The organism is Adlercreutzia caecimuris B7, from assembly GCF_000403355.2.
GTDB lineage: Bacteria > Actinomycetota > Coriobacteriia > Coriobacteriales > Eggerthellaceae > Adlercreutzia > Adlercreutzia caecimuris.
Genome location: NZ_KE159646.1, coordinates 2,547,302 through 2,662,644 on the forward strand (window position 1 = coordinate 2,547,302; position 115,343 = coordinate 2,662,644).

Sequence of the window (115,343 nt, forward strand, 5' to 3'; positions counted from 1 at the left end):
CCCTGGAAGATTCCACCGAGCGTATCTCCCTGGCTCGGGAGCTCGACCAGGTCCAGCGTTACTTCAATTTCGAGCTGGCCCGCTTCGGCGAGGCGCGCCTGGCCCTGGAGGTCCGGGCGAGCCCGGCACTCCAGTCCATGATGGTGCCCCCTTTCCTTGTGCAGCCGCTGGTGGAGAATGCCATCAAGCACGCCATGCCCTCCGAGGGGCGGCTCACCATCAGCATCCAGGCCGAGGCCGACGGCGATGACGTGGTCATCGTGGTGGGAGACGACGGCGTGGGCATGAGTGAGGAGACCTGTGCCAACATCACCCAGGTGGAATCATCCACGGGTCTGGGCATCGCCGTGAAGAACGTCCACGACCGCATGGTGGGCTTCTTCGGGCCCGATGCCCAGATGGTGTACACGAGCGAATTAGGGGCCGGCACTCAGGTGACCCTGCGTTGCCCGGGGTGCGCCAAGGCACCCGCCGCCGCTGTGGCGGCCCTCGGCGAGACGGCGGCCCGCGAGGCCGATGAGGCGGCGCCCGAGGCGGCCCAGGAGGCGGCCCGCAACGAGGCTACCGTAGCCGAGCTGGCCGAGCTCGTGGCCCAGGTGTCCGAGGGGTAATTCCAGGGTCTCCCAGGGGTGCAATGGTCCTCAAATTGGCTAGTGCAGATGCACAAAAACCAAGGTTGACCAGCTATTTTCCTCAGACGGGAAAAAAGTTGGAGAATTGGTGTTGACGTTTCGGTGCCAAGTCCGTATGATGGCAGCAACAGCTAGATTTCCCTCGAACCGAGCGTGGGGAAAGGGAAGTCTCAAAATATGCAGAGCGTCCTCGGACGTCGCATCATAAGGTTATGAGAAGCAGAGTATTTGAGCGAAAGCCGGATGCTCTGCTTTTTTGTTGCCTTAAGGAGGTGAGACGAGGATGGATGTCAACTTGTATGCGCTTCTCACGTATGCGCTGACGGCGGCGATCTCCCTTTTGGTCATCGCAGTCATCGTGGTCATCAACAAGCTGATGAACCGCAGCAAATCCAAAGATTCCGAGTAAACCGAGTATCTGATTTGCCCCTGGGCGCTCTTGCGCCCGCTCCTCTGATCTCCGAAAGGAAAACGAACTAAGATGGATGTTTTAGCTCAGATTTTCCCCGGCATCGCCACCCTGTTCATGACCGATCCCGTTTTGGGCGCCGTGCGCGTGGGGCTGACGATCCTGGGCTTCGTTTTGGCCTACTTCGGCTTCAAGGGCAAGCTTGAGCCGCTGATCATGGTTCCCATGGGCCTTGGCATGATCGCCGTGAACTGCGGCGTGCTGTTCTTGGACGGCGGTACCACGGGCACCCTGATCATCGACCCGCTCGTCAGCGAGACCGATGATCTCATGACGGCCATCCAGGTGAACTTCCTGCAGCCGATCTACAACTTCATGTTCTCCAACAACCTCATCGCGTGCTTGGTGTTCATGGGCATCGGCGCTCGCAGCGAGATCAGCTTCCTGCTGGCCCGCCCCTGGACCTGCATCATCATCGCCATCTTCGCCGAGCTGGGCACCTTTGTCACTCTGGCCCTCGGCGTCGACTTCTTCGGCCTCGATCCGGCCAGCGCCGCCTCGGTGGCCATCATCGGCGGCGCCGACGGTCCCATGGTGCTGTTCGGCACCCTCATGATGAAGCCGGAGCTGTTCGTGTCCGTCTCCATCATCGCCTACCTGTACCTGTCCCTCACCTACGCGGGTTATCCCTACATCATCAAGGCCATGGTGCCCAAGAAGTACCGCGGCATCGACATCGAGTTCGATATGCCCCAGGTGTCCCAGAAGGCGAAGTTTGTCTTCATCGTGGTGGTCTGCCTGCTGCTGTGCCTGCTGCTGCCCGTGGCCGCACCGCTCATGCTGTCCTTCTTCCTCGGCATGGCCGTGAAGGAAGCGAAGATCATGCCTTACCAGGAGCTGCTCGAGGGCGGTATCACGAGCTTCTCTTCCCTGTTCTTGGGTCTGGTGCTCGGCTGCCTCTGCGAGGCGAGCACTATCCTGAATCCCACCGTGGGCATCATCCTCGTCCTCGGCATCCTGGCCCTGGCCATTTCGGCCGTGGGCGGCATCGCCGGCGGCTGGGTCATGTACTTCGTGGGCAAGAAGACCGGCAAGTCCTTCAACCCTGCCGTCGGCATCGCCGGCATCTCCTGCATGCCCACGACGACCAAGCTCGCCCAGCATGCAGTGGAAGAGGAGAACCCCTTCGCCATCGTCATCCCCATTGCCATGGGCTGCAACATCTCCGGCGTTATCGTGTCGGCCATCGCCGCCGGCGTCTTCGTCGCCACCATCGGACTGGTCCTCTAGTCCAGCGTTTCAATCGCGAACCATTCGATGAGCGGGCCGCCTCTCACCGAGGCGGCCCCCGAGAGGGCGGTGGGATCTCATGGATGCTATCGACTACGAACGGCTTCAAATCAAGGGTATCGGCCCCCAGGGCCTGGGGCGCCGGGCGCTCCAGCTGTCCATGACCGAGACCAAGTCCGAGGAGGACGCCCTCAAGCGGCAGTTCCTTCGCGAGGGCATTGTGGCTGTGGCCACCGAGGTGGGCGGCACGAGCGATACCGACTTCCAGACCAAGGCCGCCCGCGCTGTCATCGGGGCGGCGCTCAACTCCGGTCTGGTGGAGAAGGAGGGTCGCTCCATCCACGCCCTCATGCATGCGACCGAGGAGGCCAAGCGCGGCGTTCTCGTGAACACGGCGTCGTCGGCGAGCCTCGCCATGAAGATCGCCATCGTGCGCAATAAGGGATGGGTGGCCGTGGCCTTCTACGGCGAATCGTCCCTCCATGTGTTCTCGTGCCACGAACGGGTGGGCCTGGGCGTCATGCACCTGCCCGATCTGGACCGCATTGAAAAGTAAGGCAAGCAGGTATCAGGAAAGGAAAGGAGAAGGAATGACGACGGAACCGAAGATCTGGAACACGCTCCAGCGGGACTACCGTGAGCGCATCGAGGCCGCCCGTCCCTATGTGATGGACGGGAAGGTGGTCGAGGCGGGAGATGCGGTGAAGCTGCTCGAGGCCGTGATCCGCCCCGGCGACAAGGTTAACATCGAGGGCGACAACCAGAAGCAGGCCGACTTCTTGGCCCAGTGCCTCTGCGAGGTGGACACCGAGAAGGTGCACGATCTGCACATGGTGCAGTCGGTGCTCTCCATCCCGGCCCATCTGGACGTCTTCGATAAGGGCATCGCCAAGAAGGTGGACTTCTCGTTCTCGGGGCCCCAGGCGGGCCGCTTGGCCGAGTACGTGCGCGACGGCAAGATCGAACTGGGAGCCATCCACACCTATCTGGAGCTCTACGGCCGCTACTTCGTGGACCTCACGCCGCGCGTGGCGCTGTGCGTGGGCGTGTCCGCCGACAAGGACGGCAACATCTACACCGGCTTCAACACCGAGGACACCGCGGTCATCGCCGAGGCGGTGAAGTTCCACCAGGGCATCGTCATCGTGCAGGTGAACGAGCTGGTGGACGAGGTGCCCCGCGTGGACATTCCCGGCGACTGGGTGGACTTCGTCATCCAGGCGCCGCGCCCCTTCTACATCGAGCCCCTGTTCACCCGTGACCCGGCCCTCATCACCGACTCGCAGATCCTGCGCGCCATGATGGTCATCAAGGGCATCTACGGCGAGTACGGCATCCAGCGCTTGAACCACGGCATCGGCTTCGATACCGCCGCCATCGAGCTTCTGCTGCCCACCTATGGCGAGGAGCTGGGGCTCAAGGGCAAGATCTGCTCCTACTTCGTGACCAATCCCCATCCCACCCTCATCCCGGCCATCGAGTCCGGTTGGGTGAAGACCATGTACTGCTTCGGCGGCGAGGCGGGCATGGCCGACTACGTCCAGGCGCGCCCCGACGTGTTCTTCATCGGCCCCGACGGCACCATGCGCTCGAACCGCGACTACGCCCAGACCGCGGGCCACTACGCCCTGGACATGTTCATCGGCGGCACGCTGCAGATCGACAAGTGCGGTAATTCCTCCACGGCCACGGCCAGTCGCATCGCCGGTTTCGGCGGCGCTCCCAACATGGGCTGCGACGCCAAGGGCCGACGCCACTCCACGCCGGGCTGGATGAAGTGCGGCGAGGAGTACGGCATGCACGACGAGCTGGTTGGCGACCTTCCCCGCGGCAAGCGGCTCGTCGTGCAACTCCAGGAGACCTTCCGGGAGAAGATGGCCCCGGGCTTCGTGGACAAGCTGGACGCCGTGGCCCTGGCCGAGAACGCCGGGCTCGATCTGCCCCCGGTCATGATCTACTCCGACGATCTCACCCACATCGTCACTGAGGAGGGCATCGCCTACCTGCACAAGTGCACCTCCATGGCCGACCGCATGGCCGCCATCCGCGCCGTGGCCGGCTTCACCGAGGTGGGCATGGCCGAGGATCCGGACGAGACCGCGGCCCTCAAGGAGCGCGGCATCTTCAAGACCCCAGCCGATCTGGGCATCGACGTGCGCCGCGCCAACCGAGACCTTTTGGCCGCTAAGTCCGTGAAGGACTTGGTGAACTGGTCCGGCGGCCTGTACAACCCGCCCGCGAAGTTCCGCAACTGGTAGTTCGACCCAATCGGTCCGAAGAGAAAGCAAGGAGGTTACCCGATGGCATTGAGGGAGCTCAATTTCACGTTCACTCCCGAAGACCCGCGTCCGTTCCCGGTGGGCTGGTCCCACCGAGGCGTCGTCGGCTCCGGCGATATGGAGGTCATGTTCGAGCAGCGCGATCTGGGCGGCGACGTGCAGATCAAGGTGTGCACCCCGGTGGTCGGCTTCGACGAGGTGTGGGAGCGCGTGCTCGACCGCTTCGTGCGCGAGAGCCAGGTCAGTGACGCCGTTATCGAGATCAACGACAACAACGCAACCCCGGTCGTGGTGTCCATGCGCATGCGCCAGGCCATTGAAGAGGCAAGGAAGGAGGCAGAGTAAATGATCGACTGGAAGGAACTGGAAGCCAAGAGCTTCTACGGCGCCTCGGCTCGCGAGCGCGCCCGCGGCATCGTCGACGAGGGCACGTTCACCGAGCTTGCCGGACCTGCCGACCGTATGAGCAGCCCGCATCTGCCCGTGCTCGGCGAAGCCGTGGAATGGGACGACGGCTGCGTGACCGGCGTCGGCCTCATCGGCAAGCACCCGGTGTTCGTCATCTCCCAGGAGGGCCGCTTCATCGGCGGCGCGGTGGGCGAGGTCCACGGGGCCAAGATGGTGGGCACCTTCGTGCTGGCCCGTCAGATGTACGAGCGCATCAAGGAGGAGTATCCCGACGAGCTGGCCGAGCGCCTGCCCGCCGTGGTCATCTCCTTCGAGACCGGCGGCGTGCGCCTGCACGAGGCCAATGCCGGCCTTCTGGCCCATGCCGAGGTCATGGACCAGATTCAGGAGACCAAGGGCAAGTTCCCCGTCATCTCGCTCATCGGCTCGAAGGTGGGCTGCTTCGGCGGCATGGGCTTCGTGGCCGCCGCCACCGATGTCATCGTCATGAGCGATCTGGGCCGCTTGGGCCTGACGGGCCCCGAGGTCATCGAGCAGGAGATGGGCAAGGACGAGTTCGACTCCGCCGATCGCTCCCTTGTGTACCGTACCACCGGCGGCAAGCACAAGTACATCATGCGCGACGCGAACTACCTGGTGGAGGACACCCTGGGTGACTTCCACGATCAGCTGGCCGCCATCATGGAAGCTCCCTACGACGAGATCGTGAAGTGCCGCCGCATCGGCAGCGAGGAGCTCGTGGACGAGCAGCTCGCCTTGGCGGAGCTGTCCGTTGAGATGGCGCCGAAGGACGCGCGCGACGTGTGGGCCTACTTCGGCAACGAGGACGTCGAGCAGATTCCCGAGATGACCACGGCGGAGTTCCTCGCTGTGGCCCAGCGTCGATAAGGAGGCAGATCAATGACTGTTGAGGTAATGATCGGACGGGGCCGCGATGCCATTGACATGGTGGTGGACCCCGGCAGCTTCCACGAGAATTCGGTGGGAGACGTCGCCTTCCCCGAGGATCTCGGCCCGGGGGCCGTGGTGGGCGAGGCGGCCATCGATGGCCGCGACGTGGTGGTCATCGCCAACGACGCCCAGGCGTTCAATGACAAGTTCCCCGTGGTGTATTTCGGCGTCATCGGCCTGGAAGAGGCCTACAAGATGGCGAAGGTGGTCTACACCACCATCAAGCAGGACGCCGACAAGCCCGTGGGCGAGAAGCGCCCGCTCGTGCTCATCGTGGACACCCCCGGCAACGGCCCCGGCAAGATCGAGGAGATCTTCGGCATGAACAAGGCCACCGGCTCCTATCAGCTGGCCTTGGCCGAGGCGCGCAAGAGCGGGCATCCCGTGATCGCGCTCGTCATCGGCCGCGCCATCTCCGGTGCCTTCCTCTGCCACGGTCTGCAGGCCGACCATATTCTGTCCCTGTCCCCTGAGTTCGGCACCATGATCCACGTCATGCCCATCACCTCCATCTCCCGCATCACGAAGATGGATATCGAGCGGTTGGAGGAGCTGTCCAAGGAGAACCCGGTCTTCGCGGCCGGCCCCCAGTTCTTCTACCACCTGGGCGGCGTGGACGAGCTGGTGGAGAACGTCGAGGACATGCGCCCGGCGGTGGCCCGCCACATCGCTGAGGTGGAGGCCGCGAAGCTGGCCGGCGATGGCGACGCTACCGGTCCTATGGGCCACGGCACCCTCGGCGAGGAGCGCGGCGGCCGCATGATGCGCCGCAGGGTCATCGACCGCATGGAGGAAGAGTTTGCCTCCGTGGCCGGCCAGTACCTCTAGGCACTCCCATGGACGTAGCACAGCAGGCTGTCGACGAGCTGGCGTACCTGGCCGAGGAGTTTTCCACAGCCCCCGCGTTGGACGAGATGGAGCGGCGCACCTTGGCCGACAAGGCCACGGCCGGCCCGACGAGCGCTCATGTGATCGAGGAGGTGCACACGCCCCTGAACTTCGCCTATACGACGTTCACCACGGGCAGCACCGCCTTCCAGAACATCGTGGGTGTGACCTGGTCCGAGCTGCCCGAGCGCGAAAGATCTGGGGCGCGGGCCCTCAGCCGGGCCGGGGCGCGGCCCGATGACACGGTGCTGCTGTGCTACGCGCCGCTGGGCAACGTGTTTTCTCGCGGGGCCTTCGAGCGGGCGCAGGTCAGGCCGGTGTTCCTCAGCCGGTCCTCGCGCGACGCGTTCCTCGTGGCCCTGTGCCGCGAGCGGCCCCGGGTGGTCGTGGGGGAGTCCAGCTTTCTGCGCGCCTCGCTGGAAGATGCCAAGAAGCTGGGCGTGTGGGATGCGGTTCCAGAGGGGGTGCACCTGCTGTGCGCGGGCACGCCGCTCGATCTGGAGCTCTTGCCCATCGCCGAGGAGAAGGGCGCGGTCGTGCACGACCTGTACGGCTGCCAGGAGTTCGGCTGGCTCGTGATGGATGGAGCGCCTCTGCGCGACGACCTCACCCTGGTGGCCGACCCCCAGCGGGAAGGCTGGGCCATGTTGGTAGCGGGAGGGCTGCCGACCGGCGACAGCTTTCCCGTGGGCGGAACCGGGCACGTGCTGAACCCCGCCGGCATCATCCACACCTATTCCCGTAAGCGCACGACGCCGGAGCTGGAGGTGGTGGTGCAGGCTTGCACCGCGCAATCGGCTCTGACCCTCGAGCGGGCATGCCGATCCATCCTGCGGATCAAGGGCCGCATCGTGCGCATGGCGCCCGACGTGGTTGTCGGCGCTCCGGCCAACGAGCTCGCCCTCATGAGCGCGTGGCCCGAGAACCGCATGGTGGCCGTCATCGACGACCCGGAGAAGACGGTGCTGTTCGCGCGCCTTCTGGAAGCGCAGGAGCGCTACCAGGCCACGTCGAAGAGCGATCCGCTCTGGACGAAGGGGCGCTGAGCGGTGCGCGGGCGCTTTCGCCGCCACGACCTGGTGACCATCGTGCCGGCGGCTCGCCGGTCGCTGGCGGTGGAAGTGCTCGGCGACCCGTCGTGGTGGCCCGCCGACGAGGTGGAACAGCTGCGATGCGGGGTGGTGGACGGGGTGCCGCTGCCGGGAATCGTCTCCCGGCAGGAGGACGGTCGCCCCGGCTTGGCGGTGGGGTTCGCAACGCCCTTCCGCCAGGAGGGAAACCGGTTGCGCGGGCGCGCCGTCGTGCCGCCCGCGGCCGTCTCCCTCATTCGCGATCCCTACCAGGTGATCGCGCACAAGCGCTGCACGGTCGTTCCCGATCTGCCGGTTTTCGGCGTTCTGGACGAGGCGTGGGCGCTGGCCGCCGCGGCCGGGCTGCCCTGCGGGGTCTTCGGATCCGTCGCGCTGCAGCTGGCAAGCGGCCTGCCCTTCTGCCACGAGGAGTCGGATCTGGACCTCGTGGTGAAGATGGGGGCGCTCGACGGCGTCGAGCGCTTCTACGGCGCGGTGGTCGACCTCGCGCAGAAAAGCGGCGTTGCCATCGATGTGGAGCTGGAGCTTCCCGATGGTGCGGGCATCAAGCTCGCCGAGCTTTTCGACGGGGGAGCCACCGTGCTCGCCAAGGGATTCACTGGCGTGCGCCTTATGGACAAAGACGAGGTGCGCGCCATGGATCATAGATATTCGCTCTGCTAAGAGAAGGAGAAAGAAATGGATGTCAAGTCTCGTGTGCCCGGCAAGATGGTCGAGGTGAAGGTTGCCGTGGGCGACACCGTGGCGACCAAGGACGTGCTCGGCGTCATGGAGGCGATGAAGATGAACCAGAACATCGCCTGCCCCTGCGACGGCGTGGTGAAGGAGATCAACTTCGCCGCCGGCGATCGCGTCGACGCCGGTGCTGTGATGTTCGTCATCGAGTAACTGAGAAACCGCGGGGGGCGCTCTCGCAGGGGTAACGCGGGGCGCCCCTCACCGAAACGTAAGGGGCAATTCATGGTTATTTACGGATTAGCCTTGCTTTCGGGATGCTTCTTCGGCGGCATGCTGCTCGGAGACATCCTGGGCATGATCACCGGCGTTGGATCCAACGTCGGCGGCGTGGGTTTCGCCATGTTGGCATTGATCCTCGTCTCGAGCAAGCTCTTGAAGGAGAACAAGCTGTCCAGCAAGGCCCAGGACGGCATTATGTTCTGGAGCGCGATGTACATCCCCATCGTGGTGGCAATGACGGCCTGCCAGGACGTCGCTGCGGCCATCATGGGCGGCGGCGTGCTCACCATCATGTGCGGCATCGTGTGCACCATCGTGCCGCTGCTGCTCATTCCGGTTATCTCGAAGTTGGGCGCGCCTTCCGAGCCGCTGCCCCCGCTGAGCAAGGAATAAGGGGGTCGTCATGGAACTGATCGAAATGATCACCAACATCATGACCAAAAACGGCCTGGTCATGTCGTTTCTCGTCGTGGGCGCCGTCATGGCCGTCGCGAATCTGCTCGGCAAGGCCACCCGGGGCCGTATCGCCGGCTCGGCCATCGCCATCGTCTTCGGCCTGATCCTCGCCCTCATCGGCGGTCTGGCCACCGGCGGCGAGAAGGGCCTGTCGGACGTGGCCATGTTCAGCGGCCTGGCGGTGATGGGCGGCGGCATGCTGCGCGACTTCTCCATTGTGTCCACGGCCTTCGGCGCCAGCCTCGATGAGATCAAGAAGGCCGGCCTGCCCGGCATTCTCGCCCTGTTCATCGGCGTCATCCTGGCGTTTATCATCGGCGCTATCTTCGCCTTCGCCTTCGGCTACACCAGCGCGGCCGACATGGCCACCATCGGCGCCGGCGCCGTGACCTTCATCGTGGGCCCGGTCACCGGTGCTGCGGTGGGCGCCTCCTCCGAGGTCGTGGCCATCTCCATCGCCATCGGCGTGCTGAAGTCCATCGTGGTCATGATTGCCACGCCCATGCTGGCCAAGCCGCTCGGCCTGAACAACCCGAAGTCCGCCATGATCTTCGGCGGCCTCATGGGCACCACCTCCGGCGTGGCCGCCGGCCTGGCTGCCACCGACGAGCGCCTGGTTCCCTACGGCGCCATGACCGCCACGTTCTACACCGGCACGGGCTGCCTGCTGTGCCCGTCGGTGCTGTATCTGGCGCTCACGATGTTCTTCTAGCGGCGCTGGTCGCGCTGCGGGGCCCCGGACGGGGCGCGGGCGCGGTGTGGTGGCGCCTCAGGCCGCCAAGGCCCTCTGGCAGGGGCCGACGGGGCGGTTGGGGGCGACGGGCCGGTTCTCTGGCAGGAACCGCGCAACGGACGCCCAAGAAAGTAACGGCATAGGATTATGCGCGGGGGAGAAGGAATTGAACGACGTGCGCTGGGCTTTGGCTGAGCCGGTGGTAAACGGTCTGTTGCTCGAAGTGGCAACGGCAGGCAAACCGGGACTGGTTTGCCCTGGCAGTACCGGAAGCCACGACGATATGAGCATCCTCACGTTCATGTGCGGGTCGGCGTCCCTTCTCCCTTACTTTCTGGAGTTTATCGAACGGGGGCTCTCTTTTGAAGGAGAGCCCGCCGAGTTGTTCCACCAGGCGCGGTTTCGGGGCATCTCGGCCGAGCGCCGCCTTCTGGAGGCAACCGGGGGCGTGAATACGCAAAGGGGGGCGCTGTTCGCCCTTGGTATGCTGGCGGCCTTCGCCGGCCAGGTGCATCGCCTTCACGGAGAAGTGCGGTGCCCGTCCCTCTTTGCCTATGCGCGCGCGGCCACCGCCGGCCTCGTGGAGCGGGAGCTGGCGGGGACGGCTGAGCCGGTCACGGCCGGAGAGAAGCTGTATAAGCGCTACGGGGCCACGGGCATCCGCGGCGAGGTGGAGGCTGGCTTCCCCTCGGTGGCCGAGGCGGGCTTGCCGGCCCTGCGCGAGGCCTTTGGGCGCGGGAGCACCCTCTCGGAGGCCCTGACCCACAGCCTGGTGGCCCTCATGGCCGTAGTGGACGACACCACGGTGCTCTGGCGCGGCGACGATCGGCTCTTGGTCGAGGTGCAGAACCGTGCCGCCGCCGTGCTGGAAGCAGGCTCGGTGTTCACCGAGGCGGGGCGGGCGGCCTACGGGCGCCTGGGTGCTTTCTGCGCCGCCTATCGTTTGAGCCCTGGGGGCAGCGCCGACCTGCTGTCGGCCACCATCGCCTGCTACCTGTGGGAAGAGGGGGCCTTCCCCGCCGATATTAGCCGTCGCTAGGGCGGTGGAAGGGAGCTTGCCGTGATATCCTGCCAGGCCATTGCTGCCGAGCTGCGCCTCGGTCACCCCTGGACCATTCGCAGCTTCGATGAAGTGGGCTCCACTATGACTGAGATTAGTCGGGCCGCCGAGGAAGGTGCGCCCCCCTTCACGGTGGCCGTGGCCGAGAGCCAGACCGCGGGCACCGGCCGCCACGACCGCCCCTGGGCATCGGCGGCGGGGGACGGCCTGTGGATGACGGCCCTGCTGCGACCCTCCCTTCCTGCGGATCGGGCACCCTGGTTCACCCTGGGCGCTGCGGTGGCCGTGGCCGACGGCCTGCTCTCCCTCGGGTTCCCCGTGGGCATCAAATGGCCCAACGACGTGCTCGTGGCCGACGGCCCCCTCTTTCGACGCAAGCTGTGCGGCATTCGGGCCGAGATGGCCGTGGCCGAAGACGGGAGCCTGGCTTGGGTGAGCATCGGTATCGGTCTCAACGTGCACCAGGCCGCCTTCGAGGGGGAGCTGGCTTCGGTGGCTGCCAGCCTGCGCATGGTGGCGGCCGCGGGGGGCGTGGAGGGGGCTGGCGATTGCGCGGCCTCGGGCGAGCATTCGGGCGCGGCTTTCGGCAACGTGGCGACGGCTGGCAGGTGTGGCGCCGCGGGAGCAGGCGGGGCGGCGGGAGAGCCCTCGCGGGCCCAGTGCGCCGGAGCCATTTTGAACCGTTTGGAACGGGTGAACCGCTCTTTTGCCGAAGAGGGCTTCGGCCCGGTGCGGAGCCGCTGGCTTGATCTGGCCCTCGGCCTGAACCGAGAGGCCACGGTGCGTGACATCGAGGGCGAGCAGACCGGTATCGTGCGCGGCATGGACGAGGAAGGGCACCTGCTGCTGGAGCGGCCCGGCGACGACGCCCCTTTCCCCATTGTGGCGGGAGATCTCGTATTCGCCGTGTAGGGCGGCGGTTTGGCGGCCCGATCCCGCGCAGGGGCGCGGCGGCTCCCTTTCCTTGGTGCGGAATGGTGCCGTCGGGGTAGTGCGGTCAGAGGTTCGCGAGGGCTGGGAATGCAGCTGACGCGCCCCGGCCTTGTTGACGCTCGTTCGGGCTTTTCGATCTTTCACCCTTTTGGCCGATGGGCTGTGCGTTTTTGTATCGACATTCGTTCCCGCGTCGTTTATCATCCAAATAGCTGATGATATGCCCGCTGCGGGAGGGGTTGTTCCTGTGTTTGAATTCTTGTCTTCGCCATTCGGTTTGGTAGCCGTGGGCCTCGGTGTCCTGGCGGTGGCCGTCTTGGCCCTGTGCCTGTGGATCACCACCCTCGACCGCCGTATGCGCGGCATGGCCGATGGTCTGGAGGCGGAGCGACGCAAGGTGGCCGAAATGCAGATGGTCATCGGCCGCCGCAATAACGCGGCCCGCAGCTATGGGCGCGGCGGCCGCCCTGCCCCGGCGGCTGCTCCGGCCCCGACGGCCGCCTCGGTGCCCAACGGCGCCCCTGCGGCCATGGCCCAGGCCGCTCCGGTTCCGAGCGGTGCCGCCGCAACGGCGCCCGGTGCCTCCGTGCCCGGCCGCCCGGCTCCCGCACCCCGCGGTGCGGCCGGCCATCCGTCCCAGCCGACCCCCAATCCGCAGCAGACGCCGCAGGGCTGCGGCCCGCAGGCCGCGCCGGCTCGCGGTGGTCGTCCCGCCCGGGGCCAGGGCAGCCGGCATCCGCAGATCCCCCGCGGCGCTCAGGCTGCCCCGGCTCCCACGCCCCAGCCGGCCGCTGCCGGGTGGACCCCCACGAGCATTCCCCTGCCCACGGGCCAGGAGGTGGATTCCTGGGTGCAGGGCGGTCCGGCCGATCAGGCCATCGTCATGCCCGGGAAGAAGATGAGCCGCAAGGCCCGCCGCGAGGCCGAGCGCGCCTTCGCCGCTCGGGCCGCTGCCGAGCTGGAGGCCCGTCAGGCCCGCCGCGCCCAGGAGGTTTCGGTGCCTCGGGGCGCCCAGCGCACGGGCAATCCCCGGGCTGTGGCTGCCCGCGGCGTCGAGGCCCGCGGGGCCGTGCGTCCCTACGGCGGGCCGGCCGCTCCGGTGCCGTCGGCTGTGGCCCAAGCCCAGGTCCAGGCCCGCGGCCGCCACGCCCGCTAAGGCCCTCGCCCACCGCAAGGCCCTCCGCCCACCGCAAGGCCCCCGTTCGCCACGGCGAACGGGGGCCTTGCGGTTGCTGCCTACTTGCCCGTATAGGCCGCTCGGAATCGGGCCACGTCGTGCTCGTAGATGACGAGCGTGCTGTCGGGCTCTTCCAGGTAGAAGGGCACCCCGGCCAGCTTCGGATGGTTCACGAGGGCTGCCAGGGCCTCAAAGCCGATCGCACCCTCGCCGATGCGGGCGTGGCGATCCACATGGCTGCCGCGCTCGTGGATGGCATCGTTGAGGTGCACGGCCTTCAGCTTGTCCAGACCGACGGTGCGATCGAACTGCCCGAGCACGCCGTCCAGGTCGCCCGCGATGTCGTAGCCCTCGGCCCACACGCCGGCGCAATCGAGGCACACACCCACGTGATCGGCCAGCTTCACCTGGTCGATGATGGCTGCCAGCTGCTCGAAGGAGGTGCCCACTTGGCTGCCTTCCCCGGCCATGGTGTCCAGCAGCACCAGGGTGGTCTGGCTGGGGGTGATCACCTTGTTCAGGGCATCGGCCACATCGGCCAGCCCCTCTTCCACGGAAATGCCCATGCGGCTGCCCGGGCGCACCAGGTACAGCGGCACTTGCAACTCGGCCAGCTGGGCCAGATCCTCGGCGTAGGTCATGAGGGCGAAATCGCGCTCGCTCATCTGGGCCGCGGCCGGGTCGGTGTCGTAGGGGGCGTAGGCCAGCACGTCGCGCATGCCGTGATCGGCTGCGAAAGCGAGGTATTCCCGCACGTCCTTGGTATCCAGCTCCGCCTGTCGGCTGCCCCGCGGGCTGCGGGTGAAGTACTGGAAGGTGTTCGCGTTGATGGATGCGGCCTCTTTCGCCATTTCCAGATAGCCGCGCCGCTTCGACAAGTGGCAACCGATAGTCAGCATGGGGGTCCTTTCGCGAGTAGATTCTATTTTTTGTGGCCAAAAAGCCGCCGAGTGAGCTCGAGATGATGGGAAGATCATAGTTCAGGGGTTGTCGAGGGGCCGAGAGTGGGGAAATTCGTTCAATAATCCGTTGCTTTGTACCCATGGGGGACTCTTGTATGCGGTCCGGCGCGCTCCCAGAGCTCACTCGGCGGCTTTTTGGCCACAAAACGGCGGAGTGCTCCCATTCCTGTGCCCCCCCACACTCTCCACACCCCCGCACCCCACGTACCCCACACACCCACATTCCCGCCCCTGCACGCCCCCGCACCCCGCACCCTCGCACCCGGCGCACCCAGCTCCCGCACACCGTGCTTCGCCCCTCTCACGTTGGCGCAGCACCGTTTGGCCCGTGGAAGCCGCCGATCAACGGTCGCCGCGGCGTTGCCCGGGTGGTAGAATGGCCCTACCTCAAGAACATGCAGCCCAAACGAAGACAGAAGAGGTTCTCGCCCCATGGCACGATCTCAGCTCATCCTCAATCGCTATCGCGTTATCGACCAGGCTGGTGCCGGCGGCTACGGTACCGTCGTGCACGCCTTCGACACCCATCTCAAACGCGATGTGGCCATCAAGTGCATCGAGCTCTCGGAAGACGAGGTGGCCCGGGCGCGCCTCGTGGCCCTAGAGGCCCGCATGGCCGCCGATCTGGAGGACGGGGAGCCCTCCGCGGGCGCTGTAGCCGCTGGCGTTACGGCTCCTGCGGGTGCCGCGCCTTCCGGCGCCTCCGCCCCGGCCTCCGGTGCCGCCGATTTCCCCGCCGACCCCGCCTTCCTCCGGGGTGTCGACGAACGTCGCAGCGGTCGTCACTCGGCTGCGACTGTGCGCAGCGCCGAGGAGGTGCCCCCCTGGGAGGACATGGCCTTTGCCGAGGAAGAGGACGACTCCCTTGCTCCCTGGAACGCCGCTACCGGCGGTTTCGCCGGCCGTTCGCGGCCGAGCTTGGACGGCCGGGTGGGGCCCCGCAAGACGCGCCATGCCCCCGAGGCCCCCTACGTACCGCCGGTGGAGGTGCAGGATGCCGCCCCCATGAGCGACTACTTCGACGAGAGTGCCGTGGATGTGCGCCATCTGCGGGGCATCCGGGCATCCCGCACCATCGACGGGGCCGCCGAGAAGCGCCGCCGCCGCGGGGGCCGTGCCGCGGCCGCCTCCGTCGCCGTGTCGAGCGTATCGGCCGCAGTGGGCGGGGCCGGCGCCTCCGTGCCCCCGGCTTCCACCGACTTCGACGAGACCGACGATGCCGATCTCTTCGAGCACATTCCCGGCTTGGAGGAGGCCCGATCGGTGGCGAAGCTCTCGGACGCCAACATCGTCACCGTGTACGATTGCGCCGTGGAAGACTCCTGCGCCTACGTCATCATGGAGTACATCGAGGGCAAGACCTTGGCGCAGATCATCGACGAGATCGACGACAGCATCACCTTGGATGTGGTGGCCGCCGTCTTCTCGGCCGTGGCCCATGCCCTCGAGGTGGCCCACGGCGCGAACACGCTGCACCTGGACATCAAGCCCGAGAACGTCATCGTGAACTCCAAGGGCGTGGCGAAGGTGACCGACTTCGGCCTGGCCGCCCTCATGGACGCTACGGGATCGGGCACCACCGGCGGCGGCACTATCGGCTATATGCCGTTAGAGCAGATGCGCCAGGAGCCTTTGGACGTGCGCACCGACGAGTGGGCCCTGGCGAGCCTCACCTACGAGATGCTCTCTGGCGAGAACCCCTTCTTCGCCAACGATCTGCCCGAGGCCGAGGAGGCCATCGAGGAGGCGGAGCTGGTGCTGCCCTCTCTGTGCTGGGACGAGTTGCCCGCCGAGGCCGACGACATCATGTTCGCCGCCCTCGACCCCGACCGCGACGAGCGCTTCGATACCGTAGCCGACTTCTCCGAGGCCCTCATGCCCCTGCTCGGCAATGTGAAGAAGGGCAAGAAGGTGCTCGCCGACATCGTGAAGGGCAAGGAGGACGCCGTGGCGCCCCCCGAGCCCGCCGCGCCGGCCGAGCCCCTGCCGCCGCTAGTGGACCGCCTCGGCCTGCGCGGCCTGACCGTGCTCGGCCATGCCGTTGCCGCGGTGGCCGTGGGGCTTATGGCGGCAGTGGCCTGCGCGAACATCCACCTGACGGGCGGGTCGGCCCTGGGGCTGCTCACCGACTCGCCGGTGGTGTTCTGGGTTGTGGTGGCTGTGGCTGCGGGTGTGGCCGCCATCCGCCCCTCCATCGGCGCGCTTCTCGGCTACGGCGCGCTCGTGGTGGCCCTCGGCGCCCATGGCGACTGGGTGCTCGCCCTGTTCACGGCTGCGGCCACGGGTGGCTGGTGGTATCTCATCGGGCGGCGGGGCACCACCCAGGCGGTCTCGGCGCTCGTGCAGCCGCTGCTTGGCGCCTTCGGCTTCGCCGGCGTCTCCCCGGTGCTCTCCGGTGTGCTCCTGCCGGTGCTGCAAGCGGCCATTTCGGCGGCCTTCGCCTTCCTCATGGCCCTCGTGATGGGCAGCTTCGGCTCGCTCGATCTGCTCAACTGGGATGCGGTGCTCCATATGGAGCTGTCCGGCAACCCGCAGGCGGCCTGCATGGCCATGCTCTCCCAGAGCGGCACCTGGGTTATCGGCATCAGCTGGGTGGTGGGCGCGGTTGTCTACAGCCTGTTCTGCGTGCGCGGCACCAAGGCCTTCGACGTGGCCGGCTCAATCGCCTGCGCGGTGGTGCTCATGCTGGGGGTGTGCGCGGCGAGCCACTTGTCGGCTTTCGGCGGCTCGTGGCTGCCCACGCCGGCCGCGCTTTTGGGGGCGCTCGTGCCCGGGGTGCTCGGTATCGTCGCGGCCGTTATGAACGCGCCGGATCGTGCGCGCTGGGCCGAGGAGGAGTGGTACCTCGACGAGGAAGAGGTGCTCGGGGACTAGCGTCAGCCGGCTTTCCGCAGGTGGTTCCGCCCGCGTGCCGGCTTTCTACAGGTGGTTCCGCCCGCGTGCCGGCTTGCCGCGCATGGTTCTACGGGCGTGCCGGTTTACCGCGGCCTCACCCGCCGCGGGTCGCTTGCCCTGTTCCCGACGTTCAAAATAACTGGGCGCTGCGCTCTGTGAGGCGGCGCCCTTTTGCTAAGATGAATCCATGTTGAAAAAGCCGTTCGCCGGTTCAAAGCGACCGCTCGCTGTCACTGCGTCAACAAGCGATCGGCCGTCCGGCACGACGGCACCGCTTTGCCGCGCGGCCCGCGTGCGCCGTGCGATCAGGGAATGCTCGCGCAAGGGGCGCGAGCGCCCTCGACAAGGAAGGCAGGTGGTCGCTCATGGCAGCTCCGGCTCCCGAACACGTCAGAAACATCGTCCTTGTGGGACAGGATGGCGCCGGCAAGACCTCGCTGGCCGAGGCCATGCTCTTCGTTTCCGGCAAGACCCCGCGCATGGGCACCACCCATGACGGCAAGTCGTATCTCGATTACGACCCCGAGGAGATCAAGCGCAAGTTCACCATCTCCACCTCCATTGCGCCCATCCCTTACAAGGACTACAAGATCAACGTGCTGGACACCTCCGGCCACCCCGATTTCATCGGCGACACCCTGGCCACCATGCAGGCCGCCGAAATGGCCCTGTTCGTGGTGGACGCCGCCGACGGCCCGGGCGTTATGACTACGAAGCTGTGGCGCGAGGCCGAGGACATGCGCCTGTCCCGCGCCGTATACATCAACCACATCGACCGCGAGGGGGCCGACTTCGATACCGCCATGGCCCTGCTGCACGCGCGCTTCGGCGGACGTTTGGGCGCCGTGACCATTCCCATCGGCCAGGGCCCCGATTTTGCGGGCGTCATCGACATCATCCGCATGAAGGCCCGCTACTTCGAGCCGGGCGGCACCGCCGAGCGCGTGGAAGACGTGGACAGCCTGCCGGCGAAGTACCAAGAAGAGGCCCGCATCGCCCGCGATAAGCTGTGCGATCTGGTGGCCGAGGCCGACGACGAGCTCATGATGAAGTACCTCGATGGCACCGAGCAGCTCACCCAAGAGGAGCTGGAGAGCCTGCTCGACAAAGCCATCGCCCAGGAGCTTGTCATTCCCGTGTTCGTGGGAAGCACCATCATCATGCAGGGTGTGCAGGGGCTCATGGAGGACATCTGCACCTACTTCCCGCATCCGCGCAGCCACGGCCGCTTCCAGATGGCCGACGACGTCACCGTGCGCATCGACGAGACGAAGCCTCCCTGCGCCTTCGCCTTCAAGACCGTCTCCGACCCGTTCGTGGGGCGCCTTACCTTCCTGAAAGTCATCTCCGGCTATCTGGAGCCCGGTCTGGAGCTCGTGTGCGGGCGCACGGGCAAGAAGGAGCGCCTGGGCAAGATCCAAGTGATGATGGGCAAAGAGGCCATGGACGTGAAGAGCGCGAAGGCCGGCGACATCGTGGTGGTGCCGAAGCTGAATGACGTGCGCGCCGGCGACACCCTGTCCTGCGAGGGCACCATCGCCATCGAGCCGCTGCCCCTGCCCGAGCCGCTGTACCCGGTGGCCATCGAGGCGGTGTCGAAGAAGGAGGAGGACAAGCTCGGCACCTTCCTCGCCCGTGCCGCCGAGGCCGATCCCACCATCCGCATCACCCGCGACGAGGACACGCACCAGACCATCATTCACGCCATGGGCGAGGCCCAGGTGGACATGCTGCTTGCCCGCCTGCGCGATCAGTCCGGGGTTGAGGCGCGTCTCGTGCCCGTGCGCATTCCCTATCGCGAGACCATCACGAAGACCGCCGAGGCTCAGGGCCGCCACAAGAAGCAGACCGGCGGCGCCGGCCAGTTCGGCGACTGCTGGCTGCGCCTGGCTCCCATTCCCGGCGAGGGCTACGAGTTCGTGGACGAGATCAAGGGCGGCGCCATCCCGAACGGCCTCATCCCGGCCGTGGACAAGGGCGTGCGCGAGGCCATGGAGGAGGGCTTCCTCGCGGGATACCCCATGGTGGATATTAAGTGCACGGTGTTCGACGGGTCGTACCATTCCGTGGACTCCAACGAGATGGCCTTCAAGACCGCCGCGCGCATCGGCTTCCGCGCCTGCTGCGAGCAGGCCGGCCCCATCATCCTGGAGCCCTGGGCCACCATGGAAGTGACCGTGGGGGAGGAGTACGCCGGCACCATCATGGGCGACATCTCCACCCGTCGCGGCCGCATCGTCGGCACCGACGCCGGCTTCGCGGCCGGCGAGACCATCATTAAGATGCGCGCTCCCTACGCCGAGGTGATCAACTACACCAAGGACCTGCGGTCCATGACCCGCGGGTCCGGCTCCTACAGCCTGGCGCTGGAAGGCTACGAGGCCGCACCAGCCGACGTGACCCGGAAGCTCGTCGCCGAATACGAAGCGGCACGGGCCGCGGGGAACTAACTTGTTCGCAACAGGGGTCGGGTGCCTTGTCGCGCTCCGACCCCTGCTCTGAAACACGTCTCCTACATTCTTTTGTGACGGACTTCTTTCAGAATTCCCTTTTTGAACATCGACCAACTCCCGAAGAATTTTTCGTCAGTGGGCGTCGCTTCATTGACAGCGTATTTGAGCGCGGTAAATTCTATGGTACAGATATAGTCAGCCACTTGAGCAAGGCGATAATCGGTCGGGTTTGTGGACTTATAAGCGATGGCGTTCTTTGACAAGGCGTAGTCAATGGCCTTATGGAGCGCGTCGGCGATGGATCGCTGCCCGTTGTCGTAGTAAATCTTGATAGTGTCGAACTGCTGAAAGTACGCGAGGTTGTCAAACAGCAGGTCAATGAGTGCGCGGCGCATGGCGCGTTCGATGTCTTCAGGCGATCGGTGCTCCCGGGTTTTTACCGAAAATACCCAGTATTTGATTGGTAGATGCCTGAAAAACACACGAAACGAGGACAGCATCTTCTTGCGGGTTTCCGGTGTGAGACTCTTGTACTCGTCTTTGCCGTAGAGGAGCGGCGAGGCGTGAAACGCAAGATCGGGAAGACCTTTGTCGACCAGAGCGCGCTCATAGCGGGTGATGGAATTCACGATCGAATCGCTTTGATCGTGAATGACGAGTGTCAGCAAGTAGTAGCGGCTGTCCAGTGCGTCGCTGCCCGATTCGTCGCAGAAAAGGCTGAGTTCGAGGGGCATGGGGCCTCCTTGAGATAGCAAAAAGCCGGGGAAAACGTCCCCGGCACTTGGTAGCCCTCTTTGCGAAAGCCAGTTACTTTATAGCATCTGATCGGCGTGCTGGCAAGCCTTCTGCTGCTATTGAGCTAGAGCGGTGACCGCGTAGTCAAACTTAGGCGATGTCATGGGCGTGGTGGTGTTTCGCGGCGATGAGCTTGCGGGAAGAAGCATGCTGCCGCGGTCGCCCTGCATGGAGCAGCTAGCTGCCCACCGCTCTACATGGTCTCCACTGCATTCCAAGGTCGGGGAGAACACCCTTCCCGGCCTTCTATGTCAGTAAGAGCAGCTGAAAATGGCGCAAAATTTCGTTTTTGGTGCATGCGGGCGCCTTCGAAGGGTGTGATCTTCCCATTTTTGCCCTCCGGAATGCCCCAGTTGGCCTTTTATGGCGTCGTTTTGGGTGTATGGCACCGCGAAGATGGGTGCGGTTGCACCAAAAACGGAATTTTGCGCCACATTTGCTTGCGTAAGCCTGCGTCTAAGAGATTCGGCAGGCTCGGGCGATTCGGTCTATCATAGAAGTAACGCTGCCCGCTGCTTTCCAATCCATAGAACCCCTGCTCTGGGGCTATTTTCCAGAAAATTTCCATGGCTGCTAAAAATTTTTCTTGACTCGGCCTTCGCGTAGTAGTAGTTTAGCGGATTGCAACTTTTTGCAGATTTGCGATGGACGTGAAGGAGGAACAGCCTCGTGGCTCAAGGAAAAAAATCCGCTCCCACCAGCCTTTACAGGGATCGCCGAAGCTTTGCGAAGATTCCGGACGTGATGGACGTCCCGAACCTGATCGCTATTCAGACGGAAAGCTTCGATTGGTTCAAGAACGAAGGTTTGTCTCAGGCCTTCGCCGACGTGTGCCCCATTGAGAACAATACGGGCGACATGTGTGTCGAGTTCGGCAAGCATGAGTTCGGCGAGCCCAAATACACGGTGGATGAATGCAAGGAGAAGGACGTCACCTATCAGGCGCCGCTCTTCGTCGAGATCCGCTTCATCAACCGTGAGACCGGCGAGATTAAGGAGCAGGAGGTGTTCATGGGCGACTTCCCGCTCATGACCCCTCGCGGCACCTTCATTATTAATGGTACCGAGCGCGTCGTGGTGTCCCAGCTCGTCCGTAGCCCGGGCGTGTACTTCGCCGCCGAGCGCGACAAGACCTCCGACAAGACCATCTACAACGCGAAGGTGATCCCCTCCCGCGGCGCCTGGCTCGAGTTCGAGACCGACAAGCGCGACCTGCTGAGTGTGCGCATCGACCGCAAGCGCAAGCAGCCGGCCACGCTGCTCGTGCGCGCGCTTGGCCTCGCCGAGACCCGCGAGGAGATCATCGAGCTGCTCGGTTCCTCCGAGATGGTGCTGCGCACCCTCGACCGCGACCCGGCCACCACGAAGGAAGAGTCGCTCATCGAGCTGTACAAGCGCTTCCGTCCCGGCGAGCCGCCGACCATCGACAGCGCCCGCACGCTGCTCGACGGCCTGTTCTTCAATCCGCAGCGCTATGACCTGGCCAAGGTCGGCCGCTACAAGATGGATAAGAAGCTCGGCTTCGCCCCCGAGGAGAACGACTCCTCCACGCTGACCAATGAGGACATCATCCGCACGATGCGCTACATCATCGGTCTGCACAACGGTGACGAGGGTTTTGCCACCGACGACATCGACCACTTCGGCAACCGCCGCATCCGCTCGGTGGGTGAGCTGATCCAGAACCAGTTCCGCATCGGATTGTCCCGTATGGAGCGCGTGGTACGCGAGCGCATGTCTATGCAGGAGCCCGACGAGATCACGCCGCAGTCGCTCGTGAACATCCGCCCCATCGTGGCGGCCATCAAGGAGTTCTTCGGAAGCTCCCAGCTCTCGCAGTTCATGGACCAGTCGAACCCGGCTGCGGGCATCACCCACAAGCGTCGTCTGTCGGCTCTGGGCCCGGGCGGTCTGTCCCGCGAGCGCGCCGGCTTCGAGGTGCGCGACGTGCACACCTCCCACTACGGCCGCATGTGCCCCATCGAGACCCCTGAAGGTCCGAACATCGGCCTCATCGGCTCGCTGGCTGCCTACGGCCGCATCAACCCTTACGGCTTCATCGAGACGCCCTACCGTCGCGTGATCGACGGCAAGGTGACCGACGAGATCGACTACCTGACCGCCGATGAGGAAGAGAACTTCACCATCGCCCAGGCCAACGACCTCTTCGACCTTGAGACCCGCGAGTTCGGCTACACCGACGAGGACGGCGTGTTCCACAAGTCCACCCGCGTGCTCGCCCGTACCACCGACACTAACGGCGTGTTCGGCGAGGCCATGGACGTGCCGCCTGAGCAGGTGAACTACATGGACGTCTCTCCGCGTCAGATGACCTCCGTGGCTACCTCGCTCATTCCCTTCCTCGAGCACGACGACGCTAACCGCGCCCTCATGGGCTCGAACATGCAGCGCCAGGCTGTGCCGCTGCTGCGCCCCACGGCCCCGCTCGTGGGTACCGGCATCGAGCACCGCATCGCCGTGGACTCCGGTGAGATCCTCGTGGCCCAGCGCCCCGGCGTGGTGGACTACGTGGACGGCCAGACCATCATCATCCTGAATGACGAGGGCGAGTACGACGAGTACCTCATCCCCAAGTTCCAGCGCTCCAACCAGTCCGGCTGCATCAACCACCGCCCCATCGTCCGCAAGGGCGATGAGGTCCAGGCTGGCGACGTACTGGCCGATGGCCCCTCCTGCGACGGCGGCGAGCTGGCGCTTGGCCAGAACCTCATGATCGCCTACATGCCCTGGGAAGGCTACAACTACGAGGACGCCATCATCGTGTCCGAGCGCGTGGTGTCCGAGGACCTGCTGACCTCCATCCACATCTCCGAGTACGAGATCGACGCGCGCGACACGAAGCTCGGCCCCGAGGAGATCACCCGCGAGATTCCGAACATCTCTGAGGACATGATCTCCGACCTGGACGCCGACGGCATCATCCGCGTGGGCGCCGAGGTGTTCCCGGGCGATGTGCTCGTGGGCAAGGTCACCCCGAAGGGCGAGACCGAGCTCACCGCCGAGGAGCGCCTGCTGCGCGCCATCTTCGGCGAGAAGGCCCGCGAGGTGCGCGACACCTCGCTGAAGGTGCCCCACGGCTCCGGCGGCCGCGTCATCGGCATCTACCGCACGTCCCGCGAGGCCGGCGACGACTTGGCCCCCGGCGTGAACGAGCTCGTGCGCATCTACGTGGCCCAGAAGCGCAAGGTGCAGCAGGGCGACAAGCTGTCGGGCCGTCACGGCAACAAGGGCGTCATCTCCCGCGTGCTGCCCGTGGAGGACATGCCCTACCTCGCCGACGGCACCCCCATCGACGTCATCCTGAACCCGCTCGGCGTTCCCTCCCGTATGAACGTGGGCCAGCTTTTGGAGAACCACCTCGGCTGGGCCGCCAAGTGGGGCTGGTCCGACGCCGACGAGACCGACGAGGTCGTCGAGGGCCCCATCCACGTGGCCACGCCGGTGTTCGACGGCGCCACCGAGGAGGAGATCTCGGATGCCATCGAGAAGGCGAACCGCAACCTCATCAACATGAACCACGCCAAGTACGGCGACATGGCCCGCGACGAGCTGGTGCCCCAGCTGTCCCGCACCGGCAAGACCTGGCTCTACGACGGCCGCACCGGCGAGAAGTTCCGCGAGCCCATCACCGTCGGCCAGACCTACATCCTGAAGCTCGGCCACATGGTAGACGACAAGATCCACGCCCGCTCCACCGGCCCCTACAGCCTCATCACCCAGCAGCCCCTGGGCGGCAAGGCGCAGTTCGGCGGCCAGCGCTTCGGCGAGATGGAGGTGTGGGCCCTGTACGCCTACGGTGCTTCCAACGTGCTGCAGGAGATCCTGACCGTGAAGTCCGACGACACGTCGGGCCGCGTGAAGAGCTACGAGGCCATCGTGAAGGGCGAGAACATCCCGGCACCCGAGGTGCCCGAGTCCTTCAAGGTGCTCGTGAAGGAAATGAAGTCCCTGTGCCTGAACATCGAGCTGGAGGGCCACGACATGCAGCCCATCAGCGAGGACGAGATCGACGGGGCCGATGAGGATTCGGCTCTGTACGCCGCCATTGCGGCCGACGCCAAGAAGACCGAAGACGAAGAGGCCAACGCCATCGATACCCTGGCCGCCGAGCTGGGCGACTTGATGAGCGGTCTTGAGTCCGACCTGAGCACCGATCTCATCGGTGGCGGAGAGGAGGCCTAAATAATGACCGAGTTCGACGTCAACAATTTCGACGCCCTGCGCATCTCGCTCGCTTCCGCTGAGGATGTGCGCAGCTGGTCTCGCGGCGAGGTGAAGAAGCCCGAGACTATCAACTACCGTACTCTGAAGCCTGAGAAGGACGGCCTGTACTGCGAGAAGATTTTCGGTCCCACCAAGGACTGGGAGTGCGCCTGCGGCAAGTACAAGCGCGTGCGCTTCAAGGGCATCGTCTGCGAGCGCTGCGGCGTTGAGGTGACCCGCTCCAAGGTGCGCCGCGAGCGCATGGGCCACATCGAGCTGGCCGCGCCCGTGAGCCACATCTGGTACTTCAAGGGAAGCCCGTCCCGCTTGGGCTACCTCTTGGACATTCCGCCGAAGGAGCTTGAGAAGGTCCTGTACTTCGCCAGCTCCATCATCACCTCGGTGGACAAGGAGGCCCGTGAGGAGGACGTGGACGACCTGCGCGACGAGCTGGCCGCCGACCTGGAGGAGCTGGACGCCGAGCGCGACCGCCTCATCGAGGCCACTCGCAAGCTGTCCACCGACTACGTGCCCGAGGAAGACGACTTCGTCGACGACCTCGATGACGACGAGCGCCTGACCCCCGAAGAGGTGGAAGAGGAGATCGCCGACATCTACGAGGAGTTCAACGAGCGCAAGGCCCTGCGCCAGGACGCCTTCGACGCCTTCCTGAAGATCGAGCCGAAGCAGCTCATCGCCGACGAGGCCCTCTACCGCGAGATGCGCGCCTGCTACCGCGACTACTTCACCGGCGGCATGGGCGCTGAATCGGTGCGCGACCTGCTCGACGCCATGGACCTGGAGGCTACCTCCGAGGAGCTGCGCGAGGTCATCGCCACGGGCAAGGGCCAGAAGCGCGCCAAGGCCGTGAAGCGCCTGAAGGTGGTGGACGCGTTCCTGAAGTCGGACAACAAGCCCTCCGACATGATTCTGGACGTCATCCCGGTCATCCCGCCCGATCTGCGCCCCATGGTGCAGCTGGACGGCGGCCGCTTCGCCACCTCCGACCTGAACGACCTGTACCGCCGCGTTATCAACCGCAACAACCGCCTGAAGCGCCTGCTGGACCTCGGTGCCCCCGAGATCATCATCAACAACGAGAAGCGCATGCTCCAGGAGGCCGTGGACTCGCTGTTCGACAACGGCCGTCGGGGACGCCCCGTCACGGGCCCGGGCAACCGCCCGCTGAAGTCCATCTCCGACATGCTCAAGGGCAAGCAGGGCCGCTTCCGTCAGAACCTGCTCGGCAAGCGCGTGGACTACTCCGGCCGTTCGGTTATCGTCGTGGGCCCCTCGCTCAAGCTGCACCAGTGCGGCCTGCCCCAGCAGATGGCCCTGGAGCTGTTCAAGCCCTTCGTCATGAAGCGCCTCGTGGAGCTGGAGTACGCTGCCAACATCAAGGCCGCCAAGCGCGCCGTGGACCGCGGTGCCAGCTACGTGTGGGATGTGCTGGAAGAGGTCATCGTCGACCATCCGGTGCTTTTGAACCGCGCACCAACCCTGCACCGTCTGGGCATCCAGGCCTTCGAGCCGGTGCTCGTCGAGGGCAAGGCCATCAAGCTGCACCCGCTCGTCTGCACCGCCTTCAACGCCGACTTCGACGGCGACCAGATGGCTGTGCACGTGCCGCTCGGCGCCGAGGCCCAGGCCGAGGCCCGCGTGCTCATGCTGTCCTCTAACAACATCAAGTCCCCGGCCCACGGTCATCCGCTGACCGTGCCGACCCAGGACATGATCATCGGCCTGTACTACCTCACGGCCGTGCGTGACGGTTTCCCGGGCGAGGGCCGCGTGTTCATCGACCTGGATGACGCCCTGAACGCCTACGATGCCCGCGCCGATCTGGACCTTCAGGCCAAGATCTCGGTGCGCCTGCCCTACAACATGAAGGTGGCCACCGCGTTCAACACCTTCGAGGATCACAAGGAAGGCGAGCGCATCGAGACGAGCGTGGGCCGCATCATCTTCAACGACGTGCTGCCGCCGGACTACCCCTTCTTGAACTATGAGATGAACAAGAAGGAGATCAGCCGTCTGGTGGAGGACGTGACCAACACCTACGACCTGTCCGAGGTGCCGCCGATCCTCGACGGCCTGAAGGACGCGGGCTTCCACTATGCCACCCGCGCCGGCGTGACCGTGTCGGTCTACGATGCCACCATCCCGCCCACCAAGCCGGAGATTCTGGCCCAGGCCGATGCCCGTGTGGCCGCCATCGACGAGGACTACGAGATGGGCCTCATGTCGAATGAGGAGCGTCACAAGCAGGTCGTCGACATCTGGAACGATGCCAACGAGGAAGTCGGCGAGGCCATGGCGGAGAACTTCGACAAGTTCAACCCCATCTACATGATGGCCTTCTCCGGCGCCCGCGGTAACATCAAGCAGATCCGCCAGCTGGCCGGCATGCGCGGTCTGATGTCCGACCCGAAGGGCGAGATCATCGACCGCCCCATTAAGGCGAACTTCCGCGAGGGCCTGTCCGTACTGGAGTACTTCATTTCCACCCACGGTGCCCGCAAGGGCCTGGCCGACACCGCCCTGCGTACCGCCGACTCGGGCTACCTGACCCGCCGTCTGGTGGACGTGGCCCAGGACGTCATCATTCGCGAGATCGACTGCGGCACCACCGAGGGCGTGAACTACCCGGTGCGCAACGAGAAGAACGAGGTGGACGAGAACCTCGTGGGCCGCTGCCTCTTGGAGCCGGTGGCAAACCCCGAGACCGGCGAGATCATCGCCGAGGCCGGCAGCTACCTGCATTCCATGGCCCAGCTGCGCGAGATTGACGCGGCGGGTGTGGAAGAGGTGGTCATCCGCACCATCATGACCTGCCATGCCGAGCACGGCGTGTGCCAGAAGTGCTACGGTTGGGATCTGGCCACGGCCCGTCCGGTGAACATCGGCACGGCGGTGGGCATCATCGCCGCCCAGTCCATCGGCGAGCCCGGCACTCAGCTGACCATGCGTACGTTCCACACCGGCGGCGTGGCCGGCGAGGACATCACCCACGGCCTGCCCCGTGTCCAGGAGCTTTTCGAGGCCCGCAAGCCGAAGGGCCAGGCGGTGCTCGCGGAGATCTCCGGCATCATGCAGGTGGCCGGCGACAAGATGTCCAAGACCATCACCATCCACGACCAGGAGGGCAACTACCGCGAGTACGTGGTGAGCGCCCGCGCCCAGCTTTTACCGGGCGTGTTCGACGGGTGCGAGGTCACGGTGGGCCAGCAGCTCACCAAGGGTTCGGTGAACCCGCACGACCTGCTGCGCCTTACCGACCCGAACACCACGCTGCGCTACATCGTGTCCCAGGTCCAGGGCGTGTATGTGTCCCAGGGCGTGGACATCAACGACAAGCACATCGAGGTTATCGCGCGCCAAATGCTGCGCAAGGTGGCCGTGCTCGACGCCGGCGACTCGGACTTCCTGCCCGGTCGTCAGGTCAACCGCTTCGAGTTCGAGAAGGTGGCCAACGAGCTCATCGCCGAGGGCAAGGAGCCCCCGGTGGGCCAGCCGCTGCTGCTCGGCATCACCAAGGCATCGCTCGCTACGGATTCCTGGATGTCGGCCGCATCGTTCCAGGAGACCACCAAGGTGCTCACCGATGCCGCCATCGAGGGCAAGACCGACCACTTGGCCGGCCTGAAGGAGAACGTCATCATCGGCAAGCCGATTCCCGCCGGCACGGGTCTGCGCCGCTACCGTGACGTGCGCCTTACCTACAAGGGCCGCCCGGTGGAGGATGTGTCCGGCGACGCCCTGCCCGACTTTGCTCCCGATGCCCTGCGCGAGATCGAGGATTTGCTGCCCCAGCCCCAGGATTGGTCGCTGGATAACGACGGCTACTTCAACTCCGCGGGCTCCTTCGGCGGCTACTACAGCGCTCTTTCGGGCCACCGCGGCCACAACCTGTCCGACGAGGACGCCCGCCTGTACATCTACGACGATCTGGGCGTGTCCCAGCGTTGGGCGAACAAGTTCTCCGAGGCGGGCATCGAGACCGTGGCCGACCTTCTGGGTCACACCGAGGAGGATCTGCTGCGCATCGAGGGCATCGGCGTGAAGGCCATCGAGGAGCTGAAGGAGGGCCTGGAGGCCCGCGACCTCATGCACGTGATCGAGGACGACCTCGCGGCTTCTTCCGACGACATGAGCCAGCTGCTCGATATGGTGTTCTCGCCTGACGACACCATCCTCATCGGCGGCGACGAGCCCCCGGTGTTCAACACCGATGGTGAGGAGATGCTCGGCGAGGCCCTGCCGCCCCGTTCCTACCAGCGCAACCTGGAGGAGCTGGATGCCCTGCTCGGCTCGGTCGGGGGCCTGGGCTCCTTCGGCTTCGGCCTGACCAGCGCCGAGGAGGAAGCTGCCTCCAACAAGCGCATGGAGGACGGCGAGGAGGACTAGAGCCTTCGCGGCGACGGAATAAAGTTATTCCATTTGGGAGGAGGGGCGAGAAATCGCCCCTCCTTTTCGTTGCGGGGCAAGGCTGCGCCGAAGGAGCGCCTGACGTCGCCGGCTCTGGACGACCTGGAGCTCGAGGAGGCCTGATCGGCCCGACGGCCCGCATTCGCATTGAGTGATTTGGAGAAGGTGGCCCGTGCGGGTCACCTTCTTCTTGTTGTACGGGTATCATAGGCAGGCTGGCAAAGTCCGAACGTGGGCGGCGCTTCGAGAGGAGTGTTGCCTATGGACGGAGTTCATGAAACTCTTAACGTGCTGGCGATGGTTTCGACCGTTGCCTTGTTCATACTTGAAGTATGGCGAACATGGAGGGAGCATAAATGAGAAGACGACGGAAGAGGAAAGAAATAAGGGCCAGCTGCCACTGACCCTTAAATCAACCACTTGCGCCGCCCGACCGCTGTAAGGTCACTCGAGCTTTGCCAGTATCGATAGTATATCACGCTCGACTTTGAAGAGAAAGCGCTGAACTCAATGGTTGATAAGACGTACATCCCTAAAGGCGAGGTTCCCCCGGCCTCGCAGATCGGCGCCACGCTGGAAGCGCTCGGTGCTGCAATTGCCGCGCGGCGCGAGGCTGACGAGACGAGCTACACCCACCGGCTTCTGGCCGGCAACGTGGACGGCGTGCTGAAGAAGGTCATGGAAGAGGCCGGGGAAGTGGCCCTGGCCGCCAAGGACGTGGAGGGCTGGGCCACCTCGTCGCTGGCCGCTGCCGTGGCTTTGCAGGCCGCCGGCGATAAGGCCGCTGACGACCAGAGCGAGACGTTGGGCCAGGGTGGCGCCGCGGCCGAGCTGCAGCCCCTTTCGGTGCAGCTTCCGCCCGAGTACGGCGAGGCGGTGGACCATCTGCGCTACGAGGCGGCCGACGTGGTGTATCATTTGCTGGTAGTGCTCGAGCGCTATGGCATCTCGCTTGACGAGTTCGCCGCCGAATTGAACATGCGCATGACCGACGAGGAACGCCCCGCTGGCGCTGTGCGCCTGCACGGGGAATATGTGAGAAGGGGAAAGTAACATGGCCCGACTGTTTGGAACCGACGGCGTGCGCGGCATCGCCAACGTGGAGCTCACCTGCGAGATGGCCTATCGTCTGGGTCAGGCTGCCGCTATGTACCTGGGAAAGACCATCGTGGTCGGGCGCGATACGCGCTATTCGGGGGACATGCTGGGCGCGGCTCTTTCCGCGGGCATCATGAGCGCCGGGGGCACGGTGCTCGAGGCCGGCATCATCCCTACGCCGGGCGTGGCCCTGCTCGTGCGTGAGATGAGGGCAGCCGGCGGCGCGGTCATCTCCGCGTCCCACAACCCGCCGGAGTACAACGGCATCAAGCTGTTCGATTCGGCGGGCTTCAAGCTGCCCGATGCCGTTGAGGACGAGATCGAGCGCTTTATCACGACTGGCGGCTTGGAAGGCCAGGTGACCCGCATGGAAGAGGCGGCGTGGGGGGCATCCCAAGAGGCGACCGACCTGCTCGCCGCCGATGCTACGAGCTATCTCGCGTCCGAGATCGCCATGCCCTCGGGCGGCTCGCTCGGCGTGACCGTGCCCTTGGAGCAGGCCCGCGAGATCTACATCGATCACGTGGTGCGCTCCATCAGCGAGCAGGGCCTTGATTTCTCCGGCCTGCGCATCGCTTTGGATACGGGTCATGGGGCCGCCGCCTTGACGAGCCCGGAGGCCCTGCGTCGCCTGGGTGCCGAGGTCATCGTCATCAACGACGACTTCAACGGCATGGATATCAACGTGCAGTGCGGCTCCACCCACCTGGAGCCCTTGCGCATGCTCTTGGCCGAGAGCGGGGCCGATGTGGGTATTGCCCATGATGGCGATGCCGATCGCGTGATGATCATGTGCCCCGACGGCACCGTGGTGGACGGCGACATGGTGGAGGCCGTGTGCGCCCTGGACATGCGCGAGCGCGGCGTGCTGGCCGGCAACACGGTCGTGTCCACGGTCATGGCGAACTTCGGGTTCGTCCGTGCCATGCGCGAGGCGGGCATCGAAGTGGTGCAGACGAAGGTGGGCGACCGCTACGTTCTGGAGGCCATGCGCGAGGGCGGCTACGCCATCGGCGGCGAGCAGTCGGGCCACATGATCCTGTTGGACCACAATTCCACGGGCGACGGCCTCATGACGGCCTGCCAGTTCCTGGCGGCGGTCATCCGCTCCGGCAAGCCCGTGGGCGAGGCCGTGGGCGTCATGGAGAAGATGCCCCAGACCCTCATCAACGTGCGGGTGCGCGACAAGCATGCTGTGGACGGCAACGCCGAGGTGGCCGCCGCCGTGGCCGCCGCGGAGGAGGCGCTCGCCGGCGACGGCCGGGTGCTCCTGCGCCCGAGCGGCACCGAGCCGGTGGTGCGCGTGATGGTGGAGGCGGCCGACCCCGCCGAGGCCGAGCGCCATGCCCAGGCCATCGCCGCTGTGGTGGAGGCCTCTGTCTAGCGCGACTCCCGAGCGCTGCGCCACGCCTTCATGCACCGGCGCAGCCAGAGCAGGGCGAGGATGAGCCACGCAACGAGGTTGGCTGCGAGCGCGGGGAGGGGAAGGCCCAGGGCGTCAGGCGTGCCCGTGGTCGCCGCGACGCAGCTGCCGGCGAGAAACCCCACAGGGCTTGCCGCGACGAGCGGCGCCCACTGCGGCCCGAGCGCACCGAACAGCGGCAGCATACCGGCAACGACGAGGGGCCAGGCCCATCCGTTCGTGCGCATCTGGTCGGCAGCGCGCAGGCCGCATCCGCAGAACAGCACGAGAACGGGCAGACTGCCCACGGCCGTCAGCAGCACGGCCGGCCCAAGACAGCCCCGAGGTGCGCCCGCGAGCGCCAGGCACACGGGGACGAGCACCGTGCATCCCACGGCGCCGACGATCACTTTCGCTGCTACGATAGCCTCCAGGCTCGCGCCTCCCCGCACCATGACGTCATAGGTGCCGTGGGCGTCCTCCTCGCTCATGGCGAACAGGGTGACGACTCCGCCCGCCTCCAGGGTGGGCAGGATCGTCGCGAAGGCCATGAGGAAAACGGCGAAGCCGGGTGTTGCGGTCAGCTCGTCGGCCAGCGTTGCGCCGAAGAGCCATGAGAAGGCCGCGGCCACCGCCGCGCACAGAAGCACCGTGGGATTGCGCAGGGCGCAACCCGCATCCCGCGCGACAAGTGCGCCGATGATGCGCGGCGTCGCGCGCTCCTGTTGCTCCATGACCGTCTTTCCTTCCCTTATCTTTCCGCTCGCCATTATAATAAACGGCGCAACCGACTGGGAAGAGAAGCCATGGCCTCAGAGACCTTCGCCACCGAATACCCCTCCATCGAAGCGCTCATCCGCGCGGAGGCGGGGCAGGCGTGCCGCAGCGTGCACGTGGAATGCGCCCGCGAGACGAGCCTGCGCGCCCGCCAGGCCGTCGCCGAGATCCAGGGTGCGCGCCGCGGTGCCTACTTTCTGGAAGACGACGGCGGTTTCGACCGCGATACGACGCGGTCCTACCTGCTCTTTTTCGCCCGGCTCGCTGGACGGGACGGCGCGGCGGTTGGGGACGCCCTGGCCCATTTTGGCCTGGAGGGGTGCGCCCGCTCTCTGGTGGCGAAGCTCGCGCCCGAGCAGCGCGCCCTGCTCGCCTTCGCCCGCATGAGCCTCTTCGAGCCGGAGCTGTGCTTCTGCGAACGGCCCCTGCTGGATTTAAGCGCTTCCTCCCGTGCCCTCGTGCTGGCGTGGATCGCCGAGCGCCATGAGGCCGGCACCGTGTTCGTCACCGTGGGCCAGCCCCTGCGCGAGGCGCTTCTTTTGCCGGGGCGGGCGTTTTGGGAAGAAGAGGGGCGCCTGTTCGCGGCCGATGTGGAGGAGGCGGACGTCGAGGAGGACGATGGCTTTTCCGACGAGGTGCGCGTGTGCAAGATCGCCGCGAAGGCCGGCGACGCCACATTGCTGCTCGACCCTCGCGACATCGACTTCATCGAGAGTGCCAACCGGGTGAACTACGCGAGCGTGCGCGGCGAGCTGTACCCCACGAGCCTCACCATGGACGAGCTGGAGGCCGAGCTTACCCGCTTCGGGTTCTTCCGCTGCCACCGCTCCTATATCGTCAACGTGCAGAAGGTGGCTCGCGTGGAGCGCTACACCCGCAACACCTTCAACCTCGTGCTGTCCGACGCGGCGCATACCTCGCTGCCGCTGTCGAAGGGCCGAGCCGAGGCCATGCGCGATCGTTACGGCTGGAAGTAGAAGCCGCTGCGGAATCTGCGCGCGGGGCCCTCCCGCCGGCCTTGCCCTACTCCTCTCGTGCGCCCGTGGGCTCCTCTCGGGCAGCCGATGCGCGCGTCGTGCAGAAGATATTGCAGGCAGCGGTCGCTTTTCCGATCATGGACCCCGTCAGTTCACCGGCGCTCTCGCGGCGCCCTGAAAGAGAGGATTTCCCATGATCACGACCCACGCCCTCACCATTCTGGTTGGTGCCCTCGCCTTCGCCTTCGTGCTTATCGGCGCGGGGGTGGTGTACCTGCAGCGCCATATCGACGAAGGCCTCGCCAAGGTGAACAAGCGCTTGGACGCCCTAGAGCCCGGCCACTCCGCCTCGGCCGAGACCGGCGACGCCGCCGTGGCCGTCGGCACCTTGAAAGCCGCTCGATGAGCGCGGCCATTCTCTCCATGGAGGCAGTGGGTCTGAGCTTCGGCGACAAGCGCGTGCTCGACAACCTCACCTTCTCGGTGCGTCGCGGCGAGGTATTCGGCTTCCTGGGTCCGTCGGGAGCCGGCAAGACCTCCACCATCAAGCTGCTTACGCGCCAGCTCTCTCGCGACGGGGGTCGCATCAGCCTGCTGGGGCGCCCTCTCGAGCGCGCGACAGAGGCCGACTATGAGCGGGTGGGCATCCTGTCGGACACGAGCGCTCTGTACGACCGCATGTCCATCGCCGACAACGTGGAGCTCTATGCGCGGCTGCGCGGGGTAGGGCGACGTCGGGTGCCCATGCTGCTTCAGCGGCTCGGCCTGGCCGAGGATGCCAAGACGCTCGTCAAGCACTGCTCGAAGGGCATGCGTCAGCGCGCGGCCCTTGCGGCGGCCCTCGTGCACGAGCCGGAGCTGCTGTTCTTAGATGAGCCGACAAGCGGACTCGACCCTGCGGCCCGTGCCGAGGTTCACAAGCTGCTCGCCGACCTGCGCGCCCGGGGCGCGACGGTGTTCCTCACCACCCACGACATGGCCGAGGCGGAGACGGTATGCGACCGCGTGGCCATCCTGGCCGACGGTGCCATTGCCGCCTGCGACGACCCCGACGAGCTGAAGTTGCGCTATGCTCGCAACCGCATCGCGGTGCGCACCCGCACGCGCGGCACGCTGGAGCTCTCCAAAGACCCCGCCGATGTCGCAAAGCTGCCCGAGCTGGCCTGTGCCGGCGAGCTGCTCGCGGTGCATTCCGACGAGCCGAACCTGGAGGAAGTGTTTCTGGAGTTGACGGGAAGGGAGTTCTGATGCAAGCGAATCTGCGCAAGTTGGGCGCCCTTATCGCCAAGGACGCCGCCGATCTCGCCAAGAACCCGACCATGATCCTGTGCGTGCTGATGCCGGTGGGGTTCGCCGTGTTCTATCGGTTCTTCATCGGGGATATGGGCCTGGCCGGTTCGCTGCGCGGCGACGGAGGCCTGGGCGCGAGCTCCCAGGTGACGTCGGTCGTCCAATACATCGTGCTGTCGATGTCGCTGTGCCTATCCATCGGTATGGGCGCCTCTGTGTCGCTCATCTACGGGCTGGCCGAGGAGAAGGAGAAGCACACCCTGCGCACGCTCATGCTGGCGAACGTGAGCGCCGAGCAGCTCATGCTGGCCAAGGGGTTCGTGGCCTTCGTCCTGACCATAGCGACCGAGTTGGTGTGCTTCGCCGTGTCGGGGGCTCCGTGGAGCCTGGCAGGGTGGTATCTGCTCCTCGGTAGCGTGGGGGCGGTGCCCGTCATCCTGGTGTCGCTCGTAGTGGGGCTCGCCTCGCGCGACCAGATGACCGCGGGCCTGTACAGCGTGCCGGTGCTCCTGCTGACCATGGCGCCCATCTTCGGCAGTTTTTCCGAGGGTATCCGCGCGGTCGTGCGCTTCGCACCCACGGGAGGCGCGGACGAGCTGCTGCGCCTTATCGTCAGCGGAAGCCTGACGCCGGCGGCTGCGGTGGCGCCCCTCGCGGTGACGGCCGTGTGGATGGTGGCGGCCGTAGTGGTCTTCAAGCTGCTCTACCGACGCCTCCTCCGCGACAACTAGCGCTCCTGCCGACGAAAAGCCGCGCCCAGACGTTCCATCATTCGCTATAGTGGTGGGCACGGAATTTTCAAGGAGGACGCTGTGGCGAACAGAAGCGACAACATCGTGGCGGAAGAGGCGCGGGCCATCGAGGTCGGCGAGGAGACGGGCGCGACGGGCGGACGGCGGCGTGACACGTGGGCCACCCACACTGGGTTCATCCTGGCCTGCGTGGGCAGTGCGGTGGGCATGGCCAATATCTGGCTGTTCCCGTACCGCGTGGCCCAGCTGGGGGGCGCGGCCTTCCTCATTCCGTACCTCATCTTCGTGGCGCTGCTCGGTTTCACGGGCGTGATCGGGGAAATGTCCTTCGGTCGCGCCATGGGCACGGGCCCCATGGGCGCTTTCGGCAAGGCGATGGAGATGCGCGGCGTGAGGAACGGCGACCGCATCGGCAAGATCATCGGCCTCGTTCCCACGCTGGGGTCGCTGGCCCTGGCCATCGGATATGCGGTGGTGCTCGGCTGGGCGTGCCATTACCTGTTCTCGGCCCTGACCGGCGAGCTCATGGCCCAAACCGATACGGGTGCCTTCTTCGGGGCCATGGCGTCGGACTTCGGCAACGTGACTTTTCACCTGCTGGGCCTGGCCGTCACCTTTGGCATCATGATCCTCGGCGTGTCCCGCGGCATCGAGAAGGCGAACAGAGTGCTCATGCCCACCTTCTTCGTGCTGTTCGTCATCATTGCCATTCGCGTGGCCATGCTGCCGGGGGCGGAAGCGGGCTATATGTATCTGCTCGTGCCTCGCTGGGAGGCGCTGTTGAACCCCACTACCTGGGTATATGCCCTGGGCCAGGCCTTCTTCAGCCTGTCGCTGGCCGGCTGCGGCACACTCGTGTACGGCAGCTACCTCAAGAAGGACGTGGATGTGGTGGATGCGGCGAAGAACGTCGCCATCTTCGACACCATTGCCGGTCTGGTGGCCGCCTGCGTGGTGGTGCCGGCGGTGTTCGCCTTCGGGCTCGATGTATCCTCCGGGCCACCGCTTTTGTTTATCACCCTGGCCCAGGTGTTCCAGGAGATGCCCTTTGGCGGCATCTTCGCCATCATCCTGTTCGTGGCCGTGGTGTTTGCTGCCATTACGAGCCTCATGAACCTGTTCGAGGCGCCCGTGGAGGCGCTCCAGGGGCAGCTGGGGCTGTCGCGAGTGGTATCGGTGGGCATCGTTGCCGTGGCTGCTGTGGCCGTGGGCTTGTTCATCGAGAACGGCAGCGCCGTGAGTGACTGGATGGACGTCATCTCCATCTACGTCATTCCCGTGGGAGCGTTCTTGGCGGCTGTCATGTTCTTCTGGGTGTGCCCGGCGGGCTTCGCGAAGCAGCAGGCGGAGCTCGGGCGCGCGAAGCCCTTGGGGAAGTGGTTCAACTTCATGACCCGCTACGTGTTCGTGGGCATCACCGCCGTGGTCATCGTGCTCGGCATCTTCTACGGCGGCATCGGGTAGGATCCCCGCCGCCCTGCGATTATCGTGCGCTCCCGACGTCCCGTCGCTTTCGCAGCGGCGGGACTTTTTGCGCGATAGGGACGGCGCATGCGGGCGGTTTGTGGGGGCAGGCGCTTCAGATGTGGTTCGGGCGTGGTTCACGGGAGACCCCATTGCGGTTCGGGCTGGTATGGGGCGGGCCTTTTCGGCGGTTCGGCGACGGCTGAAAAGGGGAATGAAATGCGACATTCTCGAGACAAGATCACGGTTTTGAGATTGTAGGCTTGAGGCAGTTTATTCCTCGATCAGCCAAAGGAGCCGCTATGCACCTGAGAAACCTCAAGTTCTCGAATCGTTGGATGTTCAATCGCGTTATGTGCCAGGAGGAGGTGTGCCGCGAGGTGCTGGGGGCCGTGCTCGGCATTCCCATCGGCGAGATCCGCTATCTCAACGCCGAACAGGCCAAAGAACCGGCAGCGGCGAGCCGCGGAATCCGCATGGACGTGTTCGCCCGCGAAGACGGGCGCGTGTACGACGTTGAGATGCAGCTGGCGCACGAGCGCCATATCGGGCGCAGGCTGCGCTACTATCAGGCGGCTATCGATGCCACCGAGCTCGGTGAGGGAGAAGGCTACGAAGAGCTGCCCGAGAGCTTTGTCATCTTCATAGGTGCCGTCGATTTCCTTGGTGCCGGCAAGCCGCTCTATACCATCGAACGCATGTGTCTCGAAGATTCCGCTGTTTCCATTGGCGATGACTCCCACTGGATCGTGCTAAATGCTTCGGCAGCAGAGCTCGTGGCCGACCCGGTGCTACGGGATTTGCTACACTACGTGCGTACGGAACGGGCCGAAGGGCCGTTGTCGCGCCAGATCGACTCGTTCGTCGAGAGGTACAACCAAGACCGAGAGTGGGTGACGAGGGTGCTTACCTATGAGCAGGACACGGAGATGCGCTGCCGTCAAGCAAGAGCGGAGGGCTTGGAAGAGGGCATGGAGAAGGGCATGGAGAAGGGTATGGAGAAGGGCATGGACCAGTTCGGGGGTCTTGTATCCTACCTCATTGACGAAGGGCGACTCGACGACGCGAAGCGGGCAGCCGCGGACGCCTCGTACCGCGATCTGCTGTTGGCGGAGTTCGAAGTCGGCGGCGGTTGTTAGGGGTCGTTCGCGACGATATTGCACATATGGCGGGGCGAGCGCGACAGCCGATCGCCTGCTATTTTGCAGGCTTTCCTCCCGAGCCCGCTTACCTTAAGGCAAGTTATTAACAAATCGCAATGACTTGGCAATATCCCAGCTATGGGATTTGCTGACTGGCGAGCGTAGGATTTCTCTCATATTCGGGGCATTGTTTTCGGAAGGAGAGGAATCATGATAGACGTACGTAGGAAAGTCGGTGCGGCGGTCGCGGTTGTATCGCTGTGCGCCATGGTGGGGGTCGGGGGCCTTATCGGATGCGCTCCCCAGGCTACGCCGGCGCCATCCACGGGCGGCGACGCGCCGGCACCCGCCGCGGCGGAATCGACGGCGGAGGAATCTGCCGGCATTGCCTCGGGCAATCTCGACAAATGGGCCGAGCAGTTCCCGCTTCAGTACAACTCGTATCATCAGAGCCCGGTGAAGGCCGACGGCAAGCATCATGGCCACTACGACCTGAAGGCGAAGCTGTTCGCGCCAGTGGTGCGCGACGGTTCGGCGCTCATCACCACTAACGAAGACGGCACGACCGATACCAACGGCGATGGTATGTACAAGATCAGTGGTTTCCATTACGATGAGGCGAGCCACCAGTGGGTTATCGACGAGGATGAATTGGGTCAGGTGAAAGCCCAGACGTTCAAGATGGGCTGCTATTCCTGCAAATCGGGCACCTTCGACCAGGTGCTGGAGCAGCGAGGTCCCGAGATTTTCACCCAGGAGGTCGACCAGGAGTTCATGGATTCAATGGACGGCCAGATCTGGGCCTGCAACATCTGCCATGGCGATATGCCCGGCACCAAGCCCACCTCCACGTTCACCTATTTCAACACAGTGGGTCGCGACGGTTTGGACGAGTTCTCCGATAACGAGAAGGCCTGCGGCCAGTGCCACAACTCGCTCGACTACCGTCATGCCATCACCGACGACGAGGTGTTCCAGAAGTTCTCCGCCTACAAGTACGGCACCGATGTGGACTCGCTTATCAAGGCCGTGAACGAGGATGACATCACCACGCTGGACGAGGAGATCGGCGTGAAGCTCGTGTGCTTCGACCACGACGAGGTGGAGTTCGCCCACACGAGCCCCATGGCCGAGCTGGGCGTCGACTGCGTGACCTGCCATATGCCGCAGTCCACCGAGGGCGGCACCACCTACACCAACCACCACGCCTCCGGCTCTCCGCTGGAGAACCCGGACTCGCTGGCCAAGTGCTTGGAGTGCCACGAGAGCCAGGGTATCAAGACCGCTGACGAGATGGTGAAGATGGTGCGCGACAAGCAGGCTGACGCCACCGCCACCTACGAGGCCGTGAAGGCCAAGCTCGACCAGGCGTACGACTTGCTGGCCGCCAAGACGGCTGCTGGTACGCCCGACGCCGACCTTGCCGAGGTGCGCACGAAGTACCAGACCGCCGACGGCTACCTGCAGCATATTCGCGGCGGCAACAACGGCATGGGCACCAAGGTGGTGCACAACGTGCCGCAGTTCTACGACCTGGCCGCTAAGGCCGACGTGCTCTGCGACGAGATGATCGCCGCGCTGAGCTAGCAACGACGAGACAGGCAGTGCCCCTCCCGGGGAACGGCGCGCCGCGAGGGGCGCCGTTCCCCTTTCCCGTTGGGATGTGACCATGGACGCAACACGCAAACCCCCGAGCCTGCGGACGCTGTCGCTTCGCGTGGCGGTGGTGATCGCCGTGATCGTCGGCGCGGCCGGCGCAGTCTACCTCGTCTGGTGCGATGGCGCCGAACAGTGCGAGGTGGAGACCAAGGTGCTCGCCGAGGCCTGCACCTTGAACAAGCAGATGACTGCCGCCTGGGACTATATCGACGATGCCCAGACGGCCATCAACACCGACAAGGACGGTAGCTACGACTTCAAGAACGTGTACTGCGCCGTCGCGGGCAAGGGCATCGCGCGTCGGTTCACCCAGACCTCCGATGGCTACGTCATCCGCTACGTGCGCGAGAACCCGCGCACGGGCACCGATGCTCCCGACGGGTTCGAGCAGCGTGCCCTGAACCATTTCACGGTGGGCGGTTCCACGGAGTACTACGAGATGTCTGAGACGAACGGCGCCCCGGTGCTCATGCTCACGGCCAAAGGCGACATCGTCGACAAGAAGATCGGCTTCCACGCGGGTGCCGACGACTACATGGTGAAGCCCTTCAACGACGAGGAGCTGCTGCTGCGCATTGAGGCCCTGCTGCGGCGGCGCGGTCGCGGCGAGAGGGCGACGCCCTCGGCAGTAGGCCAGACGGTGGTCGTGGGCGCCATGACCATCGATCCGCGGCGCTGCGAGGTGGCGGTGGATGGCCGTGTGGTGGCGCTCACGCCGAAGGAGTTCCAGATCGTGGCGACCATGGCCGAAAGCCCCGGGAAGGTGTTCACCCGGGAGGACCTCATCGAACTGGTGTGGGGGCGCGAGTACGACGCGGCCTCGGTGAGCATTCCCGTCTACATCCGCCGCATCCGCGAGAAGGTGGAGGCCGATCCCTCGAACCCCCTCTACGTGCAGACCGTCTGGGGCTTCGGCTACCGCTTGGGCGGAGAGTAGGTTGCCGATGGGGAGGAGCTCGGGGAAGGGGTTGCGATGCCTTAGGGGCCGACCTCTTCCTCGGGCGGCAGATCGACGGCGTCGTAGATGATCCCATCGCGCTCTCTGAGAACGAGCCATTCATTGGGGGAGAGGGCGGGCACCATGGAGCGCTCGAATCCCTTGGCATCGCGCGTGATGAGATAATCGGCGCGGGCTTTCTGCGCGGCGAGGGCGACGAGACAGTCCTCGTAATCGTCCCACTGAAGTCGTGCGGCAGTGGCAAGGTCGTCAGCGGTGAGCGCAACAGGGGTGATAATCTCGTAGGCCTTCAGTAGGGCCTGCTGGATGCGCTGGGAGTCTATATAGCGTTCAAGCACATAGAACGCATCTTTGGGGGATTGCGCCGCCATCCACAGGGTGGCATCGCCGAAAAAACCTGCGGCTACAATACGCTCGGCATTGGCGAAGAACGGTTCCTTTCGGCCGAGGTAGTCGATCAGCACATTGGTGTCAAGCAAGAGATTCATAGTCGGCCAATCGACGATCGCGGATAAGGGCACGATAATCTCCCTCAGGGGCGTCCTCGCCCCAGGGAATAGGCAGCGTGCTCTCTTCAACAAAGCGGGCGAAATCTGCTTGACTTTGCCTGCTGGGTGCTAGTGCGGTGGGTAGCTCGCGATGCGAGAGCACGTAGTCGAAGGCGCAGTTTATGAGATCGGACGTGGTCGCTCCAAGGGACGCTAGCACGCCGACCCCTGCGTCCTTCTTTGCCCGAGGCACCCGGGCGCTGACTAAGGTGTTGTCCATAGCGGTCCTTTCTCTGAGATGTAAAACGTATAACACATGGACAATGCAACTGTCAAGGGGAATATGCGCCACAGTCCTGAGGGGTCAAGCCGCGGCCAAGTCATGAAAGCGCAATAACTGGGCAACATCTCAGCTATGGGAGGGGAGTCTCCCGCCTTCTATCATGGAGGCGAGCAAAGTTTTTGATTGCGCATTCGCAATCGGAATGCAAATTTGCCTCTACGGGGATGGCGGTACCGCAGGCGTATGCTTCTCGTATCGGTTTGGCTGAAGACGAATGTAAGGAGGAGGCAATGGAAAAGAAGAGACTGGGCATGGGCGTGACCGTCGTCGCCCTGTGCGGTGTTCTTGCTGGCGGCATGGCCCTGGCAGGCTGCACCGGCACGGCCCCCGCTGGCGATGCTGGCGAGAAAACCCCCGCAACGGGCGCTGCAACTGAGGCGCCTCAAGTAGATGGTGAGACGGTGGCGCTTACGCCCAAGGAGTTCCAGATCTTGTCACTCATGGCCGACGCCTGCTCGAAGGCGTCGGGTGTGTCGGCGACGTTGCGCGGCGTATCGCTCACGTAGCGCACCGAGTAGTCGGTGTCGCGGGAGAAGAACGCTCCTACCGAGCGCCCGGCGATGGAACATTGCAGGCCCTTGAACTCGAAGTTGCCGGCGCTGTCGTAGTTGATCTTGTCCTGGTTCTTGTTCATGAACTCCCAGACGGCCTCCATGTTGGCCGACAGCGCCCGGGCCTGCTGCACCAGCTCGGCCTCCTCCAGCTCGGCTCTGCGGGACGATTCCCACGCCACGTTCGCCATCAGGAACGCCGCCACGACGCCGAGCACCAGCACGGCGATCTTGGTACGAAGCTTGATGCGCATGGGCGGTTCCTCCCCTCGGTTGTGCCCCGAATAGCGGTACAACCGAGGAGGAAACCATCATGGCGAGAAAAGCCTTTTACTTCGACAGCAGCCGGTGCGTGGCCTGCAAGACCTGCCAGGTAGCCTGCAAGAAGAAGAACGACCTGCCCATCGGCATCAACTACCGGGCGGTGACCAGCTACGAGGTGGGGGAGTTCCCCACGGCGAAGATGTACCACATCTCGCACACCTGCAACCACTGTCTGAATAGATGCGCACTCCGCCAGTCCGAGCAGCGTCTGACGGCCGATTGCCGCTGGGCTGCCCGTCTTGGAGCGGCGATGTGCTATCATAGTCGCAGCTTGAAGTACATAGCCTGCCGCCGGGTAGGCGAGAAGCGCTCACTGAGCGAGCATCGTTAGGCCTTTGAAGATGCTCGCCCCGTGGGCGCTTTTTGTTTGTCGAGGGTTGGCGCGGCCGTTGGGATCGCCCCGGAAGCCGGGCCACCGTTGCGGTCGCCCTGGAAGCCGGGCCGCCGCCCGCCGCCCGGCAGCACGAGGAGAAAGGATCGGAAGCATGAAGCAGTTCGTCACGGAGGAATCGTTTTGGGAGTTGTTCCCCGAGGCCCGTATCGGCATCGTGGTGGCCCACGGCATGAAGCCGACCGACGAGGTGGCTCCCGAGGACGCCGCCGCCATCGCCCGTGCGCTCGCCGAGGCCAACGGGAAGGCCGACCAGCATCTGGAGAGCAACACCATCTCCCAGAACGAGGTGGTGGCCGTGTGGCGCGACGCCTACCAGCAGTTCAAGACGAAGAAGGGCGCCCGCTGCTCCATCGAGAACCTGCTCAAGCGCGTGCTGAAGGGCAATCCCGTGGGCTCTATCACGCCCTCGGTGGATATCTACAACGCCGTGTCGCTCGCCCACGCGCTGCCCGTGGGCGGCGAGGACATCGACGCCATGGTCGGCGATATCCGACTGGGCATCACCGAGGGAGGCGACGCGTTCCGCCCGCTCGGCGAGGACGAGGACGCCCCCACCTTGGAAGGCGAGCTGTGCTACCGCGACGACGCCGGCGCCATCTGCCGCTGCTGGAACTGGCGCGACGGCGAGCGGACGGCGCTGACCGACGAGTCGGGCAAGGCCTTCCTCATCATCGAGTCGGTGGACCCGGCCCGCGCTGACGACCTTGAGGCGGCCGTCGATCAGTTGGCCGACATGGTGCAGCGCTATCTGGGCGCCGACATCTTCGCCAAGCAGATCATCACCCGCGACAACCCCACGATGGTGATCGACGAGTAGATCGACCGGACAAGGAAGCGAGGGCGCGGGCCGGCCGGCTGCCGCGCCCCGCTCCAGCGGGAAAGGAGGAGCCGGTGAACTGGCTCGTGCTCATTGCCTCGGGTGTCATGGAGTCGGTCTGGGCCATCGCCCTGGGGAAGTCGGAGGGGTTTACCCACGCCGGCCCTACCGTGGTGTTCGTCGTGGCGCTCGTGCTCTCCATGCTGGGGCTTTCCTTTGCCGTGAAGACGCTGCCCACGGGTACGGCCTACGCGGTGTGGGTGGGTATCGGCGCGGCGCTCACGGTCATCTACGGCATGGTCACCGGCTCCGAACCCGCCAGCCTCGCCCGCATCTTGCTTATCGTCGGGCTCGTCGGCTGCATCATCGGGCTCAAGCTCGTCAGCGGCGCGGAGGCGTAAGGACCCCGCGGGGCCGGCCTTGTCTTCTCGCGATGTCCTGCGGGGCCGGCCTTGCTTTCTCGCGGTGATCCGTGGGGCTGCCCCTGCCCCTTCGCTATTCCTCGGGTTTTTCCCTGTTGACGCGTAACCAGTGGTAAAATATGAAAATCGCACATTTTTGGTGTGCGGCTTCATTTTTTCGGTTAACGACGGGGAGGCGCAAGCGTATGAACCAGCAGGCATCCAAGGACGCGAACGAGACGACGACCACGTCAAAGCCCCCCTATATGCAGAATCGTGAGCTCTCCTGGCTCGATTTCAACAAGCGCGTACTTGATCAGGGTGCCGACCCTACGGTGCCGCTTTTGGAACGCCTGAACTTCATCTCCATCTTTTGGAGCAACCTCCAGGAATTCTTCATGGTGCGCGTGGGATCGCTCACCGACCTCGCGTTGCTGAAGAAGTCCATTGTCGATCCGAAATCCGGCATGACGCCGGCCGAGCAGCTGGACGCCGTGTACGCGCGCTGCCATGAGCTGTACCCTTACTACGAGGAAACTTTCGAGAACCTGCGCGGCCTGCTGGCTCAGGAAAACATCTGCCAGCTGCGCAAGGACGATCTGACCGATGAGCAGCTCGTGGCCCTGGACGACTACATGGCCGACAACGTGCTGCCGTTCCTCTCGCCGCAGATCGTGAACGCGCGCCACCCCTTCCCGCATCTGGAGAACGGCGGCCTCTATATCGTCGTGCGGCTCGACGAGCAGGCCGCTCCCAAGCAGAAGAAGACCAAGGAGGAGAAGGCTCGCGCCAAGGCCGAGAAAGCCGAGCGCGCCGAGAAGGGCGAGGGGAAGCAGTCGAAGAATCTCGGCGCCGAGGGCGTCACCCTCGGCATTATCCCGCTGCCTCGCCAGACCAACCGCGTCATTCAGCTGCCCGGCGAGGGCTTGTCCTACATGCTCGTCGAGCACGCCATCGAGATGTGGGTGCCCGAAATCTTCTCTATGTACACGGTGAAGCACACCAACATCATCTGCGTCACGCGCAATGCCGACCTGGACGCCACGGAAGGCGCCGAGGAGCAGGGCGAGGACTACCGCGAGCATATGAAGCGCATTCTGAAGAAGCGCAGCCGCCTGGCGCCGGTGCGCCTGGAGAGCGAGCGGCCCCTCTCGCGCACGGTGAAGAAGCTGCTGCTGGACAAGCTGGGCCTGGCCGAGCACCAGATCTTCGTGACCAAGGTGCCGCTGAACATGGGCTACACTTGGGGCCTCGGCGCGCGTCTGACGCCCGAGCGCCGTGCGGCCCTCACCCAGAAGCCCTTCGCTCCCCAGTGGCCGGCATGCCTGGATCGCAACCGCTCTATCATCGAGCAGGTGAGCGAGCGGGAGGTGCTGCTGTCCTACCCCTACCAGTCCATGGACGCTTTCGTGCGCCTGCTGCACGAGGCGGCCAACGACCCGGCCGTCATTTCCATCAAGATCACCCTGTACCGCCTGGCCAGCCAGTCGCATCTCGCCGAGGCCCTTATCGCCGCGGCCGAGAACGGCAAGGAGGTCACGGCCTTGTTCGAGCTGCGGGCCCGCTTCGACGAGTCGAACAACATCGAGTGGTCCCAGCGCTTCGAGCAGGCCGGCTGCCACGTCATCTACGGGTTCCGCAACTTCAAGGTGCATTCCAAGATCTGCACCATCACGCGCCAGACCGAGGATGGGCTCCAGCACATCACCCAGCTGGGCACCGGCAACTACAACGAGAAGACGGCGAAGCTCTACACCGACTTCTCGTTCATCACCACCGATGCGCGCATCGGCGCGGATGCGGCCGACTTCTTCCGCAATATGGCGCTGGAGAACACCTCCGACGACTACAGCATCCTGTGGGTGGCGCCGCTTATGATCAAGCAGAACATCATGCGCAAGATCGACGAGCAGATTGCCCTGGCGAAGGCTGGCAAGCCCTGTGGGCTATTCTTCAAGACGAATTCCATCACCGACAAAGAGGTGATCGATAAGTTGGTGGAAGCCTCCCAGGCTGGGGTGGAGACCCATCTGTTCGTGCGCGGCATCTCGTGCCTTCTGCCCGGGGTTGCCGGCTATACCGATCATGTGCACGAGGTGTCCATCGTGGGCCAGCTTTTGGAGCACAGCCGCATCTACGGCTTCGGTCCGCGCGAGGGGTGCGAGATCTACCTGTCGAGTGCCGATCTTATGACGCGCAACATGGACAAGCGCATCGAGATTGCCTGGCCCATTTTGAATCCGGTGCTGCGCGAGCAGGTGCTGGGGTATCTGGACATCAGCTGGTCGGACACGGCGAAGTTGCGCGAGCTTCTGCCTGACGGCTCTTACACCCCTCTTGGGTTTTTCGCCCAGGCCGATGAGGCGGGAAACGTTGAGCTGTTCGATTCTCAGAAGTACCTCATCGCCGAGGCGCAGCGCATGCGTCTGGCCGCCGCCGAGCTGGCCGCGCGCCACGAGGCCGAGCGCGCCGAGGACCGCCGGGTCGTGTTCCCGCTGGGGCGCGTGGAGACGAGCACGCCCGATATGCCGGAGGTGGTGACCGAGGAGGAGTCGGAATTCGTCGTGCGCGAGGATGCGATACCGGCCGAGGTCCCGGTGGCCGAGCCGGCAGCTGCCTCAATGGCCGATATCGCGGAGGGGCGTGCAACCGATGTGGTCGACGAGGCCCTGGCGGCCCTGCGGGGCGTGGCGGGGACGTCTCGGTCTGAGGGCGATTCGGAGGCGGCGCAGGATCTTGCAGCGGGGAAGTCGGCGCCGGCCTCCAAGACCGAGGATGCGGAGGCGGTGAAGCCTGCTGCTGAGGCGAGGCTCGCGCCCGAGGCTTCGTCCGAGCCTTCGGTTGAGGCGACCCCCGCGCCTGAGGCCCCCGCGTCGGCGGCCGCGGTGATGGCGGTTGCCGCCGGGGCCACGGCCGCCTCGGTGCTGCAATCGGCGGCCGTGCCGGCGGCCTCCCTCTCTGCGCCCGAGGCGAAGCACGCGGTGGCGGCTGCTCCCGCGGCGACCGAGAAAGCGCCCAAGCATGCCGCTCCGGCCCCCTCGTCGGCTCCGACCCCCGCAGCTCCCGCGCTGGCTCCCTCGTCGGCGCCTGCCCCTGCAGCGACGACGCCGGCGGCCCCTGCGCCCTCGGCTCCGGCTCCCGCAGCGACGAAGCCGACGGCCCCTGCGCCCTCGGCTCCGGCTCCCGCGTCGGCGTCGACTCCGGCTGCCCCGGCTACCCCCGCGGCGACCCTGGAGCCCGACCCTTTTGCTCCGGCCGCGGAGATCGTCGATCCGGCGAGCCCCTCCGCGGCGACGGTGCGCGAGACGCTGCCGACCGAGTGCGTGACGACCGAGATCGTGACGGCGCCGAAGAAGCTGGGCTTTTTCGGTCGCCTGCTGAAGCTGCTGTTCGGCTAGAGATCATCGAGGAGGGCGTTCGTTCCATGCTGGAGACCGTTGATTTCAACCAGAAGAAACTTCCCAAGGCCGCCTACAAGCAGGAATGGGACGAGCTCATCGAGAAGCTCGTCGTGCTCCAGCAGCAGGCGCATAACGCCGGGGTGGGGCTCGTGGTGCTGTTCGAAGGATGGAACGGCGCCGGCAAGGGCAGCCGCATTTCCGACCTCATGTACAATCTGGACGCTCGTTCCACCGGCGTCTACGTGGGGCTCGACCTCGATGCCGATAAGGCCCGCGAGTTCGCCGGCCGCGAGTGGGGCGTGACGGGCTACTACCCCATCATGCAGGACTTCTGGAAGGCCCTCGGCGAGCGCAACTCCATCACCTTCTACGATCGCGGTTGGTACTCGGCGGTTATCCAGTCCATGATGTACAGCGCGCCGGCCAAGCTGCTGCTGCCCAAGGAGGAGGAGCGCCACTATCTGGACTCCATTCACGACTTCGAGCGCCAGTTGACCGCCGACGGTTACATTGTGGTGAAGTTCTTCGTGCACATGACCAAGGAGGCGCAGGTGAAGCGCTTGCGCAGCCTGCACGATGATCCAGCGACCCGCTGGCGGGTCACCGATAAGAAGCTGCACAGCCATCACGGCTACGAGGCCGCCTACGAGCTGTATGACCGCCTGCTGGAGCGCAGCGACTACCCCTTCGCCCCGTGGGTGCTGCTGAACGGCGAGGACAAGCGTCGTTCGAACCTGACCATCGCCCGCACGCTTGTGGAGGCGCTGGAGCAGGGCCTGCGCCAGAAGGAGGCCAATGACGCTCTGCGCGGTGCGTTCTCGGCGCACCAGGCCGAGCTGGAAGCCCAGTTCAACTTGGAGGACCTGGAGGGCGTCGGAGACGGTGCCGCTCCGGGACGCGGCATGCTGTCGGGCGCGCGTCTGACGCGGGCGAAGGCCCAGGCCGAGACTGCCCACGATTTGGCGCCTCGCGAGTCGCGCTTCGCCATCGTGGAGGACTACCCGCAGGTCGATTTCATCGATCACAGCCTGGCCGCCGATCCCGAGACCTACAAGCAGACGCTGAGGGCCTTGCAAGCGCGCCTGTTCCGCCTGGAGAACATCATGTTCCAGCGTCGGGTGCCCCTCATCCTTATGTACGAGGGCTGGGATGCCGCGGGCAAGGGCGGCAACATCAAGCGCGTGGCCCAGGCCCTCGACGCCCGCGCTTACAACATCTTCCCGTCGCCGGCCCCCACCAAGCCCGAGCTGGCGCATCCGTTCCTCTGGCGCTACTGGACGCGTCTGCCCAAGGCGGGGCATGTGGGCATGTACGACCGCAGCTGGTACGGCCGCGTGCTCGTGGAGCGCGTGGAGGGCTTTGCTACCCCCGAGGAGTGGAGCCGCGCCTACGACGAGATCAACGAGTTCGAGCATGATCTGGTGGATTGGGGCGCCATCCTGCTGAAGTTCTGGGTGGACGTGAGTCCCGAAGAGCAGCTGCGCCGCTTCCAGGATCGCGAGACGGATCCGACCAAGCAGTGGAAGATCACCGAGGACGACTGGCGCAATCGCGAGAAGTACCCCCAGTACAAGGCCGCCATCGACGACATGTTCCGCCTGACGAGCACCACCTTCGCCCCCTGGATCGTGTTGGAGTCCGACGACAAGAAGTACGCCCGCCTGAAGGCCCTGCGCATCATCGTGGACGCCCTGGAGCAGCGCCTCGGCGTAGAGGGGCTGTAGGAAGGCCGCCTATCTGCCTGGCGAGCGGAAGCCTTACCCGGCGAGATGCTCCGCTTTTCGCCGGGTGCGGTGTCCCATACGAGAAGCGGGCCGTCGCATTCGGCTGGCTTATCCCGCCTACCGCGCTGGCTGTCGGCCGCTTCGGGGTTTTTCTTGCGAAAACGGGCTCTTCACGGTACTATGAACCCAACATCAGCAAGGAGACGGGGCGCGTGGGAGCGCGGGCCCCGTGGCATAGAAGGAGCCCGGTATGTCGTTGTTCGGATTTGAAGTGCCCATGGAGGCTATTTGGGTCGTGGTGGCCATTATCGTGCTGGTCATCGTGGTGTTCATCGCCAAGGGCTTCATGGACGAGATGAAGAAGTAGCATCGCGGAGAGGCCCCTTCGGGGGCCTTTTTTGTTTTGGGCCGGCCGTCCGGTACGCACGCCCCGATAGGGGGCGGTAGCGTTGCGGCAGGCGATGATGGTAGGGTCGATCGCTGGGGAAGGGAGCCGAGGTGGCGACCGAAGAGCAGGACAAGAAGAAGAAAAAGAAGAAGGGCGGCTGCCTGTGGCGCCTGGTGTTCTGGGTGGCGCTGCTTGTGTTCATTGCATCGGTGGGCGTTTTGGGCTACCTGGCGTGGACCTACTGGGCCGGCCAGAACGAGTACGACGAAATCGCCAGCCGCGCCTTCCCGAACGAGGATACGACGACCTTGGCCGACATGGTGGTCGACTGGGATGCGCTGCGCGAGATCAACCCCGATGTCGTGGCCTGGGTGTACGTGCCGGGTACGGTGATCAACTACCCGGTGGCCCACAAGGAGGGCGACTCGGAGTACTACCTGCATCACAACTTCAGCCTGGGCGAGGGCAAGTTCGGCGCCGAGTACGGATCCATTATGCTCTCGGGTGAGAACAAGGGCGACTTCTCGGACGAGGTGAACATCCTCTACGGCCACCATATGCGCAACGGGAGCATGTTCGCCCCCTTCGCGGAATTCCGCGAGAGCGAGGCGTTCAACAAGCACCGTACCATCTACCTGCTCACTCCCGGCGGCAACTACCGCCTGCAGACCTTCGCCGTGGAGCACGTGCCCATGACCCACGCCTCCATTGCCACGCCGAACTATCCGACCGATCAGGAGTTCAACGACTTCAAGCAGTGGCTGCTGGACGAGTCGGTGGTTACGCCCGACCCGGATACGTCCTCTACCGTGGCCGATGCCACGAAGCTCTTCGGCTTCTGCACCTGCGACGGCGCCGACAACACCTGGCGCTACATCACGTTCGCCGACGTGGCCGAGTTCGTGCCGGCCGAGCATGTGGGCGATCCGAACTACAGCGGCAAGAAGGTGAAGGACAGCCAGGTAGACAAGATCGAGGGCGAGGTAAAGGAGCGCACGGAGTAACCGACGGGGCGCCGCCGGCTTCTCTTGCCGGCGCCTCTGCGCGGGACGATGCGCGTGTCGCCTATAATGATGAGCAGCAAGATCGGCTTCGAAAGGAACCCCATGGAAAACCAGAACAGCGTGACCTATGCCCAGGCCGGCGTTGACATCGTGGAGGGCGCCCGCGCGGTGGACGCCATCAAGGACACGGTGCACTCCACCTACCGCCCCGAGGTGGTGGGCGACATCGGCGGCTTCGGGGGGCTGTTCTCCATCGCCGCGGCCAAGGCCATGGACGATCCGCTGCTGGTGTCCGGCACCGACGGCGTGGGCACGAAGCTCAAGGTGGCCCAGCGCTTGGGCGTGCACGACACTGTGGGCATCGATTTGGTGGCCATGTGCGTGAACGACATCCTGGCCACAGGTGCCGAGCCGCTGTTCTTTCTCGATTACGTGGCCGTGGGCAAGCTCGATTCCGAGGCCATGGCCAAGATCGTCGGCGGTATCGGCGAGGGCTGTCGCCAGGCCGGCTGCGCGCTCATCGGCGGCGAGATGGCCGAGCACCCCGGCGTGATGGATCCCGATGACTACGACCTGTCCGGCTTCTGCGTGGGCCTGGTGGATCGCCCGCGCATGCTCGATCCCGAAAGCGTTCGCGAGGGCGACGTGCTCATCGGCCTGGCCTCCTCCGGCCTGCACTCCAACGGCTATTCCCTGGCCCGCAAGGTGTGCGTTGAGGGTCGCAGCGAAGAGGCGCTGCACGAGGCCCGTGAGGACTTGGCCGGCCAGAGCATCCTGGAGGCCCTGCTTACCCCCACGCGCATCTACGTGAAGCCGGTACGCGCCGTGATGGACGCGGTGCCCGGCGGCATCCGCGCGCTCGCCCATATCACCGGCGGCGGCATTACCGAGAACCTGAACCGCGCCCTGCCGGCCGGCGTGAACGCCGAGGTGGACCTGGGCACGTGGCCCCTTCCGCCTGTGGTGCGCTTTGCCTGCGGCGAGGCGAACCTGTCGGAGGCCGAGGCCCTGAAGACTTTCAACATGGGCCTGGGACTCGTGCTCATCGTGGATCCCGAGAAGGCCGAGGCTGTGGAGGCCGCCCTGGCCGAGGCCGGCGAGCAGACCTTCCGCGTCGGCCGTATCGTTGCCGGTTCCGGCGAGGTGCAGTACACGGGCGAAGGCGCCCTGTTCGCGTAGCGTCCGCGCTTTTCCAGTCAAGAGAGGGGAATGGGATGACCGACAAGCTGAAGATCGGCGTGCTGCTTTCTGGCAGCGGTACCAACTTGCAGGCCATTATCGATGCCATCGCGAACGACGGGCTGCCCGTGGAGATCGTGCACGTGCTTTCCTCGCGCCCCGATGCCTACGGCATCGAACGCGCCCGAACCGCGGGCATTCCCGTGACGGTGTTCGACCGCACCGTGTACGAGGACCGCGAGGCCGCCGATGGGCGCATTGCCGCCATCATGGCCGAGGCCGGAGCCGAGTACCTGGTCATGGCCGGCTACATGCGCAAGCTCACGCCGGTGGTGCTCGATGCTTTCCCCGACCATGTGCTGAACCTGCATCCGGCCCTGCTGCCCTCCTTCAAGGGTGCGCACGCCATCCAGGACGCGTGGGATGCTGGCGTGAAGGTGACCGGCGTCACCGTGCATCTGGCCAACGAGGACTACGACAAGGGCCCCATTGTGGCCCAGCGCGCCGTGCCCGTGCTTGAGGGCGACGACATCGACGCGCTTGAGGCGCGCATCCACGAGACCGAGCACGTCATCTACCCCGAGGTGCTGCGCGCCATCGCCGAGGGGCGCATGACCATGGACGAGCGCCGCATCATCCATATTGCCGAGTAGGCAGCTTAAGGGCGGCCCGGGGCCGCCCTTTCTTTATGCGATCTGCTACGAGAATCGAGGAATACCATGAAACGTGAGACCATAGAGGCGATCATCGCCGATGTGCGCGCGGGGCGCGTGCCGGAGTTGTCCGTGGCGGATTTCCCGGCGTTCTCCGAGGAGGCCACGGCGGGCGATCCGCATATCGGCCCTGAGACGCTGGCCGCTATCGGCGCCGCGCTGAGCGAGGCCGACATTCCCACCTTCGAGCGGGCGCTCGCCGCCATGGACGAGGGCGATTTGGCCTGGCTCGGCTTCAAGGTGGTCTACGACGCCGCGGCAGCCCAGGCCAATGTGGACAACGAGGTCACCAAGAAGTACGGCGAGGTGGGCTCGGCCGATGGCGAGCCGCTTGTGTTCTTCTGCAACGACGCTAAGGAGATCGTCGCCTCCCGCGAGCTGTCGCCCCGCGACATCTTCCAGGCCAAAGACGTCACGCGCGGCCCTTCGATGCACAACGACCAGTTCGACGGTCTCACCTGGGCGAGCGAGCCGCTCTTCGGCAAGGTGCGCGTGTGGCTGCTCGGCGCGTCGGATGCGGCGGTGGAAGTGGCGGTGCTCGCCGAGCACGTGGGCTTCCATGTGATCGCCGTCGACTACGATCCGGCCTTCCTCAACGCCGAGCGTTTCCCAGGCGCCGAGCGCATCATGCTGCACGGCGGCAACTTCGACGAGCTGGCGAACATGCCGGCGGCACCTGAGGACTATGTGTGCGTGCTCACCCGCGGGCACATGTTCGATCCCGAGAGCTGCGTTTGGGCGCTCCAGAACGGCGTGCACTACGTGGGCATGATGGGCTGCGCGGGGAAGAACTCCACGGTGCACGACCTTGTGGTGGGCGCCGGCATCTCCGAGGCCGACTGGGATCGCGTGAAGCGGCCCATCGGGCTCAAGTTCGGGGCGAAGACCCCGGCGGAGCTGGCTATCGCCATCGTGGCCGAGCTCGTGGACGTGCGCTATCGCGAGCGCTACAGCGACGAGGCCCGCGCGCGCCATGAGAAGAGCCTGGGGCGGGAGTAGCCGCACAGCTTTCCCTACGGGCTCGCCAGGCGGTTTGCGGGATGCGCTGGTGGGGGGCGGTACGCCCCTTCGCCAGCGAGCCGCATCGCCTCTGGTGGATAGATCTGGAGCCGTTCCTTCGGGGACGGCTCTTTTATGTCATAATACCGCCGTCAATGGCTCATCGGGCCGCGGTATGCGGTGCGGATGCGCGCGGGCGGCACGAGTCGCGCGCGGGTATCTTTGCCTTGGGGAATGCGGGTGCGAATCCCGCGCTATGCCAGTAACCGTAAGGTTCTCGGGCGGAAGGACGGACGGCGAAGCGAGGCTTCGGCTGTCGCGCCCCCTCCGCGCCGGGGCGAAGTCGGAACACCAAGCCGAGAGGCACGAGCCCTGGAAGAGAAAGGTTTGCCTCATGTACCAGAATGTCGAGAAATCCCTGCGCAAGAAGTTTTTCGCGAGCGTCCTCGCCCTCGCCCTCGCGGCAATGCTGGCTCTCGCCGGATGCGCCGGCGAGACCGCTCCGGCCGATACTGCCGCCGATGCGGACAATGCCGCAGCCGAGCAGCCGGCAACCGGCGACGGCGCGGCTGCGGGCGCGGACGCGAAGGCCGGAGACGCAGCTGGCGCCTCCGATGCTGCCGAGGCGAAGGTGACTGTGTCGGTGGCCATGCCCGAGGGCGCGGCGGCTTCCTCCGAGAGCGCCGAGGTGTCCATCCCCGCCGAGGGCACCGTCTACGACGCGCTTGTGGCCACGGGCTGGGACGTGCAGGCCGAGGACGGCGATTACGGGAAGTACGTCACCTCCATCAACGGCATTGCCAACGGCTCGGAGGGTGAGATGAGCGGTTGGGTGTTCACGGTGAACAGCGAGCAGGTCACGGAAGGCTGCGACGCCTGCAAGCTGGCCGACGGCGACACTGTCGAGTGGACGTTCTTCGTCTAGGATTCCCTTTGGCCCGGGCGAAGCGCCGGCAGGGGCCGCTGCCCGAGGCGGCCATCCGTGCAGGAGGGTAGCGTCAGCTGCCTTGGCGCTTTCTCGGGCCGCTTTCTTCTATGGGCCTGTTTGGAGACGACATACTCATGCGGAGCCACCCGGGGCTTGCCCTGGCCTACTTCGCGTGCGTCATCGGCATCACCATGGTGGTCGCAAGCCCGGTGTTCGCCGGCATCTCCCTGGCCGGAGCTGCTTTGGCGGCGCTGGCGGCCCGCGGTCGGGCGGCGCTGCCCGGGCTGGGCGCCTCCGTGGTGCTCGTGGTCTTCGTGACGGCGGTGAACCCCCTGTTCAACACCGCGGGCAGCACCGTGTTGCTGCAGGTGTTCGGCCGCCCTTACACGGCCGAGGCCCTTCTGTTCGGGGCGGTGCTCGCCGCTCAGCTGGCGGCGTCCCTCCTGTGGTTTTCGGCGGCGGGCCGGGCACTGACCCCCGAGAAGGCGACCTACCTCTTCGGTGGGGCGGCACCGGCGCTGTCTGCCGTGCTCACCCTGGTCGTGCGGCTCGTGCCCGCTTACGGGCGCCGGGCGCGCGCCGCGGCCGAGGCGCGGGACGCGATGGGCTGCGGCCCTGCGTCGGCGCACGGCATGGTGGGAAAGGCCCGGGCCGGGGCGACGGTGCTCGCCGCGCTGACGGCATGGTCGTTGGAACAGGGGGTGACTACGGCCGATTCCCTGGCGGCGCGCGGCTTCGGCACGGGGCGGCGCACGGTGTGGGGGCGCTATCGCCTCACGGTACGTGCGGGGCTCGCCATGGCCGCGCTTGTCGCCCTTCTGGCCCTCGTGGGCGTAGGGCTCGCGGCCGGTGCGGGCGGGGCGCAGTTCCTGCCGCAGTTCGCGTTGCCGGCCGCAAGCCCCCTCGTGGCGGCCGCATGGGCGGCTTGGGCCGCGCTCGTCATCGCGCCGACGCTCGTCGGCGCGGGAGAGGAGGCGCTGTGGCGCTGCTCGCTCTCGACCAGGTGACCTTCACCTACTCCGGCGCGGAGGCCCCGGCGATCGACGGGGTGACCCTCGCGTTCCCGCCGGGCAGCTATACGCTTATCGCGGGGCTTTCGGGCTGCGGGAAGACGACGCTTTTGCGCGCGCTCAAGACCCCGCTCGCGCCTGCAGGCCGGTGGGAGGGCGCGGTGCGCTGCGATGGCGTGCCCCTGGCGGAAATTCCCCTGCGCGATCAGGCTCGGCGCATCGGCTTTGTCATGCAGGAGCCCGATGCCCAGATCGTCTGCGACTCAGTGGAGGCCGAGCTGGCCTTCGGATTGGAGAACGTGGGCGCCCCGCGCGAGGTTATCGGGTTGAAGGTGGCGGAGATGGCGAGCTTCTTCGGCATCCAGCCATGGCTGTGCTGCCGAACGGCGTGCTTATCGGGCGGTCAGAAGCAGCTGTTGAACTTGGCGGCCGTTCTGGCGCTCGGGCCGGAGGTGCTCGTGCTGGACGAGCCCACGAGTCAGCTCGACCCCTTGGCAGCCGACGAGTTCCTCGCCGCGGTGCGCCGCGTGAACCGCGAGCTGGGTGTGACGGTGGTCATGGCCGAGCATCGGTTGGAAGGAACCCTCGCTGACGCCGACCAGCTCGCAGTGCTCGAAGACGGACGTGTGGCCGCGGCGGGGGAGCCCCGTGCGGTGGCGGCTCAGCTATGCGCGGCGGATTCGCCGATGGCAGCCGCCCTCCCGGCGGCCCTGCGGGTGTGGGCCGCGGTGGAGGGCACCGGTAACTGTGCACCCGAGGCCGGCTCCCTGCCGCCCCTGACGGTGCGCGAGGGCCGCGCGTGGCTGGGGGCGCGAGAGCGCGGTCACGCTGCGGGCGGCGCTCCCGAAGGCATCCTCTCGTCCCCGGCGGCAGGGTCAGGTTCGATGGGCGCCTCTGACGCAGCATACGCCCCTGCCCCGTGCGGCGGAAGCGGTTCGGGGGCGAGCGGCCCTGCGGCCCTGCGCCTGCGCGACGTGTGGTTCCGCTACGAGCGCGAGGCGCCCGACGTGCTGCGGGGCTTTTCCCTCGACGTGCGGGCGGGCAGCGTGACAGCGCTCATCGGTGCCAACGGGGCCGGGAAGTCCACTGTGCTCAGGGCGGCCTGCGGCTTGGCACGGCCCTACCGTGGCTCGGTGGAAGTGCTCGGGCAGAGGCTGCGCCGCCGCGGTGCAGCGCCCGCTGCCGGCCCGGTGGCACTCCTTCCTCAGGATCCCACGCTGCTCTTTTCCCGCGAGACCGTGCGCGAGGAGCTGGCGGACGGGGGCCCCGATGCCCGCGATGCCGAGGCCCTGTCCCTCCGCACCCGTAGCGTCGAGGCCGCCTCGGCCAGCGCTTCGGCTGTGGCCGAGATCGCGGCGCTCTGCGCCATCGAGCCGCTCATGGACGTCCATCCCCTCGATCTGTCGGGCGGCGAGCGCCAGCGCGTGGCCCTGGCGAAGGTGCTGCTCGCACGTCCGCGCTTGTTGCTGCTCGATGAGCCGGGCAAGGGGGTCGATGCGGCCTTCAAGGCCGAGCTCGGCGCGCTGCTGCGCCAGGTGGCCGCTCAGGGAGCCGCGGTGCTCATCGCCTCCCACGACCTTGACTTCTGCGCCCGATGGGCCGACGAGACGGCGCTCGTCTTCGACGGGGCCGTGGCCGCCGCAGCCCCGCCGCGCGCCCTGTTCGCCCGCGCCGACTTCTACACCACCGCTGCGAGCCGCATGGCCCGGGGCATCATCCCAGATGCGGTGACGGTGGAAGACATCGTGGAAGCCTGCCGCCGAGAAGGGGAGTGATCCCATGTCCAAAAGCGCATACCGCCTCGTGCTCGCCGGGCTGGCCGTCCTCGTGCTTGCGGCCACGGCTGTCATCACGGTGCAGCGCGTCAGCCCCTACGTGGCCGCCGTCCTCATCATCGCTTTGGCCACGGCACCCTTCCTCATCTCCTTCGAGCGAAGCCGGCCCGATGCTCGCGAGGTGGTGCTCATGGCGGTGCTCACGGCCCTGGCCGTGGCCTCCCGGGCCGCCTTCGCCTTCGTGCCGCACTTCAAGCCCATGGCGGGCGTGGTCATGATCGCCGGCATCGCCCTCGGCCCCCGGGCCGGGTTTCTCGTGGGCGTGCTCGCGGCTCTCGCCTCGGGCTTTTTGTTCGGCCAAGGGCCTTGGACGCCGTTTCAGATGCTCGCCTTCGGGGCGGCGGGCGCCGCGGCGGGCCTGCTGGGCGCATGCGGCGCCTTCCCCCGCGCGGGCTTGAGCTTGGGCCAGCGCGTCGGTCTCGCTGCGGGCGGCTTTGTCTTCGTCGTGCTCGTGCTCGGACCGATCCTCGACACGAGCACGCTCTTCCTCATGGCCTCGTCCCTCACGCCGGCCAGCGCTGCCGCGGTGTACCTGGCGGGACTTCCCGTAAACACCGTCCACGGTGCGGCCACGGCCCTCACGCTGCTTTTGGCCGCCAACCCGCTGCTCGGCCAGATCGCCCGGGTGCGACGCAAGTACGGTCTGGAGTAGCCCGTCGCAGCGTCCGCCGGGGCCCTGCTCGCGTGGGCAGCGGCGATGCGCCCAACGCGCCGGCAACGCGGGGTGCCTTTGCGCCCATCCGATGCCCGCAAAGCCTATAATGAACCTGTCATGCCCGAGACGAAGGAGTATCCCCATGGTCATCCTCGACGCCCCCTACGCGTCTGCGCCCCTGCTCGACTATTTAGAGACGTCGGCGCAGCCGGTGCTCGCCAACGATTTCTCTCGCCAGCTCGTGGCGGAAGGCCGCACCTTGCACCTGGCCGACGATGCCGAGGCGGCCCGGCGCCTGGAGGCGGGCGAGCGCGTGTACACCAATTCCGAGAACGCTCTCGCGTGGATTCTCGAGCGCGTTGACAACCCCGTGCTCACTGATGCCATCCGTCTGTTCAAGGACAAGGCGGCCATGCGCGAGAAACTCGCCGCTCTGAACCCGGGGCTGTTCTACGCCACGGTTTCCCGTGAGGAGCTGGATGCCGTGAACGTGGCCGATCTGCCCCTGCCTGTGGTGCTGAAGCCGTCGGTGGGCTTCTGCTCCATGGGCGTCTACGTCATCGGGGAGCCCGACGACTGGGCCGAGGCCACCTCCGACATTGCCCGGCGCGAGGAGGGCTGGCATGCGCGCTATCCCGACAGCGTCGTGGGCGGCGAGACCTACATCATCGAGGGCTTCATCGCCGGCACCGAGTACGCGCTCGATTGCTACTTCGACGAAGAGGGCGCGCCGCACATCCTGAACATCCTGCGCCACGACTTCGCCGACGCGGAGGACACCTCCGACCGCATGTACCTTACCGATGCGGCCATCGTGAGCGCCATGGAGCCGCGCTTTGCCGCGTGGCTCGCCCAGGTGAACGAGGTGGTGGGCGCCCGCAGCATCCCCGTTCACGTGGAGGTGCGGGTGGACGGCGACGCCATCGCCCCCATCGAGTTCAACCCCCTGCGTTTCGCCGGCCTCGGCGGCACCGACGTGGCCTATTTCGGCGTGGGCCTGCGCACCTACGAGGCCTTCCTGGAAAACGAGAAGGTCGATCTCGCGGCGCTCTACGCGGCCCGTCCCGACTCGGTGTATTCCATGTCGCTGCTGAACCCCGCGCCCGAGGCCGATCTGGCCGCCCCCTTTAACAGCGAGGCGCTGCTGGCCCGCTGCTCGCACGTGCTGTCCTATCACGACTTCGATCCCGAGACCGTGGGCTTCTACGGCTTCCTCTTCCTGGAAACAGGGGCCGATGAGGCCGGGGCCGCCGAGCGCGACTGGCTCCTGCGCAGCGATCTTTTGGAGTTCGTCGGCTAGTCCTCGCGCGCCCGGCGGGTTGTTTCCAAGCGGCGGCAACCTGCTTCCAACGGCGGGATGACGGCCCGCGAACAAACCTATCGCGAATCGAACCGCTCAGCTTTTGCCCCTCTATGCTGAAGCTGGCACGGTAACGACGCTTGCCGTGCCTTCTCCGAGTGCAAGGTGGGTGATCGCGATGACGCGAATGAGCGAGTGGAAGAGCGGCCGTCGAGGGGGTCTGCCGGCGGCTTTGGCGTTGGCGGCTCTCTTGGCAGTGGGCTTCGGGCTCGTGGGGGCTCCGTCTGCCGCCGCGGCGGAAGCCGACGCCCTACCGGGTTCCTATCAGTTGCCGCTGCACGCCGCGGCCGCCTCTGCGAAGGGCGGCACGCCGGTCGCAACGGGGGACGGCGCCCCGGCTGCGACGAAGAGCAGCTCCCCGGCTGCGAAGGGGGACGGTGCCCCGGCTGCGACGAAGGACGGCTCCGCATCGGCCACGGCGAAGAGCAGCTCCCCGGCTGCGAAGGGGGACGGTGCCCCGGCTGCGACGAAGGACGGCTCCGCATCGGCGGCGGGGAAGGAGCCGCGAGCCATCAAGCCTGCCCAGCCCGCATCGTTTGCCATTACCGGCATGAAGTATCTGCAAGGGCGCTCTCTTGCGGCTGGCGAGTTCACCTTCCGCTTGGGCGTGGCTGGCGTTGCATCGATTCCGCCTCAGTCCGATTTGCCGAAGAAGCTGCGCCAGGGCAGCTCGCTGAGCGCAGCCGAGAAGTACGAGCTGGTAACTGAGGCCGACCTGACCTACTATCCCTCGGCCACTCAGCCTGCGCCTTCCGATATCACGGTGGAAAACGCCGCCGACGGCACGGTGGCTTTCGAGCCCCTCGTCTTCGACGCGACGTCGGTTGGGGAGACGGCCACCCAGCGCCACCAGGGAGCGATCTTCTGCTACACCATTGCCGAGCTGCCCCCGCGCAACGCCGATGGCACGTTGAAGGACGGCGTGACGCGCGACGCCCTCGGGCGGTACGTCTATCGGGGCGTCACCTACGACAACTCCGTGAAGCGCGTGTACCTCTACGCATACGAGACCGGCGACGATTCCAACAATCCCGAGATTGCCGTCGTGCCGCTGGGCGATGCCGCCTTCGCGGGTGCTCCGCTGAAGAGCGCCGTCGGCTCCGGCATGGGCTTCGTGAACATATTCAACGGCGCTGTGCTCGATTCGTATCGGGGCGCCGTTTCCCTTGATGGCGACGCCATCGCATCCGGCGAGTTCAACTTCGCCGTGCGCGAGGTGGGCGAAGACGGCAAGCTGATCGACGAGCACGAGGTGTCGTGCGAGGCGTCGAAGGGCGGCCATGCGGCACCGATCCAACTTATTGCCGATGCGACGTACGATGAGCCAGGGCGTTTCTTCTATGCGGTGAGCCAGATCGAGTCGGCGCGGTCGGTTGCCTCGAAGGTGAAGCTGGACGAGGCGTCCTATGTCATCACCGTGGAGGTGCGAAAGGGCGACGACGAGCGCCTCGATGCCGCGGTGACCTATGTGCGCAAGAAACCGGCGGACAGCGACCAATGGGTCGATGTGGACCTCGATGCCAAGCCGAGCCCCGTTGTCTGGGAGAACACGCAGAAGGCGGCCGACAATCCGGCTGACGACGGGAGCGAGGGCGGAAGCGGTGCGGGATCGGCGACGAAGCCGGACGATTCCCAGAACGCCGGTGCGGATGCAGGCACCAGCGGCAGCGGCGTCGGCGCCGGAGCAGATGCAGACGCTGGCGGTGGAGCAGATGCCGGTGCGGATGCGGGCACCAGCGGCAGCGGGGCCGATGGCGGCCCGGGGGATGCGACGACCACCGTTCCCGCTGAGGGCGTCGGGCGCCCCGATGCCGCCGGCTCCGGCGACGTCGCGACCGACGCGGCCTCCGAGGCCGATGGGCCCGATGGGACCGGCGATGCCGACGATGCCGCTGGGGTCGATGAGGCCGTCAAGCCGGGCGACCACCAGGGCAACGCTTCTGCGTCTTCCAAGCCGACCGCCAAGGACGATGAGTCCTCCGCGGATGGTGGTGCGGCGAAAACGGACGTTGCCGCGGGCGCAGAGGGCGCCGATGCGTCCAAGGCCCCCGGCGCCTTCGCCCAGACCGGCGACGACCTCGGTTTGCCGATGCTCATCGCATTTCTCGTGGTCATTGCAAGCGGCGTGGTCTTGGCTGTGGTGAGCCGTCGTCGCAACCCGCGAGGCTAGGCCGTGAACAACCAATGATGACAGGGCGCCTCGGCTTTGAGCTAAGGCGCCCCATTGTATAATGAGCAAGTCTGCCGCCTCGGCGGCTTAGATGCCCTGAAACGCACTGCAACCGCACCACCCGAGGAGGTCCGTCCTTGAAGAAAGCCCTGCTGCTCATATTGGGCATCGTGGCCGTCTGCTTCCTCATCGGCAATGCCGATTACCTGGCCAACTTCATCGATACACTGAAGACGGGGGCGCTTGTGCCCCTTGTACTCTCCATTATTCTCATGCTGGGACGCCATTTCGTGCAGGCCGCCTCCTACGACGCCGCCTTCGACGCCGTGGGCCACGCCACGGGCTTCTGGCACAACGTCATCCTTATCTTCTCGCTCGTGTTCATCAACACGTTCTGCCTGTTCTCGGGAGCTACCGGGGTGGCCTTCATCATCGACGACGCCCATCGCGAGGGGTGCGATGCGGGGCAGTCCACGGGAGGTGCCATTCTCTCCCAGATCGGATACTTCGCCGCCATCTTCGTCATTTCCGCCATCGGGTTTTTCACGATGCTCGTGGCCGGTCAGGTGAACTTCCTCTTCGTGACCGGCGCGGTGGTGCTGGCGGGCACGCTTGTGGCCCTGTCGAGCCTGTTTTTCATCGGCTACCGCAAGCCGCGGGTGCTCTACCGGTTCTTTTTGGGGCTCGAGCGTGCGCTCAACCGCGTGATCGGCCTGTTCAAGAAGGCCCTGCCCGCCGGGTGGGGGCGCAAGACGGCCCATTCCTTCGAGAACACGGCGAACATTTTGGCCCGCAACCCCAAGGGCACGCTCATCACCGTGGCCTATGCGTCGCTGTCGGCCATTCTGAACATGGCCACACTCGTGGCCATCGGCTTCGCCTTCGGCTTCGAGCAGGCGGCGCCTTTGGTGGCGGCCTTCGCCGTGGCGGCCATCTCGGTCATCTTGAGCCCCACGCCCCAGGGCATCGGCGTGGTGGAGGCGGCCATTGCGGCCATCCTCACGGCATCGGGCTGCTCGCTGGCCACGGCCACGGCCATCGCGCTCGTGTACCGCGGCATCATGTTCTGGATTCCCTTCTGCATCGGCGCGGTGCTGCTCTCCCAATCGGGCTTCTTCGCCAGCAAGAAGACGGCCACCGAGGAGCAGAAACACAAGGACATCGGCTGGATCGCCGGCACGCTCGTGGCCATTATCGGGCTCGTGAACATTGGCCTCGCGTTCATCCCCTCGTCGTTTGCGCCCTACACCATGCTCACGTCCTGGATCGACATGTCCACGGTGTTCGTGGGCGGCCCGCTCATCATCGGCTCCATGCTGCTGCTCGTGCTGGCGGTGGGGCTTGTGCTGCGCTTCCGTACGGCGTGGGCCTTCACGGTGTGTCTGCTCGTGCTCATCGCCGGGGCCGAGTTTCTGTTCCAGGGCACGATCCATGTGGGCGTCGCGGGCGTTCTGCTGGCGGTGTGGCTGTTCCTGAAGCGCCCCGCCTTCGACCGCCCCTTCTCGCTCGGATCGCTCCAGCACTACGTGGACGACGCCCTCGCCCACGCGCGCAAGCGCATCGACGGTGCGCGCGAGCGGAGCCAGGCCCGGCGTGCGGCCACGGAGGCGGCTTCCGAAGATTTACGAAGGAAAACAGGTTGGGAACAGCAGGCCCAGGAGGGGCTAACGCTGAGTAAAACCACCCCCGATGGCGCTATGCTGGTAGCCGAGGACGACGGTGCGTCCGGCTCGCCCTGCCCGGCAGCTTCCGAGGGTCCCGTGCTCTGCCCGGGACGTGCCGAGGGACGCGAGGGCTAGGCGCGCAGCCGTCCCGCGCCGCCAAAAACGGAAAAGCGGAGGTACGCTATGCGCGGGAATTTGCAGAAGATCATGATCGGCATTGTGGTTGTGATCGTGCTCGCGTTCATATTGTTTTCGGGCGACTCGCTCGTGAAGCTGGTGGACACCATCAAGCAGGGCACGCCTGCTTTCATTATCGCGGCGGTGGCGGCCCAAGTGGGCAAGTACCTGGCCCAAGGCCGGGGCTTCCAGGCCTGCTTCAACACGGTGAACGGACATGTCAGCTATGGTACGGGGCTTTCGCTCGTGTTCGGCACCTTCTTCATGAACACGGTGGCACCCTCTATGAACCTGGCGGGCACCTCGCTCGTTATGGCCACGGCCACGAAGAACGGCATGCAGGCGGGCAAGGGCACTACGGCAGCGCTGCTCATGCAGCTGTCCATCGACACCGGGTTCGTCATCATCATGCTTGTCACCTTCGGGGCGCTGTCGTTTACCGTGGGGCTGCAGCCGGGGTGGCTCGCCGTCGGCGCAGTGGCCATCGCGCTCGTGGGTGGCCTCGTGTTCATGATCACCGTGGGCGGCCTCAAGCCCAATTTGGTGCTGAAGGTGCTGCACCCCTTCGTGAAGCTGGCCGACAAGGTGCTTGCCCATTTCAAGAAGCCGCCGGTGGACGATGCCGTCACGCGCACCATCCACAACTTCTCCGATGCGGCCCACCTCATCACTAAGAACCCGCGAAAGACCGTGCAGTCGTTTCTGTGGACCACGTTGTCGAGCGTCTGCGAGATGGGCTGCTTCGTGCTCGTGGGCTTCGCCTTCGGCGTGCACCACCCAGAAGCGCTGATCTGCGGGTATGTGGTGGCCACGCTGTTTGCTATGATTTCTTTCGTACCCCAGGGCGTGGGCGTGGTGGAGGCGGCGGTGACCGTGGCCTTCGCGCTGTTCGGCGTCGACTCGGCCACGGGTCTGGCTGTGGTCATGGTGTACCGCGGCATCGTGTTCTGGCTGCCGTTCTTGGTGGGCGCCTTCGTCATCCAGCGTATGAGGGCCTTCGTGCCCAGCAAGAAAAAGATCGAAGGCGCCATGGCCCAGGATCTGAACTCGGCGGTCTCCGGCCAGGCGGCGGCTTTGGAAGAGGCTTCGGAAGCTTTCGCAGCGGAGCCCGCAGGCATCTCGACCACGTCGATGGAGGTCGAGCCCGCGGCTGCGGCCGGCGAGCCCGCGGCTGTCGCGACCGCCTCACAGGAGGCGGAGTCGTCGGTTGCGGCCGACGCGCCGAAGGAAGGAACGCGCTCGGCGAAGGCGCCTGAGCTGGCGAAGTGAGAGGATATCGCAGATGGAAGAGACGAAGCTGACCGGAGCGGCCGAGGATGTGGCCCGCAAGCGCGAGGCCCAGGGGCTAAACCACACCCTCGGCGTGAAGTTCACCAAAATAGAGCCGGGGCTTGTGGAGGCCGTGATGCCCATCACTCCGGCCATCCTGCAGCCCTTTGGTTTTGTGCACGGAGGCGCCACCATCGCGCTTTTGGAATCGGTGGCCTCGGCCGGCGGCGAGTTCGCCTGCGATCTGGAAACCGAGCAGCCCTTCGGCGTGCATGTGGATATTCGCCACAAGAAGAGCGGCAAGGTCGGTAGCGTGCGCGGGGTGGCCAGGCTGACTGAACGTGTTCCCTCCACAAAGGCTGGCTACAAGCTGATGTGGGACGTGGCGGCCTACGATGACGATGGCGACATTATGAGCGATGGCGTTATCGTGGTGAAGGTGGTGCCGAAGGACTACCTCGCACAAAAGGAAGCCGAGCGCGGCCGGTAGGGTTTCGGCATGCTAGGGGAGCTAAGCGCTTCGAGGCGGCTGGGCCTGGAGGGGTGTCGAGGCGGCTGGGCTTGAGGGGGGGCGGCAGGAGCGCGCCCTGGTCACCTTATGCATATCGGGCTAGAATTCGCAGCGGTGCGCATTTTGCGGCGATTTGTATAGGTTTGCTGCGAGTTTTCCCTCGATATGCATAGATTCCAGCTTGCTGAGGCTCTCAAAACTATGCATATCGAACCAAAAGATGCAGAAGCGAGAATCTGGCGAGATATGCATGGGCCGCTCCGGATGCGGACGAACGCAAGCCGCCTGTGCCGATACTAGAAAGACGACGGGCTGCGTTCTCGCGTAAGCCACCCGCATCGATGCCGGCAGTGATGGGTTGCACTCTCGCTTGCCGCCGCGGCCCCGGTGTCGTGCGTGTGCATCCTCGATTCGCGTGAAGAGTGCGTATCTCCGAACTTTTTCCTTGCGCGGTGCAGCTTCTGTGGTATCATATCGTTCGCTGTTCGCGAGAAGAGCACTTTCGGGTTGTGGCTCAGTTTGGTAGAGCGCTGCGTTCGGGACGCAGAGGCCGCAGGTTCAAATCCTGTCAACCCGACCATGAAACGTTCGAACCCCGGCATCTTACGATGCCGGGGTTCGTTGTTTTCTACCAGAGTGTCAATATATGGGCATTATCCCAGATGGAATTTATATTCATACAAGCATAGTGTGTTTTACGGTAGGGCGTTTTCGCCTTGGGCCGCCGGCTGCGTCCTAAATCCTTTGTTATGCAGGATGCGGTACGGCGAGGTCTGTCTATAAGATGACCGCGACCCGTAACGAAGCACGTGTTCCCAATGGATCGGGTCAAGACCGGAAGAGGAGGATTCCATGGCTAGCACTGATTTGAAGCATTCCGGAGGAGGGCTTTCTCGCCGTCGCTTTCTCCAGGGGCTTGCGGTCGGCACCGTGGCCGCTGCGGGGTTGACCAGCTGCGCGCCGGCGGCCGATTCAGGCGACGATTCGTTGTCTGAGACGGGCGAGGGGAGTGGCGCGGGCTACCAGTACGATTGGGAGACGGCCGAGGGGGAGATCGTCCACGGCGTATGCCCGAAGAACTGCTACGACACCTGCCGCATCTGCACCAAGGTCGTCGATGGCGTTGCCGTTCAGATTCGCGGTGACAAGGACAACCCCTACACGGCGGGCAGCCCGTGCGTCAAGGGCCAGACCTACCTCGACTACCACTATTCGGAAGACCGCATCATCTATCCCATGAAGCGCGTGGGACCGAAGGGCCCCGGCGCCCAGTTCGAGCGCATCTCCTGGGAAGAAGCCGTGCAGACGGTGACCGACCGCTTCAAGGAGATCATTGCCAACGAGGGTTCCGAGGCCATTGTGCCCTATACGTTCTCGGGTACGTTTGGCCTGATCAACGGTTGCTTCTTCAGCGGCGTTCTGCGCTTTTTGTACCGCATGGGTGCCTCGGCTCTGATGCCGAATATGTGCGAGGCCGCCGGCGTGGCCGCACTGCCCTACACGTTCGGCTCCCAGAAGGACGTCGATCCCGAGCAGTATGCCAATACCAAGCTGTACGTGTCGTGGGGCAGCAACCTCTCGGCGACGTCGGTCCATGCTGTCAAGTACGTCAAGCAGTGCATCGAGAACGGCGGCAAGGTCGTCGTGGTCAACCCGTTCCGCATTCCGTTGTGCGAGTGGGCCGATCAGTGGATCAAGATTCGTCCCGGCACCGACACGCCGTTCGCTCTGGGTGTCGTGAAGATCCTGCTCGATGAGGGCATCTACGACAAGGAGTACGTCGAGAAGTACTGCATGGGCCTTGACCAGCTGAAGGCCGCCGCCGACTTGTGGCCGGCCGAGCGCGTGGCCAAGACGTGCGATTGCACGGTGGAGGAGTTGCAGACGTTCGCTCGCACCTACGCGGAGGCCGAGACGTCCATCATTCAGATCGGCATGCAGGTCAACCGCGACTCCAACGGCGGTTCGAAGATTCGTGCTATCAGCTTCCTGCCCGCCCTGACCGGTCAGATCGGCACGAATGCCGCCGCTGGCTTCCAGTGGCTCACCTGCGGCTATTGGGCGCTCAACTTCGACAATGTGAGCATGGGCACCGAGCTGTTGGGCGCGTCCACGCCCGGTGGCGGCTATGTGACCACGTGGGATCAGATTAAGGATGGCGGCTACAAGTACCGCGTCATCAACATCACCGACTATGCGGACGTCCTGAACGAGACGGGCCGCTATGAAGGCGAGCCCTGCCGCGCGGTCTTTGTCTACAACGGCAACCCCCTGGTCAGTGTTCCCAACAACAAGCGCGTGCGCGAGGGCTTGGCCCGCGACGAGGTGTTCGTGGTGGTCTCGGACAAGTGGTACACCGACACGGCCGACTACGCCGACATCATCCTGCCTTGCACGGACCTGCTGGAGACCGAGGACATCCACCAGGACTACCATGGTTGGTACATCAACCACAACACGCCGGCTGTTGAGCCGGCAGGCGAGGCCAAGACCAACATCGAGATGGCCAACACCCTGGCCAAGGCCATGGGCTACACCGATCCGTGCTTCGACGACGACATTCCCGCTCTGGCCAAGGCCCTGATCGAGGGAACCGAGGGCGCGAACCCCATTTACGGGCCCAATATGAGCTACGAGACGCTCAAGCAGGAGCACTGGCGCAAGCTTCCCGACTTCGTTCCCTATGCGGACGATCTCGCTAACGGCTTCGCCACGCCCTCGGGCAAGATCGAGTTCTACTCCGATCGCCTCAAGGAGCTGGGATTGCACCCGGTCGTCGAGTACATTCCCTCGGCCGAGAGCAAAGACGGCACGCCCGATCTGGCGGCGGTCTATCCCCTCAACTTCCTTACGGTGACCTCGAAGAATCTGTGCGGCTCGAACTGGCACAACATCGGCAAGATCCGTCTGCTGCACGGCGACCCCTACCTGTACATCAACGAGGCCGATGCTGCAGCCCGCGGTATCGCCGACGGGGATGCGGTCGAGGTGTTCAACGATCGCGGCGTGTGCAACTCGCTGACGGCCATGGTCGTCGGGGACGACGTTATTGCTGCGGGCAACGTTGCCGGCTTGAAGAGCGCATGGCCGAAGGTCATGGACGGCAAGAACAATGTGAATGTGACCACGCCCAGTTACACGTCCGATTACGGCATGGGCACGTCCTTCCAGGCCAACCTGGTTGATGTGCGCAAGGCCTAACGACGTTCGTGAAGAAGAAGGAGCTACCTCATGGCTAGTCAAATGGGTTTTCTTTTGGATCAGAAGTGGTGCATCGGCTGCCAGTCCTGCGTCACGGGCTGCCAGATGCGCCATCGCACCCCCGATGAGGTGCAGCTGCGCAAGGCCACCAGCTTCGAGCAGCAGCCCGTGGGTCCCTGGATTACCGTGGCCTGCAACCACTGCGCCGATCCGGCCTGCGTCAGCGTGTGCCCCACGGGTGCTACGGTGAAGCGCGAGGACGGTATCGTGGTGCACGACCCCGAGGTGTGCATCGGCTGCCAGTCGTGCATCAAGGCGTGCCCTTACGAGCACCCCGTGTACCTGGAGGAAGAGAACCGCATCATCCGCTGCGATATGTGCGCTGCGCGCCTGGATGCGGGCGATGTGCCGGCCTGCGTCGAGGCCTGCCCGATGAAGATCCTCACCGTGGATACGGTGGAGAACAACGAGGCTGCAGGCGGCGTGCCCGAGGGCGCGGGCTTCACTGTTGAGTCCACGAATCCTACGACGCGCTTCATTCCCATTCGGTAAGCGCCGATCTACCCGTTGAGAGCGGCCGCCTCTTCGGAGGCGGCCCCTATGAGAGAGGGGCCTCGGGGCGGCATTGCGCGCCTCCCCTTTGCAGGCAATGCTGCACCGAGGCCCGCGATGCGAGGAGACATCATGGATCACCAGGCAACTCTGGAAGCGTTGCAAAGCGAATTAGGCGACCGCGCCAGCACGGTGGACGTGCGCCGCGTGGTGTACAGCCACGACATGGGCACCCTGCCCGATGTGGTGAAGAAGTTCATCCGCACCCTGCCCGATATGGTGGTGCAGCCGGAAACGGTGGAAGAGGTGCAGCAGATCGCGCGCCTGGCTCGCGACGGGGGCGTGCCCCTCACGCCGCGGGGCTCGGCCTCGGCCGGCTATGGCGGCGCGGTGCCCGCGGCCGGCGGCATCGTGGTGGATATGTACCGCATGCGCGGCCTGGTGTCTGTAGACGCCGAGGCCGGCACGGCCACGGCGCTGCCGGCGACCACCCTGCAGGATATCGACGAGGCTCTGCGCGCTCAGGGCTTCCGCATGCCCCTCATGCCGACGAGCGCCCCTTCGGCTACGATCGGCGGGTTTGTGGGCCAGGGCGGTGCCGGCATCGGCAGCGCCGCTGCGGGCACCCTGGCCGACAATCTCGTGTCGGTGACCGCTGTGCTGGGCGATGGCTCCCTGCGCACCTTCGAGGGCGATGAGGTGGCCCTCGTCTACGGTATGGAGGGCATTACCGGCATCGTGACCGCTGTGACTTTCCGCATGCTATCCGCCGGGGAAGAAACCGTGGCGGCGTTCTCCTTTGCCGATGCTGCGGCGGCTCAAGCCTTCGCCCGTGCAGCCCAGCGGGCCGGCGCATGGCACGTGAACATCCAGCCGCCGAACTACGTGGCTCTTATGAACCGAGCCACCGGTGCCGCCCTCCCCGAGAACTGGATCGTGCTGGCGGTGACCGCCGACGTCGATGGCCTGGGCGCGGCTGCGGCGGCAGCCCACGGCACCGATCTGGGCGCCGGGGCGGCTGCTGCCCTCTGGGCCGAGCGTTACTATCCGCTGCGGGGCAAGAAATTCGGTCCCTCGATCATCCCCGTCGATGTCCTGGTGCCCCAGGACAAGCTAGTCGCCTTCAACGAGACCATGGTGAAGAAGTACGAGGACTCCTTCGTCTACGAGGCCACGGTGATGGGCGATACCATGCTGGCCCTGATCGGCTTTATTCTGGCCGACGAGCGCAAGGACGACTTCACCATGGCCTTTGCGAATTCGCTCGTTATCTCGGAGGTGGCGAAGAAGCTGGGCGGCCGCGCCTACGCTTCGGGCATGTATTTGACCGCCGAGTCCGAGGACATCTTCGGCCTGGACACCTTGAAGCGTGTGGCCTCCTTCAAGGCCGAGACCGATCCGGCCGGCATCATGAATCCCGGCAAGGTGCTGCCCCCGTCGCTGGACGGGAAGTCGCCGGCAAAGCTGATCGCCCGCGCCATTGGATCGGCTCGCGGAGTGGCCGGCATCGGTGCGGCTCTGGGCCGCGTGCTCGGCGGCCGCAATAACGAGGTGAAGCCCCTCACCGATCTGCCCAATCATATGGAAGAGAGCGCCTTCGCCTGCGCCGAGTGCGGTTTCTGCCGCAGCAAGTGCACGGTCTTTCTGCCCGATCCGTGGGAGGACAACTCCCCGCGCGGCAAGTGGTACCTCATCAAGGAATACGCCAAGGGCCATATTCCCTTCGACGTGTCCATGGTGCACAAGCTGAACATCTGCACTACTTGCAAGCGCTGCGAGCAGACCTGTGAAGTGTCGCTGAAGATGGCCGACGAGTACCTGGGTGCCAAGCCCTACTTCAAGCAGAAGGGCTTCTCGAACGCCGGCCTGGCGGCCCTGCGCGGCAACGTGCTGGGCACGGGCAACTTCTGGGGGTCGGACGTGGAGGCCCTGAGTTGGCATACCGACGACATGCGCTTCAGCGATACTGGAGAAATCGGGTTCTGGCCTGGCTGCTGGACCCAGACCATCTCGAAGAACGCAGCTCAAAACGCTGTGCACCTGTTGAACGCCGCTGGCATCGAGCCGGTAGATCTGGGCGATAACGGATCGGATATCTGCTGCGGCTTCTACCTGTTCTTGGGCGGCTACGCCGAGGATTTCGAAGCACGCGTCGTGGAGAACATCAAGCGCATGAACGCGGCCGGCGTGAAGCAGGTTATCACCCCCTGCCCTGCGTGCCTGGCCACCTTCGCCGAGCTGTACGGCGGCATCGCCGAGGCCCACGGGTTGCCCTTCGACATCGAGTTCGTCCACTCGGTGGTCGTGTTGAACGAGCTGGTGGAAAGCGGCACGCTGGACTTGGGCGCTGGCGAGCCAGTGGATGTGAAGGTCACTTATCACGATCCGTGCCATCTGGGTCGTTGGTTCAACGTGTACGAGGAGCCGCGCAACTTTATCAGGGCGGTGCCTGGTGTGGACTACGAGGACATGCGCCACAACCGCCAGGACTCGCTGTGCTGCGGTTTGGTGAACGCCTTCTACGAGATCGGCAGCGTGCCAACCTCCGGCGTGGCCCGCGTGTCCGAGGCCGATGAGGTGGGCGCCGACTACATTCTGACTGCCTGCGCCGGTTGTGGCGTACAGGTGAACAACATGTGCGTGGCGGCCCAGACCCATGCTCGGCAGATGGACATCACCGATTTGGCGGCGAAATCCTTGGGATTTGAGGTGTACGACTCCAACGAGGCAGCCCAGGCCTACTTTGCGGCAGCGGTCGATCTGCTGAGTACCTCCACCACCATCCAGGACCAGTAGCCAACGCGCGGCGGCCGGGCTTCCTTCCCCGGTCGCCGCCTAACCTGCGAGGAGCTGTGAGCTATGGACGAATCGATGAACCCGGCTGCTGCGGTGGCTGCCCTGGCCGATATCACGGCCATGCGGCGCGAGCGTTTCGCCGTGACTGCCGCGGTGTTCAGCCGCGAGACTCCCGCCGAGGCCGTGCGCCACATGGTGGCCGAGGCCGCAGGGGCGGTCGGCGTGCCGGACGCCTCGCCTGAGGATCGGCTGGGCCGGGCTCTGGCGGCGCTGTCTTGCGACGATATGGAATCCCTGGCCACGGCCACGCGTACCGAGTACGCCCGGCTGTTCTTGGGGCCGCGCGAGGTGATGGCGCCGCTGCACGAATCGGCCTATCTGTCGGGCGTATCGCGCATGTTCACGGCGGATACCCTGGCCGTGCGTCGTTTCTACGAGTGTCATGGCTACATCATGAAGGCGAAGAACCGCGAGCCCGAAGATGCTATCGGTACCGAGTTGGAGTTTTTGCGCAACCTGTGCGACGGCCTGTTGGTGGCCCTCGGCTCGGAGGCGTCTCGCGAGGTCGCCGATGGCGCCTTGGCCGCCGGCATCGAGAGCGTGGAGTCGGCGGTTGTCGATCCGGCGGCGGTAGTGGCGCTGCTGCGCACCCAGAGCGCTTTCGCCGAGCAGCATCTGAACCGGTGGGCGCATCGATTCTGCGCTCGTGTGCGCGAGCATGATCGAAGCGGTTTCTACGCGGCTTGGGCCCGCTATCTCGATGAAGTGCTGGACGAGGACGCGGTGCTGGAAGAGGAGAGCGAGCGGCTCGCCGCGATGCTGACGGCGTAGGGAGCGCTTGGGCTCGGTTTCGGGCTCATCGTGAAGGGGAGAGTTCCTATGAGTTTTCTCGTTGTGTTGATCATCACGGCGGCGGTGGTGGCGGTGGCGCACCGCTGCATTCATCGGATGCCGTGGCTATGGTACGGTTTGGCCGTGGCTCTGGATCTGCTGTATGTGGCAGGGGTGGGACTGAACTTCCCGCCGGCCGCGCTGCGGGTGCTGGCCCCAGTGGTGCAGCAGGGCATGGCGGCCACCTCGCTGTTCGTCATCGTGATGTACTGCGGCGTGTTCGCGGAGTCATCGCCCGTGCGCCGCGCCATCGGCCCCATTCGGGCCGAGCTGTCCCTCATGGCGTGCATCCTCGCGCTTGCCCATTGTCTGAACTACCTCAGCTCCTATCTGGGGCCGCTGGCAACTCACCTGGACGCCCTGGCAGTCAACCAGCAGGCATCGCTGCTGGTGGCCCTCGTGCTCTTCGTGTTGCTGATCGTGCTTGGTGCGACCTCGGTCAAGGGCATCAAGCGGGCCATGCGGGCTTCGGTGTGGAAGAACGTGCAGCGGGCCTCCTACGCGTTCTTCGGGCTCATCTTCGTACACGAGGTACTGATTCTGTATCCCGCCGCCCTGAAGGGCGTGGGCGATGCGACTTCGACGCTGGTGGTCGGCGCTGTGGTGTTCGGTGCCTACGGTGTGCTGCGCGTGGGGCGTTTTGTTCTTGACCGCTCCTGCGCCCGCGCAGCGGCATCCCCGCGGCGCAACGACCTTGAAGAGGAGGCATCCCGTGTTTACGTCGGCTAAGACTTCCCTGTCCGTCCAGCCGGAAAAGCTGGTGGACTCCTACGGGCGCGTCAGCGACGGCACGCGCACCGTGTTCGGCTATTGCAGCGTGAACTGCGAGGGCCGCTGCATCCTGAACTTTCACATGAAGGGCGACGAGTTGGTGTGGGTAGAATCGGACCGCTCCATCGACGATGGGGCCGACGCGCGCCAGATTCGAGCCTGTCTGCGCGGCCGCTCTATACGCGAGTGGATCAACCATGCCGAGCGCCTGAGCTATCCGCTGCGACGGGTGGGTCCCCGCGGTTCCGGGCGCTTCGAGCGCGTCAGCTGGGACGAGGCACTGGATCTGATCGCCCGCAACTTGGCGCGGGTGGTGGAGACCTACGGCAACGAGGCGGTCTATATCAACTTCGCCAGCGGCGTCATGTGCGCCAACATCATGGGGTTCCTCCATCGGTTCATGAACCTCTACGGCGGCTGTCTGGACGGTTATGGCGACTACAGCCATTCCCAAATCGACGCGGCCCTTCCCTATATGTACGGCGCACGCGATGCCAACACCCCTTCGGATGTGCGCCATAGTAAGCTCGTGGTGCTGTTCGGCGACAACAGCTTCGAGACGAAGATGTGCGGGGGCGGCGGCTCGGTGCACCTGAAGGACGCCCTTGCCGAGGCCGATGTGCGCACCATCGTCATCGACCCGCGCTATTCCGAGACGGCGGCGAACTGCGCCGACGAGTGGGTGGCCATACGCCCGGGCACCGATGGGGCGCTGGCGGCCGCGCTGGCCTACGTGATGATCGAGGAAGGCCTGGTGGATGCCGCGTTCCTCGCCCGCTACTGCGTGGGCTACGATGAGGATACGCTGCCCTCCTCGGCCCCGCCAGGCTCCAGCTACAAGAGCTACATCATGGGCGCTGGCCCCGATAGCTGTCCGAAGACGCCCCAGTGGGCCAGCGCCACCACCGGCGTGCCCGTCGATACCATCGTGAAGCTGGCTCGCACCATTGCGGCGGCGAAGCCCTGCGCCATTTGCCAGGGCAAGGGTCCCCAGCGCCACAGCAACGGCGAGCAGACGGCCCGGGCCATCGCCATGCTGGCCGTGCTCACGGGCAACGTGGGCATATCCGGGGGCAATACCGGGTCGGATTTCGAGACCTACCGTTTCTTCGAGGGCGACGTGCCCGGTCCCGACAATCCCGTCGCGGCGGCCATCCCGGTGTTCCTGTGGACCGATGCCATCGCCCGCGGCCCCCAGATGACGGCGGCCGAGGACGGGGTGCGGGGGGTCGATCGCCTGCGCTGCGGCATCAAGTTTCTCTGGAACTACGCGGGCAACACCATTATCAACCAGCACTCGAACATCAACCGCACCCACGACATTCTGGTGGACGAGGATGGCTGCGAGTTCATCGTGGCCATCGACACCTTCCTGACGGCCTCGGCGCGTTATGCCGATGTGGTGTTGCCCGACCTGATGCCCGTAGAACAGCCCAGCCTCATCGCCAACGACTGGGCGGGAGATGCGGGCTACGTGCTCATGAATTCCCAGTACCTGCCGGCTCGCGGCGAGCGGCGCACCCTGTATTGGATGCTGTCCCAGCTGGCCGAGCGCCTCGGCTTCGGCGAGGCCTTCACCGAGGGGCGCAGCGAGGAGGAATGGCGTCAGGTCATCTACGATCAGGCCCGTGCCGCCGACCCCGACCTGCCTCCCTACGACGAGCTTTTAGAGGTAGGAGTGTACCGCCGTGACAATCCCGATGGGGCGCACGTGGCCTTCAAGGAGTTCCGGGACGACCCCGAGGGCCATCCCCTGGACACCCCCTCGGGCAAGATCGAGGTGTACTCCGAGAAGATTCTGGCGGATACGGCCCATTTCGTGCTGCGCGACGACGAGGTGATCAGTCCGCTGCCGGTGTACGCGCCGCTTACCTTCGAGCCCGGCACTGCCGACCGGGAGCGATTCCCCTTGCAGCTGATCGGCTACCATCATCGCAGCCGTGCCCATTCCTCCTACGGTTCGCTGGACACCATCAAGGAGCGGGCTCGCCATCAGTTGTGGATCAATCCGGTGGATGCGGTCCCCCGCGCCATCGAGGACGGTGAGGAAGTGGAGGTATCCACGGCCTTCGGGCGTCTGCTCATCGAGGCGAAGGTGACTGAGCGCATCATGCCCGGGGTGATCGCCCTGGGCGAGGGCGCGTGGCATCGGGCCGACATGGAGGGAGACCGACTCGATCGGGGAGGATGCATCAACACGCTCACTTCGAGCCGCCCCACGCCGCTGGCCAAGGGAAATCCGCAGCATACGAATTGTGCCCAGGTACGGAAGGCGGGGTGAGCACCGTGGGAAAGCAGTACGGTTTCCGGGTAAACGCGGCCCGTTGCACGGGATGCAAGACCTGTGAGATGGCTTGTCGTGACGCCTATCAGCTAGGCGAGACGCCGTCGTTTCGGCGGGTGTGCGAAGCCTCGGGGGGCACGTGGATGCAGGAGGGCGCCGCCTGGCACCACCAGGTGTTCACCTATTACCTGTCCATTGCCTGCAACCATTGCGACGATCCGGTCTGTCAGCAGGTGTGCCCGTCGGGAGCCATGCGCAAGCAGGACGACGGCTTCGTGGTGCTCGACAGCCATCAGTGCATCGGCTGCGGCAGCTGCGCCTTCGCTTGTCCCTATAAGGCCCCTAGCTATAGTCGGGTCCTGCGCGTCATGCGCAAGTGCGACGGGTGCCGTGCCCGCGTGGAGGAGGGGCGAGTGCCGTTGTGCGTGGAGGCGTGCCCCATGCGCGCTCTGGAGTTCGGCGAGATTGACGAGATACGGGGCCGTCACGGGTCGCAGTGCGATGTAGCACCGCTGCCGCCGGGCAGCTATACCCGCCCCAATATCGTGATCACATCCCATCGCCATGGCTGTCCGTCCGATACGGCCCAGTGCGTGCTGGCCAACGGAAAGGAGATCTAAGATGCGATCCGTAGTATCAGAGTGGCCGCTGGTGGTGTTCACCTCGGTGGCTCCCTTGTGTGCTGGGGCGTGGATCGTCACGGCGCTCCTGGCCTTGTTCGACGTGTTTCCCGAAGTGACTCTGCTCACTACGGGCTTTACGGGCACCTTCTTCTGCTTGCTGCTGGCGGCGGCTCTGGCCTGTTCCACCCTGCACCTGGGTAAGCCGGCGGCGGCCCTGCGGGCGTTCATGCGCCTGGGCAATTCCGCCGTGTCCAACGAGGTGTTTGCGGGGGTTCTGTTCGTGGTAGCCTGCTGCCTGTACGTGCTGGTGTCGCAGAACCTCATCGCAGCGGGGGATATGTGGAAGATTCCGCTGGCCTTTGTAGCCGGCTGTGCTGGTCTGTTCGTGCTGTTCCAGTGCTTGGCCTACCGCATGCGCACGGTGCCTACCTGGCACAGTCCGTCGTTCTCGGTGGAGTTCGCCGTCATCGCGCTGCTTGGCGGTGTGGTGGCAGAGGGCGTCATCCTTTGTGGCGGCCAGCTGGGCGATGGTACCGTGCGTCAGGGGCTCGTGGTGGCCGAGGTGCTCTGCTGCGCGGCGGCGGTGTTCGTGGTGCACGCTCAAGGGGCGGTGGTGGCGAAGAACGTGCGTCGCCGACGCGATGCTTATCGGCTGCTCGAGCAGTGGAATGTCCTGGGTGCGGTGCGGGTGCTGGCCATTGTGGCTGGCTCCACCCTGTGGGCCTTTGGCATGCTGGGAGCCAGTGCGTCACTGACGTGGGCCATTACCGGTGCGGCTCTGGTTATGGCGGCCATTGTGGCCGGTCGGTACTCGTTCTATCGGTTCTATGCGAACGTGGGGTTGCCGCAAGACTGACGCGAGGGGAGAGGGCGCAGATGCTCATGCTAGAATTACGGGACGGAAGCGCCTCGCGCATGGAGTTAGCTGATGGGCGGCTCGTTCGCAGGGGCGCAATGACATACCTATACGTAGGATGATGGGGCATGGCTGGGTTTGCACACAAGGAACACGCGGGGTTGCAGCGCGACGATTGCAAGGCGAAGGGCCATGGTCATGACGGGGATGTCGGCCTTGTATGCTTCATCGCCTATTTCTTCTGCATTTCAGCCCTTGTGTCCATGCGCTCGCTGCGCTTCGGCCCTCTGTCCGACGAAGGGGCGCTCGTTTCGTTCCTCGCCTTTCTGGGCTCTGCCTGCCTGACGCTGCTAGCCCTGGCCATGGCCGAGCCCTACCTGCTCCACCGCCCGGTGCACCGGCGGCTCAGCCTGGTGGCGGCCGTGCTTTTGTTCTTGGGGCCGGCCTATTGCGCCGTGGAAAGCGTGCTGTCTCATGCGAATACCTGGGCGATGTTCTTCATGTTCTGCCTCTCGGGCTGCGGCTACGGCTGCTGCATGCTGGTGTGGGGTCGTGCCCTGGCCGTGAAGGAGGTGGCCCATTCGGCGCGCCAGGTATTCGCCGACACCTGCGCGGCGGTGGTGGTGATGGTGGTGGCCATGGTGCCGCCCGAGGCGGTGGGCATGGCGCTTATGGCGGTGCTGGGCGTGGTGGCCGGTGTGGTGGGATCGCGCAAGGTTCCCGACACCCCCTCGGCCGAGCTGTTGTCCGGCCAAGTGGTGGTCAGCGACACGCGCAATGCCATTCCGAAGTCATCTTATTTCGTGGGAGCTACACTGTGGCTCGTCTACGGCATCTTCTGGTCGCTGCTGGGCGATATTTCCTTTACCGGCGGCAGCATGGGCTTTCTTGTGGTGGTGGCCACCATTATCCTGGCCGTGGCCGGGCTGTCCATCGTGCGGCTGCACCACCATCCCATCGCGAATCTGTCGCGGGCCTTCTGGTTGGCTGTGCCGCTGCTCGTGACGGGCTTGGCGTTCTTCGTGGCCGGTGAGGAATGGCTGATTCGCGTGGCTGTGGTGTTGATCGTGCTGTCCATGGTGGTGTCCTACATGCATCTCATGGCCCACTTCGCCGCCTTGGCCCACCGGCCGACCCTGCTGCCGGACCAGATGTTCGCTTGGGGTTGGCTGGCGCCGTACGCTGGCATGTTCATCGGGGTGTTCGTGGGCATTCTGCTGCGCTCGGCGGGCGGCGAGGCGACGAATTTGTTCCTGCCCATTGCCGCGGGCGTGCTCGTGGTGGTTGTCATTGCATCGATGCGCAGCATCGAGGTTATCGCGGCCCATAAGCGCGATTACGAGGCGCGGCGGGCGGCGGCTGCAGCCGTGGAGGAGCCTGTGGACATCGAGGTGCAGATGGGTGACGTGTTCGCCGATCTGGGTCTGTCCCTGCGGGAGAAGGACGTGGCGGCGCTGCTGATGCAGGGTCACAGCCAGGCGGCCATTGCCGGCCAGCTGTTCGTGGCGGCGAGCACGGTGAACACCCATGTCAAGCATATCTACCGCAAGGCCTGCGTGAATTCCAAGCAGGAATTCATCGATCTGTGCCAGAAGAAGTTGGAAGAAGCCCAAACGAGTCCCAGCGTGGGATAGGATGCAGTGTCTGCCCGCGGTGCTGGGCCGTGCCTGGCGCGGTTCGGCGGGGAGCGGCTCGGGTATTGTGTGGGGATAGTTCCCTCGACAGAAAGGCAAGAGGCAGTGAAACAGTTTCTCTCGAATCCGATCGTGCGCACGGCAGGACTGTTCGTGGCGTTGTTCGCCATCGGGTTTGCCACGCGGATGCCCGCATGGCAGTTTCCCCACATCTACGCTTTGCACGGCGTGCTGGCGGCTCCGTTTTGCGCTGCTTTGGCCGCGTGGCACCTGGTGCGCGGCGGCTCGGTGGTCCAGCTTGTCGCTGCCACGGCCCTGCTCGCCGCGGTGCTGGGCATGATGAGCCCCGCCATGGGCTTGAGCTTTGCCCTGGTGGCAGCGCTGACGTTGGCTGTGCGGGCGTGCCTGCGATCGGTGCCCGCTGCCATGCGGTCGGTGGCAGCGGCAGCGGTGTTCGGCGCGCTCGACTATCCGTGCGCCTTGGCGGTGGGCCTCGCGCTGGGCTCCTACGGTCCGTCGGCCGAGGCATTGCCCATGATCGCACTGCTGCTGGCGCTCTCGGTGGCCCTGTCCCTATTCGGCGCCTTCGTGGCGGCCTTTCTGGCTGATCGACGGTCGGCAAAGTATTCGAACTCTTCCTCGTAGGCGTCCTTGCCGACGCCGGGCATAGGTACATGTGGGAGGCGAGGCTGGACAGTCGTTCTTGGCGAATGTCGAAGCGGCGCTTTTTCGCGAGCACCAGGGCGTGCCCTGCACATCGAACGTGAACGTCGGGTGGCGCAGCACTTCCTCGTACTTTTCCATCGGGGCGGTCGAATGGACAGGCAAGAAATCGCTCCTTATTGAGCGCTGGGCTCTGCCGAATGCGACAGTGCTGGCGCTAGAGGGCTTACTCGTAGCCCATGGCGGCCAGCTGGTCCTCGTTAAGGCCGAAGTAGTGGCCCAGCTCGTGGACGACGGTCTTGCCGATCTCCTCCACGATTTCCTCGCGGCTGGAGAAGCAGCGCTCGTGGGGCCCCTTGAACACGGTGATCACGTCGGGGATGTCGTCGTCGTAGCCGTTCGCGCGCTCGACGATGGACAGCCCATCGAACAGTCCCAGCAAATCGTCGGGCAGCTCGTCGCCCTCCCCGTCGCCAGCTGGGACTTCGGAGTCCTCGTGTGCGTCGTCCCAGCCCAGGTGGTAGGCGTTCGGCTCGTCCTCCCACACGACGGCCACGTTCTCCAGCGCGTCGAGAAATTGCTCGGGCATGGCGTCGAGCGCCTCGGAGAGGGCGGCTTCAAATTCTTCGTCAGTCATGCGGTGCATGGCGGCTTCCTCTCAAAAGTGGCTTGAAAAAGAACGTTTTGGGAGCCGAAGCGGGCGGAATCGGGCGAAACCGAGCGGGAGCAAACCTCTCCATCGGGTGTTTTTCCTGATCGCAATTTCCAAGGCGAAGAGAAAAGGCTTCCCTTGATCCCCAAACCGTTCTTTTCAAGCCATTTTAGATGATACCCCGCAGCCGCCGTGCCCGCTCTTCCTCATCGTTGAAGTATTTGTGCGAGTTCGGTCGCGGCCTCGGCGTTTGTGCTACCATTTCCCGCGCACAAAGGAGCGCCTCACGGGGGACGGCTAACGGGGTTTGTTCGTCGCGTCGCGCCTGAGACAAGCAGCGGCAGGCATCGCTTGCCCGACTCAACGGAGGAATGCATGAAGATTTTGGGCATGGGAGTTCCCGAGCTCCTTATCATCCTGGTCGTCATCCTGCTCATCTTCGGCCCGAAGAACCTGCCCAAACTCGGCAGTGCCCTCGGTAAGACGGTGAAGAACCTGCGCGATGGCATGGGCGCGGGCGAGAAGGAAGTCGCCGAGGCCGCCGATGACGAGGAAGTCGTCGAGGTTGTCGAGGAGGTCGTGGAAGAGCCGGCTCCGGCTCCGAAGAAGACCGTCAAGAAGGTCGTGAAGAAGAAGGCCGAATAGCCTTTCCGCCCTTCGCATACCAAGGTATATCGTGGTGCGCCCGCCGGATAGTGCGGGCGCACCACCAGTGTATAAAGAGAGAAAACGGGACAAATCATGGCTAACGAGAACTACGTACTGACCCAAGAGGGCAAGGAGAAGCTGGAAGAAGAGCTGCACTACCTGGAGACCGAGAAGCGCGCCGAGATCGGCGAGCGCATCAAGGTGGCCCGCGAGTTCGGCGACATCTCCGAGAATTCCGAGTACGACGACGCGAAGAACGAGCAGGGCATGATGGAGGCGCGCATCGCCGAGATCAGCCGCATTCTGTCGGAGGCTACTGTCGTGAATGCGCCGAAGCGCTCGAGCAAGGTGAACATCGGCTCTACCGTGACGGTGGATATGAACGGTCGCGAGCGCGTGTTCACCATCGTGGGCGGCGCCGAATCCGATGCTGCCGAGGGCAAGATCTCCAACGAGTCGCCTGTAGGCCAGGCGCTGCTCGGCTGCAAGAAGGGCGATGAGGTGACCACCACCGGCCCCACCGGCCGCGACATCACCCTGACCGTTCTGAAGATCGAGCACTAATATGGCTGAAGAAATTGCTGAGGTAATCGAAGACGATCCCATTGAGGTGCGCAAGGCGAAGCGCGAGGCGCTCATCGCCGCGGGCGTGGATCCCTACGGCCATGCCATCAAGCGCAGCCACAGCGTGGGCGAGCTGAACGAGCGCTATGCCCACCTGGAGGACGGCGATTCCACCGAGGATGCGGTCACCATCGCTGGCCGCATCATGGCCAAGCGGGTGCAGGGCAAGATCGCCTTTCTGGAGCTGCGCGAGTCGGGCTGCGACATCCAGCTGTTCTGCCGCATCAACGCCCTGGGCGACGGGCGCTTCGCCGATCTGTGCGATCTGGACGTGGGCGACTGGATTGCCGTCACCGGCACTATGATGCGCACCAAGCGCGGCCAGCTGTCCGTGGCCGTAGACTCCTTCGAGCTCATGAGCAAGTCGCTGCGCCCCTTGCCCGAGAAGTTCCACGGGCTGACGGACAAGGAGACCCGCTACCGCCAGCGCTATGTGGATCTGGTCATGAACCCCGAGGTGCGCACTACCTTCGAGCGCCGCTTCAAGATCGTGTCAGCCATTCGCCGCTACATGGAGGATATGGGCTTCTACGAGGTGGAAACGCCGTTTCTGCACGCCATCATCGGCGGCGCGAACGCGAAGCCCTTCATCACGCATTTCAACGCGCTCGATCGCGACTACTACCTGCGCATCGCCACGGAACTGCCGCTGAAGCGTTTGCTCGTGGGCGGTTTCGAGAAGGTATTCGAGATCGGCCGCCAGTTCCGCAACGAGGGCATGGACCCGTACCACAACCCCGAGTTCACCACCATGGAGGCCTATGCGGCCTTCAGCGATCTGGACGGCATGATGGACCTCACCGAGGGCTGCATCAAGGCCGCGGCCGAGGCCGCCTGCGGCAGCCTGCAGATCGAGTACCAGGGCACGCCGGTGGATCTGTCCGGTACCTGGCGCCGCGCCACCATGATGGAGCTGGCCAGCGAGCACGCTGGCGAGGAGGTGTCCTTCAAGCGCAGCCGCGAGGAACTCGTGGCCATTCTGGAGAAGCACGGTGGCCATGCGGAAGCGGCCTGGGGCAAGGGCAAGCTCATCAGCGAGATCTTCGAGGCCGTAGCCGAGGAGAAGCTCATCCAGCCCACCTTCGTCATCGATCACCCGCTGGAGATTTCCCCGCTCGCGAAGAAAGATCCCGAGAACCCCGAGCTCACCCAGCGCTTCGAGCTGTTCATCTTGGGCCACGAGTACGCCAACGCCTTCACCGAGCTGAACGACCCGGTGGACCAGGCCGAGCGCTTCCGCGCCCAGGTAGAGGCCAAGGACATGGGCGACGACGAGGCCATGGGCTTCGACGCCGACTACATCCGCGCCCTGGAGTACGGCATGCCGCCGGCGGGCGGCGTAGGAATAGGCATCGACCGCATGGTCATGCTGCTCACCGATGCGCCCTCCATCCGCGACGTGCTCTTGTTCCCGCACATGAAGGACGAAGTGCCGGTGGGTGGCAACGCTGCATCCGCGGCTTCGTCTGCAGCTGAGGCTGCGGCCCCGACGGGCGAGGCCCCGGCAGCCTCTGCGGCTCCCATGGACTTCTCCAACGTGGTCATCGAGCCGCTGTTCGCCGATGAGGTAGACTTCGACACCTTCAGCAAGTCCGATTTCCGCGCCGTGAAGGTGAAGGAGTGCGCAGCCGTGCCGAAGTCCAAGAAGCTGCTCCAGTTCACCCTGGACGATGGCACCGGCACCGACCGCACCATCCTGTCGGGCATCCACGCCTACTACGAGCCCGAGGAGCTGGTGGGACGCACTCTCATCGCCATTACCAACCTGCCGCCGCGCAAGATGATGGGCATCGCCTCGTGCGGCATGATCATCAGCGCCGTGCACGAAGTGCCGGGCGAGGACGGCGAGCCCGAGGAGCGCCTGAACCTGCTCATGGTGGACGACCGCATCCCCGCCGGCGCCAAGCTGTACTAGGCGAACAGTTACCAACTTACCTACGGATGGGCCCGCGCTGAGCAGTGCGGGCCCATCCGTTTCTAGAATAGGCGTCAGCGAGAGCAGACGTGAAAGAGGAACAGCCGATTCGGCGCGAGAGGAGGTGCGGCCATGGGGCGGCATCGGGAAAGCGAGCGAGCCGAGCGATTCCGCCGACGGCTCAAGCTGTCCCATACCAACCAGTTGAAGCGCGAGACGTTCTACGCGTTGGAGAACTTGCGCCGCGCCAGCTGGCCGGCCCGCTTCGTGGGCGGGGCGCTGTTCGCGCTCATCCTGCTGAACGCGGTGGTGGTGTTCGTATCCACCCAGCCAGGGCTCGATCCCGTTACGGCCGATGTGGTCGCCGGCTTCTATCGCTTCTCCACGGTCTGCTTCTGCGTCGAGTACTTTGCCCGCATCTGGATTGCCGATCTGGCTTTCGGCAACTGCACGCCGTCGCGAGCTCGGCTGCGCTATATCTGCTCGCCCTGGGGCATCATCGACCTGCTCTCCTTCGCGCCGAACATGGTGGCCTGGTTCGTGCCGGTGACGGCGGCGCTGGGGCAGATCATCAACGTGGTGCGCCTCGTGCGCCTCGTGAAGATCTCCCGCTACATGCGCGGCCTGCGCACCATCGGCCGCGTCATCGCGAAGCACTACCACGAGATTGTGGCGGCCTTTCTGGTTATCGCCCTGCTCGTGGTGGTGTCCAGCGTGGTTATGTACGAGATCGAGCATCCGGCCCAGCCCGACAAGTTCAACAACCTGCTGTCGGGCGTGTACTGGGCCGTCACGACCGTTACGGGCACCGGCTATGGCGATTTGGTGCCCATTACGCCGGCCGGGCGCATCGTGGGCTCCGTCATCATGTTCCTCTCGGTGGCCTTAGTGGCCATTCCTGGCGGTATCTTTTCCGCCGGTTTCGTGGCCGAGTTCCAGAACGCGAACCTGCGCAAGATCGAGCGCGACGTGCGCCGCGAAGACGCTCGCCAAGACGGCCGCGATGAAGCCGAACGCGCGGGTGCGGAGGGGCCTTCCGGTGAAAGCGGGGCGCAGGAGTGCTCCGGCGGGGTCGCGACTGCCCAGGATGGCGATCGGCGGGGATAGCGTGGCTGTGGCGTCGCTTCCCCTCACAACGTGCCCACAAAACAGCCCTTCTCGGCACCATGCTTTAGCAATTCGCCCGCGTGAGTGCTAAACTGCTCGGGAACTATATTTCGTGCCCGGCCTGTCTGCTAGCGAGAGAGAACCTTTGCCGCGGGGCACCAACGAAGGAACGAGGAAACCATGTCATTCGAGAAATTCACGGACAAAGCACGCAAGGTGCTGGTCCTGGCTCAGGATGAGGCGCGTGCGCTCCATCAGCCCTACGTGGGCACCGAGCATATTCTCTTGGGCCTTATCCAGGAGAAGGACGGCCTGGCCGCCCAGGCCCTCGATCGCCTGAACGTCACCTACGATGGGGTGGTGCAGGCCATCCGCCAGGTGGTCACCATCGACGAGGACGCCGACGTGTCGGGACATCTGTCCTTCACGCCGCGGGTGAAGCGCGTGCTGGAGAACTCCCTGCGCGAGGCCATGCAGATGGGCCAGTCCTACATCTCCACCGAGCACTTGCTCTTGGGCATCGTGCGCGAGGGCGAGGGTACGGCTCTGGAAGTGCTCGGTCGCCTGAACGTGTCCGGCGATGATGTGCGCGGCGCCCTGAACGATCTGGTGGGCCAGTCGCCTGTCTACGCGGGTCGCTCCGGCTTCGACGGGCCGGCCTCGTCGGATTCCATGCTCACCGAGTTCGGTACCGATCTCACGAAGAAGGCCCGCGACGGCAAGCTGGACCCAGTCATCGGCCGCGCCTCGGAAATCGAGCGCGTCATGCAGATCCTGTCCCGTCGCCAGAAGAACAACCCCCTCATCCTGGGCGAGCCCGGCGTGGGCAAGACGGCCATCGCCGAGGGGCTGGCCCAGCTCATCGTGAGCAACCAGGTGCCCGACATCCTGCGCGGCAAGCGCCTCATCACGCTGGACGTGTCGGCGCTCGTGGCCGGTTCCAAGTACCGCGGCGAGTTCGAGGAGCGCCTGAAGAAGGTCATCAAGGAGGTCATGGACGCCGGCGACGTGCTGCTGTTCATCGACGAGATCCACACCATCATCGGCGCCGGCTCGGCCGAGGGCTCCATCGATGCGGCCGCCATTCTGAAGCCCCCGCTGTCCCGCGGCGAGATTCAGATCATCGGCGCCACCACCCTTGAGGAGTTCCGCAAGCACCTGGAGAAGGACTCGGCCCTGGAGCGCCGCTTCCAGCCGCTCACCATCAACGAGCCCAACGAGGAGCAGGCCGTGCGCATCATGGAGGGCCTGCGCGACAAGTACGAGGCGCACCACGGCGTGCACTTCACCGACGACGCCCTGACCGCCGCCGTGCAGCTGGCGAACCGCTACATCCAGGATCGCTACCTGCCCGACAAGGCCATCGACGTCATGGACGAGGCCGGCGCCCGCATGCGCATCCGCAACATGACCCTGCCCAAGGAGCTGCGCGATCTCGATGAGAGGCTGCGCAAGATCCGCGCCGAGAAGGATCGTGCCATCGGCGACCAGAACTTCGAGCGCGCCGCCGAGCTGCGCGACGAGGAAGAGGCCGTGAAGAAGGAGCGCGAAGAGGCCGAGAAGCAGTGGGAGGAGGACACCTCCAAGACCGTGCAGCAGGTGACCGTGGAGGATATCGCCGACGTGGTGTCCATGTCCACCGGCGTGCCCGTGAGCAACCTCACCGAGGCCGAGACCGAGAAGCTGCTGCGCATGGAGGGCGTGCTCCACGAGCGCATCATCGGCCAGGACGAGGCCGTGACCGCCCTGTCCAAGGCCATCCGCCGCAGCCGCAGCGGTCTGAAGGACCCGAAGCGCCCGGCCGGTTCGTTCATCTTCCTGGGCCCCTCGGGCGTGGGCAAGACCGAGCTGTCGAAGGCCCTGGCCGAGTTCCTGTTCAATTCCGAGGACGCGCTTCTGTCCTTCGACATGTCCGAGTACATGGAGAAGCACACGGTGTCGCGCCTGGTGGGCTCGCCTCCGGGCTACGTGGGCTTCGACGAGGGCGGCCAGCTCACCAAGGCCGTGCGCCAGCGCCCCTATTCGGTGGTGCTGTTCGACGAGATCGAGAAGGCCCACCCGGACGTGTTCAACATCCTGCTGCAGATCCTGGAGGAGGGTCGCCTGACCGACGCTCAGGGGCGCACCGTTGACTTCCGCAACACGGTCATCATCATGACGTCGAACGTGGGCGCCCGCGATATCACGACCACCACCACGCTCGGTTTCTCCAACTCGGGGCAGAACGGGCTTTCCGACAAGGAGATCAAGAGCCGGGTGATGCACGAGCTGAAGAACGCCTTCCGGCCCGAGTTCTTGAACCGCATCGATGAGATCATCGTGTTCAAGAGCCTGACCGAAGACGAGATCGTGCAGATCGTGGATCTCATGGTGGCCGAGCTGCGCGAGCGCATGATCGCCCAGAACATGACCATCAACCTGGACGAGGCGGCCAAGAAGCTCGTGGCCAAGGAAGGTACCGACACTGCCTTCGGCGCGCGCCCGCTGCGCCGGGCCATCCAGCGCCTGCTGGAGGATCCTCTGTCCGAGCAGATCCTCGAGGGTCGCTGGACGAGCGGCAGCGTGGTGGACGTCACCGTGGGCGAGGACGGCGAGGAGCTCGTGTTCAGCGAGGGCACCGGCTCCATCCCCGCGCCGCGCAAGCGCGATTCCATCGCCCGCGACGCCGAGCTGCTGCTCACCAACTACGACCTCGGTCGCGCCGGGCTCGGCAGCGGCCGCGGCGCCGGTGCGCCCGCCGGCTCCGTTGCCGGCGGAGAGTAGCCCCCACCGCGGCTGCGCAAGCCACGGCATCGATACGCATCGACGAGAGAAGGCCCCGCGGGGCCTTCTCCTTATGCCAGAATGTCGGCGATCATGCGGTCCTTGCCGTGCGGTGCGCCTCCCTTCGCTTCCTCACGCCGTTATCCGACAAGCACGAGGGTGATTTCGGGGATGACCGTCGGGCGATGGGGGCCGAAGGTGCGGTCGGTGTCGCCGTATAATAAGGGCCACTTGTCAGGAGATGAAGGAGAAGCCCCATGGAGCCCGTTGCCTCGCTGTTCGCCCCGCGCTCGATTCCCTTTTCGGTGGAGATGTTCCCGCCGAAGGGCTCGCTGACCTTGGATGCGGCCCGCAAGGTAGTGGGTGGCATGGCGCTCGCGCGGCCCGATTTCATCTCGGTCACCTGCTCGGCCGGCGGCTCGGGCAACGGCGGCCAGACCATCGAGGTGGCCTCGCTCATCCAAAGCGAGGCGCACATTCCCGCTGTGGCGCATTTGACCTGCGTGAATTCCACGCGCGAGACGGTTCAGGCCGCCATTGCCGAGCTGAAGGCCGCGGGCATTACCACGGTGCTCGCGCTGCGGGGCGATTTGGTGGGCAATGCCCAGCCGGGCGATTTCCGCCACGGGGCCGACCTCATCCCGCTTTTGAAGGACGCCGGATTCTGCGTGGGCGCGGCCGCTTACCCCGAAGGGCATCTGGACTGCCTCGATCTGGACGAGGATCTGCGCCATCTGAGGGAAAAGCAGGACGCCGGGGCCGATTTTTTCGTCACCCAGCTGTTCTTCGACAACGACGACTTCTACCGCTTCCGCGAACGCGCCCTGGCGGCCGGTGTCACGCGGCCCGTCACCTGCGGCGTCATGCCGTTTCTGGGGAAGTCGCAGATCCAGCGCATGGTGTTCCTCTGCGGCAGCTCGCTGCCCTCGCCCATCGTGAAGCTGCTGGCGAAGCACGAGGACGACCCGGCCGCTCTGCGCGCGGCCGGCGTGGAATACGCCTGTCGCCAGCTCGTCGACCTGGCTCGCAACCAGGTGGACGGCGTGCACGTGTACTCCATGAACCATCCCGACATCGCCCAGGCCGCCGCCACGGCCCTGGCCGATGCGGGCTTTCGCGCCTAGGAGCCGGGGCGGTCGTGGCGAGCATGGGCGACATGGGGCGCGAGGGGGCCGCAGCGAGGAGAGCCCCCGCGCCCGTCGTGGGCGAGGGACGTCCCTGCGCGCTTGCGGCATCGGTGAAGCGCCGCGAGGCGTGGGCCTTCCTCGGCCATCGGGGCCAGCCGGTAGACGATAGGCTGGCGGCGCGATTGGAGGAGGCCGCCGCGCTCTGCGAGCGGGAGCTTGCGCCCCGGGGCATCTTCCGGGTGTTCCCCGTCAGGCCGGGTGCCGGCGGCGTTGTTGTTACGGGCACGAGCCTGGTGCTGCCCGGCGAATCCATCGCCCGGCATCTGCGGGGCTGCGAGTACGCGGCCCTCATGGCCGTTACGCTGGGGCCGTCAAGCGAGATGGTGCTGCGGCGCGAGGCAGCCGTGAGCGCCACGGGCGGCATGCTCGCTGACGCCTGCGCCTCCTCGCTCGTGGAGCAGGCCGCCGGGGTGCTCAACGAGTTCGTGGACGAGGCGGCTGCCCGGCGTGGGTGCGCGCCCACCTGGCGCTTCAGTCCCGGATATGGCGACTTGCCCCTGAACGTGCAGGGGTCGTTCCTGGAAGCGCTCGATGCCGGCCGTGCCCTGGGTATTGCGCTCACGGCGGCGAACATGCTCGTGCCCTCCAAGAGCATCACGGCCATTGTCGGATTCCGCGACCCCGACCTGCGGGGCGAGTGAAAGGGAGAAAGCTATGGGACTCATGCGCGAGGTGCGGGTTGAAAGCGACCTGCTGCGGCGGGCGCTCGCTCGCGAGGACTTCCTGCTCTTCGACGGCGGCATGGGCACCCTCGTGCAGCAGGCGGGGTTGGCGAAGGTGCACGAGAACCCCGATGTGCTGAACCTGACGCACCCCGACGAGATCGCTGCTATCCAGCGCCAGTACGTGGAGGCGGGCGCCCAGTTCATCACCACCAACACGTTCGGCTCGAACCGCCTGAAGTTGGCGGGAACGGGAGCGACGGTGGCCGAGGTGTACGCGGCGGCGGTCGAGGTGGCCCGGGCTGCCGGCGCGCCGCTGGTTGCCGGGGACATCGGTCCCACGGGCAGCTTGCTCGCGCCTTTGGGCAGCCTTTCCTTCGACGACGCCTACGACATCTTCGCCGAGCAGGCCCGAGCGGCCGAGGCGGCCGGCTGCGACCTCATCGTGGTGGAGACCATGACCGACCTTCTGGAGGCGAAGGCGGCCGTGCTCGCCGCCGTGGAGCAGACCGCGCTGCCCGTGTTTTCCACCATGAGCTTCGGGGAGGACGGCCGCACCTTCCTCGGCACCACGCCGGCCATCGCCGCATCCACGCTGTCGGCGCTGGGCGCGGCAGCGGTGGGCCTCAACTGCTCGCTCGGCCCTGACGAGCTGGCACCCCTGGCGGCTGAGGCGGCGCCCTTCGCCCGGGGCCTGCTCATGGCCCAGCCCAACGCGGGGTTGCCGCGCGTGGTGGATGGGTGCACGGTGTTCGACGTGGGGCCTGAGGACTTCGCACGGGCCATGGCGCCCATTCTGGATGCGGGCGCGACCGTGGTGGGCGGCTGCTGCGGCACCACGCCGGCGCACATTGCCGCCTTGGCACGGCTGCTGCGCGATCGGCGCCCCGGCACGCCCACCTACCGGCCCGCTTTCACCGTGACGAGTGCCCAGGAGATGGCGAGCCTGCCCGCGGGTGCTGCCCAGGTGGCGGTCATCGGCGAGCGCATCAACCCCACGGGGAAGAAGAAGCTGCGCGTGGCCATACAGGCGGGCGACTTCGACTACCTGGTGGGCGAGGCCGTGGCCCAGGTGCGGGCCGGGGCCGACATTCTGGATGTGAACGTGGGCGTGCCCGGCATCGACGAGCCGGCGGTGCTCGCTCGCGCGGTGCGCACGCTGCAGGCTACGTGCCCGGCTCCCTTGCAGCTGGATTCGGCCGACCCGACGGCCATCGACGCGGCGGCGCGCGGCTACGCGGGCCGGGCCATGGTGAACTCTGTGAACGGGAAGGCGGCGAACTTGGCGGCGGTGCTGCCCGTAGTGGCCCGCTACGGCTGCACCGTGGTGGGCCTTACTCTGGACGAGGACGGCATCCCGTCCACGGCCGAGGGGCGCCTCGCCATTGCGCGGCGTATCGTGGCCGCCGCCGAGGAGCACGGCATCCCGCGGGAGGACGTGGCCATCGACTGCTTGGTCATGGCCGCCGCCACTAACCAGGACGAGGTGCGCGAGATCCTGCGGGCCGTGACGCTTTGCAAGCAGGAGCTCGGCGTGCGCACGGTGCTCGGTGTGTCCAACGTGAGCTTCGGGCTGCCCGCACGCCCGCTCGTGAACTCCGTGTTCCTGGCCGCGGCTTTCGGGGCCGGGCTCGACATGCCCATCCTGAATCCGCTGTCGGCGCGCTATGGCGACACAGTGAACGCCTTTCGCGTGCTGAACGGCCAGGACGGGGGCGCGGTGCGTTTTCTGGAAGACTACGCGCACGCGGCCGACCCCTACGACGGCCCCGCAGCGGCTGCCTCGGAGGGCGCCCTCGCGCCTGGCCCGACTGGTTCTGCGGCGGCTGCCGAGGAGTGCCCCGTGCCCGTCACCGATGCCTTCGCGGAAGATGCCGAGGCCGTGCGGTCCATGGTGTCCTACGTGCTGCAGGGCCGTGACGCGCCCATGGCCGCCGCCACCGCCGACCTGCTTGGGCGCCACGACGGCATCGCCATCATCAACGATGTGTTCGTGCCCGTGCTCGACGAGGTCGGGCGCCGCTACGATGCGGGGGCCTTCTTCCTGCCCCAGCTCATGGCCGCCGCCGAGGCGGTGAAGGCCGGCTTCGACGTCATCCGCGCCCAAACGGCCGAGGGGGTCGCTGGCGAGGGCGCGTGCGTCTCGGCAATGCCCGGCGGTTCTGCTGCGACTGGCAGCGCCGCACCCGATGCCGATCGTGCCATCATCGTGGCCACCGTGGAGGGCGACATCCACGACATCGGCAAGAACATCGTGAAGATGCTCTTGGAGAACTACGGCTTTTCTGTCATCGATCTCGGCCGCGACGTGGCGCCCGAGGCGGTGCTTTCCGCCGTGCGGGAAACAGGTGTGCGCCTTGTGGGCCTCTCGGCGCTCATGACCACCACCGTCGGTGCCATGGAGCGTACCATCGCGCTCGTGCACGAGGCGTGCCCCGAGGTGCGGCTCATGGTGGGCGGCGCGGTGGTCACCGCGGAGTTCGCGGCCTCCATCGGCGCCGACTTCTACGCCAAGGACGCCGCCGAGTCGGCCCGCATCGCCACGGCCTTCTTCGGCTGACCCCTCGCTTTTGCACTATACTATGGAGAAGAACCGATACCCGCTTTACCCGTAAGGGGATGCCCATGGCAAACATCGTCGATCCCGTCTTCGAGGCGTCTGTGCTGCGCGAGCCCGCGCTCGTGGGCGATGACTTCGATTTCGATGCACTCACCTGCCCGCTTCTGCAGTTGCAGGGCAAGGTGGACAAGAATCCCAAGACCGCGGCCATCATCTTGGCCGGCGGCACCGGCGAGCGCTTCGGCAAGGAGGGGGGCAAGCAGCTGGTGGAAATTGCCGGCAAGCCCATTCTCACCTGGTCGGCCGAGGCCTTCGACGCCGTGGGCGATGTGGGCCTCATCGTCATCGTGTGCCCCGAGGAGCGCATGCGCGAGTACCTGGCCCGGGCCATCGACCCGTTCCCTTTCGTCACTCCGGTGGTGCTGGCGCCCGCGGGCTCCATCCGCCAGGAATCGGCCTTCTCGGGCTTGGAAATGGTGGGGGAGGAATACGAGTACGTGGTGCTGCACGATGGCGCCCGCCCGCTCGTGTCGCCGGAGCTCATCGAGCACACCATCAACACGGTGAAGGGCAACTTCGATGCCGACGGTGCCGTGGTGGCCCATCCGGCCGTGGACACCCTGAAGGTGGTGGAGGACGGCGTCATCATGGGCACGCCCGACCGCTCGGTGTTCTGGAACGCCCAGACGCCCCAGGTGTTTCGCGCGGGCATCTACCGCCGAGCCCATGCGAGCGCGCTTTCCGACGGCTTCGTGGGCACCGACGACTCGTCGCTCATCGAGCGCTTGGGCGGCCGGGTGCTCGTGGTGGAGGGCAAGCGCGACAATATCAAGCTCACCGTGCCCGAGGACTACGTGCTTTTGGCCAGCGCCGTGCGCACCATGCTTTTGAACTCCGAGCATCGATAAGGGACTGCAAAAATGGACATTCGCAATCTGCGCACGGGGCTGGGGATGGACGTGCATGCCTTTGCCGAGGGGCGCAAGCTCATCTTGGGCGGGGTGGATATTCCCCATTACCAGGGTCTTGACGGGCACTCCGATGCCGATGTGCTGGCCCATGCCATCTCCGACGCGCTGCTGGGTGCGGTGCGCGGGGGCGACATCGGTAAGCTCTTCCCCGACACCGACCCGGCCTACAAAGGTGCCGATTCGCTGAAGCTTTTGGCCGAGGTGGCCCGCTTCGTGCGCGAGCGGGGCTTTCAGATCATCGATGTGGACAGCGTCATCGCCGCCCAAGCGCCGAAGCTCTCCCCCTATCGCGAGGCCATGCGCGAGAACCTGGCCGCCGCCATGGGCCTTCCCGTGGAGAACGTAGGCGTGAAGGCCACCACCACCGAGCACTTAGGCCCGGAGGGCCGCGAGGAGGGCATCACCGCCTACGCCACCTGCCTGGTGTACCGAGAGGGGTAGGGGCGGCTTTCCCGAGCACCTGGCAGCCCCGTTTGCACGCGAATGCGACAGTCGTGCGGCAACCGTGCGGTTTGGGTGCGGTTCCGATGCGACTGCAATGCGGCAGCGGGACGGTTCGGGTGCGGTTCTCAGCGGGACACTCTGGCGACGAAACTGCGGTTTTGAGATGCTAGGCTCTCCTTCTCAACGGTCGAAACAGAAGGAAGTGTGTCATGAGGAGCCAAAATCTTGCGTTCTCGGATCGATGGATGTTTAACCGCGTAATGTGCGAGGAAGACGTATGTCGCCGTGTGCTGAGGGCCATACTCGGGTTCGATATAGGCCGTATCGAATATCTCAACGCCGAGCAGGCAATAGAGCCGGCGGCAGCCAGTCGGGGCGTGCGTATGGACGTGTTCGCGCGAGAGGGCGGCAAGGTCTACGATATCGAGATGCAAGTTGAGAGGGAGCCCTCGCTTGGCCGGCGCATGCGCTACTACCAGGCGGTTATCGATGCCGGGGAGCTCGAGCCGGGATGTGGTTTCAATATGCTTCCCGAGAGCTTCGTCGTATTCGTCTGCTGCTACGATCCGTACGGGGCCGGCGCGCCTGTGTACCGTATCGAGCGGACCTGCCTTGAGAGGCCGCGAGCGGAGATAGGGGACGATTCGCACTGGCTCGCGCTCAACGCCCACGCGTGGGAGGCGGAGACGCGCTCCGATTTGCGCGACATGCTACACTACGTTCAAACAGGGAAGGCCGATGGGGCGCTGTCTCGCGACATCGACTCCCTCGTTCTTACGTACAACCAGGACCGTGAGTGGGTGAATCGCGTGCTTACGTACGAACAGGATACCGAGATTCGCTGTCAGCGGGCGAGGGCCGAGGGCATCGAGCAGGGAATTGAGCAGGGCGAGGCGCGCCTCCTCGCCCTGGCGCAGCGCCTGTCTGCCGCTGGTCGGCTCGACGATCTTCTTCGCGCTGCCGACGATAGCGCCTACCGCGATGCCCTGTTCGAGGAATTCGAACTCTAGGCCCTCGGCGCGGGCCATTTGACGCGCATCTCGGAAAAATTTTCCCACAACCGCACATTTCCGCCGCCTTGTGCGTATTACCCTTGAAGGGCCTTTCGCGCAGGTCGTCTCCTTCCCGATCGCTAGCACGGGAAGGGTGGCGCTCCTGCAGACGGACAAGAGGGAAGTGACGTGGACAACCGCCAGTTCAGAGCTATCGTGGACGCTTATGCCGACATGGTGTACCGCATCGCGCTCAACCAGACGCGGCGGGGCGCCGATGCCGACGACGTCGTGCAGGCGGTGTTCCTGAAGCTGTACGAGAAGCCGCCGGTGTGGCTCGGACGTGCTTCGGCCGCCGAGCAAGCCGATGGCGGCCGGTCTCTGCGCAGCAGCCGTTCCGCTGCCCCTAACGCGGCAACCGACGAACGCTTGCGGGCGTGGCTCATCCGCGTGACGGTGAACGAGTGCCGCAATCTCTGGCGCACGCTGTGGCACCGTCGCGTGGAGCTGCGCGAGGTGAGCGACGCCGATACGCCGCCCTATGAGGAGCCGGCGTTCTCGGAGTCTGCCCACGAGCGGCTCTATGCAGCTCTCGGCGAGCTTCCCGAGAAGTGCCGCATCGTGGTGCACCTGTTCTACTTCGAGGATATGGGCACCCGCGAGATAGCCGCGGTGCTCGGCATTAAGGAGCCCACGGTGCGCACCCGTCTTGTCCGTGCGCGGAAACTACTCAAGCAAACGTTGAAGGAGGCATGGGACGATGAACAATGCCAACCGGTACAAAGCCATGATGGGCGAGGTCCATGCCTCTGCTGACCTCATCGGAAAGGTAAAGGGCATTCCTATGGAGAAGACGAAGAAGCGCGGTGTAGCGCTGCGATTGGCCACGGCGACCTGTGCCGGTCTGCTCGGTGTGTTCGTGGTGACGAACGGCGTGTGCTACGCCGCTACGGGCGAGACCTGGGTGGAGAAGGCCACCGTGTGGGTGAACGGCGAGCCGGTGGAAATGGACGTGCAGATGCGCCAGGAGGGCGATGTCACCATGGGCACCGTCGAGTACACGGTGGAGGACGCCGTTGGCGAAGGGGGCGACATCGCCATGACCATGAGCGCCGAAGACGGCGATTTCTCGAACATGGCCTACGAGATCAAGGACTACACCGCTGAGGGCACCGATGCGGCTGACGGCGCGGCCGAGGGCATGGTGCTGGAATCCGACGACGGCCACGTGCTCCTGGTGCCCGGTGACGGCTCCCAGGCGGAGCCCATCGACATCACCGACCAGATCAAGGCCCAGGGCAGCGCGACCGGCACCTTCGAGATGGACGGCGCCACCTACGTCTACCAGGTGAGCGGCGAGCCGGGCAACTGGCACGCGAGCGTTCAGGCGGAGGCCGATGCGCTCGGCACCTCCGCCGAGGCGTCCCCCGCCGCGAGCGTGGAGGCCCAGTAGAGTTCGGCGCCCGACGGCATGGGTCGGCTATAATCTCCCGCACCTGGATCATCGGGTGCGGGAGATTTTCATGGGGTCGTAAGCCCCAAGCGGGGAAGGGAGAAACACCATGGCGAAGCGGGCCGAACGGGTCTTCAATCACGCGGTGGTGCGCCTGCGCGAGGGACAGAGCGCGCTCGATACCCTGCATGAGCAGCGCGAAGAGCTTGCGAGCCAAATGCTCGCGCGCCTTGCCGGCAGCGACGAGTTCTCCGCTATGCTGGAGCGCAACTTTGCTCCCTACCGGCGGCTTATGACCTACTACGAATGCGCCATGATGGAGGTGGAGACGAAGTTCCGCGTGCTGGACGCCGAGTTCGGCCTGCAGCACGATCGCAATCCCATCGAGTCCATCAAGTCGCGCTTGAAGAGCACCGACAGCCTGGCGAAGAAGCTCGTGCGCAAGGGGTTCCCCATGTCGGTGGACTCCATCGAGCAGAACATCTTCGACGTGGCTGGCGTGCGTGTGGTGTGCACCTTCCCCGAGGATATGTTTGCCCTGGCCGAATCGCTGTTGGCCCAGGATGACGTGGTGCTCATCGAGCGTCGCGACTACGTGGCCGCTCCGAAGCCGAGCGGGTACCGCAGTCTTCACCTCATCATAGAGGTGCCTATCTTCCTAGAGCATGAGAAGCGTTGCGTGAAAGTGGAGGTGCAGCTGCGCACCATCTCCATGAACTTCTGGGCCTCGCTGGAGCACCAGCTGCGCTACAAGAAGGATCTGTCCGAGGAAGAGGCCGCCGCCGTGGCCGCGGAGCTGGCCGACTTGGCCGACGCTGCCGCCGATTTGGACGCCCGCATGCAGGCCCTGCGCAACTACCTCGACGACGGGGAGAAGTAGTTCCTTTCCGGCCCTGCGCCTGTGGCGGTGTTGGGGTTGCGCTACAATGCTCCTATTAGCTAGTTCGCTTAAGGAGCTCATTCATGATTAAGCTGTACGATACGCGCCTGCGCCAGAAAGTGGATTTCGAGCCGGTAAAGCCGGGGAAGGTGGCCATGTACGTGTGCGGCCCCACGGTGTACAACCGCATCCACATCGGCAATGCGCGCACCTTCATCTCCTTCGACATGATCCGCCGCTACCTCAGCTGGCGCGGCTTCGAGGTCACCTTTGTGCAGAACGTGACCGACGTGGACGACAAGATCATCAAGCGCGCCGGCGAGGAGGACCGCACCGCCGCCGAGGTGGCCGAGGAGTACACGCGCCTGTTCATCGAGGATATGCGGGCCGCCGGCGTACAGGACCCCGACATTCGCCCCAAGGCCACCGAAGAGATCGATACCATGATCGCGCTCATCGAGCGCCTCATCGAGCGCGGACATGCCTATGCGGCCGAGGGCGACGTGTACTTCGATGTGCGCTCCTACCCGGGTTACGGGCAGCTTTCGGGCCGCGACGTGGACGAGGCGGAAAGCGGTCACCGCGAGCTGCGAGCCGACGGCCAGGGCCTGGAAGACCGCAAGCGCGACGAGCTGGACTTCGCCCTGTGGAAGGCGGCCAAGCCCGGCGAGCCGGCCTGGCCCTCTCCCTGGGGCGCGGGTCGCCCCGGTTGGCACATCGAGTGCTCGGCCATGTCCGAGAAGTACCTGGGACTGCCCTTCGACATTCACGGCGGCGGGGCCGATCTGGTGTTCCCGCACCACGAGAACGAGCGCGCTCAGTCCGAGTGCGCCTGCGACAGCACCTTTGCCAACTACTGGATGCACTCCGGCATGCTGCAGATCGCCAACGCCGAGACCGGCGAGACCGAGAAGATGTCGAAGTCGCTGAACAACTTCCTGCTGCTGCACGAGGTGCTGGAGCAGGTGCGCCCGGCGGCTCTGCGCATGCTCATGCTGCAGAGCCACTACCGCAGCCCGCTTGTGTTCGGCGAGCAGCGCGTGAACGAGGCCGACGCGGCCCTCACGCGCATCGAGAACGCCGTGCGCGCCCTCGACTGGCTGCTGGAAACGGGCACGCCCCGCGGCGAGGCGGCTCTGGCCCCGGAAACCGCCGAGGGCGAGCTTGCGGCCGTGCTGGATGCGGCGGCGCTGACCGATCGCGTGGCCGTGCTGCGGGCCAACTTCACCGAGGCCATGGACGACGACTTCAACGCCCCGGCGGCCCTGGGTGAGATCTTCTCCTTCGTGAGCGATGTGAACGCCCTTGTGGCCGATGCGACCGTGCTGGCGGCCGAGGAGGCTGCGGCCGGCCGCGCCGCCCGGGATGCCATCGTCGAGCTCATGGACGTGCTCGGCATCGACGTGGCCGCCGCCGAGGCGGGGGCGGCCTATCCCGTGGAGGTGGTGGCCCTGGCCGCCGACCTGGCCGGCTACGAAGGCGACGACCCCGAGATCGCCGTGGCCCATCTGCTCGAGGCCCGCGCCACCGCCCGTGCCGAGAAGAGGTGGGCCGTGGCCGACGGCGTGCGCGACGGCCTGGCCGCCCTCGGCTTCACCATCGAGGACACCCCCCAGGGCGCCCGCGTGAGCTACGAGGGGTAGGACATCGCGAAAGAGCCCCTTCCGAAAACGGGTCAACGGCGTAGAGTAGGTGTTGATCTTGGAAAACGGCGGAAGGAGCATGATGGAGCCGATTATCCAACTGGATCGGGCAACGAAGGACTACGGGGGAGGACGCGGGGTGTTCGACCTGTCCTTCGCCGTGGGCCGCGGGGAGGTCGTGGGTTTCCTCGGCGCGAACGGGGCGGGGAAGTCCGTCACCATGCGCCTGCTCATGGGATTCGTGCGGCCCGGCGCGGGGCGCGTGGCCATTGCCGGGCGCGATTGCTTCGCCGATCGGGCGGCCATTCAGCGCGAGGTGGGCTACCTACCCGGCGAGCTGGCCCTGCCGGGCGACATGACCGGCCGCTCCTTTTTGGCCTTCGTGGCGGGCATGCGGGGCACCGCGCTGCCTTGCCGCGCCAACGCGCTCATCGACTACTTCGAGCTGGACCCGTCGGCCAAGCTGCGGGCCATGTCGAAGGGCACGCGGCAGAAGGTGGGCATCGTGGCGGCGTTCATGCACGGGCCGGCGGTGCTGCTGCTCGACGAGCCCACGAGCGGCCTCGACCTGCTCATGCAGCGCCGCTTCGTGGAGCTGGTGCGGGCCGAGAAGCGCCGGGGCGCCACCATCCTGCTGTCGTCGCACGTGCTCGGCGAGGTGGAGGGCACCTGCGATCGGGCGCTGTTCGTGCGCTCGGGGCGCCTGACGTCCGAGGCCTGCGCGGCTGATCTCACCCTGGATGCCACCTTGGAGCACCTGTACGGCGCCGAGGCGCTGCGCCGCCGCTGGGGCGATGCCGCGGAAGGGCGCGCCGCCGGGAATCGCTCCGCCGCGCCGTCTGACTCCGTCGACCTGGGGCGTTCCCCAGCCTCGTCGGAGAGAGGGGGTGTCCGATGAGCGCGACGTTGTTCAAGCGTAGCCTGCGCAGCGCGGCGGCCGTGATGGCGGCCATCGTGGTCGTGCTCGCGTTCTACATCGCCATGGTGGCGTATCTGTACGACCCCGAGGTGAGCGAGAGCATCCAGCTCATGCAGGCGGCCATGCCCGAGCTCTTCGAGGCCTTCGGCATGGCGAACCCCTCCGCGACGCTGCTCGACTTCCTGCTGAACTACCTGTACGGCTTCTTGTTCACCGGCACCCTCGTGCTCATGGCGGCCTACCTGGCCCAGCGCCTCGTGGTGGGGCCGGTGCGCGACGGGTCGCTCGCGTGGCTGCTCGCCGCGCCCCGCTCGCGGCTGTCCCTCGCGCTCACCTTCGTGGCGGTGGAAGTGGCGGCGGTGGCCATTGTCGTGGGCCTGTCGTGGGGCGCGGAAGTGATTGCCTGCGAGGCGCTGTTCCCCGGAGAGTTGGATGGCGCGGCCCTCGCCCGGGCCAATGCGGGGCTGGTGGCTCTCGGCCTGTTCGTGGCCGCTCTCTGCTTCGCCTCGGCCTGCTGCTTCCAGCATACGGGCCTGGCGCTGTGGGGCGGTGCCGGGGCGTGTGCGGTGTTCCTGCTCATGGGCACGGCCGGCGCGGTGGGGAAGGGCCTCGCGTGGGTTGCCGACCTCTCGCCGCTGGCGCTCTACGACGCCTACGGCCTGGCGGCGGCCGATGGGGGAGCCATCGCCGGCGCCGTCGTCCTCGGTGTGGTCGCCGCGGCCCTGTTCGCCCTAGGCGTCGCCCGCTTCTGCCGCCGCGATTTCAGCCTATAGGGAGTTGCAGCCGCACCCGTAGGGGCGACCTCCGCATCCGTAGGGGCGACCTCCTGGTCGCCCTCGTCCCCGAAGCTCGCCGAGCTATCGCGAAGCGCCGGCAATCCCGGGCCCACGGGCGAGCGGGAGCTCGCCCCTACGAAGTGTGCTTCCGGTCCCCACCTCTTCCATCCAGATATTCCGGCTTGTAGGCCCAGTGGCGCATGATGGCGCACCACTGGTGGTAGGCGGCCTGGAAAGCGGCCACGTCGATGGGCTCGCGGCTGGAGAGGTGCTGGTGCAAATAGCCGTCGCCCATCATGATGAGCATGTCCAGCACCTCGCGCGGGTCCACCCCGTCGCGGAACCGTGTGAAGTCCACGTTCGCCATGAACTGGTCGTACAAGATGTCCACCTGCCGGGTCATCCACTTCGCCACCGTTTCGCGAATATCCCGGTGATCGGCGTAGAAGGCCCGCAGCGAGAACTCGAAGACCCAGGGCCACCGCCCCATGAGGGCCAGCTTCTGCGCCCCGGCGTACTCCAGCAGGTCGAAGAAGTCGTCGATGGCGCGGAACTCGTCGTCCACCACCCAGTCCACGGCCCGCTCCATCAGGTAATCCAGGGTGCGCACATACAGGGAGCTCTTGTTGCGGAAGTAGAAGAACAGAAGCCCTTTGGACATGCCGGCCCGTCGCGCGATCTCCTCGGTGGAGGCCCCTTTGTAGTCGTGGCGGCCGAAGCCCTCGATGGACGCCCGCATGATGGTTTCCTGCCGCTCGACTGGCAGTGCGTCGAAGTCGCCGTGCCGGTCACCTTCGATTGCGTTTCGGGCCATGGTCGCCTCCTTCTTGCGTCTTACGGTGCGGGCATGCGCCGTAGTGCGGGCTGTGCCCGCGTAATCAACAGGTACTGACGGGGCGCCTTGTTTGAGATGCAGGCGCAGCCTGCGCTACGAGAGAGACCGTATCCGCCTCGCGCCCGCGGGGGTTTTCTTGCTTGACCCGCCGGTCAACCTCTGCCCATTCTATCCCGTTGACCCGTTTTGCGAAGGGGTTTGCGGCTATCTTCTATAATGGGAGCCTCTGTTTTTCCGTGACGAAGCGAGGTTCCCGTGTCTGCCCAATATCCGTTGCCGCCCATTCCGATGGAACTGCTGGCGCCTGCCGGTGGGATGGAGCAGCTGCGGGCCGCGGTGGCCTTCGGGGCCGATGCGGTGTACCTGGCGGCCGATAGGTTCGGCATGCGGGCCCGGGCGGCGAACTTCGCCCTGGACGAGATTCCCGCAGCGGTGGCCTATGCCCATGAGCACGGTGTGAAGGTGCACGTCACCTGCAATATCCTCATGCATCCGGACGACATCGACGGCTTGCCGGCGTTCTTTCGTGCCCTGGATGCGGCCGGGGTGGACGCCTTCATCATCGGGGACTTGGGCGCCTTCGCCATCGCGGGGGAAGTGGCGCCGCGGGTGGAGCGCCACGTGAGCACCCAGGCCTCGGTGGCCAACGGCGCGGCGGCCCGGGTGTGGCACAGCCTGGGGGCGAGCCGCGTGGTGTGCGCCCGCGAGATGAGCTTGGCCGACATCGCCCGCTTGCGCCAAGATGCGCCGCCCGAGCTGGAGATCGAGGCCTTCGCCCACGGTGCCATGTGCATGGCCGTGTCGGGCCGCTGCCTCATCAGCAGCTACCTCACGGGCCGATCCGGCAACAAGGGCCACTGCACCCAGCCCTGCCGTTGGAGCTACTCGCTGGGCACGGCGGGTACGGGCGTTCTGGCGGCGGAAAATGCCGGTGCGGGACCGGTTTCGGAGAACCTGCATCCTGTGTCAGAATTCCTGCTGGAGGAGGAGAAGCGTCCCGGCGAGTTCTTCCCCATAGAAGAGGACGGGCGCGGCACCTTCATCATGAACGCGAAGGACCTGAACATGCTCGCCCACCTGCGGGCTCTGGCCGATGCGGGTGTGAATTCCATCAAAATCGAGGGGCGCAACAAGAAGGCCTTCTACGTGGCCACGGTGGTGGGGGCCTACCGCCGTGTGCTCGATGGCGAGCCGTCCGAGGCCGTGGCCGCCGAGCTTGCGGCCGTGTCCCACCGCCCCTACGGCACGGGCTTCTACTTCGACGAGGCCAAGCAGGCCTGCGCCTATGACGGCTACGAGCAGGAGACCATGCACGTGGCCGATGTGGTGGCCTGTGCGCCTGCTTGCGGGGAAGGGTCGGGGGCGGTTGCGGGCCAAGGGTCGCGCCCGCGCCACCTGGCAGAGGAGGGCGCCCGTTACCTGTACGTCCTCTGCCGCAACCGGTTCGCGGAACGCGACGAGCTGGAAATCCTCGCGCCCCATGAGCCGACGCGCGCTGTGGCCGTGCGCGACCTCTGCTGGCTTTCTACCTTCGGTCCCGACAACCACGACGAGGATGCCCCCTCCACGGTGGAAGAGGCCCTCGCCCGCGCCACCGCCGCCGACTGGGAGCCGGCCGCTGCGGCCAACCGGTCCTGCAATCTGTATCGGATCGCGGTGGACGGCCCCGTGCCCCCCGGTTCCTTCCTGCGCAAGCGCACTTTCCGCCGTTCTGCCCGCCACGGGGCCTAAGCCCCTCGCTCCGCGCTGTTACGGCGCGGCCGCCTCGCGGGGGCGAAGGGGGGTGTGCCCCGCGCGTTCGCGCCCTCTTGCGGAGAGGTTCGACATCGCGCAGGGGTGCCGCTGGGGCGCAGAAACTTTCCCGCCCCGCCGGAAGCGACCGCCCCGCCGTGCTAGGATGCTCCCAAGAGCAACGAGAGAGGGGTGCGGCCGTGATTACCGTCGGCGACGTCATGAATATGAGGGCCTTCGATCGCATTTGGCTTGCGGCGCCCTGCGAGGGGGCCGCATCCCGCGAGGTGGTGGGCGTGGGCACCCTGGACCACGAGCCTTTCACGGGCAGCTACGACCTTTTCGAGCGCGGCGAGTTCATCTTCACCACGCTCGGTTTCGCCGCCATGCATCCCGATCTGGCCGAGGAGGCGCTGCTGGCGCTCATCGAGCGCGATGTGGCCGCCGTCGCCGTGAAGCCCGTGGCGTTGAAGGCTCTCCCCGAGAAGGTGGTCGCCGCCTCCGCCGAGCGCGGCGTGCCCGTGTTCTTCTACGAGGGCCGCTACATGGAGCGCGTCATTGCCGACCTCATGAATGCCCTTGACGACGATGCGGCCGAGTGGGAGCGCAACCACCTCATCGACCTTATGCTGGCTCCTTCCGATGAGCAGGCCGTGCGCTCTACCTTCTTCACCATCGCCGGGGTGACGGGGGCCACTATTCAGTGCCTGGCCATCCAGGCGGTCACCGAGGACGATGCCTCGCTGCGGGCCCTGCAGAAGGTGGTGGAAGGGGTGCTCGCTGCCTACGGGGATCGCTGGAGCGATGTGGAGCGCACGTTCGTGTGCCGCTACCGCGCCATGATCCTGGGCTTTGTCTCCTTTAAGCGCCCGCCGCTGAAGGCCATCGCCATTTCCGATGCCGACCTGGCGAAGTGCATCGCCACGGCCGGCCCCCTCGTGTGCGGCATCAGCCAGGAGGTGAGCCTCGGCGAGGGCGATCTGGCCCTGCGCCAGGCCATGGCCGCCCTGCGCACCGCTCACGTCGAGGGCGGCATCGTGCGCTGGACTACCCTGCGCTTCGACGCCTTCCGCGCCGCTGCCCGCACTGACCGGCTCTATGCCCGCTCGGCCGATCTCATGCGCTCGCTGCTGTTCGACTACGATGCCGAGCACGACAGCGATTTGGGTGTCACCGCCCAGGCCTTTGCCGCTGCCTGCGGCGAGGTGAGCCGCACGGCCGAGGCGCTCTTCCAGCATCCCAATACCGTGCGCTACCGCCTGAAGAAGATCAAGGAGGTCCTGGCTGTCCAAGACCTTACTGACCGCGAGCTGGCGGCTCTCCTGCAGCTGGTGTACCTGGCCTGAGTGCGGGCCCGCGTCGGGGAGGGAGCGGGCGCCCGCCCGCGCCTGCCCGCTCCCGCGCCGTCCCTGCGCCCCGCTGCTCGCGCCCCGCGATACCGCCGCGAGCCCCTCGGCTTGTGCCCCGCTGCCCAGATCATTGCCGGCGCCCGTTGTGCATCTGCACAATCAGCTGCCCGGCGGTTCGTCCGATCGACTAAACGATGACCCTCATCCTGCCCCTAAACTAGGCGGCGTCGAAAGGAGAACTACCATGAAACTCTTCAATGATCAGGCCACTTCCGCCATTGCCAACCTTGATGCCGCCGACGCCGCCTATTGCGCCAAGTTGGAGCAGCGCTTCGCGCATATGGGCATCAGCTCAAAAGTCGCCTCCGACGCTGTGTGTTCCCTCGTGGAGGCCGACGCCGTGCCCCAGGTCGGCATCTGGGCCGCCCTGCCCAACGCCTTCAAGGGCCTCTTCCCTCAGAAGTCCGCAACGTCCGTTGCCGCTTCCGATACGTTCGCTCCCGCTCAAGAGGCGCTTGCCTAGGCGTGCCGGCCTGGGGTCTCGCCGCCGGAGATTTCCCCGAACGTAAACGACCCCGCCGAATATCGACGGGGTCGTTGCATGAACGGGGGGGGGTGCGGCAGCGCCGAGGCTAGTCCTCCACCTCCACCAGCTCGATGTCGAAGTTCAGGTCCTTGCCCGCCAGCTCGTGGTTCATGTCGAAGGTGACGATACCGTCCTCGATGGACTCCACGAACACGGGGAAGGGCTGGCCGCCCGGGCCCATCATGTACACGGTCTGGCCCACCGGCAGCTGGTCGGCGTTGGGAATCTGGTCCGCCGGCACCTTCTGCACCATCTCATCGTTGCGCTCGCCATAGGCCTCGGCGGCCGGGATGTGCACGGTCTTCTTCTCGCCCACGGCCATATCCTCCACGGCGGCGTCGAAGCCGGGGATCATCTGGCCGGCCATGCAGGTGAACTCGATGGGCTCGCCGCGGTCCACGGACGAATCGAACTTCGTGCCGTCATCCAGCGTGCCGGTGTAGTGCACCTTGACCTTCTTGCCTTTGTTGCTCATAGGTGAGCTCCTTTCCAAAAGATGTGCGCTCTAGTCTAACGGAAGGGAAGGATGCGCGGCGAGCGGGGCGACAACCTGCTCCAAGTTGTCACAAACTGGAGAATGCGCCACGGCGATTGTGCATATCTCGTCTTTTTAGACAAATCGGAAAACCTATACCTACCTGCGGAAATACCAGATATCCCCAGTTCAAAGCCTTGCTTAAAAAGGCGAGTTATGTACAAATTGCGTGGCGGCAAGTGGTGCGAACCTCCGCATTTCCCTCCCCAGGGCGGTGCAGAGGGAGTATGATGAAACAACAAGTGAAACGCTCGCAATTTATGCGTGTGCACAAGGAACGGAGTCGCTATGACCTATCGTGCGGGAGTTGTGGGAGCGGCCGGGTTCGCCGGCATCGAGTTGGTGCGCATTCTGACGCGCCATCCCGAGTTCGAATTGGCAGCCGCTACCTCCGATGCCCTGGCCGGCACCCCCATCGCTCAGGTATACCCCGCCTTTACCGGCGTGACCGATCTGGCATTCTCCACCCACGAGGGCACCGACCTGGGTGCTTGCGACGTGGTGTTTCTGGCCGTGCCCCACAAGGCGGCCATGGGAATGGCCCCGGCGCTTATCGCCGTCGGCGTCACCGTTATCGACCTGTCGGCCGACTTCCGCCTGAAGGATCCGGCCGTCTACGAGCAGTGGTACGCACCCCATACCGCCCCCGACCTTCTGGCCCAGGCCGCCTTCGGCCTGCCCGAGCTCACCGGCGACGAGCTGGCGGCTGCGGCTGAGCGCCGCGCGGCCGGCGAGGCGGTGCTCGTGGGCTGCGCTGGCTGCTACCCCACGGCCACGTCCCTGGCCGCCGCCCCCGCTATCTGCGCGGGGCTCGTGGACGGCGCGGCGCCCGTGGTGGCCGATGCCGTCTCCGGCGTGACGGGCGCGGGTAAGAAGGCCACTGAGCGCACGCACTTCTGCTTCGCCAACGAGAACGTGGAGGCCTACGGCGTGGGCACCCACCGCCACACCCCCGAGATCGAGCAGATCTTGGGGTTGCAGGGCCGCCTCGTGTTCACCCCGCACCTGGCCCCGCTGAACCGCGGCCTCTTGTCCACGGTGACGCTGCCGCTGGCGCCGGGCGCCGCCCCGGCCACCGAAGAGCTCGTGGCCCTCTACCGCGACTTCTACGCGGAAAGCCCGCTCGTGTCCGTTATGGATGCCGGCGTGCAGCCCCGCACCGCCTCGGTGGCTGGCACCTGCCGCGCCCAGGTGGGCGTGGCCGTGCACCCTGCGGGCCTGATCGTAGCCACGGGCGCCATCGACAACCTGGGCAAGGGCGCCGCCGGCCAGGGCGTGCAGTGCGCCAACATCGTGTTCGGCCTGCCCGAGACTTGCGGTTTAGAAGAGATCGCCAACCCCGTGTAGCAGCAAGAGAAGCCGTCGGTCGCCCGAAGGTGCGGCCGGGTGCGGCGTCCCGCAGAAAGGAAGGGGAGCAACCCATGACCGATTCCGTGAAGCTGGTGTTCAATCCCGCCGGTAGCCCCGCCAGCGCCCGCGGCTTTTCCGCCATCGGCGTGCATGCGGGCTTCAGGCCCGATCCCGAGCGGCTCGACATGGCCCTCGTGGTGGCCGACGAGCCCTGTGCTGCGGCGGCCACCTTCACCACCAACGTGTTCTGTGCCGCTCCGGTGCGCGTGTCCCGCGAGCACTTGGACGAGGGGGCGCCCGGCCAGCCCGCCTACGGCTGCGCCCGCGCCGTCGTGATCAACTCCGGCATCGCGAACGCCGCCACGGGCGAGCGCGGCTTGGAAGCGGCCCGCGAGACCTGCGAGTTGGTGGGGGAGGCCGTGGGCTGCCCCGCTGCCGAGGTGCTCGTGGCCTCCACGGGCGTCATCGGCCAGCACCTGCGCCTGGAGCCCTTCGCCACCGGCGTGCCAGCGGCCCTGGCGGCCCTGGCCGCGGCTGACGGGCCCGAGGCGCGCGCGGACCAGGGCCTTGCGGCGGCTCGGGCCATCATGACCACCGACACACGCCCCAAGCACGGCGCCGTCGCCTTTTCGGGCGACGGTATCGGCTACCCCGGCGCCACATTCACCGTGGGAGCCATGGCCAAGGGAGCCGGCATGATCATGCCGAACATGGCTACCATGATCGCCGTCATCACCACCGATGCGCCCCTCACCCCGCCCGACCTGTCGGCGGCCCTCACGGCCTCGGTGAACCGCAGCTTCAACAAGGTCACCGTTGATTCCGACACTTCCACTAACGACACCTGCTTCGCCCTCGCCTCGGGCGCGGCGGCGCCAGGCGGCCCGACTTTCACTCCGGGCACCCCGGCCTTCGCCGCCTTCCAAGAGGCCCTCGACGAGCTCGCCTGCACCCTCGCTCGCGCCATGGCCGCCGACGGCGAGGGAGCCACGCGCCTCATCACCGTCACGGTGCGCGGGGCCGCCACCGCTGATGACGCCGACGCCGCGGCCCGCACGGTGGCCAACTCGCCGCTCGTGAAGACGGCCGTGTACGGCCACGATGCCAACTGGGGCCGCGTTGCCGCCGCCCTCGGACGTTCGGGGGCCCGCTTCAGCCAGGAGGACGTGGATATCGATATACTGGGGCTGCCCGTATGCCGCGCCGGCCTCGTGGTCGACTTCGACGAGGATGAGGCGCTGCGCCGCTTCGAGGAGCCGGAGGTGGCCATTGAAGTGGACCTGCATGCGGGGGAGGAGTCCACGACCATGTGGACCTGCGACTTCTCCCACGAGTACGTGACGATCAACGGAGACTACCGCTCATGAAGTACGCAAGCGATGTTCGTGCCGACGGTCCTTCCAGCACTGCCGGCGAAATTCTCTACGAGGCCATGCCCTGGATCAAGCAGGTCACGGGCAAGACTATCGTCATCAAGTACGGCGGCTCGGCCATGGAGAACCCGGAGCTTGCCGCCGAAGTTATGGCCGACATCGTGTTGTTGAAGATCATCGGCATCAACCCGGTGCTCGTGCACGGCGGCGGCAAGGCCATCAATCGCGTGTTCGACAAGTTCGACATTCCCGTGGAGTTCGTCGACGGCCAGCGCGTCACCACCGATCAGGCCATGGGGCTTGTGCGCATGGTGCTCACCGGCGAGGTGAACCAGCAGCTCGTGGAGGCCATGAACGCCCACGGCAACATGGGTGTGGGCGTATCGGGCACCGATGCCGGCGTCATCGTGGCCGAGCAGGCCAACCCGGCTCTTGGCCGCGTGGGGAAGATCACCCGCATCAACACGCCCCTCATCGAGGACTTGGTGGCCGACGACTACATTCCCATCATCGCCTCCATCGCCATCGGCGAGGATGGCGGCTGCTACAACGTGAACGCCGACATCGCCGCCGGGCACATCGCCGCGGCCATCGGCGCCCACAAGATCATCTTCCTCACCGATGTGGACGGCCTGTACGAGAACTACCCCGACCCGGCGTCTCTCATCGCCGAGATGACGCTTGGCGAGGCCGAGGCCATGATTCGCGGCGACAAGCTGGCCTCGGGCATGATCCCCAAGCTCGCCAGCTGCGTGCGCGCCCTGGAGTCGGGGGTGAACGGCGCCCACATCATCAACGGCACGGTGCCCCATGCGCTCTTGCTCGAGCTGCTCACCGACTCCGGCATGGGCACCATGGTCACCGGCCTGGCATCCGCCCAGTTCCTGAACTTGTCGCCGGTGGGCAAGTTCGCTGCCAAGCTCATCGAGAATCGCTAGGAGGACACCCATGACCCTCGCCCGAGAAAAGGCCCTGGAAGCCGAGTACGTGATGGGCACCTTCGCCCGCAAGCCCGTGGAATTCGTGGAAGGCCACGGTATGATGCTCGTGGACGATGCCGGCAAGGAATACTTCGACTTCCTCTCCGGTATCGGCGTGTGCAGCCTCGGCCATTGTCCGCCGGCCATTGTGAAGGCCGTGAGCGACCAGGCTGCCAAGCTCATCCATGTAAGCAACTATTACTACATCGAGCACCGCGGAGAAGTGGCCCAGCTGTTGTCGAACATGCTGAACGCCGAGGTTGGCGTGGAACACCCCGAGGTGTGGAAGACCTTCTTCGCGAACTCCGGTGCCGAGGCCAACGAGTGCGCCATCAAGCTGGCGCGTCTGTACGCCCGCCGTCGCACCGAGGAGGCCGGGAAGGACGCCGAACTGGCGCCCCGCCTCATCGTCACCTTGGCCAAGAGCTTCCACGGCCGCACTCTGGCCACGCTGGCCGCCACGGCCCAGCCGGCCAAGCAGGAGGCCTTCCAGCCGCTGCCCGCCGGTTTCACCGCTACGCCTATCAACGATGTGGAAGCCCTGGAGCAGCTGTTCGCCACCCAGGGCGACCGTATCTGCGCGGTGATGATCGAGTGCATCCAGGGCGAGAGCGGGGTGCATCCCTGCACCGAGGAGTTCATCGGCGCCATCCGCCGGCTTACCGCTGAGCACGGGGCGCTTATGATCTGCGACGAGGTGCAGAGCGGCATTTTCCGCACGGGCGTGCCCTTCGGCTTCCAGAACTTCGACGTGCTGCCCGACATCGTCACTATGGCCAAGGGCATCGCCTCGGGTATCGTGGCCGGCGCCTGTGCAGCCCGCGGCTCCATCGCCGACACCTTCGCCCCGGGCGACCATGGCACCACCTTCGGCGGCTCGAACATCGCCATGGCCGCGGCCCACGCGACGCTTACGACGCTGCTGGCGCCGGGCACGGCGGCCCGTATCCAGGAGGTGGGCGCTTACATGCGCGAGCAGCTCGCCGGCCTGCCCCACGTGCAGGAGGTGCGTGGATACGGCCTTATGAACGGCATCGACCTCACCCACGAGGCGCCGGCCGCTCCCGATGTGGTAGCTGCAGGACTCGAGGCGGGGCTTGTGCTGAACGCCACCGGCCCGCACACGCTGCGCTTCCTGCCGCCGCTCATCTGCACGACCGACGACGTGGATGTGCTCGTGGAGCGTTTGCGCACGCTGCTGTAGAATCTGCACACGGAGCATGCCGCAAGAGGGACGCTGCACAACAGGCAGCGTCCCTCTTCTCTTCTTATTGGCAATTGCGCAGGTGAACAAGGCTATTTTTTGTGCAATTGCACCACTGCTCTGCACAATGATTTTATCACCGTTTCCGAAAAAAATTCCAAATTATGGGTTGACGGCTCAGCGATGAAGGGCATAATACCGCCTAACGCCACGGCCAAGGGGCACCGATCCCCCTAACTCGGATGGCCGGGCGCAATCGAGAGGACGAGCACCCGTGATCAACGGAACCGCACATATCGCGAACGCCGCCGGCACTGCCGCGGCTGTTCTGTGCGCTGCTCCCCTCATCTTCACCACGGCTATCGCCGACCGACGCCGACGTAGCTGCGGTCTGCGACGCCGACGCGCGTAACGCAGACGAACGCGCGGGGAGCCTCTCCCCGCGGTCCGTCTCCTTATCCCGACGGGCCGAAGGCGGGCCGTCCGGGCTCGTGAGAAAGCTGTGGTGTATCTCCCCTCTTCTTGAATCGCGCCTTTGCGAACCGGGCACTCCCGTTTCAGGCTCATGCCCACGCAAGAAAGGTACGATCATGACCAAGAGCAACCATTCCATTTCCGCCCACGAGTCCGCCTCTTCTCTCCACGACGTCCCGCAGCTTTCCGCCGCGCCGGCGCCGGGTGAGAAGGAGCGCGTGGTGCTCGCCTATTCTGGCGGTCTCGATACCTCGGTGTGCATCAAGTGGCTGCAGGAGGAATACAACCTCGACGTCATCGCCGTGGTGGGCGATCTGGGCCAGGAACACGACGGGCTTGAGGCCGTGAAGGCCAAGGCGCTCGCCACCGGCGCCATCGGGTGCGCCGTGGTGGACATGCGCGAGACCTTCGCCAACGAGTACCTCACCTGCGCTCTGGCCGCCAATGCCCTTTACGAGAACAAGTATCCCCTCGTCAGCGCCTTGTCGCGTCCTCTCATCGCCAAGCATCTCGTGGCGGTGGCCCACCAGTTCGGCGCCAAGTACGTCGCCCACGGCTGCACGGGCAAGGGCAACGACCAGGTGCGCTTCGAATCCTCTGTGCTCATGCTGGACCCCGCGCTCACGATCCTCTCGCCGGTACGCGACTGGGATCTGGGCTGCCGGGCCGATGAGATCGCCTGGGCCGCGGCTCACAATGTGCCGGTGAAAGCCACGGCCGAGGCTCCCTATTCCATCGACGACAACCTGTGGGGCCGCGCCATCGAGTGCGGTGTTTTGGAAGACCCCTGGTGCGAGCCGCCGGCGGACATCTACACCATGACCGCCGACCCGGCGTGCGCCCCCGATGCGCCCGCCTACGTGGAGATCGATTTTAAGGAGGGCATCCCCTGCGCTGTGGACGGCAAGGCCATGAGCTTCCTCGGTGTCATCTACGCCCTGAACGAGATCGCCGGGGCCCACGGCTTCGGCCGCATCGACATGGTGGAGAACCGGCTTGTGGGCGTGAAGAGCCGCGAGTGCTACGAGGTGCCCGCGGGCCTTGCCCTCATCAAGGCCCACAAGGCCCTCGAGGACCTCTGTCTGGAGCGGGGCGTGCTGCACCACAAGCTCGCCATCGAGCAGACCTGGGCCGAGCAGGTGTACAACGGCCTGTGGTTCTCGCCGTTGAAGGAAGCGCTCGATGCCTTCCTCGGCCACACCCAGCAGTGCGTGACGGGCACGGTGAAGCTGAAGTTCTTCAAGGGGTCCTGCACCGTGGTAGGTCGCAAGAGCGCCTTCTCGCTGTACGACTTCGGGCTGGCCACCTACGACGCCTCCGATGCCTTCGATCACGCGGCGGCGAAGGGCTTTATCGACATCCACGGCCTGTCCTGCAAGGTGTGGGCGGAAAACCGGCTCGCCAACGATGCCCGTATGCCGTCGTTTGCCGATGTGGACGCCACGAATGCCGCCTACCAGGCCGTGGTGGAAGAGGCCGAGGAGATTTTGGAAGACGCCGGGGCCGTCGTCGCCTAGGGCGCGGGCCGCATTTACCAGCAAGGAGCAATCATGGCACTGTGGTCGGGAAGGTTCACCGAAGGCGCCGACGCCTTCACCCAGCGGTTCGGGGCGTCGCTGCCCGTGGACCAGAAGATGTACGCCCAGGACATCGCGGGCTCGAAGGCCCACGGAGCCATGCTCGCCGCCCAGGGCATCATCGGCGAGGAGGATGCGGCGGCCATTGCCTGCGGCCTCGACGGCATTCTGGCTGACATCGAGGCCGGCGCGCTCGCCTTCGACGTGCAGGAGAGCGAGGACGTGCACATGGCCATCGAGGCGGAGCTGACGGCCCGCATTGGGGACGCGGGCGCACGGCTGCACACGGGCCGTTCGCGCAACGACCAGGTGGCCACCGATATGCGCCTGTACGCCAAGCAGCGCGCGACCGACCTCATGGCCGCGAACGTGGCGTTGCGCGAGGCGCTCATCGCCCAGGCCGAGGAGCACTTCGACGTCATCCTGCCGGGCTACACCCACCTGCAGCACGCCCAGCCGGTGCTCTTCTCACACCACCTGCTCGCCTACGTGTGGATGCTCACCCGCGACTTCGAGCGCCTGGCCGCCGCGCGGGCCGCAGCCGATAGGAGCCCCCTCGGCGCAGCGGCGCTCGCCGGCACCACCTACCCGCTCGACCGGCACGCCACAGCAGCCGCCCTCGGCTTCGCGGCTCCTATTCCCAACTCGCTCGATGCGGTGTCCGACCGCGACTTCCTGCTCGACCTCATCTACGCCTGCAGCGTGTCGTGTTTGCACCTGTCGCGTCTGTGCGAGGAGATCATCCTCTGGTCCACCGCCGAGTTCGGCTTCATCACGCTGTCCGATGCCTACTCGACGGGCTCCTCCATCATGCCCCAGAAGAAGAACCCGGACTTCGCCGAGCTTATTCGCGGCAAATCGGGCCGGGTTGTGGGCGATCTTATGGCCCTCATGATGACGCTGAAGTCGCTGCCGCTGGCCTACAACAAGGACCTGCAGGAGGACAAGGAAGGGGCCATGGACGCCGCCGACACCCTGGAGGACTGCTACGTGTGCGCCGCCGGGATGATTGCCACCATGACCGTGCATCCCGAGGCTATGATGGCCCAGGCGCAGAAGGGCTATCTGGCGGCGACCGATGTGGCCGACTATCTGGCGAAGAAGGGCCTGCCCTTCCGCCGCGCCCACGAGGTGGTGGGGCGCCTCGTGCTGAGATGCGAGCAGCAGGGCTGCGATTTGGAAGATCTCGCGCTGGCCGATTTCCAAGCGGAAAGCGATCTGTTCGAGGCTGACATTGCGAGCTGCCTGAATCTGGAAGCCATCGTGGCCGCCCGCACCACCTATGGCGGCACAGGGCACGCCGCCGTGCGCGAGCAGCTTACTGAGGTGAAGGCCTCCCTGGCCGCCGACCACACACGGCTGTAGAGGGAAGTGCCACCGGCTGTTCGCACGGGTTCGCGGTTCCCGTAATAGTATGTCGCATGTGAATCCGGGGTGCCCGGGAGGGTTTGGGCGCCCCGGATTCGTTTGTGCCGGCGTCGATAAAGTCTCTTGAGAGGCGCGCGATGGCTCCTATTGACACGAATTTAGGTCATCGATGAGGGTGTAAGTTGGGTTTAGATTAGTAAAACACCTGTTCAGAGCGTTGTCTCCTTCGACAATTTCTCTGCTAAAACTCTTGCGGGGGGGGGGTGCTCTTTTGCTAGGCTTGTCTCCGTTCGAGGAGACTGGACGGCCCCGGTTGAACGAAAAAAACCGTGCGCACGTCCGAGACTGCCCAGGTTCTCGATCTTTGACAGGAGCCGCGCCGCCTGTGGGGCGCGTGCGGCCGAAGATGGAGAAAGGGGAGTGTATGAAGCTCTCTCAAATCGGCAAGATCGCCCTGCCTCTGGCGCTCGCCGGCACCCTCGTAGCCGGCGTCCCCCTCGAGGCCCTTGCCTGCACGCAAGTGTGGATTCCCGATGCCTATACAGCCGATCAAGGCGTATGGTATTTCGGGCGTTCTGAAGACTATTCGAGCCGTTATTTCAAGATTTTCGGGGTTGAGCAGGCTCATCCCAAGGGGTTTCTCTACTATTCTGCTGAAAATGGAGTAGATAGCTCTTTCAAGTGGAATGCCGAAAAGCCCACCTATCGGTACACCTTTGTACGTGATAATCATAAGGAGTGGAGCAACCAGCCCAATGCCTATTCCGAGGCCGGCATTAACGAAAAAGGAGTTTCCTGTTCCGCAACGCTGACGACGGCTTACAACGATCAGGCGAAAGCCGCTGACCCCAGTGTAAAGTCAGGCATTGGCGAATACGATTACGCAAGCGTGATTCTCGGTCAGAGCGCTACTGCGCGCGAAGGTGTGGAATTGATCGGTCGCATCATCGATGAGAAGGGTTCGTGCGGCCGTGATCAGCTTATTATCTCCGACAATAAGGAGAGCTGGCTGTTCTGCGTGTTGTCGGGTCACCAGTGGGTGGCCTACCAACTGCCTGAAGACGGCGTATCGGTTAATCCGAACATGAGCAACCTGCGCGTCGATCTGGATATTCGTCCTACATCTGAGAACGACCCGACGCCGGTGGTAGGCAAGAACATCCTGTGCTCGAAGGACATCATCAAGATGCCCAAAGAGGCGAGCGCGGGTAGCTTCCTGGTGTTGAACGAGAATGGCACCATCAATGTTCCCGAGACCTACGGCAAGGCTGATAGCGGCAATTCGCGCTACATCCAGGGACGTCACTTCTTTGATGCAATGAACGGCCTGGATTATGAGGCGGCAGACGGTGCAGTAACGAAACTCACGAAGCCCACTCAGTTCTTTAAGCCTGGCCGCAGCAACTACACAGTCAAGGATGGTCTGAACTTCTTCGCCTACCGAGGCGAGGGCACTGATGTTGATTCTAACGTCACTTCGGTAACGGCCATTGGTAGCCAGCGCACGACGGAAACGAACTTCTTCGAGATTCGCCGTGGCATGGATCCCGAGATTGCAACCATTCAGTGGGAAGGCTTGGCTCCAGGCGAGTTCAACGTGGAAATTCCCACCTATTCCGCATTGCTGACCTCGGTGAACCATCGGTACGGTGACGTGTACATGGACGACGCTCACGAGGGTCAGAAGGACAAGGGCGTGGATGCGGCTCTGCAGGCCGGTTCATGGGACCAGTATCTTCCTTACGTCATGATGGATTTGAACACGTTGGGGGATGCCAACCGCGCGAAAGTGGCCCCTGGTTTGCGCGCCTACCTCGATGCAGTGCAGAACGACCTCATCGCTCAGCACAAGCAGGTTGACGCGACAATGCAGAAGACTCCCAAGGCTGAGCGTCAAGCGTTGGCTAACAAAGCAGCCGATGTGGCCGCTGAGCAGACCTGGGCTAAGTGCGAGAAGGTACTGCAGGAGGTGCGCGCCTATCTCAAGGGCGACCAGGCCAAGCCCTTCCAGGCAAGCGACTACAATGCCGCCACGAAAGGTCTGGTGACGCCGCTGGCTTATGCTTCGAGCGTCATCCCCGCCACTCCCGACAAGCCTGTGACGCCGGCGGCGACTTCTATCGCCAAGGCGAAGGTGAGCACGGCGAAGTCCAAGTACACCTACACTGGTAAGGCGCTGAAGCCGAAGGTGACCGTGAAGGTAGCCGGTAAGACCTTGAAGGCGAACACCGACTACACCATGTCCTACAAGGCCAACAAGAACGTCGGAAAAGCCACCATCACGGTGACCGGCAAGGGCTCCTACACCGGCAAGGTGACCAAGACCTTCAAGATCGTCCCCAAGAAGACGGGCGTTTCCAAGCTCGTGAAGGGCAAGAAGTCCTTCACGGTGAAGTGGAAGAAGCAGAAGGCCCAGGCCACGGGTTACCAGATTCGCTTCTCCACCAAGAAGTCGATGAAGTCGGCCAAGGTGAAGACCGTGAAGTCGGCGAAGACGACCTCGCTCAAGGTGTCCAAGCTCAAGGGCAACAAGAAGTACTACGTGCAGATGCGCACCTATAAGAAGGTAAAGGTGGGCGGCAAGACGACCACCTACTATTCCGATTGGTCCAAGGCCAAGGCCGTGAAGACCCGGAAGTAACCTCATCCTGACCGCGACCCGCATCCGG

At 65.4% G+C, this 115,343-nt stretch carries 94 protein-coding genes and 1 tRNA gene (1 of these 95 cut by a window edge); 86 read left to right on the plus strand and 9 right to left on the minus strand.

Annotated elements, in window-relative coordinates; genetic code table 11:
* The 16 genes from C811_RS14060 to C811_RS14125 form a co-directional block, all read left to right on the plus strand.
* Positions 1–611 carry the 3' portion of a GAF domain-containing sensor histidine kinase gene (locus tag C811_RS14060; protein WP_016310352.1) on the plus strand. Its footprint begins 859 nt before the window's first position, so 611 of the gene's 1,470 nt are visible here — the last part of the coding sequence; its start codon lies beyond the left edge, outside the window; the stop codon is at positions 609–611.
* Between the two features lie 304 nt (positions 612–915).
* Entirely contained in the window at positions 916–1,041 is a 126-nt protein-coding gene (locus C811_RS17210; protein ID WP_016310353.1) for a hypothetical protein, read from the plus strand.
* A 72-nt stretch (positions 1,042–1,113) separates the two neighbouring features.
* Positions 1,114–2,331 carry a Na+-transporting malonate decarboxylase, carboxybiotin decarboxylase subunit gene (gene madB, locus C811_RS14065; protein WP_016310354.1) on the plus strand — a complete coding sequence of 406 codons (1,218 nt, stop codon included), beginning with the start codon at positions 1,114–1,116 and terminating at the stop codon, positions 2,329–2,331.
* Positions 2,332–2,410: 79 nt separating this feature from the next.
* Complete coding sequence (locus tag C811_RS14070) at positions 2,411–2,887, plus strand: HutP family protein (RefSeq protein ID WP_016310355.1); 477 nt, start codon at positions 2,411–2,413, stop codon at positions 2,885–2,887.
* Positions 2,888–2,921: 34 nt separating this feature from the next.
* Positions 2,922–4,589, plus strand: a complete 1,668-nt coding sequence (gene mdcA, locus C811_RS14075; protein WP_016310356.1) for a malonate decarboxylase subunit alpha — start codon at positions 2,922–2,924, stop codon at positions 4,587–4,589.
* Between the two features lie 42 nt (positions 4,590–4,631).
* Positions 4,632–4,955 carry a malonate decarboxylase acyl carrier protein gene (gene mdcC, locus C811_RS14080; RefSeq protein WP_016310357.1) on the plus strand — a complete coding sequence of 108 codons (324 nt, stop codon included), beginning with the start codon at positions 4,632–4,634 and terminating at the stop codon, positions 4,953–4,955.
* Positions 4,956–5,906, plus strand: a complete 951-nt coding sequence (locus C811_RS14085; RefSeq protein ID WP_016310358.1) for a biotin-independent malonate decarboxylase subunit beta — start codon at positions 4,956–4,958, stop codon at positions 5,904–5,906.
* Positions 5,907–5,918: 12 nt separating this feature from the next.
* Entirely contained in the window at positions 5,919–6,797 is an 879-nt protein-coding gene (gene mdcE / locus C811_RS14090; RefSeq protein ID WP_016310359.1) for a biotin-independent malonate decarboxylase subunit gamma, read from the plus strand.
* 8 nt (positions 6,798–6,805) lie between these two features.
* Complete coding sequence (locus C811_RS14095) at positions 6,806–7,903, plus strand: phenylacetate--CoA ligase family protein (RefSeq protein WP_016310360.1); 1,098 nt, start codon at positions 6,806–6,808, stop codon at positions 7,901–7,903.
* Positions 7,904–7,906: 3 nt separating this feature from the next.
* A complete protein-coding gene (mdcG, locus tag C811_RS14100) occupies positions 7,907–8,611 on the plus strand; it encodes a malonate decarboxylase holo-[acyl-carrier-protein] synthase (RefSeq protein WP_016310361.1) in 705 nt (234 codons plus the stop codon).
* Between the two features lie 15 nt (positions 8,612–8,626).
* Positions 8,627–8,836: an acyl-CoA carboxylase biotin carboxyl carrier protein subunit gene (locus C811_RS14105; RefSeq protein ID WP_016310362.1), complete on the plus strand. Its 210-nt coding sequence runs from the start codon at positions 8,627–8,629 to the stop codon at positions 8,834–8,836.
* A gap of 72 nt (positions 8,837–8,908) precedes the next feature.
* The gene (gene madL / locus C811_RS14110; RefSeq protein WP_016310363.1) at positions 8,909–9,298 is read left to right on the plus strand and encodes a malonate transporter subunit MadL; all 390 of its coding nucleotides are present in this window, start codon (positions 8,909–8,911) and stop codon (positions 9,296–9,298) included.
* 10 nt (positions 9,299–9,308) lie between these two features.
* Entirely contained in the window at positions 9,309–10,073 is a 765-nt protein-coding gene (gene madM, locus C811_RS14115; RefSeq protein WP_016310364.1) for a malonate transporter subunit MadM, read from the plus strand.
* Between the two features lie 220 nt (positions 10,074–10,293).
* Positions 10,294–11,133, plus strand: a complete 840-nt coding sequence (locus tag C811_RS16360) for a triphosphoribosyl-dephospho-CoA synthase (protein WP_280500965.1) — start codon at positions 10,294–10,296, stop codon at positions 11,131–11,133.
* A 21-nt stretch (positions 11,134–11,154) separates the two neighbouring features.
* Entirely contained in the window at positions 11,155–12,066 is a 912-nt protein-coding gene (locus C811_RS16055; RefSeq protein WP_016310366.1) for a biotin--[acetyl-CoA-carboxylase] ligase, read from the plus strand.
* 268 nt (positions 12,067–12,334) lie between these two features.
* Positions 12,335–13,243, plus strand: a complete 909-nt coding sequence (locus C811_RS14125) for a chromosomal replication initiator protein DnaA (protein ID WP_016310367.1) — start codon at positions 12,335–12,337, stop codon at positions 13,241–13,243.
* 80 nt (positions 13,244–13,323) lie between these two features.
* On the opposite strand, the gene C811_RS14130 is transcribed toward C811_RS14125, so the two are convergent.
* Positions 13,324–14,163 carry a deoxyribonuclease IV gene (locus C811_RS14130; protein WP_016310368.1) on the minus strand — a complete coding sequence of 280 codons (840 nt, stop codon included), beginning with the start codon at positions 14,161–14,163 and terminating at the stop codon, positions 13,324–13,326.
* A gap of 495 nt (positions 14,164–14,658) precedes the next feature.
* Between C811_RS14130 and C811_RS0104150 the strand changes: the two genes are divergently transcribed.
* Together C811_RS0104150 and C811_RS14135 are read left to right on the plus strand one after the other, a co-directional pair.
* Positions 14,659–17,100: a serine/threonine-protein kinase gene (locus C811_RS0104150; RefSeq protein WP_016310369.1), complete on the plus strand. Its 2,442-nt coding sequence runs from the start codon at positions 14,659–14,661 to the stop codon at positions 17,098–17,100.
* A gap of 386 nt (positions 17,101–17,486) precedes the next feature.
* Positions 17,487–19,571, plus strand: coding sequence for an elongation factor G (locus tag C811_RS14135; protein WP_016310370.1), 2,085 nt, complete (start codon positions 17,487–17,489; stop codon positions 19,569–19,571).
* Positions 19,572–19,633: 62 nt separating this feature from the next.
* On the opposite strand, the gene C811_RS14140 is transcribed toward C811_RS14135, so the two are convergent.
* On the minus strand, positions 19,634–20,308 hold the full coding sequence (locus C811_RS14140; protein ID WP_016310371.1) for a DUF3800 domain-containing protein: 675 nt from the start codon (positions 20,306–20,308) through the stop codon (positions 19,634–19,636).
* Between the two features lie 730 nt (positions 20,309–21,038).
* Between C811_RS14140 and rpoB the strand changes: the two genes are divergently transcribed.
* The 4 genes from rpoB (at position 21,039) to C811_RS14160 (ending at position 31,503) form a co-directional block, all read left to right on the plus strand.
* Positions 21,039–24,572 (plus strand): DNA-directed RNA polymerase subunit beta, encoded by a 3,534-nt coding sequence (gene rpoB / locus C811_RS14145; protein WP_016310372.1) that lies wholly within the window; start codon positions 21,039–21,041, stop codon positions 24,570–24,572.
* 3 nt (positions 24,573–24,575) lie between these two features.
* On the plus strand, positions 24,576–29,000 hold the full coding sequence (locus tag C811_RS14150; RefSeq protein WP_016310373.1) for a DNA-directed RNA polymerase subunit beta': 4,425 nt from the start codon (positions 24,576–24,578) through the stop codon (positions 28,998–29,000).
* A gap of 531 nt (positions 29,001–29,531) precedes the next feature.
* On the plus strand, positions 29,532–30,074 hold the full coding sequence (locus tag C811_RS14155) for a phosphoribosyl-ATP pyrophosphatase (RefSeq protein WP_016310374.1): 543 nt from the start codon (positions 29,532–29,534) through the stop codon (positions 30,072–30,074).
* 1 nt (position 30,075) lies between these two features.
* Positions 30,076–31,503, plus strand: coding sequence for a phosphoglucosamine mutase (locus C811_RS14160; protein ID WP_016310375.1), 1,428 nt, complete (start codon positions 30,076–30,078; stop codon positions 31,501–31,503).
* Here the strand turns inward: C811_RS14160 and C811_RS14165 are convergent.
* Positions 31,500–32,255 (minus strand): hypothetical protein, encoded by a 756-nt coding sequence (locus C811_RS14165; protein ID WP_016310376.1) that lies wholly within the window; start codon positions 32,253–32,255, stop codon positions 31,500–31,502. The two genes, C811_RS14160 and C811_RS14165, sit on opposite strands and share 4 nt — an antisense overlap.
* Before the next feature lie 72 nt (positions 32,256–32,327).
* On the opposite strand from C811_RS14165, the gene C811_RS14170 reads away from it, so the two are divergent.
* The 8 genes from C811_RS14170 (at position 32,328) to C811_RS16060 (ending at position 40,519) form a co-directional block, all read left to right on the plus strand.
* Positions 32,328–33,275, plus strand: coding sequence for a LytTR family DNA-binding domain-containing protein (locus C811_RS14170; RefSeq protein ID WP_016310377.1), 948 nt, complete (start codon positions 32,328–32,330; stop codon positions 33,273–33,275).
* Positions 33,276–33,468: 193 nt separating this feature from the next.
* Positions 33,469–33,681, plus strand: a complete 213-nt coding sequence (locus C811_RS14175; RefSeq protein WP_016310378.1) for a hypothetical protein — start codon at positions 33,469–33,471, stop codon at positions 33,679–33,681.
* Positions 33,678–34,523: an ABC transporter ATP-binding protein gene (locus C811_RS14180; RefSeq protein ID WP_016310379.1), complete on the plus strand. Its 846-nt coding sequence runs from the start codon at positions 33,678–33,680 to the stop codon at positions 34,521–34,523. Before C811_RS14175 ends, C811_RS14180 begins: the two co-directional genes overlap by 4 nt.
* A complete protein-coding gene (locus tag C811_RS14185) occupies positions 34,523–35,296 on the plus strand; it encodes an ABC transporter permease (RefSeq protein ID WP_016310380.1) in 774 nt (257 codons plus the stop codon). The genes C811_RS14180 and C811_RS14185 overlap by 1 nt, the downstream gene beginning before the upstream one ends.
* A gap of 81 nt (positions 35,297–35,377) precedes the next feature.
* Positions 35,378–36,781 (plus strand): sodium-dependent transporter, encoded by a 1,404-nt coding sequence (locus C811_RS14190; RefSeq protein ID WP_016310381.1) that lies wholly within the window; start codon positions 35,378–35,380, stop codon positions 36,779–36,781.
* 302 nt (positions 36,782–37,083) lie between these two features.
* A complete protein-coding gene (locus C811_RS14195; protein ID WP_016310382.1) occupies positions 37,084–37,920 on the plus strand; it encodes an Rpn family recombination-promoting nuclease/putative transposase in 837 nt (278 codons plus the stop codon).
* Between the two features lie 213 nt (positions 37,921–38,133).
* Positions 38,134–39,510: an ammonia-forming cytochrome c nitrite reductase subunit c552 gene (locus C811_RS14200; RefSeq protein WP_016310383.1), complete on the plus strand. Its 1,377-nt coding sequence runs from the start codon at positions 38,134–38,136 to the stop codon at positions 39,508–39,510.
* Between the two features lie 82 nt (positions 39,511–39,592).
* Complete coding sequence (locus tag C811_RS16060; RefSeq protein WP_016310384.1) at positions 39,593–40,519, plus strand: winged helix-turn-helix domain-containing protein; 927 nt, start codon at positions 39,593–39,595, stop codon at positions 40,517–40,519.
* Between the two features lie 41 nt (positions 40,520–40,560).
* On the opposite strand, the gene C811_RS0104160 is transcribed toward C811_RS16060, so the two are convergent.
* From C811_RS0104160 to C811_RS14210, 3 genes are all read right to left on the minus strand, one after another.
* Positions 40,561–41,061: a PIN domain-containing protein gene (locus tag C811_RS0104160; protein WP_016310385.1), complete on the minus strand. Its 501-nt coding sequence runs from the start codon at positions 41,059–41,061 to the stop codon at positions 40,561–40,563.
* A complete protein-coding gene (locus C811_RS17310) occupies positions 41,012–41,308 on the minus strand; it encodes a type II toxin-antitoxin system RelB/DinJ family antitoxin (RefSeq protein ID WP_016310386.1) in 297 nt (98 codons plus the stop codon). The genes C811_RS0104160 and C811_RS17310 overlap by 50 nt, the downstream gene beginning before the upstream one ends.
* A 445-nt stretch (positions 41,309–41,753) precedes the next feature.
* Positions 41,754–42,176, minus strand: coding sequence for a Tll0287-like domain-containing protein (locus tag C811_RS14210; RefSeq protein WP_016310388.1), 423 nt, complete (start codon positions 42,174–42,176; stop codon positions 41,754–41,756).
* A 59-nt stretch (positions 42,177–42,235) separates the two neighbouring features.
* Between C811_RS14210 and C811_RS16065 the strand changes: the two genes are divergently transcribed.
* From C811_RS16065 to C811_RS14350, 29 genes are all read left to right on the plus strand, one after another.
* Positions 42,236–42,577: a 4Fe-4S dicluster domain-containing protein gene (locus C811_RS16065; protein ID WP_016310389.1), complete on the plus strand. Its 342-nt coding sequence runs from the start codon at positions 42,236–42,238 to the stop codon at positions 42,575–42,577.
* A 154-nt stretch (positions 42,578–42,731) separates the two neighbouring features.
* On the plus strand, positions 42,732–43,457 hold the full coding sequence (locus tag C811_RS14220; protein WP_016310390.1) for a B3/B4 domain-containing protein: 726 nt from the start codon (positions 42,732–42,734) through the stop codon (positions 43,455–43,457).
* Between the two features lie 74 nt (positions 43,458–43,531).
* Positions 43,532–43,858 carry a DMT family transporter gene (locus tag C811_RS14225; RefSeq protein ID WP_016310391.1) on the plus strand — a complete coding sequence of 109 codons (327 nt, stop codon included), beginning with the start codon at positions 43,532–43,534 and terminating at the stop codon, positions 43,856–43,858.
* Positions 43,859–44,064: 206 nt separating this feature from the next.
* Positions 44,065–47,256: a polyphosphate kinase 1 gene (gene ppk1 / locus C811_RS14230; RefSeq protein ID WP_016310392.1), complete on the plus strand. Its 3,192-nt coding sequence runs from the start codon at positions 44,065–44,067 to the stop codon at positions 47,254–47,256.
* Between the two features lie 26 nt (positions 47,257–47,282).
* Positions 47,283–48,983 carry a hypothetical protein gene (locus tag C811_RS14235; RefSeq protein ID WP_016310393.1) on the plus strand — a complete coding sequence of 567 codons (1,701 nt, stop codon included), beginning with the start codon at positions 47,283–47,285 and terminating at the stop codon, positions 48,981–48,983.
* A 498-nt stretch (positions 48,984–49,481) separates the two neighbouring features.
* Entirely contained in the window at positions 49,482–50,375 is an 894-nt protein-coding gene (locus C811_RS16070; RefSeq protein ID WP_016310395.1) for a class B sortase, read from the plus strand.
* A gap of 102 nt (positions 50,376–50,477) precedes the next feature.
* Positions 50,478–51,554 carry a phosphoribosylformylglycinamidine cyclo-ligase gene (gene purM / locus C811_RS14245; RefSeq protein ID WP_016310396.1) on the plus strand — a complete coding sequence of 359 codons (1,077 nt, stop codon included), beginning with the start codon at positions 50,478–50,480 and terminating at the stop codon, positions 51,552–51,554.
* A gap of 35 nt (positions 51,555–51,589) precedes the next feature.
* Positions 51,590–52,207, plus strand: coding sequence for a phosphoribosylglycinamide formyltransferase (purN, locus tag C811_RS14250; RefSeq protein ID WP_016310397.1), 618 nt, complete (start codon positions 51,590–51,592; stop codon positions 52,205–52,207).
* Between the two features lie 66 nt (positions 52,208–52,273).
* Positions 52,274–53,266, plus strand: a complete 993-nt coding sequence (locus tag C811_RS14255) for an XdhC family protein (protein ID WP_016310398.1) — start codon at positions 52,274–52,276, stop codon at positions 53,264–53,266.
* A 394-nt stretch (positions 53,267–53,660) separates the two neighbouring features.
* Positions 53,661–54,191 (plus strand): DUF4430 domain-containing protein, encoded by a 531-nt coding sequence (locus tag C811_RS16980; protein ID WP_016310399.1) that lies wholly within the window; start codon positions 53,661–53,663, stop codon positions 54,189–54,191.
* 137 nt (positions 54,192–54,328) lie between these two features.
* Entirely contained in the window at positions 54,329–55,201 is an 873-nt protein-coding gene (locus tag C811_RS14260; RefSeq protein ID WP_016310400.1) for a hypothetical protein, read from the plus strand.
* Positions 55,174–56,979: an ABC transporter ATP-binding protein gene (locus C811_RS14265; protein WP_016310401.1), complete on the plus strand. Its 1,806-nt coding sequence runs from the start codon at positions 55,174–55,176 to the stop codon at positions 56,977–56,979. Before C811_RS14260 ends, C811_RS14265 begins: the two co-directional genes overlap by 28 nt.
* 4 nt (positions 56,980–56,983) lie before the next feature.
* Complete coding sequence (locus C811_RS14270; protein WP_016310402.1) at positions 56,984–57,691, plus strand: ECF transporter S component; 708 nt, start codon at positions 56,984–56,986, stop codon at positions 57,689–57,691.
* A gap of 145 nt (positions 57,692–57,836) precedes the next feature.
* The gene (locus tag C811_RS14275; protein ID WP_016310403.1) at positions 57,837–58,994 is read left to right on the plus strand and encodes an ATP-grasp domain-containing protein; all 1,158 of its coding nucleotides are present in this window, start codon (positions 57,837–57,839) and stop codon (positions 58,992–58,994) included.
* A gap of 178 nt (positions 58,995–59,172) precedes the next feature.
* Entirely contained in the window at positions 59,173–61,224 is a 2,052-nt protein-coding gene (locus tag C811_RS14280; RefSeq protein WP_016310404.1) for a Spy0128 family protein, read from the plus strand.
* Between the two features lie 137 nt (positions 61,225–61,361).
* Positions 61,362–63,023, plus strand: coding sequence for a lysylphosphatidylglycerol synthase transmembrane domain-containing protein (locus C811_RS14285; RefSeq protein ID WP_016310405.1), 1,662 nt, complete (start codon positions 61,362–61,364; stop codon positions 63,021–63,023).
* 48 nt (positions 63,024–63,071) lie between these two features.
* Complete coding sequence (locus C811_RS14290) at positions 63,072–64,334, plus strand: lysylphosphatidylglycerol synthase transmembrane domain-containing protein (RefSeq protein ID WP_016310406.1); 1,263 nt, start codon at positions 63,072–63,074, stop codon at positions 64,332–64,334.
* 13 nt (positions 64,335–64,347) lie between these two features.
* Positions 64,348–64,824: a PaaI family thioesterase gene (locus C811_RS14295; protein WP_016310407.1), complete on the plus strand. Its 477-nt coding sequence runs from the start codon at positions 64,348–64,350 to the stop codon at positions 64,822–64,824.
* Positions 64,825–65,348: 524 nt separating this feature from the next.
* Positions 65,349–65,425, plus strand: a tRNA-Pro gene (locus C811_RS14300).
* Between the two features lie 272 nt (positions 65,426–65,697).
* Positions 65,698–68,046, plus strand: a complete 2,349-nt coding sequence (locus C811_RS14305) for a molybdopterin-dependent oxidoreductase (RefSeq protein WP_016310408.1) — start codon at positions 65,698–65,700, stop codon at positions 68,044–68,046.
* 30 nt (positions 68,047–68,076) lie between these two features.
* Positions 68,077–68,598, plus strand: coding sequence for a 4Fe-4S dicluster domain-containing protein (locus C811_RS14310; RefSeq protein WP_016310409.1), 522 nt, complete (start codon positions 68,077–68,079; stop codon positions 68,596–68,598).
* Between the two features lie 132 nt (positions 68,599–68,730).
* Positions 68,731–71,394 (plus strand): FAD-binding and (Fe-S)-binding domain-containing protein, encoded by a 2,664-nt coding sequence (locus tag C811_RS14315; RefSeq protein WP_016310410.1) that lies wholly within the window; start codon positions 68,731–68,733, stop codon positions 71,392–71,394.
* A 63-nt stretch (positions 71,395–71,457) separates the two neighbouring features.
* The gene (locus tag C811_RS16080) at positions 71,458–72,225 is read left to right on the plus strand and encodes a TorD/DmsD family molecular chaperone (protein ID WP_016310411.1); all 768 of its coding nucleotides are present in this window, start codon (positions 71,458–71,460) and stop codon (positions 72,223–72,225) included.
* Between the two features lie 48 nt (positions 72,226–72,273).
* The gene (locus C811_RS17135) at positions 72,274–73,014 is read left to right on the plus strand and encodes a ferric reductase-like transmembrane domain-containing protein (protein ID WP_016310412.1); all 741 of its coding nucleotides are present in this window, start codon (positions 72,274–72,276) and stop codon (positions 73,012–73,014) included.
* Positions 72,998–75,337: a DMSO/selenate family reductase complex A subunit gene (locus C811_RS14330; RefSeq protein WP_016310413.1), complete on the plus strand. Its 2,340-nt coding sequence runs from the start codon at positions 72,998–73,000 to the stop codon at positions 75,335–75,337. Before C811_RS17135 ends, C811_RS14330 begins: the two co-directional genes overlap by 17 nt.
* Complete coding sequence (locus C811_RS14335) at positions 75,334–75,960, plus strand: DMSO/selenate family reductase complex B subunit (protein WP_022926671.1); 627 nt, start codon at positions 75,334–75,336, stop codon at positions 75,958–75,960. The genes C811_RS14330 and C811_RS14335 overlap by 4 nt, the downstream gene beginning before the upstream one ends.
* A gap of 1 nt (position 75,961) precedes the next feature.
* A complete protein-coding gene (locus C811_RS14340) occupies positions 75,962–76,819 on the plus strand; it encodes a dimethyl sulfoxide reductase anchor subunit family protein (protein WP_016310415.1) in 858 nt (285 codons plus the stop codon).
* A 128-nt stretch (positions 76,820–76,947) separates the two neighbouring features.
* Complete coding sequence (locus C811_RS17215) at positions 76,948–78,453, plus strand: helix-turn-helix transcriptional regulator (protein WP_016310416.1); 1,506 nt, start codon at positions 76,948–76,950, stop codon at positions 78,451–78,453.
* 105 nt (positions 78,454–78,558) lie between these two features.
* Entirely contained in the window at positions 78,559–79,098 is a 540-nt protein-coding gene (locus tag C811_RS14350; protein WP_016310417.1) for a hypothetical protein, read from the plus strand.
* A gap of 244 nt (positions 79,099–79,342) precedes the next feature.
* Here the strand turns inward: C811_RS14350 and C811_RS14355 are convergent, their stop codons facing one another.
* Entirely contained in the window at positions 79,343–79,762 is a 420-nt protein-coding gene (locus C811_RS14355) for a metallopeptidase family protein (RefSeq protein ID WP_016310418.1), read from the minus strand.
* Between the two features lie 381 nt (positions 79,763–80,143).
* Here C811_RS14355 and tatA point away from each other — a divergent pair, with 381 nt between their 5' ends.
* From tatA to C811_RS14425, 17 genes are all read left to right on the plus strand, one after another.
* Entirely contained in the window at positions 80,144–80,413 is a 270-nt protein-coding gene (gene tatA / locus C811_RS14360; RefSeq protein WP_016310419.1) for a twin-arginine translocase TatA/TatE family subunit, read from the plus strand.
* A 96-nt stretch (positions 80,414–80,509) separates the two neighbouring features.
* Positions 80,510–80,980: a transcription elongation factor GreA gene (greA, locus tag C811_RS14365; protein WP_016310420.1), complete on the plus strand. Its 471-nt coding sequence runs from the start codon at positions 80,510–80,512 to the stop codon at positions 80,978–80,980.
* A 1-nt stretch (position 80,981) separates the two neighbouring features.
* On the plus strand, positions 80,982–82,955 hold the full coding sequence (lysS, locus tag C811_RS14370; RefSeq protein WP_016310421.1) for a lysine--tRNA ligase: 1,974 nt from the start codon (positions 80,982–80,984) through the stop codon (positions 82,953–82,955).
* 132 nt (positions 82,956–83,087) lie between these two features.
* The gene (locus tag C811_RS0104185) at positions 83,088–84,062 is read left to right on the plus strand and encodes an ion transporter (RefSeq protein WP_016310422.1); all 975 of its coding nucleotides are present in this window, start codon (positions 83,088–83,090) and stop codon (positions 84,060–84,062) included.
* Positions 84,063–84,242: 180 nt separating this feature from the next.
* On the plus strand, positions 84,243–86,825 hold the full coding sequence (locus tag C811_RS14375; protein ID WP_016310423.1) for an ATP-dependent Clp protease ATP-binding subunit: 2,583 nt from the start codon (positions 84,243–84,245) through the stop codon (positions 86,823–86,825).
* 257 nt (positions 86,826–87,082) lie between these two features.
* Positions 87,083–87,949 (plus strand): methylenetetrahydrofolate reductase, encoded by an 867-nt coding sequence (locus tag C811_RS14380; RefSeq protein WP_016310424.1) that lies wholly within the window; start codon positions 87,083–87,085, stop codon positions 87,947–87,949.
* A gap of 14 nt (positions 87,950–87,963) precedes the next feature.
* Positions 87,964–88,653 (plus strand): hypothetical protein, encoded by a 690-nt coding sequence (locus C811_RS0104190; protein ID WP_016310425.1) that lies wholly within the window; start codon positions 87,964–87,966, stop codon positions 88,651–88,653.
* Positions 88,654–88,666: 13 nt separating this feature from the next.
* On the plus strand, positions 88,667–91,234 hold the full coding sequence (locus C811_RS14385; protein ID WP_016310426.1) for a homocysteine S-methyltransferase family protein: 2,568 nt from the start codon (positions 88,667–88,669) through the stop codon (positions 91,232–91,234).
* A 65-nt stretch (positions 91,235–91,299) separates the two neighbouring features.
* Positions 91,300–92,142 (plus strand): 2-C-methyl-D-erythritol 4-phosphate cytidylyltransferase, encoded by an 843-nt coding sequence (gene ispD / locus C811_RS14390; RefSeq protein ID WP_016310427.1) that lies wholly within the window; start codon positions 91,300–91,302, stop codon positions 92,140–92,142.
* 12 nt (positions 92,143–92,154) lie between these two features.
* Positions 92,155–92,646, plus strand: a complete 492-nt coding sequence (ispF, locus tag C811_RS14395) for a 2-C-methyl-D-erythritol 2,4-cyclodiphosphate synthase (RefSeq protein WP_016310428.1) — start codon at positions 92,155–92,157, stop codon at positions 92,644–92,646.
* 248 nt (positions 92,647–92,894) lie between these two features.
* Complete coding sequence (locus tag C811_RS14400; RefSeq protein WP_198010045.1) at positions 92,895–93,659, plus strand: Rpn family recombination-promoting nuclease/putative transposase; 765 nt, start codon at positions 92,895–92,897, stop codon at positions 93,657–93,659.
* Positions 93,660–93,830: 171 nt separating this feature from the next.
* Positions 93,831–94,457, plus strand: coding sequence for an RNA polymerase sigma factor (locus tag C811_RS14405; RefSeq protein WP_016310430.1), 627 nt, complete (start codon positions 93,831–93,833; stop codon positions 94,455–94,457).
* On the plus strand, positions 94,402–95,094 hold the full coding sequence (locus C811_RS14410) for a hypothetical protein (protein WP_016310431.1): 693 nt from the start codon (positions 94,402–94,404) through the stop codon (positions 95,092–95,094). Before C811_RS14405 ends, C811_RS14410 begins: the two co-directional genes overlap by 56 nt.
* 109 nt (positions 95,095–95,203) lie before the next feature.
* A complete protein-coding gene (locus tag C811_RS14415) occupies positions 95,204–95,974 on the plus strand; it encodes a GTP pyrophosphokinase (RefSeq protein WP_016310432.1) in 771 nt (256 codons plus the stop codon).
* A gap of 83 nt (positions 95,975–96,057) precedes the next feature.
* Complete coding sequence (cysS, locus tag C811_RS14420; protein WP_016310433.1) at positions 96,058–97,617, plus strand: cysteine--tRNA ligase; 1,560 nt, start codon at positions 96,058–96,060, stop codon at positions 97,615–97,617.
* A 79-nt stretch (positions 97,618–97,696) separates the two neighbouring features.
* Entirely contained in the window at positions 97,697–98,515 is an 819-nt protein-coding gene (locus tag C811_RS0104195) for an ABC transporter ATP-binding protein (protein WP_084811543.1), read from the plus strand.
* Positions 98,512–99,309 carry a hypothetical protein gene (locus C811_RS14425; protein ID WP_016310435.1) on the plus strand — a complete coding sequence of 266 codons (798 nt, stop codon included), beginning with the start codon at positions 98,512–98,514 and terminating at the stop codon, positions 99,307–99,309. The genes C811_RS0104195 and C811_RS14425 overlap by 4 nt, the downstream gene beginning before the upstream one ends.
* A gap of 136 nt (positions 99,310–99,445) precedes the next feature.
* On the opposite strand, the gene C811_RS14430 is transcribed toward C811_RS14425, so the two are convergent.
* Entirely contained in the window at positions 99,446–100,126 is a 681-nt protein-coding gene (locus C811_RS14430; protein ID WP_016310436.1) for a TetR/AcrR family transcriptional regulator, read from the minus strand.
* Positions 100,127–100,402: 276 nt separating this feature from the next.
* Here C811_RS14430 and C811_RS14435 point away from each other — a divergent pair, with 276 nt between their 5' ends.
* The 3 genes from C811_RS14435 (at position 100,403) to C811_RS14445 (ending at position 103,750) form a co-directional block, all read left to right on the plus strand.
* Positions 100,403–101,878 (plus strand): U32 family peptidase, encoded by a 1,476-nt coding sequence (locus C811_RS14435; RefSeq protein WP_016310437.1) that lies wholly within the window; start codon positions 100,403–100,405, stop codon positions 101,876–101,878.
* Positions 101,879–102,078: 200 nt separating this feature from the next.
* Positions 102,079–103,224, plus strand: coding sequence for a helix-turn-helix domain-containing protein (locus tag C811_RS14440; protein WP_016310438.1), 1,146 nt, complete (start codon positions 102,079–102,081; stop codon positions 103,222–103,224).
* A 247-nt stretch (positions 103,225–103,471) separates the two neighbouring features.
* On the plus strand, positions 103,472–103,750 hold the full coding sequence (locus C811_RS14445) for a hypothetical protein (protein WP_016310439.1): 279 nt from the start codon (positions 103,472–103,474) through the stop codon (positions 103,748–103,750).
* Positions 103,751–103,859: 109 nt separating this feature from the next.
* Here C811_RS14445 and C811_RS14450 read toward each other — a convergent pair whose 3' ends face one another.
* On the minus strand, positions 103,860–104,288 hold the full coding sequence (locus C811_RS14450) for an FKBP-type peptidyl-prolyl cis-trans isomerase (RefSeq protein WP_016310440.1): 429 nt from the start codon (positions 104,286–104,288) through the stop codon (positions 103,860–103,862).
* 348 nt (positions 104,289–104,636) lie between these two features.
* On the opposite strand from C811_RS14450, the gene argC reads away from it, so the two are divergent.
* The 7 genes from argC to C811_RS0104210 all read left to right on the plus strand — a co-directional run bounded on the left by argC (position 104,637) and on the right by C811_RS0104210 (position 115,315).
* Positions 104,637–105,695: an N-acetyl-gamma-glutamyl-phosphate reductase gene (gene argC, locus C811_RS14455; RefSeq protein WP_016310441.1), complete on the plus strand. Its 1,059-nt coding sequence runs from the start codon at positions 104,637–104,639 to the stop codon at positions 105,693–105,695.
* Between the two features lie 74 nt (positions 105,696–105,769).
* Positions 105,770–107,065, plus strand: a complete 1,296-nt coding sequence (argJ, locus tag C811_RS14460) for a bifunctional glutamate N-acetyltransferase/amino-acid acetyltransferase ArgJ (protein ID WP_016310442.1) — start codon at positions 105,770–105,772, stop codon at positions 107,063–107,065.
* Positions 107,062–108,009: an acetylglutamate kinase gene (argB, locus tag C811_RS14465; protein ID WP_016310443.1), complete on the plus strand. Its 948-nt coding sequence runs from the start codon at positions 107,062–107,064 to the stop codon at positions 108,007–108,009. Before argJ ends, argB begins: the two co-directional genes overlap by 4 nt.
* 10 nt (positions 108,010–108,019) lie before the next feature.
* Positions 108,020–109,255: an aminotransferase class III-fold pyridoxal phosphate-dependent enzyme gene (locus tag C811_RS14470; protein ID WP_016310444.1), complete on the plus strand. Its 1,236-nt coding sequence runs from the start codon at positions 108,020–108,022 to the stop codon at positions 109,253–109,255.
* A gap of 590 nt (positions 109,256–109,845) precedes the next feature.
* Positions 109,846–111,246 (plus strand): argininosuccinate synthase, encoded by a 1,401-nt coding sequence (locus C811_RS0104205; protein ID WP_016310445.1) that lies wholly within the window; start codon positions 109,846–109,848, stop codon positions 111,244–111,246.
* Between the two features lie 33 nt (positions 111,247–111,279).
* Complete coding sequence (argH, locus tag C811_RS14475; protein ID WP_016310446.1) at positions 111,280–112,671, plus strand: argininosuccinate lyase; 1,392 nt, start codon at positions 111,280–111,282, stop codon at positions 112,669–112,671.
* Between the two features lie 427 nt (positions 112,672–113,098).
* Entirely contained in the window at positions 113,099–115,315 is a 2,217-nt protein-coding gene (locus tag C811_RS0104210; RefSeq protein WP_022926676.1) for a C69 family dipeptidase, read from the plus strand.
* Positions 115,316–115,343 lie beyond the last annotated feature (28 nt).

Bases quoted from the DNA above. Each gene is read 5' to 3' on its own strand.
- C811_RS17210 (WP_016310353.1), top strand. From the start codon at position 916: ATGGATGTCAACTTGTATGCGCTTCTCACGTATGCGCTGACGGCGGCG.
- madB (WP_016310354.1), top strand. From the start codon at position 1,114: ATGGATGTTTTAGCTCAGATTTTCCCCGGCATCGCCACCCTGTTCATG.
- C811_RS14070 (WP_016310355.1), top strand. From the start codon at position 2,411: ATGGATGCTATCGACTACGAACGGCTTCAAATCAAGGGTATCGGCCCC.
- mdcA (WP_016310356.1), top strand. From the start codon at position 2,922: ATGACGACGGAACCGAAGATCTGGAACACGCTCCAGCGGGACTACCGT.
- mdcC (WP_016310357.1), top strand. From the start codon at position 4,632: ATGGCATTGAGGGAGCTCAATTTCACGTTCACTCCCGAAGACCCGCGT.
- C811_RS14085 (WP_016310358.1), top strand. From the start codon at position 4,956: ATGATCGACTGGAAGGAACTGGAAGCCAAGAGCTTCTACGGCGCCTCG.
- mdcE (WP_016310359.1), top strand. From the start codon at position 5,919: ATGACTGTTGAGGTAATGATCGGACGGGGCCGCGATGCCATTGACATG.
- C811_RS14095 (WP_016310360.1), top strand. From the start codon at position 6,806: ATGGACGTAGCACAGCAGGCTGTCGACGAGCTGGCGTACCTGGCCGAG.
- C811_RS14105 (WP_016310362.1), top strand. From the start codon at position 8,627: ATGGATGTCAAGTCTCGTGTGCCCGGCAAGATGGTCGAGGTGAAGGTT.
- madL (WP_016310363.1), top strand. From the start codon at position 8,909: ATGGTTATTTACGGATTAGCCTTGCTTTCGGGATGCTTCTTCGGCGGC.
- madM (WP_016310364.1), top strand. From the start codon at position 9,309: ATGGAACTGATCGAAATGATCACCAACATCATGACCAAAAACGGCCTG.
- C811_RS14130 (WP_016310368.1), bottom strand. From the start codon at position 14,163: ATGCTGACTATCGGTTGCCACTTGTCGAAGCGGCGCGGCTATCTGGAA.
- C811_RS0104150 (WP_016310369.1), top strand. From the start codon at position 14,659: ATGGCACGATCTCAGCTCATCCTCAATCGCTATCGCGTTATCGACCAG.
- C811_RS14135 (WP_016310370.1), top strand. From the start codon at position 17,487: ATGGCAGCTCCGGCTCCCGAACACGTCAGAAACATCGTCCTTGTGGGA.
- C811_RS14140 (WP_016310371.1), bottom strand. From the start codon at position 20,308: ATGCCCCTCGAACTCAGCCTTTTCTGCGACGAATCGGGCAGCGACGCA.
- C811_RS14150 (WP_016310373.1), top strand. From the start codon at position 24,576: ATGACCGAGTTCGACGTCAACAATTTCGACGCCCTGCGCATCTCGCTC.
- C811_RS14155 (WP_016310374.1), top strand. From the start codon at position 29,532: ATGGTTGATAAGACGTACATCCCTAAAGGCGAGGTTCCCCCGGCCTCG.
- C811_RS14160 (WP_016310375.1), top strand. From the start codon at position 30,076: ATGGCCCGACTGTTTGGAACCGACGGCGTGCGCGGCATCGCCAACGTG.
- C811_RS14165 (WP_016310376.1), bottom strand. From the start codon at position 32,255: ATGGAGCAACAGGAGCGCGCGACGCCGCGCATCATCGGCGCACTTGTC.
- C811_RS14170 (WP_016310377.1), top strand. From the start codon at position 32,328: ATGGCCTCAGAGACCTTCGCCACCGAATACCCCTCCATCGAAGCGCTC.
- C811_RS14175 (WP_016310378.1), top strand. From the start codon at position 33,469: ATGATCACGACCCACGCCCTCACCATTCTGGTTGGTGCCCTCGCCTTC.
- C811_RS14180 (WP_016310379.1), top strand. From the start codon at position 33,678: ATGAGCGCGGCCATTCTCTCCATGGAGGCAGTGGGTCTGAGCTTCGGC.
- C811_RS14185 (WP_016310380.1), top strand. From the start codon at position 34,523: ATGCAAGCGAATCTGCGCAAGTTGGGCGCCCTTATCGCCAAGGACGCC.
- C811_RS14195 (WP_016310382.1), top strand. From the start codon at position 37,084: ATGCACCTGAGAAACCTCAAGTTCTCGAATCGTTGGATGTTCAATCGC.
- C811_RS14200 (WP_016310383.1), top strand. From the start codon at position 38,134: ATGATAGACGTACGTAGGAAAGTCGGTGCGGCGGTCGCGGTTGTATCG.
- C811_RS16060 (WP_016310384.1), top strand. From the start codon at position 39,593: ATGGACGCAACACGCAAACCCCCGAGCCTGCGGACGCTGTCGCTTCGC.
- C811_RS17310 (WP_016310386.1), bottom strand. From the start codon at position 41,308: ATGGACAACACCTTAGTCAGCGCCCGGGTGCCTCGGGCAAAGAAGGAC.
- C811_RS14210 (WP_016310388.1), bottom strand. From the start codon at position 42,176: ATGCGCATCAAGCTTCGTACCAAGATCGCCGTGCTGGTGCTCGGCGTC.
- C811_RS16065 (WP_016310389.1), top strand. From the start codon at position 42,236: ATGGCGAGAAAAGCCTTTTACTTCGACAGCAGCCGGTGCGTGGCCTGC.
- C811_RS14220 (WP_016310390.1), top strand. From the start codon at position 42,732: ATGAAGCAGTTCGTCACGGAGGAATCGTTTTGGGAGTTGTTCCCCGAG.
- ppk1 (WP_016310392.1), top strand. From the start codon at position 44,065: ATGAACCAGCAGGCATCCAAGGACGCGAACGAGACGACGACCACGTCA.
- C811_RS14235 (WP_016310393.1), top strand. From the start codon at position 47,283: ATGCTGGAGACCGTTGATTTCAACCAGAAGAAACTTCCCAAGGCCGCC.
- purM (WP_016310396.1), top strand. From the start codon at position 50,478: ATGGAAAACCAGAACAGCGTGACCTATGCCCAGGCCGGCGTTGACATC.
- purN (WP_016310397.1), top strand. From the start codon at position 51,590: ATGACCGACAAGCTGAAGATCGGCGTGCTGCTTTCTGGCAGCGGTACC.
- C811_RS14255 (WP_016310398.1), top strand. From the start codon at position 52,274: ATGAAACGTGAGACCATAGAGGCGATCATCGCCGATGTGCGCGCGGGG.
- C811_RS16980 (WP_016310399.1), top strand. From the start codon at position 53,661: ATGTACCAGAATGTCGAGAAATCCCTGCGCAAGAAGTTTTTCGCGAGC.
- C811_RS14260 (WP_016310400.1), top strand. From the start codon at position 54,329: ATGCGGAGCCACCCGGGGCTTGCCCTGGCCTACTTCGCGTGCGTCATC.
- C811_RS14270 (WP_016310402.1), top strand. From the start codon at position 56,984: ATGTCCAAAAGCGCATACCGCCTCGTGCTCGCCGGGCTGGCCGTCCTC.
- C811_RS14275 (WP_016310403.1), top strand. From the start codon at position 57,837: ATGGTCATCCTCGACGCCCCCTACGCGTCTGCGCCCCTGCTCGACTAT.
- C811_RS14280 (WP_016310404.1), top strand. From the start codon at position 59,173: ATGACGCGAATGAGCGAGTGGAAGAGCGGCCGTCGAGGGGGTCTGCCG.
- C811_RS14290 (WP_016310406.1), top strand. From the start codon at position 63,072: ATGCGCGGGAATTTGCAGAAGATCATGATCGGCATTGTGGTTGTGATC.
- C811_RS14295 (WP_016310407.1), top strand. From the start codon at position 64,348: ATGGAAGAGACGAAGCTGACCGGAGCGGCCGAGGATGTGGCCCGCAAG.
- C811_RS14305 (WP_016310408.1), top strand. From the start codon at position 65,698: ATGGCTAGCACTGATTTGAAGCATTCCGGAGGAGGGCTTTCTCGCCGT.
- C811_RS14310 (WP_016310409.1), top strand. From the start codon at position 68,077: ATGGCTAGTCAAATGGGTTTTCTTTTGGATCAGAAGTGGTGCATCGGC.
- C811_RS14315 (WP_016310410.1), top strand. From the start codon at position 68,731: ATGGATCACCAGGCAACTCTGGAAGCGTTGCAAAGCGAATTAGGCGAC.
- C811_RS16080 (WP_016310411.1), top strand. From the start codon at position 71,458: ATGGACGAATCGATGAACCCGGCTGCTGCGGTGGCTGCCCTGGCCGAT.
- C811_RS17135 (WP_016310412.1), top strand. From the start codon at position 72,274: ATGAGTTTTCTCGTTGTGTTGATCATCACGGCGGCGGTGGTGGCGGTG.
- C811_RS14340 (WP_016310415.1), top strand. From the start codon at position 75,962: ATGCGATCCGTAGTATCAGAGTGGCCGCTGGTGGTGTTCACCTCGGTG.
- C811_RS17215 (WP_016310416.1), top strand. From the start codon at position 76,948: ATGGCTGGGTTTGCACACAAGGAACACGCGGGGTTGCAGCGCGACGAT.
- C811_RS14355 (WP_016310418.1), bottom strand. From the start codon at position 79,762: ATGCACCGCATGACTGACGAAGAATTTGAAGCCGCCCTCTCCGAGGCG.
- tatA (WP_016310419.1), top strand. From the start codon at position 80,144: ATGAAGATTTTGGGCATGGGAGTTCCCGAGCTCCTTATCATCCTGGTC.
- greA (WP_016310420.1), top strand. From the start codon at position 80,510: ATGGCTAACGAGAACTACGTACTGACCCAAGAGGGCAAGGAGAAGCTG.
- lysS (WP_016310421.1), top strand. From the start codon at position 80,982: ATGGCTGAAGAAATTGCTGAGGTAATCGAAGACGATCCCATTGAGGTG.
- C811_RS0104185 (WP_016310422.1), top strand. From the start codon at position 83,088: ATGGGGCGGCATCGGGAAAGCGAGCGAGCCGAGCGATTCCGCCGACGG.
- C811_RS14375 (WP_016310423.1), top strand. From the start codon at position 84,243: ATGTCATTCGAGAAATTCACGGACAAAGCACGCAAGGTGCTGGTCCTG.
- C811_RS14380 (WP_016310424.1), top strand. From the start codon at position 87,083: ATGGAGCCCGTTGCCTCGCTGTTCGCCCCGCGCTCGATTCCCTTTTCG.
- C811_RS14385 (WP_016310426.1), top strand. From the start codon at position 88,667: ATGGGACTCATGCGCGAGGTGCGGGTTGAAAGCGACCTGCTGCGGCGG.
- ispD (WP_016310427.1), top strand. From the start codon at position 91,300: ATGGCAAACATCGTCGATCCCGTCTTCGAGGCGTCTGTGCTGCGCGAG.
- ispF (WP_016310428.1), top strand. From the start codon at position 92,155: ATGGACATTCGCAATCTGCGCACGGGGCTGGGGATGGACGTGCATGCC.
- C811_RS14400 (WP_198010045.1), top strand. From the start codon at position 92,895: ATGTTTAACCGCGTAATGTGCGAGGAAGACGTATGTCGCCGTGTGCTG.
- C811_RS14410 (WP_016310431.1), top strand. From the start codon at position 94,402: ATGAACAATGCCAACCGGTACAAAGCCATGATGGGCGAGGTCCATGCC.
- C811_RS14415 (WP_016310432.1), top strand. From the start codon at position 95,204: ATGGCGAAGCGGGCCGAACGGGTCTTCAATCACGCGGTGGTGCGCCTG.
- cysS (WP_016310433.1), top strand. From the start codon at position 96,058: ATGATTAAGCTGTACGATACGCGCCTGCGCCAGAAAGTGGATTTCGAG.
- C811_RS0104195 (WP_084811543.1), top strand. From the start codon at position 97,697: ATGATGGAGCCGATTATCCAACTGGATCGGGCAACGAAGGACTACGGG.
- C811_RS14425 (WP_016310435.1), top strand. From the start codon at position 98,512: ATGAGCGCGACGTTGTTCAAGCGTAGCCTGCGCAGCGCGGCGGCCGTG.
- C811_RS14430 (WP_016310436.1), bottom strand. From the start codon at position 100,126: ATGGCCCGAAACGCAATCGAAGGTGACCGGCACGGCGACTTCGACGCA.
- C811_RS14445 (WP_016310439.1), top strand. From the start codon at position 103,472: ATGAAACTCTTCAATGATCAGGCCACTTCCGCCATTGCCAACCTTGAT.
- C811_RS14450 (WP_016310440.1), bottom strand. From the start codon at position 104,288: ATGAGCAACAAAGGCAAGAAGGTCAAGGTGCACTACACCGGCACGCTG.
- argC (WP_016310441.1), top strand. From the start codon at position 104,637: ATGACCTATCGTGCGGGAGTTGTGGGAGCGGCCGGGTTCGCCGGCATC.
- argJ (WP_016310442.1), top strand. From the start codon at position 105,770: ATGACCGATTCCGTGAAGCTGGTGTTCAATCCCGCCGGTAGCCCCGCC.
- argB (WP_016310443.1), top strand. From the start codon at position 107,062: ATGAAGTACGCAAGCGATGTTCGTGCCGACGGTCCTTCCAGCACTGCC.
- C811_RS14470 (WP_016310444.1), top strand. From the start codon at position 108,020: ATGACCCTCGCCCGAGAAAAGGCCCTGGAAGCCGAGTACGTGATGGGC.
- C811_RS0104205 (WP_016310445.1), top strand. From the start codon at position 109,846: ATGACCAAGAGCAACCATTCCATTTCCGCCCACGAGTCCGCCTCTTCT.
- argH (WP_016310446.1), top strand. From the start codon at position 111,280: ATGGCACTGTGGTCGGGAAGGTTCACCGAAGGCGCCGACGCCTTCACC.
- C811_RS0104210 (WP_022926676.1), top strand. From the start codon at position 113,099: ATGAAGCTCTCTCAAATCGGCAAGATCGCCCTGCCTCTGGCGCTCGCC.